Below are 115,343 nucleotides of genomic sequence, written 5' to 3' on the forward strand. Positions count from 1 at the left end.
CACACCTGTTTTGCCGAGCTTTGCCAAGCCTTCTGCAGGAAAAAGAGAATTACCATACACACAGGTATCCGTCTGATAGATGGAATCAATGAAACCGACAGCATGTTCATCCCGCTCTACAATAACCGCCGCTGCTGCATCACCGAAATTGGCGAAGTATACGGGATCATCGGGACTGGCGTGAGGAGCCACGTAATCGGAGCCGATGATTAAAGCCCGGCGAATTCGAGGATTGCCCAGCATCTGCCGGCTAACCTGTTCGAAAGCAGCGGTCATGCCTGCACAGTTCGCGTTACTGTCAATACAGATCGTGTGAGAAGCTCCGTTAATCAGGCGATGGATCATCAGGGAATTCGTAGGAAAGATGTATTCTGGCGTTTGGCTTGCATAAGCAATCAGATCAATATCTGCACCGGTGAGTCCGGTTTTCTCCAGTAGGTTACTGGCTGCCTCAAAGGCCATGCTTAGTGAGTTTTCGTCATCGTTGTCAATTTTATAACGTGTATCACGACCAAGTGCCTGTAACAATCCACGAATATCTACACCTCTTGCATCAAAATGTTCAATATAAAAATCATTGTGCACCTTGGTTGCTGGATGATAGATATCGATATCTACAATACGAATTCCGGCCATCTTCATTCTCCTCTTGAGCGGAAGGGTGAATTCACAGCTTGTCCGCCTGGTTTATTAAGTGGTAACGGTAGATATGATTTCGAGATTGTCCAGGCCGACAGACCGACCAAGTCGGGACAATTGCATTTTTAGAATCGCGTTGTTCTCGAGGGTCAACACGACTTTTTTATATTCATCTTTTTTGAACAATTGAAGACAGCCTTCCAGAAGAGGAACAATCTCCGGAGCAGTAACATTCAGCTTTTTGCAATCGATGTTCAAGTCATACTCCTTGGTGTTAATAGGAGCGATCGTATCCTGATAGGCCGAGATGGAACGCAAACCGTCTTCTTGAGAGAATGAACCCTCCAGTTCAATGTTTAACACCTTGTTCGGAACGTCTGTCTTCAGAATGAAATTTCCCATGTTTGATCTCTCTCCTTTAAATGAGTTAAGGCTATCCTGCTAATGGATACACAGCCCCATAGGGCCTCTGCTGAAAGCTTCTAAGATGAGAGCTGGTTCGGAGGATAATTTAACCATATTATAAAGGTAGGAATGTAAAAAGATCAATAAAAAAGTCGAATCATGTATAAAAATGTAGAAAAGTGAATTACTGTATTTCTTCCAAGGTGGCAAGCAAAATATTAAATGCACTTATAATGCGTGGAGCTCCCACACATGGCGCCAGATGTAGCAATATTCCCTTGAGCTGATCCACCGTCACTCCCACGCTTAGAGCCATCGTGTAATGTACGCCCAATTGTTCATACTGTCCTTGGGTGATCAACGAAGAGATGATAGCAACTTCCTTCCATTGATCCGAAATCGTGGTGCGCTGAAAAATATCCCCGTATGCCGTCCCCATAATAAATTCCGACAATTCGGGAAAATGTTCTTTGATAGGGGCGAGGGCTCTTGCACCGTACTCCCCAGAAAGCTTCGCGAAACGGTCTAGTCCCTGAGTTACATGTTCACTCATGATTTGCTCCTCCTAATTCAAAGTTACGGTGCGGTGAGCCGTGGGTGGAATTTCATCTCGATCGGTCAGAAGCTCAATAACAGTTACCTGATTCAACGTCTGGGCTGTGTTCAGCGCAGATGAGAATTCAGCAAGAGTTTCTGCTCGAAACGCAACCGCACCGAGAGATTCGGCGAATTTGGCTGCATCCATAGGAACTTCATATAATGTGCCATCGATTCTGCCTGTTGTTTTTTCCATCCCTTTGAGTGCCATGTCCAGTTGTTTGTTGTTAACAACAATGAAGATGACGTTCAGGTTGTTGCATACCGCGGTATGGATCTCCGTCCCCAGCATCATGAAACATCCGTCACCGGTGATACATACAACGGTCTCTTCAGGTGAAGCGGCCTTTGCACCTATCGCCATACCAATGGCGTTCCCCATACAGGCAAAGTACGCGTCAAACACAAAGCTGCCTGGTTTCTTGACTTTATATCGCTGGACCGCATGAAATCCATGGCTGCCATCATCAACAAACAGCTTATGATCGTACGGAAGCAGATCGCTCATTCCGTCCAGCACAGAAGCCAGAGACAGTTGGGGGAGATCTGGTAAAGGGACAGTGTAATCCATGGGTGCAGTGGTTCTCACAGGAGTAGGGAGGTCTTCTAATGTGCCCAGCAAATATTGTAGGTTGTCCTTCAAATCACCGGTGATATGTAAGGTTTGAGCGCTCAGAATCTTGCCTACAAACGTAGGATCAGCGTCAAATTGAATGAGGTGTACCGGATGATGTTCAGGCTTCAGATTGCAGAGGGTCATGTCACTCAGACGTGAACCGAGTACGATATAAAGGTCACTTTGGTTCAACATGTCGTCTGCATGCGGGAAACCTCCAACACCACAAGGTCCATGGTACAGGGGATGGTCCCACGCAATCGCTCCTTTTCCACCAGGAGTAGTAATGACGGGAATGTTGAACGATTCAGCCAATTGAAGCAATTCATCATGGGCTCTGGCGCGACTTACACCTTTACCAGCAATAATTAAAGGGCGGTTGGATTGTTGAATGAGAGGAAGAATGCGATTCAGATTAGATACGCTAAGCAGAGGTTCCGGTTCGGGAATGACAATCCGGCATTGGGATAACAGCTCGGTCTGTACGTCAAAAGGAATACAGAGGTGAACAGGGCCTTTATTAGGGCCGAGTGCAATGGAAAGGGCATGATTCAGCAGTGTGCCGAAGTGATCTCCACGCTCAACCAGTTTGCTGAATAGCGTAGCAGGCCTGAACATTTCGGCCAGATCAGCCAAATAAGAAGAAGAATCCTGACACTGGGGAAGCCCCAGTTCCTGAATGGATTGATGACCCGTAATAAACAGTACAGGCAGATTGTTGGCTTTTGCATGGGCTGCTGCAGTAAGCAGATTGGTTCCGCCTGGACCGGATGTGGCAAAGGCAACGCCGAGTTTACCTGTCTGTAATGCATAACCGGATGCGGCAAAACCTGAGCTGGATTCATGACGGCCTGGAATGAACTCTAATCCGTAATCCACCATTTTCAGTACAGCAGGACAGATGGATTTACCAATAATACCAAAGACATGAGTAACGCCTAGATTACGCAGAGTTTCTGCCAAATAGTCCGCAACTGTTCTCATGCGGGACACCTCGCTTCATGAAATAGGTTATTAGAACCATACGCATATTCCATTTATTGAATGCAAGTTACAGTCTAAGGTTGTAAGAGGAAATATTCATTGTTATTAGGAAGAGTATCTTTTTTTGTGGTTTTTTGTCAACCTGTTTTTGTGAGTCTAAATTCCTGATTCTTAAGTTGGTAACGCTTTAAGTGTTGCTGGATAAAGTAAAAATAATTGGTTATATATCCCTGCAACGAATTACCCAATATTTACGAAGTTACAAATAATGTAAAAATATGACTACCAATGATGAATTTCAGTCTCTAATAGCGACTTGAAAGCTAGAGATTTATCTTTTTTCGTATCAACGCATCGCATTCGCAATTCTTTGCTTTCTGCTATACTGGAAAGGAATTGGGAGGGGATGGAATGACAGTCATCAAGATGGCTCTGATTGGGCTGGGTAAAATGGGATTACATATGGTTGATCTAATCGAGAATACGAAAATGGATACAAAGATTGAGATTGTAGCGGTGTGTGATGTGAATGAGGACGGTTTGGCGTCTTTTGCAGCTTCTCATCGGGGAGTTAGGACGTATACGGATTACAAGCAATTGATGAATGAACATCAGATTGATCTGTTGTATATTGCAGTTCCGCCGAAGTTTCATTATCCGGTTGTCATGGAAGCGCTGGAGCGCAAAATTCATGTGTTCTGCGAGAAACCACTTGCCAATAGTGTAGAAGAAGCCAAAAAAATGCTGGATGCAGCGGAGCAGGCGGGCGTTGTTCATGCCATCCACTTCTCTATGCCGCATGAACCTTCTGTGCTGAAGTTGCAAGAGATGATTGAGCAGGGTACTGTGGGGGCCATTCGCAAAATAGATCTGATTCTGCAATTCCCGCAGTGGCCACGATCATGGCAACAGAATGCATGGATTACGAGCCGGGAACAGGGTGGATTTATTCTTGAAGTGGGGATTCACTGGATTCATATGATTCAAAAGGTGTTTGGTGCCATCCGGGTAGTGAACACTCAGGTTCAATATCCTGAGAATGGTGACTGTGAACTAGAAGTACAGGCTGCAATGGAATTGGAAGACGGGACCCGAATTCAGCTAAACGGGATCTCTCAATTTGCGGGGGAAGAACGAGTATCCATGGTGGTGTACGGCACAGAAGGCACGATTGCCCTGGAAAATTGGGAAGATTTGAAGACGGGTCTGGTGGGGCAGCCACTTTCTCCTGTGGAAGTGCTTGAATCCACCAGTGAATTGCCGGTTCTTAAACATGTCATTGCCCGTATACAAGGCAAACCTGCTAAGATATATGATTTTAACGATGGGTATCAGGCACAATTGATACTGGAAGCGCTACGGAACACGGAACAATCAGGATAAGAAAAGGAGTGTCAGGTTTTTTCATTTCGAAGTGCCTGCCGTACCTCTAAATGTATCAGCTCTCCTTAACACCAAGAAGCATCGCAGTGGCCCAGGTGTGCCAGTCTGCGATGCTTCTTTCTTTTGTTTTGGCGCAGGATAGAGCATATATACATTCTATCGATATGTTGAATCAGGTCACGCCAGCTTGAATCGCTTAACCAGCTGATCAAGTGCATCGGACATTTCATTCAACTGCTTGGACGTGTCAGACATTTCCTGCAGAGAAGCAAGTTGTTCCTCCGTCATCGCAGATACTTCTTCTGTAGCTGATGCAGTATCTTCCACAACAGCCGATACTTCATTGATGGACCTCATCACAGCCTCACTACCGGAAGTTAACTCCTCGACAACAGCAGATACCTCCAGAACTTCACCACTGAGGTTATGAATATGGTGAGTAATAGTTGAAAAAGCATTACCTGCATCCTCAATGGTCCGCAACCCTTCATTCACATGTAGAGTACTCTCATCAACCACCTGCACCGTACTTTGAACACCTGTTACCACGGTTTCCAATATACTTGTAATCTCTTTGGCTGATGTTGCACTTTGGTCTGCAAGATTACGAATTTCCGCGGCAACGACAGCGAAGCCGCGTCCATTTTCCCCAGCGCGGGCCGCTTCGATTCCGGCGTTAAGTGCGAGCAGATTGGTTTGTCTCGCAATACCCGACATTGAATCTGCAATGTTGATCACTTGATCAGACATCTTCGAAATTTCATTAATGGCTTCCTGTACAGAGAGGAAGGATTGCTCAATGGAACTCATTTTACCTACAGCATTATCAATGCGCTGTTGCCCATCCACGGCAATGGATTCGGTACGAACTGCACGGCCTGCCACGTCACTTGCTGATGAGGCGACGCGATTAAGGCCATTGAGGGATTGCTGCATCGCAGCTACCATGGTTTGCGTAAGAGCAACCTGTTCATCAGCGCCTTCAGCGACGCGTTCCATGGCAGTGGCAACCTCTTTTCCTGCAAGATGGCTATCGGCAACCCCTTTATCCAATCGATCCGAAGCTGTGCTCAGAATCATGGCATTGCTCTGAACGTCCAGCATCATTTGCTGCAAACCAGTGAGCATTGTATTGGCTGCCTCCGCGAGTTCACGAGTTTCGTCTTTCATTGGCGTAGCGATTCTCAGTGTCAGGTCACCATTGGAAGAACCGATGTCATTTAACGCCTGCTTTACGGTACGAATGTTTCTAACAATGGCACGTGACAGGACCAAAGCAGTGATGAACGAGATAATGGCGACAACGATAAGTGCCCCATACAGTTCCAGGTTCAGCAGTGTGTTTTTTTGCTTCAGTGCTTCTGTACGGTTATCGGTTAACGTATGCTCGTTGGTTCGAAACGTAACGAGAGCAGTCCGAATCTGGTCCATGTCTCTTTTACCTGGATCATCTGCGAAAAAATCTCGAATGCCCTGTGTATTATTGACTTGGCGAAGGGCGACCATAGGTTCACCAGCGACCTGGACCCAGTTCTCCATATTAGTATGTATGTCTTCCAAAAGTGCAAGCTGAGCCGGATTATCCGAAATTAAAGCAGCAAGTTCATCTCTAAGTGTAATAAGTTGCGCTTTTCCTTGGGTGTAGGGATCGAGGTAATTGTCCTGACCCGTGATGATGTAACCACGCTGACCTGTTTCCATATCTACCATGTTTCTTTCGAGTTCATAGGTTAGGGCGTGTACTCTCATATCGTGATCGACCAGAAAATCCAGTTCCCGTTGGAGCTGACTTGTGCTGTTCTGAATCAGCAGGATGCAACCAGCCAGTACAGCCAGTACAAGTAAATATCCTAATCCAATCTTATAAAAAATCTTAAAGGTCTTTCGCTTTTTCATGTTTGTTATTCCTCTCTATGGGGTATATGTAGTTGTCGAAAAAACCGGAAATGTGATAATTATAGGTCTTTAGATTAGGTGTCTAAAGCACTATTTTTTAGTATTATACGTAAAGAAACTTCTTTTGTATATAGTTTGTTTAACTACAATATAATGTTTGGTTGATGTTGTATAAGGTTGGGGTTGATGATGTTTTACAATCGTTGGTTTACACGTTCAAACGTTATGTTTATCATGGGAAGGGAACGATTCCAATTACATATACAATATCCCAATCCGAAAGGAACATTGGACATGAATAAAGAGAAGGTATTGCTCAAACCGGAAGCGATGATTTTTGACATGGATGGTACGCTGTTCCAGACAGAGACCCTGTTGTTGCCAGCTTACCAGCAACTATTTGATACATTGCGTGCCGAAGGGCACTTTGAAGGAGAAACTCCACCCGAGGAACGGATGCTGGGAAGTTTGGGCATGTTGCTCGAAGATATATGGAAAGTGGTTATGCCTGAGGCATCGGAAGCGGCACATCGCCGTGCAGACGAACTGTTGCTTCAACTGGAGATTGAGGGGCTTGATCAAGGAAGTTCTCAATTGTATCCTGGGGTGAAGGAAACGCTGCAAGCATTAAAACAACAAGGAGTGCGTCTTTTTGTCGCAAGTAATGGGCTGGAGGACTATGTGAAGGGTGTGGCGTTTGCACACGAGATTATGCCTTTCTTTGAAGGGGTATACAGTGCAGGCCAGTACAAGACTCCTTCCAAGATTAATCTGGTGCAGATCCTGCTTGAGAAACATCGTATTCAGGACGCATGGATGGTAGGGGATCGCTCTTCTGATGTGGAAGCTGGTAAAATGAACGGGCAGGCAGTCATCGGCTGTGCCTATGCCGGGTTTGGTCGTGATGAGGAGCTTGCAGGCTCAGATGTGCTCATCTCTGATTTTACAGAACTGCTGCGTCTGTATGATGAAGCAGAGTAGCCTCTACGCTGTATACGTATACTGAGATTTAAGATTACGAACCGCATGATATGAACCTGTAGACTCAACGGAAATTCGTTGAATACAGGTTTTTTTGTTTGGTCATGCAGTCACATTCTCCCCTGTAGAAAGTTGATTTCCCTATCCCGCTTTCCTTCATATTCCCTCTATACTTCATTCAAAAGCTATAGGGGGTCCGATTCTGGTGAAACCATCCAAAATACATGCCTATATGTTCATCTTTCCAAGTCTTTTTTTAACTCTTGTATTCGGGATCTATCCGCTGTTATGGGCGCTGCGTTACATGTTCTATGATTATCAAGGCATCGGGACGCCGGTCTTTATCGGGCTTGATAATTTTGGACGCATTTTGCGTGACGGGCAATTCTGGGATTCTGTAGGCAACACGGGTGTGTATGCCCTGGGCAAACTCGTCGTTACAATTCCACTATCGTTAACTCTGGCGATTATTCTGAATCGTAAATGGAGAGGGCGATCCCTCTTTAGGGCGATCTATTATCTTCCCACTATTTTCAGTGCTTCGGTCATGGCGATTGTATTTTTTATTATTTTCAACTCCTATAACGGAATATTGAACCAATTGCTGCTTAAGTATCATGTGATCTCCGAATCCATTAGCTGGCTGGGGGCTGAACATGCCATGTTAACAACCATCATCATTGCTATCTGGGGGGCTGTGGGCAACTATATGTTGTTGTTCATTGCGGGTCTTCAGAGCATTCCTGAAGAGCTTTATGAGGCGGCATCGCTGGATGGAGCGAGTGAATTTCAGAAACTGCGGAATGTAACGATTCCGTTGCTGGGTCCTGTCTTGCAGATGATCATCATGCTGGCAATTACCACGGCGCTGAAAGGTTACGAGAGTATTATGGTGCTTACCGAAGGGGGGCCGTATGGCAAAACAGAGGTGATGTATCTGTATTTGTTCAAACTGTTGTTTCCCGTGTCGGCTGACACACAATCACTCCAGCAGCTCGGTTATGGGAGTGCAGTCGGTTTCACAACGGCTCTCATCGTAGGGGCTGTGACGCTCATTTATTTCCGGATATCCAAAAAGCTCAATGATGTCTATTAATCCCAATCAGGAGGAAACGATGATGACTCAAAACGTGCTAGCGCCCTCAGGGTCTCCCCAACTCATTCGCTGGACCAAACGAACGGTACTTTGGTTGTTTTTGATCGCAATCGCTCTGCTGTCGCTTTTCCCCATCATACTTGTATTGCTCGGTTCCTTCAAAACAAACCAGGAATTGACCGGAGGAGCTACCATCTGGCCGAAGATTTGGCAGTTCTCCAACTATGCTCAGGCTTGGAAAACCGCCAATTTTTCGGGTTTTACGATTAACAGCGTGTTTGTTAGCATCAGTACAACAATTGGCACGTTGCTGGTAGCTTCGATGTCAGCCTACGCTGTGGATCGAGTGAATTTCAAAGGGAAAAAGGGGTACACCCTGCTCATGGCATCTACTCTGTTTATTTCCATAGGCGCGGTTGTGCTGCGTCCGCAATTCGACCTCATGGTTAAGCTGGGGCTAAATACCACGTTGTGGGGCGTTATTATTATATTGATCAGCGCACACGCTGCCACATACTTTATTCTGATTGGTTTCTTCAAGAGCATCCCGCGCGAACTGGATGAAGCGGCGATGATTGATGGCTGCAATTTCTTCACCACATACTGGCGAATTATTCTTCCACTTCTGCGGCCCGGACTCGCCGTTGCAGGTCTGGGTGTATTCCAGAGTTCTTGGAATGAATATATTCTTCCTTTTGTGTTCACCATGAGCAATCCGGACTTGCAGACTTTGCCGGTTGGACTGGCTAATCTGCGATATGGCATCGGAGCTGCGGCTGAGGTCCAACTGATGATGGCCGGAGCCTGTCTGTCCATTTTGCCGCTGCTCATCGTTTATATTTTTGCCAACAAATCATTCATGCAGGTGACCTTGGGAGCTGTGAAAGGATAGGCGTGAGCACAATCATGGAAACGGTTTTACGGGTAATTCCACTGTGCTATACTCATTTTAATTCACAGCGGACGGGCCAAGCCGTGTTCAAGGAGCGAGCGCCGATGATATTCGACTTTTATAAAATGTCCCTGAAAAAAAGAATACAGCTGTTGTACATTTTTCTCGTTGTCTTGTGCATCAGTGTGACCGGGATATGCTCTTATCTCTTTGCTGCACGAAGCATTGAGCAGAATGCACTTGAACTGAAACAAAGCATTCTGAACAAATCAGTGCAGGTTATGGATGAACATCTGAGGCACATTGTTGTATCCTCTTTTTCTTTTATGCTTAATGAAACGTTCACCCAGGTCATGAAGGACGTGGGAAAAAATAAAACATCTCATTATTATCAGAATCTCTCGTTGCTGCAAACGTCGTTTGCTCAATTGAAGCTCGTAGAGCCACTGATTGATACCGCTTATCTGACAACACCCATCGGTGATTTTTTCTCGACCAAAGATTTTCCGAATCGCAATAACTCTTTCGACAGGGAATACGGACGCTACGTGAAGCTGCAAGGCTGGAATACGATGTGGTTTGGTTCACATCAGAGTCAGTTATTCCAATCCCAAGGAAATGTGTTATCTCTGTTGCTCAAACCCATTGTGATCGATAATCATACCTATTCGAATGTATATATGGTCGTCAATATGAAGGAAGAGGCGATGCGAGACATTCTGACGCAGGATCTCATGAATAACCAGATTCAACTGTTTTTGCTGCACAAAAACGGAAATGAAGTCATTCGGCCCAGGTCCCGAAATTACGATTTCATTATGGAGCCTGACTTTACACAACAGTTTAGCCGTGACGATGCTGGGGATTTCACCTACAGGAACGATCAGGGGGAGGACATGCTTGTTAACTATTCGGCATTGTCGATGAACGAGGATTGGGTCATGGTAAGTGTACAGTCCAAGGCTGACTTGTTGTCCCCCCTACAAAAGATACGCTGGCTGATCATCCTGATTATGTTGTTTTGCATTTTACTCGCACTCGGGTTGTCCAGGCTGCTGGCCTCCGCTCTGCTGAAGCCACTGAACAAACTGCGACGCCTGATGGTTGAGGTGGAGTCCAATGTTCTGGATGTACGGTTTCGCAGCAAGTATGACGATGAAGTCAGCGCCGTAGGGCATCGTTTCAATCGGATGTTGGACCAGATTCAGATTCTGTTTGAAGAAGTACGGACAACGGAGCAAGACAAACGGCGGTTTGAAGTCAAGGCGCTTCAGGCGCAGGTTGATCCTCATTTCCTCTACAATACGCTTAATACGATGTTCTGGAAAAGTGAGAGCGGAGAGAAGAAGGATGTAAGTGAGATGATCGTCTCCTTATCCTTATTATTCCGTCTGGGACTGAATGATGGGAAAGACATAACCAGTGTGGAGCAGGAGATCAAACATGTCGAACAATACATGCAGCTTCAGCAAAAATGTTACGAGGATCTGTTCATTTATCGGATTGAGGTGGGGGACCCGTCTTGTTACGCTGTCGATATTTTAAAAATATTGCTTCAGCCCTTGGTGGAGAATTCCATCCTGCATGGATTCAATGACAAAGAAGATTTGGGCGTTATCCTGATCCGCATTGATCGTCAGGGTGACACACTACGGCTGGAAGTGGCTGACAATGGATGTGGTATGGATGTAGCCAGTATCTATGCTGAGGATGCTCCTGACGGGGGACGCAAAGGTTATGCCCTATCCAATCTCCATGGCAGATTAAGCCTGCACTATGGGGATGTGGCCTCGATTGTATTTCATAGCAGTACAGATGTAGGGACAACAGTTGTTATCACGATTCCGATCACCTGAGGAGGGGCAGTATGGGCCAATTGACGATGTGTGTTATGGATGATATCCAGGCAGTTGTAAAGGGCATATCTTCAACTATTCCGTGGGAAGATCATCAGGTTCGGATTGTAGGCACGGCGAATAATGGAGAGCGCGGTTGGTCCTTGTTGCTGGAGCAGCAACCCGACATCGTGATTAGTGATATCAGGATGCCCAAGTTGAGCGGGCTGGAGCTAATGAAGCGGGCATTGGATGCCGGACTGCGAGCCAAATTTATTTTCATCAGTGGTTATTCGGATTTCCAATATGCACAGGAGGCCATCAAGCTGGGTGCATCCGACTATTTGCTCAAGCCGTTTACCCCTGAAGAAATACTCGGTGCGGTGTTGAAGGTAAGACAGGTGATTAAGGAAGAGCAGGCACAGTGCAAACAGTTGGAACAGTTGGAGCAGAAGGTGGAGAGCAGCAACCAGTACGAGCGTCACAGCTATCTCCTGGGCTTGTTGCGTCATGAAATCGGGGGTTTCCTGAATGAAAGTCGCTGGAACGAGCTGCATATTGATCTCGATTCCTCCAATCTTCTCGTGATGGTCATCGAGGTGGATGGTTATACGCGATATGGATACACGATGCATCTGGATGCCGAAATCGTTCCTTTTGCGGTCCAAAATATTGTGGGAGAAACCTTGAACCGTTATACCAAAGGCGTTGTTTTACGGGAAAATCGATACCGGCTTGCCGCGATATTTAACACACCAAGCCAGATCGACGTCTCCGAGCTGCTGGAGCAATGTCGCCAAAATGTGGAGCGATTCAGCAAAAAAACAGTCTCGATTGGTGTTGGTACGATTGCACGCAGACCACAGGAAATCTGGACGTCCTACGCACATGCAGATCAGGCGATATCCTATCGTTTTTACAGAGAAGGAAATTGCATCCTCAAGTATGCTGAACTGGAGAATCAGGCCTGTGTGGCTCCGGTGTATCCTTTGGAGAAGGAGAAAGAGCTTTTTTACGCACTCAAATGTGGTAATGAGAGTACCTGTCACCGCATCATTGATGAAATTCTCGAAGAATGGCAGGTCTCCGAAGGTTTTCCCGAGCCGCTCACGATGATTCGTTTGCTGTCTGGACTGGCTTTTGCCATCTACCGTGCCTTTTGTGATGAGATTACAGCAGAGGAACGCTTGCGTCTGGAGGCCGACCTGACAGTGCTTGAAGCGATGCGCTCCTTGACGTTTGAGGGCTGGAGGGGATACATCAAGCATTTTAGCAGTATGGGTTGCGAGATTATGGACAAAAAACGACTCACCGATGTCAAACAGGCGATTAGCAAAGCACAGGAATATATCAGTCTGAATCTTGCAGAAAATCTGACGCTGCATGCCTGTGCCCAATCCGTACATTTAAGTCCGAGTTACTTTGCCAATGCCTTCAAAAAGGAAACGGGCATAACGCCGATTCAATATATTACTAAGATGAGGATGGAAAAGGCCAAAGAGTTGCTGGTTGCAGGTGTACAGGTGCAAGAGATCTGCCAGAGGCTGGGTTATGAGGACAGGCCTTATTTCAGCGGTTTGTTCAAGAAATATTGCGGTATGACGCCAACCTGCTTCCGGCAAATGTATGAGAATTAAAACCGATACGGATCGTCATTTTTCCCACCATGCAAAGTCAGAATGTCCCTCACCTCCATGAAAGCGTAGCGATTATCATTACGTTAACGGATAACCAAACGGGTTGTCCAGACAAGCATAAGGGGGCATATCAATGGTTAAAAAGTGGATGGTGACTACGCTAAGTGCATTACTGGCGCTAAGTTTGGCAGGTTGTTCTGCTGACAGTGGTACTTCGGCAAATAGCGAATCGGGGACCAGCGGGGAGAATGCCGGAGGGAAAACCAAAATCATATATTGGACACCGGACCGCCATGATGCTGATTTTATGAAATCCAAGATCGATGAGTTCAACCAGACGAACAAGGACAACATTGAAGTGGAGATGACCGTGATGGGGGACAACTATCCACAGGCGGTCGATATTGCTTTTGCCAGCAAGCAGGCACCCGATGTGCTGCAAGTTAATGATTTTCAGACATATTATCAGAAGGGGTATCTCGCCCCGATCGATGGATATATGAGTGATGAGATGAAGGCCGTGTTTAAAGACAGCTTGATTGAAAATAAAAACACGATTGATGGAAAAATATATTCCCTCCCCAATACAGGGCAGGTCTGGCGGCTTGTGTATAACAAGGATATTTTTAAAAAGGCAGGGATCGAGAGTCCGCCAAAAACGTTGGCTGAGATGGTTGCGGATGCAAAAAAAATTACCGAAGCTGGTAAAAGTGAAGGCATCTATGGCTTTGCGAGCCCGTTCAAGAGCAGCAGCGGCTTCTGGAGAGCAGCCAATACGATTGCAGGTGCAAGCAATACTGTGGGTATTGATGGTTACAACTACAAGACTGGCCAATTTGATTTTGGGATGTACAAGGATATTGCAATGGCACTTCGTCAGATGAATCAGGATGGCAGCATGCTGCCAGGGGTTGAAAGTCTGGACATCGATCCGCTCAGAGCCCAGTTTGCTCAAGGCAAAATCGGAATGTACATTAACCACTCAGGTGAACCAGGTGTATATAAAGATCAGTTTCCTACAAAAGAAAATTGGGCAGCGGCTCCTGTGCCAACAAATGATGGAACGATCAAGGGCGCTTCACAAGTCATCGGGGGCTCCTACATCGGCATCAATGCAGATTCTGCCAACAAGGAAGCGGCATGGAAGTTTATGGAGTATGTGTACAGCACAGATCTTCAGAGTGAGTATTACGAAAAAGGATACGGAATCTCACTGATTCCTGCTGTATTAAGCTCTGACAAAAAACCAAGCATTCCGGGCATTGAAGGTTTCCTACCCAAACGTTATGATGCCATTTTCCCGGCAAATCCAAGTGTGGTAACCGAGAGTTCACTGGAAGGCACCAAATGGAGTGAGGCTTTTTCAATCTTTGTATTCACGGGTGGCGATCTCGATGGTGTGATCAAGGATTTGGATACAAGGTACAATGCAGCTCTGGAGAAAACCAAAGCGGCAGGGCTGACCAACATAACTGCTGATCCTTCGTTTGATTCTTCCAAACTTCAGGGTAAATTGTCCACAGAAGACTAATAAACGTTCATAGCGGCCGTGGTTTAACTACTTCGGTCGCTTATTCACAAGGAAAGGGGAAAAGCAAAATGATTATTAATCATGCGTCTATCGATGCACATATCGTGAACGAAACGAGTTCCCGCAAGATCTTGGGTATGGGCGGTACATTAATGATGGTGGAGGTTACCTTTGCTAAAGGTGGTATTGGAGAAGTTCACTCCCATGATGCGCACGAGCAGGTCAGTTATATCGTCAAAGGCAGCTTTGAGGTTCAGGTCGGTGAAGAAATTCGCATCTTAAAAGCAGGAGACAGCTTTTATGCCGGTTTTAACGTCCCGCATGGGGTCAAGGCACTGGAGGACTCCGTCATTCTGGATGTGTTTACCCCGTTCCGTCAGGATTTCCTTGAGGCATCCCAATGAGCGATTTTTACCTTTCGGCAACGGATCTGCAACGGGCTGCCCAATATTATGAAAAACATTTTCCGGAAGAAGCCCGAAATTCGCTCACGATTGCCAATCGTGCCATCCTGAATGAATTTAACGTTCCTTATACCAACGATCTGAATCGCTGGATTCCGATGGGGACACCTGTGGACTGGCTTCACAACCCGACCAATGATCTGGAGTTCACATGGGGCATCAATCGACACTGGCATATGCTCGATCTGGGCAAGGCGTATCTGATGAAGGGCAATCCGCTATATGTAACAGCATTTATTGACCACTTCCGTAGCTGGAGACAGCAAAACCCGGTACCTGTAAATCTGGTTTACGACGAGGCTGTGTTCTTTCAAAAACCCGGTCCGTGGCGCCTGCTGGAGACGGGACTACGTGTGCAGTCCTGGATATCGGCATATAAATATATGGAAGCGAGTTCACTGATAGACGAAGGCTTTCAGGCGGAGTTTCGACAAGGTCTGGACGAGCACGCCGAGTTTTTGACCCGTTACCTCGGCAACACGGAAATCAATCATGCCATTATGCATATGCAAGGGTTATTCATGATTGCTACGTTCTACCACCAGCACCCGCGAAGTCCATACTGGCGTCAAGTGGCGATGGAACGTCTTGAGCTGTGTTTGCTGCATCAGTTGGGTGAAGAGGGAATACAGGTTGAACTGACAACACATTACCACAATGCAAGCATCGAGATGTTTGGCACCCCTTATCGGTTGGGCGAGATATCAGGACATCCTTTCTCGGCATGGTATGCCCGCTGTCTGCGCCAAATGGCTGCATTCACCGAGGCGCTGATCCGACCAGATCATCAGTCTACCGGTATTGGTGATTCGGATTGGGTTGGCGATGGACGACAACGACTGACCCTGCTTGGAGCGATCCTGGACGATGCTGATTTGATGGCTCGCGGAACGGAAAGCTCGGAGTGTCTCTGGTTGCTGGGTGTGGAGAAATATGAGCGATGCCTCAGACTACAGGCTTCTTCTTCTCCGGCGTTGTCGAGCCGGGCTTTTCCGCAGACAGGATATTATGTCATGAGGGACAAGTATCAATATCTTTTTTTTGATGCGGCTGCCATGGGCGGAGCACACGGACATGCGGATGCGCTGAATGTGGAGTGGATGTGGAAGAACCAGCTTTTCTTCACGGACACCGGACGTTATACGTATGAAGAAGGGAAATGGCGTCGGTATTTCAAAAGTACGCGGGCGCACAATACCGTCACTGTGGATGGTCTGGATCAGACACCTTATCTCTCCACACAGCAATGGGGTGAACCGGAGGCTCAGGCCACAACGTTACGTTGGGAGAGCAATGACAGCTATCACTTCATTGATGCTTCGCAGGATGGATATACGCATTTGTCAGATCCAGTTACACATCGTCGGTGGATGCTGGCAGGGGTGGAAACCCCTATACTACTAATTGTGGATTGGCTGGAGGCAGAAGCAGAGCATACTCTGGAGCAACGTTTTCACCTGCATCCGCAAGCGGATATTGTGTTGAGGATCAATGAAGCTGGAGAAATGACGGCGGATATGAGCTATGAGGCATCTTCCATAACGCTGACGATGCAATGGGTTACGGCAGGCATAGGGAAGGGAGCCTTCGCGTTGACGGAGCAGCCCGGCTGGGTATCTGAGGTGTATGGTTCCAAGTCGGAAACATCGGTCATCCAGGGCAAGACTGATTTCTCGGGTAAAGTGGGTATTCTGACGTTGTGCCTGCCCGCGGATCATACAGACCAAGTTACACGTGTTACCACATGCCAACTGGAACCTGACCTGATGAGATTGGCATTATCTTATGTGCAAGGTGAGGAAAAAGGGTTTATTGTGATTGACAACGAAACACTGCAATGGACGAAAGAACAGAAATAAAAAACAGTGAAGCAGGAGCAGATGCTCGCACTTGGCGAACATACACTCCTGCTTTGTCTTATCCATTCATTTGACTTTCCTTTTTCTTTTTACTCTGGCGGATTTTTGCGAAGCGTGCCTAGGAATGGCTGGCTTTCTGGACGTTCCGGGAGGTCTGTTGCGATATACCCATAAGGCGTACTCCAGCGGTTGAGTGATGGCTTTATAATAGATGTCCCGCTCACCGATGCGAGCGAATACTTCACGCGCAGGTTTGGGATTAACTTCAAGCAGGTAGATACGTCCGCTTCTGTCAATCGCCAAATCAAGTGCCAGCTCACACAGGTCCCCATACGTATCTTCCAGAAACGAAGCAACATCAATGCCAAACGTTTCTGCAGTTGTGTTAATTTCTGCCCGGAGGTCGTCATCTTCGATCCATTGCTTCATGAGTCGGTTCATCGCTATTGCCTGACCGCCGCCATGCAGATTGGAGGTCACGCTTTTTTCTGCACCCATGCGTCCAGCACATCCAGTAAGCTCCCATTGTCCTTCACCGTTCTTCTGAACGAGCATGCGATAATCATGCACACGTCCATTCGGAAGCTGAAGTTGAATGCCCTTTTGTACAAGATACTTGTCTTTCATGTTCCAGTGCTGGAGCAACGCGCCAAGTCGTGATAAATGAACTTTACGTGGAGTGATGATACGACGTTTCTGATCCCGCCCCTGAACAAGCACCGTATTAGCCTCGCTACTGCTGCGTTCAATGCGCAGAATACCACGTCCGCCTGTTCCATTAATGGGTTTGAGATAGACCAGAGAAGAAACTTTGAGCATCCGGTTTACATCGGACATATCCTGAAATAGAGCGGTTTCCGGCAGGTGTTCACGAAAGTTTGCTTTTTGTAAAAGGGTCTGGTGGATGGTCCATTTATTGCGCAGTGGCCTGTTCAGAAAGAGCAGATGCCCATATTTCTCACGAAAAGCAAGCAATTGCTGGAACCTTCGGTTACGCTGAATCCGGCAGCGATCAAAGATCAGGTCCGGGAATGATCGCCACTCCCTGGACCAGCCTTTTCCCTCATGAAAAACCATGGCTTCAATTTGTTTGCCGCCGGGGTGTACGTCGGCTGGTGTGAATACATAGATATCGAGTCCCCGCTTGCGCCCTTCAAGAATCATTCTGCGATAGACGCTTCGTTCTTCAAGAGCGCGATGTTCATTTAAGTACAACGTCATAATGCCCAGAACAGGTGAGGACACAAACAATCACCTTCTTTTTGCAGTATTCCTGTCTATCATCGTTTGGACTGACGGGCAAGATAAGCGCTGTAGTGAAATATACGTTCCAATGACCGCCGTCTGATCTGTGGTTCATCAAACTTCATGGGCTTTGCGTTGGCTTCGAAGAACCAGAGTTCCCCCAGGTCATCAATGCCCAGATCCATGGACATTTCTCCGAGCGTGTAACCTGATCCCCGTTCTACCTGTCTTGCGATCATTAATGAAGTGGATTTCACACGTTTCATCAGGGTTGTTGACATTTCTTCGCCAAAAAGCTCGGTCAGCAGCTTCTCAGGGTCTTCTACGCTCCCGCCGCGCGGTACATGCGTTGTAATGCTGCGGGAGCCAGCAAGTCTCGCTCCTACTCCGGTTACGCTCCATTGGCCCTTGGTGTTCTTTTGTACAAGAACACGCAGATCGAAGGGGCGTTTACGAGAGGAGGCCAATTCAATGCCTTGTTGCATGATATAGGGCGTATGTCCGGTTTCTTTGCGAATTCGTGCCCATAACTTGGTAAGTGTAGATGTTTTATAGGTCGTGCTTCTACGTGTGGTTTGTATTTTGAGTCGATAGGGAAGCCGTTCTTTTTCCTGGAATTTAAGCATCATGATTCCTTTGCCAGCTTTGCCGCTCTCGGGCTTAAGGTACAGATAGGGATACGCCCGTAGAACGGCACCCAGAGAAGAAGCACTTCGCATCCGCCGAGTATAAGGGATCAGTTGCTGAGTCGATTTGGACTTCTTAAGCCATTCGAACAGATCCCATTTGTTGAAAAAGAATGGGTTATACAGTTCGATTCCTGATTGCATGCATTCGTCAATTTTGCGCTGAACGGAAGGTTTTCTTTCGTCTTCCCGGTTGGGAATACGATTGTACAGAACATGGGGAAGGGGGAAAGGTTGTGAAACCCACTTTCCACTCCCCTTGTTGTACGTATATCCTTTCACGGTGGGACCACTCACGTTCAGATCCCTTACAGTCACAATGTACACCACGTATCCCATGCTCTCGCCTGTCTGTAAGATATCCTGAAAATTTTGATGATTTCCCCTGAACATGCGCTGTTTATCATGCATGGTCAAAACAGCAATGACAGGTTTGAAATCATCATGAAGGCTCATCAAATTTCTTCCTTCTTCCGGAACTTGCTCAAATACAGGCAGTGTTCCAAGATGTGCTCCACCGACGATTTGCCCTCCACCCGGAGTGAAGGGTGACGGAAAATGGAGCGCCCGGGTTTGGCGTTCGCTTCGAACATCCATACATGTTCCTCCTGATCAATGCCCAGATCAAAGCCAATCTCACCAATCAGATGCTGGTGCTGGGTTTCAATCGCCTGGGCCAGTGTAATAGCGACGGATTTGGCATGCTGAAGAACTTCTCCCGCACGATCGCCGAAGTTGCGACTGAGCGCCTGCTCAGGAGTCATTAGGGAGCCGCCATTTTTGATGTGTGTTGTGACGCTGCCACGTCCTGCCTTTTTGGCTCCAATCCCGACAACAACCCATTGATTGTTACCATTTTTGTGCATGTGAAAACGGAAATCAATTGGACATTCATCAATCTCAATTAGACGTATTCCCTGCTGAACTACATATCCGCGTAGCTGTTTGCCATGTCTTCCCTGAAGCATGCGCATCAGACTGTTGAAGGACCCAAAACGCAGGAGTGCATTACCGCCTTTTTTGCGATAACGTGCGAAATATCCACGTTTGGGCGAATAAGTCAGGCGATAGATCCCGTTCCCCAGACTTCCTGCAGTAGGCTTATAGTAGACAAACTGATGGCGTTCCAACATTTCCTTCATCTGTTCAACGGACGGATTGGTAATTGATTCAGGGATATACCTTCCGGCTGTTGGTTCATTCTCCAGCAATGTATAGATATCCGATTTGTTGAAGAAGCTCCAGTTGAAAAAAGGAATTTTCCGACGGATAAATCGTTCCCGCAGTTGGTTAATGGCTGGTGAGAAATCTGAACGACGGCTTGGTAACCGGTTGTAGACGACATCGGGCAGAGGTACCGTTTTGCGGGTAAAGCTTCCGTTATCATTCAGAAAAAAACCGGATACCGTCTCATTCTGCCAATTGATATCCCGGGGAGTAAAGGCATAAATATAGGATTTTCGGCTGCCCTCACGGAGTAACTGTTTAATGAAACCAGTACGGGAACCGAATGGATTCGTGCTCGTCGCAGGCCCATCAGAGAGTACGCCGATCAGTGGACCTAACTGGACCTCATCATTTTGCAAATTCCGGAGATAAATACTGCCTCGTTTGGGAACGTTCATCATATTACGGATACCTGAAGCGAGATACAGATGTTTACCTGCTTTTTTGATTGGTTTGATCGTTGCAGGTACCCGGTCACGCCCGAAGCGAAGGTGCACCGTTTTTTTGCCGGACAGGTTGAGGCTCTTCATTAAAGCGTTGGATACATAAACCACTTTATCCGGTTGCTTGGTGAAATGCAGATTGCAAAAGGTCAAACTCATGATTTATCCTCCTATCCTGAAAAGATCCTTGGGCTCCATGGCAAGCGGGCGCTGCGGGCCTCAGCCGCCGTGAATCGGGATGGGTTTCAGGCCAGCTTTGCTGGATGTATTCGGCAATTTCATTGGACGAATGACGTCCGTGAGAACATGTTGTTGCAACAGATAACGGGCATAGGCAAGCGGCCGGGTATAAGTCAGGGTATGCATGCGTCGGTCGCCCGCTTCTGCGAATGAGGTGCGGCCTGGTTTGGAGTTGACTTCAATTAGCCAGAGTAGGCCCTCTGCATCTGCTCCGAAATCAAGCCCCAATTCGGCTAACCTGCCGAAACGGCTTTCCAGCAGGGTGGGGATAAGAGTAGCAGTCTGCCGGATGCTCTTCAGCAGAGTTTCCGTGCGGATCGTTCCATATCGCTGGAGCAGATATGCGTGGGCAGGATATGCTTTACCCCCACCGTGAAGATTGGACGTGAGTGAACCTTCGGGTCCTTCCCGTACCATACATCCGGTAAGTGTCCAGCGACCTTGCCCATTCTTTTGCATTAGAGCCCGTATGTCGAATGCTCTTCCATGATGGCTAAGCTCCAGATATGGCTGCACGATCATCTTACGCTCAGCCTGATGTAATGCTAGCCAGGAAGATACAGCCTGGGTATGGTTGAATGTAAGAAAAAAGGGTTCATTGTCCTCGTTACGCCCTTCCACGATCCATGTTGATGGAGTCGTGCCCTGAGACAGGCGAAAGGTATTTTTGCCATGAGTCCCGGATACCGGTTTGAAGAACAGTCCTTTGGGCCAACGGTCCAGCCATGTTTCCCAAGGAATATGCGATCCTATCCGGGTTGTGGGAGCAAGCTGTGACCTCAATTCAGGATTTCGGGACAACACACGATGTACCTCCCATTTTCCTGGAAGGGAAGCAGACCAATAACGGTGTTGATCTGTGCCGTTGGTTGGTATCCATTCCTTAAGCTGTTGTCTGACGTACCTGGAGATAGGGCGAAGACAACGATCCATAATGAGATCGACTGCAGGAACAGGTACCGAATTCCACTTCCCTTGATGGTAGGCATATCCCCATTGAAGAGGGAGATGGACTGCATCATTCGATATTGGGATCACAATAATCTGAAGGGCGTATCGCATACTCCCCAAACTGAGACGACGGCAGAAAAGTTCATCTGTAAAGGGAGGTGAGCCTTCGGTTGCACGTACCAGAATGGCCAATGTCTTGGTCTGAGATGATGGAAACATTACGCTGCACCTCTCCTCTATCAGATTTGTTCCAATAAGGAACAACTTTTCAAAAACCCGCCAGGTACGTAGAATATTCAAGCATGGCTTTGACGGAAGGGCGGATTTTGCTCTCACTCAGTGGTGTATTATCATTCTTGGATGGTTTGGAGTTGACTTCGAGCAGCCATACGCGCCCAGTGGTGTCCAGAGCCAGATCAATACCAAGTTCACCAAAATGAGCAGGGATGGCACTCTCGATCCCTTTTGCGATATCCAGTGCTGCGGTGTGCAATCCTGCATACGCGGAAGCTTTGGCTGATCCAGACAACTGTGTTTTGGCAACAGCATCCTTGACGGTGCTGAGACTTCCACCCCGTGCCAGATTGGATACGTAGTGACTCCCGCCTGCAATCCGGGCGACGATGGAGGTTACACTCCATTTACCTGTACGGTTTTTTTGCACGAGCGCACGGAAATCCACGGGTCTGCCACTGTTGTCAATGAGAGTCAGCCCTTGTTGGATCTGATAACGCGTTGTTTTCATTTTCCCAGACATACTGGCATACAGTTTATCCAGAGAAGTATACGTTTGTTTCCGGGTACCCCCGACGCCAGTCGCCAGAGTCAGGAAGCTTCCGTCCGTCTGACGTGAGACCCGGATGATCCCTTTGCCCAAAGAACCGCGTACGGGCTTCAGAAATACAACCGGATGTCGGTTGCACATCGTCTTGAGCATGGCGGACGTCTTGAGTAAATGAGACTCGGGAAGAACTCGTTTAAGCGTTGAAATGGACTTGAGTGCGTCAAACACTTCGTTTTTGTCCAGAAACTTTTCATTGAAGGTTTGCGTGCCGTAGAGCGATTTTACTTCTTTCATAAAATGCTGTACGCTAGGTTTGTTCTCAAGCTTGCGGGACGTTAGCCGGTTATTGACGACGTCTGCTACAGGCAGAACAGTCTTTTTCCAGCCGTCATCATACACCCAGCCTTTCATATAACCCGTTACCGCTCCAATATCCTCCGGTGTGAAAAAGGATACATAGGCGCCTTGCTTACGGCAGGCGTTCACCAGTTCTTGACAGAACATCGTGATGGAGCCAAAGGGCCGATCGGGCTGATCGGGATAATCCTGGCTAACCAGTACACTGATGTAGGGGCCAAGGCGAAGCGTACGGCTGGCTGAACGATAGGATACCCTCAGGACCGAACGTGGAACGAGACCGGTCTTGCTGGCAACTGTCTGATTGATGCGCAGCCCGTCATACCTTGGTACCGGAATAACAGTGACTTCGCGGCGGAAAGAGCCAAATTGCAGCTGAAGCGGCCTTCCTGAAGGGATTTTAAGCGCCTTAAGTACCCCTTCGCCCAGCATGATGACGTCGTCCTGCAGGATGCCCGAGCCGGTAACCTGAATCGTTACTTTTTTAGTGGACATCACGGATCTCCTTCCGGGCGGCAACTTGATGTCTGATCTCGAAGTTGAACGGCATCTGAACATGGCATGTGCTTCATCATATGAGGACATATAACCCTTGGTGATTGACCCATATGGATTAAATGCATTTGATTTCGAGGCAGGTTATGGATGGCCTGTTTCAGATCGCCCTTGTTTGACAGCGAAGAAAAGCGTGTATTAACACGGATGAACAAACCAATCTGAGGAGGAATAATAGTGAACATTTATGACAAAGCCAATGATTTGGCCAAAGCACTGAGAGAAAGCAGCGAGGTGGAAGAGATTACTTCCGCGATGAAGCTGATTGAAGCTGATCCAGATGCAAAAGCAATGCTGGATAACTTCCGTGATCAACAAATGGAATTGCAACAACGTATGATGAGCGGGGATATGCCAGCTCCGGATGAGATGGAGAAAATGGAGAAACTGTTTGAAGTACTGAGTTTGAATCTGAACATCCGTCGCTTGTTTGATGCGGAGCGTCGCCTCAGTGTCATCATTGAAGACGTGAACAAAATTATTGCTGATAGTCTGGGTCATCTGTACGGTGGCGCTGAAGCGTAAAAAGGTTGTTCAAAAAGTCCACTTTTGATTACGAATGATGCCTAGCGGCATCATCAGCATCGAATATGAAATTCAGCCGAAATAAGTGTGGGCTTACGAAGGTTGTTTCCTGCGGAAACATTGCGGTTGCTCACGTAGTTGTCCTACGCTCCGCTACTCCATTTCTAGCTTCATTCCATCTTCTCGGTACTGAAAACTGATCTTTTTGAACACGTACTAAAAGGTTGTCTTGTTTTTTTACCTGAACCTTTCATATTGGCTCCTTATCGTTCATAGACTAGACATATAGAGTCGATCAAGAACGAAGGAGCTGTGAATGGTGAAGAGGTTGAAAAAAGCAAAACATGTGATCTATCTGCTTATTGCGTTGTCGATGCTGGTCATTGCACTGCCGCGGATTTCCTTTGCTGGAGGAATGGACTGGGTTAATATTTTTGGCATCGTATGGGTGCTGTTCTCTTTATTAATCGTTGGTGCACATCTGCATTTTATTCTCGGTGTAGATGAAGAGAAGAAGCGTGCACTGGAAGCCGTTCGCCGGGCGAAGCTGCGGCAGTGGGAGATGAAACTGCTGGACAAGCAGGAGCGGAGCGAGTCTGTATAAGGTACAGTATGAGATCCAACATGGAAGACCGGAATCCCTTAACACAAGGGGGCCGGTCTTTTTTGGTACATACAGAATTAGAGGTTAATCAGATGATTAAATTCAGATGGCGAACTTGCCTATGAGAATGGGGGAGGGGTGGGGTTATTTTCCTAAAGCCGTGTTATAATAGATACAGTATAGTACAGATGCATCTTCGGGGGTGGTACAGTTGGACGGACAGGAAGAGAACGTAACGAAGCATGAACAGTTACTTCAACATATTGAACAACTGAAGGTTGGCAGCAAAATATCAGTACGTGGACTTGCGCGGGAGCTGGGTGTAAGTGAAGGGACAGCATATCGTGCGGTGAAAGAGGCGGAGAGCTTCGGGCTGGTCGTGACCAAGGAACGAATTGGAACGGTGCGGATCGAGAAGAGACCTCGGGGCATGTCGGAACAGTTGACCTTTGCTGATGTTGTGACCATTGTGGAAGGCCATGTGCTGGGGGGGAACGAAGGTCTCGCCAAACCGCTGCACAAGTATGTGATTGGTGCGATGAAAGAACAGGCAATGGCCCGTTATATTGACGCTGGGAGTCTACTGATTGTAGGTAACCGTGAAGATGCTCACTCGCTTGCCCTCGAACAGGGAGCGGGCGTGTTGATTACGGGTGGTTTTGGGACAAGTCGTGAAGTAAGAATTATGGCTGACGAGCTTGGGCTACCGATTATTTCATCCAGACATGATACATTCACAGTGGCTTCAATGATTAACCGTGCGATCTTTGATCGGCTGATTAAGAAAAAAATTATGCTTGTTGAGGATATCATTGGTCAGAAACCTCGCTTGCAGGTATTGAAGGTCACCAGTTCAGCCGCAGATTTTCATATGTTGGTTTCGGAGACGGGTGAACACCGCTTCCCGGTGGTGGATGAATGGAACCGGGTCATCGGCATTGTGAGTCTGAAGGATGTCAGTGAGCTGAAAGAAGATCAAAGTATTGAGAAATGTGTGATACGCCGCCCGATTACGGCCTCATTGCAGACATCTCTTGCTTCTGCTGCCCAGATTATGACTTGGGAAGGCATCGATTTTCTGCCAATCGTGGATCGGAACCGCAAACTGATTGCGTCCGTCACACGCAAGGAAGTGCTTCAGGCCATGCGGGATGCACAGAAGCAGCCACAACTGGGAGAGACGTTTGATCATCTGATCTGGAACGGGTTTGCCGAGGAGCGCGGTGAGCAGAACGAACTGTTATTTCACGGATTCATCATTCCTCAGATGGCAACGGATCTGGGTACGATCTCCGAAGGTGTTCTGTTGAATGTGATGACACAGGCTGGCCGGCGGGCAGCGTGGGATGTTACAGGGAACGACCATGTGGTGGATAATGTAACGACGTATTTTGTTCGACCGGTACAGATTGAGGATCAAATCCTGGTTCGACCGTTAATTCTGGAAACCAGTCGTCGAACGTGCAAAATGGACATTGTGGTTACCCGTGAAGGCAGTGTGGTATGCAAAGCGGTAATGACATTGCAGTCGATTGACCATGCCTAGCAGGGTACGTTGACTCGGGCATAAACAAAGAGAGTACTCCCTGATCGAGAAGCTCTGCCAGGTTGCGCTGTCGCGCGGTTCTGGCAGAGCTTAACGAAGGGGAAGTACTCTCTTTTTGCAAACACAACCATAGCGCTTCAACAAATCATGCAGATTGTCCGGAAGTTTTTCCTGATCCATTACTGGATCGTTGTTGAAGCCGGGCATAATAACTGCGGTTACGTATTCCGGCAAATACATTATACGCACCCATAATCAGAAATAGCGCTTCCACAACCACAGATAAAGTGGAACCCGTGAAGACAAACATCAGGATCAGCGCAAGCACAACAAGCATGCCACCCATCCAGATATTTGTCCACGAACGGTACAGACCGGCGCTGGCAGCATCCGAGCTTCTGTGTGAACGAATACTGTTCAACGCTGCAAAAACCATGGCAACAGCAAAGATGGCAATTAGAGCATATTTGAGTACATCAATGAACACAAAGACGCAGCTCCTTTTCTGGAAAGCATTTACTGCCTTTATTGTACCATGGAGAGATGCAGACAAGGGCAGTTTTTTGCTGTTACGCAGGAACGTGCATGCGAATCTGTACCCAAACTTGCAGTACGCCTTCCATAACCAGCATCGTTTTGACCTGAACGGTGTACTCCTTTTCCCTGACCGAGTACACTTTCTGATTCAGCATGATTCTCGTCATTTTGCTATACTCGTCGATGTTGAATACATCTCTGCCCCGAAGTACCTCAAGTTCGTCTCCGAGCTTCTGTAACATCACTTTCAGAGAAGCCTCATCTGGCCCCTTATCCGATTCTTCTGCACGGACCTTGATTTCCTTGATAACGGTTTGGCGTTTACTGTATTTTTTCAGCGTTTTGATATCCTCCTCATTCTGATGCAGCTGAAGCTGCAGCTCCTGATTGTTCAGCCACAACGCATTGTAACTCAGGTGAAATACGCCGTTGTAGACGACACATCCAGCGATCATTCCCAGAACAAACACAGCGGTCATTCGCATCAGCGGGCGGTAACGGGAAAATGGCGGAATTCTCATGAACGCTGTTCCTGTCTCATATTAGCTCCGGCCTCCGCCGCACACCCATTTCACCAGCTCGGTTCCCATATGCGCCCCCATAAAAGCAGAGATTAAATACAGGATTTGTTTGACCGCCGGAGACAGGTTACCATCCAGGAAATTGCTCTCGATGACACGCATGGGATCTATTGTGCCGCCAACAGCGGCTGCGAGTGCCCATATCTTTATTTTCCCGGAAATATCGAGCATCGTCTGTGTCGGAGGCTGAAGAGAGATCACTGCTCCAATACCTCCGATCATCGCGCCGCCCAGCACGATTCCAAACGCAATAAAGAAATCAAGAATGGCTTTGGACAAAAATGTGCTCACTGGCAACACCCCTTTCAGACCTAGCAGCACACCTCCTGTCTTTGGTCTGTCACAGGGGGAGCGGCTTGTACTTCTATTGTATGGGCGTGCCCCCGAACGTTATGATAAAATAGAATAATAAAGTCTCCTTTTTATGAGGTTGTCACGAAATCTAATAAGGAGATTCCATTTTTTATTTATTTAATTCATATATATATGAGATAGATAGGGTAGCAGACGGATCAGAAGATCGATGCTGCGACTATCTGCGGCGAAAGGAAGAAAAAAACATGAGTTCTTTTGTGCATTTGCACGTTCACAGCGAATACAGTTTGCTGGACGGCGCTGCGCGTATTCCGGATCTCGTGAATAAGGCTGCAGATCTCGGAATGACGACACTTGCGCTGACCGACCATGGCGTGATGTATGGTGCAATTCCTTTTTATAAAGCATGCATGGAGCGAGGCATCAAGCCGATTATAGGGTGCGAGGCATACATGACAGCAGGGTCCCGCAAAGAGCGGGGAAGCCGCAAGGATCAACCGATTCATCATTTGATTTTGCTGGCCAAAAATATGACGGGTTACCGTAATCTGATGAAATTGTGCTCCATTGGACATCTCGAAGGTTTTCATTACAAACCCCGTGTTGATATGGAAAGTCTGGCTGCCCATCATGAGGGAATTATCTGTCTTAGCGCCTGTCTGGGGGGCGAGGTTCCTCAGCACTTATTGCATGGAAGAGAAGAAGAGGCGAGACGTGCGGCGTTACGCTACAAAAATATCTTTGGTGACGACTTCTATCTGGAACTTCAGGATCACGGGCTTTCCGAGCAAAAAAGGGTAAATCCGCAGTTGATCAAACTGGCTTCTGAGCTGGAGATTCCGCTTGTAGCGACCAATGATGCGCATTATCTTTCGGAAGAGGATGCTGAGCTTCAGGACGTGCTAATCTGTATCGGAACGGGCAAGACTGTGGATGATGAGAATCGGCTCCGAATTGGAACCAATCAGCTCTATCTGAAAAGTGAAGAAGAGATGGCTCGTTTGTTTCCTCATGTGCCCGAGGCTCTGGCCAACACCGTCCGCATTGCGGAATCTTGTGAGTTGAAACTGGAATTTGGCAAATCGATTTTGCCGGAATACAGACCGCTTCCTGATGGATTCAGCCCTTCTTCGTATCTGCGTCAGCTGTGCGAAGAAGGAATGGAGGAGCGTTACGCGCAGTCCACACGTTGGACAGATGCGGAGCTTCGATCCGAACTCGAACAACGCCTGGCGTATGAACTGGGTGTGATCGACAGCATGGGGTTCTCGGATTATTTCCTGATTGTCTGGGATTTTATCGCCTATGCGCATAAACAAGGCATTGTTACTGGACCAGGCCGGGGCTCCTCGGCAGGAAGTCTGGTAGCGTATACGCTACATATTACCGATGTTGATCCGATGAAATACAACCTGCTCTTCGAACGGTTCCTGAATCCCGAGCGGATCTCCATGCCGGATATAGATATTGACTTCAGTGATGAGCGGCGGGATGAGGTCATTGATTATGTCGCGCATAAATATGGCAAAGCCCATGTCGCCCAGATTATTACGTTTGGAACAATGGCTGCCCGTGCAGCTGTACGTGATGTGGGGCGTGCACTGAATGTGCCTTATGGCGAAGTGGACAAGGCTGCAAAGCTGATTCCGGCGCAGCTCGGCATTAACATTGAGCGGGCCATGGAAGCTACACCTGAACTGAAGGCGCTGTATGAAACCAAGCCTAAGACACGTGAGCTGCTGGATATGGCGATGAAGGTCGAAGGTATGCCACGTCATGCTTCGACGCATGCAGCGGGAGTGGTCATCTCCCGTGATCCACTGACGGATGCGGTGCCACTTCAGGAGGGCAGTGAAGGAACAGCGTTAACCCAGTATTCCATGGAAAACCTGGAGTCGATCGGGTTGCTTAAAATGGACTTTCTTGGTCTGCGTACCCTCTCAATCATTGAGCGGTGTGTACGCTGGATTGGGGAACATGGAGAAATTCCGGATTTTCGCCTTATCCCCGATGATGATGCGTTAACGTACGAGATGCTTGGGCGAGGGGACACGATGGGCATATTCCAACTGGAGTCTGCCGGGGTACGCCGTGTTCTTAAAGAGATGAGGCCCAGTAGTTTTGAAGATGTAATCTCTGTACTTGCCTTGTACCGTCCGGGTCCGATGGAGTTCATATCCAAATACATCCAGGGCAAGCATGGACAGATTGAAGTGGATTACCCCCATGTGGATCTGGAGCCTATCCTGAAAGATACGTACGGCATCATCGTGTATCAGGAACAGATCATGCAGATAGCCTCCCGGATGGCGGGTTTCTCGCTGGGTGAGGCAGATTTGCTCCGCAGAGCGGTCTCCAAGAAGAAACGGGAAGTGCTGGATCTGGAGCGTGGACACTTTGTACAAGGCAGTCTGAAACAAGGGTATAGCGAAGAAGAGGCAGACCTGGTCTATGATATGATCGTCAAGTTTGCCAACTATGGCTTCCCGCGTGCTCATGCCGCGGCATATGGTGTGCTTGCGTTCCAGACGGCATATCTGAAGGCACATTATCCGGTTCATTTTATGGCATCCATGTTAACAGCTGTAATGGGCAGTCATCGGAAAGTGGCAGAGTACGTAGTGGAATGTCGGCGTATGGACATGGAGGTGCTTCCGCCGGATGTGAATGAGAGCGGTATTCTGTTTACACCTGTATTTGTGCCGTCCGGCAGCGCAGGAGCCGGGGATCAGAGCAGCGCATCGCAGCAGACTGCGGGAGCAGATGCAGAGAGTGACGCCGGAAGCCCTTCCGAAGAACATGCCGCGAATGGTAACGGGAGTTCCTTCAGGGAAGATCGCGTTCATGAGCATGATGGGCATTCGGGACAAGCCGAATATGGTGAAGCACCTCTGCCGGATGATCCCGGTCCTGGACCCGATGAGGACAGTGGTGGATATGATTGGCAGGCAGCGACAACCATGCCTGAGGCATCCGACAACCGGAAGGAACCGGGATTGGTGGCGGCTTCTTCATTGGAAAATGGTAATGACGAAGGACAAGAAGCGTCTTCCTCTCACGAGGAACATGGGGAACTGTCCTCTGCGGAGAAGAACGTTGCAGTGTCTAATGATAGTCCGGATGAGGAAAAATTAACGGGTGCAATACGATTTGGTCTGGCCGCTGTGAAAAATGTCGGTACCCAGGCAATGGAAAGCATTATGATCGTAAGGCAGGAGAGACCGTTCGACAGTTTGCTCGATTTTTGTCGTCGTGTGGATCTGCGTGTATGCAACAAACGTGTGATTGAATCGCTGATCCAGGCTGGAGCTTTTGACACATTACCTGGGCACCGGGCCCAATTGCTGGCGATGCTGGATGAGACTGTTGAGGCGGCTCTGAAATGGCGCAAGGAACGTGAGGATCTGCAGATTCAATTGTTCGACTTTGTTGAGACGCCAAACTGGGAGATTGAATACCCGGAAATTCCTCCTTATTCCTCAGGGCAGCAACTGGAGCTAGAGCGTGAGTTGTTAGGTTTGTATCTCTCCGGGCATCCGCTGGATGACTATGAAGATGTGCTGGAATCGAGTGGGGCTGACCGGATCATGGAGCTGACCGAGGCGGCAGACGACACGATGACCGTCGCCGCGGGTATGGTGGTGTCCGTGAAGTCGATTACGACGAAACAGGGCAAGGCGATGGCGTTCATGGAGCTGGAAGACCAGATTGAACGCTGTGAAGTGGTTCTCTTTCCCGAGGTATGGCGGCGTAGCCAGCAACATGTCGGGAAAGGTGAACTGCTCGTCGTGCGTGCCAAAGTGCAGCAGCAGGACGAAGGGTTTAAGCTGCTGGCTGAGGAAGTGGTGCCGTTGTCACCGGCGGCACTGGAGCAGCAGCTGCGCAGCCGCGACCGGCGCGGCAAGCCCGGTAGCGCTAGCTCCTCGCGCCCGGCGCAGGCGGCTTCGCCGCGGCGGCCAGCGGGCGCAGGAGCCGAAGCGCAGCGCAGCAGCGCAGGCGGGGATGCTTCCGCTGTGCGTAGCAGCGATGCGGGGGGGACGGGCGCAGCCGCGGCGGCGGCTTCCCGGCCTGGCGGTGCCGCTGAGGCGGCTGGCAGCCCGGCGCAGAGCCGCGAACCGCGGGCCGTGGAGCAGCGGGTGTTCGTGAAGATTGCCCCGCATGCGGAGAAGCCTGAGCTTCTGGCACGACTGAAGCAACTGCTTCAGGAGCATCCCGGACCTGTGGCGACAGTGCTCTTCTATGAGCAGCAGCAGAAGCTGCTTGCGCTGAGTGATGCCTACCGGATTAAGCCATCACCAACCTTGTTCTCCGATATGGAGAAGATGCTGGGTGAAGGTACAGTCAAAATTAAATAAGAGGCTGTCCCGTAAGTGATAGCACTTATCCATAGTATGAAACCTGTTTGGCTCAATGCTGAACAGGTTTTTTTGTGATTATTTTAGCGCGGTTGCTGATTTCAAACATCCGCACATTTTATGAACATTTTAACAGGTTGCTGCATACACTTGAGAACACCGAAGGACCTCGCGGTCCTCGGGGGATTGATGCGGGAGGTCGAGATATGTCATATGAAATCGTAGAAGCCATGCTGGCCCGGCGGGGTGTACGGATTGATGCAATCGCAGCAATTGTATACCGTCTGCAAAAAGGGTACCACCCCGAACTGACCTTGGACGACTGTGTAACCAGCGTGAAATCCGTTCTGCAGAAACGAGAGGTGCAATATACGCTCTATACGGGTATTGCTCTCGACGAACTTGCGGAGAAAAAACTCTTGCCCCAACCGTTACAGGCTATTATGGAAGCGGATGAATCCCTGTATGGAGTGGACGAGACTCTGGCCCTCGGCATTACTCATGTGTATGGTATGATCGGTTTAACCAGCTTTGGTTACCTGGATAAAGAAAAAATAGGTGTAATTCATGATTTGAACGAACACACAACAGCCATTCATGTCTTTTTGGATGATTTGGTCGCAGGGGTGGCCGCTGCGGCTTCTGCCCGGATTGCACACAAAAATATTAAAGCCAAAAAATACCCCTCAGACCTTTAACCCCCTGTATTTCCATGCTTGTCTGTTATGGTCAATCTAATGGCTCATATGAAGGTCTTCAAGGGCGGCTGACGCTGCCCTGATAAGCTTGCGGCTGCTTATGGAAGAGGTAAGAACAAGAAGATTTCGTCAACCATATGAGTTATTCGTGGGGGACTAATGTCCCTCATGATCCCAAATTCTCCCCAAAGGTCCCGAACCCTTTCTTGCAGAAAAAAAGTGAGGTATGTTATCATTAGTCCAATATACGGGCTCTGAACATTAGCTTAGGGGGCGGACAAGGCATGTGGACGGTGATTTACATTGCACCGACAGCAAAGGTTGCGGACAAGATCAAGACCAAGCTTTCGGAAGAAGGTTTTCTGGTACAGACCCGTCCCATCAGTTTATCCAAGCAGCAATTTGAGATTCGCGTCCCTTCTGGGGAATTGGAAGAGGTCCAGGAAGTGCTGAATTCCATTCTGCATTCCTGATTTGTTCGACATCGACGTGCCTTGGCAGATGAAGAAGTACCATCGGTACATAAGGGACTAATCGCGTAAGCGGAGAGAGGAATCGACTTGCATGTATTGTATGCTGCTGTCCTTCCTTCTTTTTTTGTTAGGACAAGGACCGACCTGGTTGCTCCCGGAGACCCTACCAAGATAGATTCAAACATCGGCGCAACAATCTTTCGGTTTTTGCAGGTAACATCAATCGTGCTGACAAAAGCCGGTGATCCTTGCCCTATACCGGCGGATTTTTTTGTTGTGAATGCTGGACAAGGCCCATGGCAGCGTGTGGGTCGTAAGCGGTTTACCGTAGCACGCGGATGAAGCTGCCACAAGCAGCGCTCTGCAGGTTGCGGCCATCAAATCAACGGCTGGAGAGGTGTAGTTGTGTTCAAAGATATATTCCAGAAGAAACGGAAGTACGCTACCATACCTTCCGAGCGTGCACTTCCCGGCGAAGGCCAGGAAGTCCTAGAACGCCCAAAACGTGAAATACCTGAAGGGCTTATGAACAAGTGCAGCAAATGCGGCACCATTCAATATAGCAAGGAATTGGAGAAAAATCTGAAAGTATGTCCTGCCTGCGGTTACCATATGCGTCTAAACGCTATGGAGCGCATTGCTATGGTACTTGATGATCAAGGATTTGTTGAGTTTGACGCTGATATGATATCGGTTGATCCACTTGGCTTTCCAGGATATAGCAACAAATTGGAACAACAGCGTCTGAAATCGGGCCTGAAGGAAGCGGTAATTACAGGGGAAGGAACCATTGAGGGCCTGCCTGTAGTTGTGGCTGTCATGAGCTTTGATTTCTTCACAGGCAGCATGGGTTCTGTTGTAGGGGAGAAAATTACCCGTGCCATTGAGCATGCAACAGAGAAACGGTTACCATTGATTATTTTCTCTACATCAGGTGGCGCCCGGATGCAGGAGAGTATTCTCAGCCTCATGCAAATGGCCAAAACAAGCGCAGCTTTATCCCGTTTGGATGAACAGGGCGGGCTGTACATTTCGGTCATTACGGACCCAACGACAGGTGGAGTCTCGGCAAGTTTTGCGAGCCTGGGCGATATTAATATTGCCGAACCTGGCGCTGTATTTGGTTTTGCCGGCAGAATCGTTATCGAACAGACCATCCGTCAGAAGTTACCTGATGATTTCCAGACGGCTGAATTTAATATGCAGCACGGTCAGTTGGACATGGTTGTCCACCGGAAAGAGCTTCGGGCCACTCTTGGCAAGCTTTTGGATATGCATAGTGAAAAAGGAGGGGTCTAAATGGCGGGTGAGTTGCCATATGAAGCGCCTCTGGTTGAGATGCGCAAAAAGATTGATGAACTCGTACAGTTTGGACAGGAAAAAGGCATCGACTTTACGGACGAGATTGCCCGCCTGGAAGAACGTTACCATAGACTTGAAGAAGAGATCTACACTGGCATAACAGCAGCTCAAAAAATGCATCTGGCCCGTCATCAGCAGCGCCCAACGGCGCTGGACCTGATCCAGCTGATATTTACAGACTTCATTGAGCTGCATGGTGACCGCATGTTCGGAGACGATCTTGCGGTTGTTGGTGGGCTTGCCAAGTTGAATGGAAAGACAGTAACGGTAATCGGACAACAGCGGGGGAAAGACACGAAGGATAATATCGCCCGCTTTTTCGGTAGTGCTCATCCAGAAGGATTCCGAAAAGGACTTCGTCTGATGAAACAAGCAAACAAATTTGGCCGTCCTATTATTACGTTTATTGATACTAAAGGGGCGTATCCGGGTAATACTGCAGAAGAGAGAGGTCAATCGGAAGCGATTGCTCGCAACCTGATGGAGATGGCGAAGCTATCGGTTCCTGTTATTGTTGTTGTCATCGGCGAAGGTGGAAGCGGCGGTGCCCTCGCTATGGCTGTGGGTAATCGTGTGTTAATGCTGGAACATGCGATCTATTCTGCAATCTCTCCGAACGGCGCTGCTTCGATTCTCTGGAAGGATGCATCCAAGGCAGATCAGGCGGCTGAAGCAATGAAGATAACAGCCAAAGACCTGCTGGAGATGGAAGTCATTGAAGAGATTGTCCCTGAGCCACGCGGCGGTGCTCATCGGGATTATGAAGCGTCTGCTGCTTTCATCAGTGAAGCTTTGGTCCGTCATCTCGACGATATGAAGGGTTGGAGCGGGGATCAGCTGAAACAGGATCGTTATGAGAAATTCCGTAAAATTGGATCGGTCACGTTTGAACCTCAAGCATCCAGTGAAGCCCCTCAAGAGCTTGTAGAAGTCGATGTTGCGAGTAATTTGTCGGGAAATGCTGAATAATGTGACGAATTTCCTATACAAATGAGCAAAAGTATAGTAAATTTAATAGTTGGAAAAAGAAAAATAGATAAAGAGTAATACCTTTAAAATCGGAGGAAACCCAAAATGCGTAAAACGAAAATTGTATGTACCATTGGTCCATCCAGTGAATCTCTGGAGAACACCAAAAAATTGATTATGGCCGGTATGAATGTGGCCCGTTTGAACTTCTCCCACGGTGATTTCGATGAGCACGGCGGACGGATCATTGCGATTCGCCAAGCATGCGAAGAGTTGAACAAAACAGTAGCGATCCTGCTGGACACCAAAGGACCGGAAATTCGGACAGGTAAACTCGAAGTTGAACCAATTGAATTGGTTCAAGACGAGTACATCACTTTGACAACAGAAGAAATTCTGGGAACCAAAGAACGTCTTTCCATTACGTATACAGATCTTCCGAATGATGTTGAACCGGGATCTACAATTCTGATCGACGACGGTCTGATCGGACTGACTGTGGTGGAAGTGCAAGGCACCGAGATCAAATGTCGTATCGTTAACGGCGGATCGATCAAAAGCAAAAAAGGTGTTAACGTTCCGGGCGTTGCCATTTCTCTGCCGGGTATCACCGAAAAAGACGCTAACGATATCGTATTTGGTATCGAACAAGGTGTCGATTTCATCGCGGCTTCTTTTGTACGTAAAGCAAGTGACGTACTTGAGATTCGTGAATTGCTTGAAAAACACAATGCTGGACATATCCAAATCATCTCCAAAATCGAAAACCAACAAGGTGTCGATAACCTCGATGAAATCCTTGAAGTGTCTGACGGCCTGATGGTTGCTCGTGGAGACCTGGGTGTTGAGATTCCTGCGGAAGAAGTACCATTGGTACAAAAACGCATGATCCAAAAATGTAATGTTGCAGGTAAACCGGTTATCACAGCTACACAAATGCTGGATTCCATGCAGCGTAACCCGCGTCCAACACGTGCGGAAGCAAGTGACGTGGCGAATGCGATCTTCGACGGTACGGACGCAATCATGTTGTCCGGTGAGACAGCTGCGGGTAAATACCCAGTTGAATCTGTTCTGACTATGTCCCGTATTGCTGAAAAAGCAGAATCTGCTCTGCCTTACCAAGAGTTGTACCTGAAACAACGTGTTGCTCAACAAACAACAGTTACAGAAGCAATCAGCCAATCGGTTGCTCTCCAAGCTCAAGATTTGAACGCAAAAGCGATCATCACTTCGACTGAATCAGGACACACTGCACGCATGATTTCCAAGTATCGTCCAGAATCTCCAATCATCGCTGTGACAACGGAAGACAGAACTTCCCGTCGTTTGGCTCTGGCTTGGGGTGTAACTCCTGTCAAAGGAAGACTGGTTGATTCCACGGATGCTTTGTTCGAAAACGCAATTGAAGGCGGCGTAAAATCCGGGCTTGTTAAAGAAGGAGACCTGGTTGTGATCACAGCAGGTGTACCTTTGGGTCGTTCCGGTTCTACCAACCTGATTAAAGTAAGCCAAATTCCAAACAACGCTTAATCGCGTCTTGGATGGAGAAGCAACAGGAAAGAAGCAATGGGGCGTTCTTGTCCCGTTGCTTTTTTTCCATCTTATTGACACTTTACAACCATGTAACACGTATGAATGATAGAACGAAGGAGGCCGATCACGTGCGAGAACAGAGCAATGGTAGCTGGTATGCGGCACGTCTTCGTGTACGCTATCAAGAAAGTGACCAGATGGGCGTGGTCTACCACGCGAACTATTTGAATTGGTTTGAAATCGGCCGAACTGAGATGATTCGCCAAATGGGGTATACATATCGTAAAATAGAGGAACAGGGGTTACTGCTTCCCGTAACCGGACTGGATGTGAAGTATCACAAGCCTGCCCGATATGATGATGAGATTATCATTTTCACCCGTATTGCTGCATTTAGTGGTCTGCGACTGAACTATGAGTATGACGTAAGACGCATGTCTGAAGAACCTGATGAGCATATGGCGATTGGAGAACGGGTATGGTCAGCTGATGAATCACTCCCTGGTGAACGGCTAGTCACAGGTTCTACCCAGCATGTATGGGTGAATGGGGACTGGAAGCCAGTTCGGCTGGATAAGGCAGCCTCTGAGCTATACAGCGCGCTTGAAAAGGTGTGGCTTTCGGGAAAGGGGTAATACATCAATGCGAAAATGGATGTGGGCTTTACTCTTAATCATTCCGGTGATTGAATTATTTGGTTTTATTCTGATGAGTGACTGGATCGGAGCCGGAAAGACATTGCTTCTCATGATTCTCACGTCCTTGATTGGTATAGCAATGTTGCAGTTTGAAGGGCGAAAAGTACTTGTAGACGCCAAATCCGAGATGGAGCGTGGCAAGGTACCTGGAAGAAAAATGGTCGATGGTCTTTTTATTTTTGTCGGTGGTTTCCTGCTCTTGATTCCAGGTTTTGTGACGGATCTGATCGGGTTTACACTGGTATTTCCATTAACACGTCCGGTTTACCGTCTGTTCTTCCTGGGATGGTTGGAGAAAAAAATGAAAAGTGGAAAAATTACGTTTTATCGTCGCCCGAAATGAAACACCAGTTGTTATGCATAATGGAAAAGGCTCCGCTCAGCAGATGATTTCTGTTGAACGAAGCCTTATTCTATTTTACCTGTGTGCTCATAAGATGATGCCTCATCGGACACGTCCGTTGATGATATACGTTCTAAGGTCACGTAATACGTTAGCCCGATTGAACGCATCAAGAATCACGAGACTGACAGGGCCAATGATCAAGCCCAGAACACCGAACAACTTCAAACCCACAAACATGCCAACCAGGGTGGCGAGTGGGTCGAGCCCTACACTACTTGCAAGTACCTTCGGTTCAATAATCTGACGGGCGATCAATAAGATCAGATAGATAATACTAATGCCAATACCCAGATACAGATCCCCATTCATAAAGAGGTATGCTGCCCAGGGCACCATGACCAGACCAACACCCAGATAAGGAAGCAGATCGACCAAACCAATCATCAGAGCGATGGTGAAGGCTGAATTGACTTGCAATATAAGCAGTCCAATCATGACAAATAGTGCTGTGATCGAGATCATAATCAATTGTGCTCTTGCGTATCCGAACAGTGCCTTTTTAAGATCAGTCCATATGTCGGATATCGGCTTGCGAATGGAAGAGGGCACCCAGCCCGATACGGTAATGCTATGCCGGGTCCAGCTTTTGCTAATGAAGAATGTAGACAATAACACAACGATTAATACCGCGCCCATGTTAGGCAGTGATGTCAGCAGACTCAGAATCATGTTGAAAAATCCGGTGACCAGATCTGTCACGGCTGTACCCACCGTTTCAGTTGTTTTACTAATATTGCTGTTGATGGTTTCCTGATAGTTGGGATTTTCCTTGTAAAATTCATTGATCTGCGCAGTCAAACTTTGAATGGTGTCATTCTGGGTCCAGCGTACAAACGTGTCCTTGATCTCATCAACATGAAGATCAAAGCTTGTCGTAAGTGAAATAACTTCTTTTACCATGCGGGTAATCGCCGCAGACAGCACCACCGCAATGGCTCCAAAATAAAGGATCAATGAAAGAGTCACAGCCAGCCAGCGCGGGAATCGTGCTCGATGCTGAAGCAGTTTCACTAATGGATTCATGGCATAGGCGATAATCCAGGCAATTGCAAAAGGGTACAAGAGCGGGAACAGCAAGTATATGGCAACGGCGATCAGAACGGCCGCAATGATAACCCATAGGCCCCGGAGCAGGCGTTTCATTATTATTCTATCCAAGCATCAACTCTCCTTATTTCAATTAAGCCGACCTATGTATGATCCATGAAGCAGTATTAGAAATAGATGGCTATCTTAATTAATATAGAGCATTTACAAGGTTTTGAAACGCCGGGATGTTACCAGATCTTGTTCAAAAGCGGACTTTTGCACAAGATCTACGAGGATTCTTTCTTTTGCCTAGAGTATGCCTTAGTATTACAGAATATAGCAATAGAAAGTTCCTCATACGACAGGATTGGTTAAAAAACATTAAATGTCAACCTTGTTTTTGTAAAGGCTTTCAAAAATGCTTTATCAGTCCGATAAAGAAGTTTGATGTGCGAATGAACTCTCATCATGTTCACATAAACGACAAAATCCAGTATGATGTTATAAGTAAATACCGATTGACAGATAGGAAAACCGCAGTTTGAAATATTTGTTAATTTTAAAATGAAAATGTTTACAAAAAGAGAATAGGTGCATTTTGGCACTTATATGACACTCTGGAATGGTTCCTGATTTCGCTTATTAAAGGAGAGATGTATATGACAGCTACCAAAGGTCTGGAAGGCATCGTTGCAACAACCTCTTCGATCAGTTCTATTGTAGACGGTGTGCTCACATACCGTGGTTACGATATCGACGATTTGGCTGAACATGCCAGCTTTGAAGAAGTTGCCTATTTGTTGTGGTTTGGTAAATTGCCAACAACGGATGAACTGAAATCCCTTCGTAAAAGCCTGAGCGATTACGCGCCGATTCCGAGCGAGTTGATTGCACAAATCCAATTGTATCCGAAAAACGTCAGTACCATGGCAGCACTTCGTTCCGCTGTCTCTGCACTTGCACTGTACGACGAGCAAGCGGATGAGATGACAACGGAAGCGAATGAGAACAAAGCGGTTAAGTTGCAAGCACAGTTGCCAACGATTGTGGCAGCCATCGCCCGTATCCGTCAGGGCAAAGAACCTGTGGCTCCAAAAGAAGGCGCTTCCATCGCAGAGAACTTTTTATATATGATGACTGGTGAAGAACCATCCGAGACCGCAGTGAAAGCATTGGATCAAGCCCTTGTCCTGCATGCGGATCACGAGTTAAACGCTTCGACATTTGCAGCCCGTGTAACGGTTGCGACGCTGTCGGACATCTATTCCGGTGTAACTTCCGCCATTGGAGCACTGAAGGGACCACTGCATGGCGGTGCTAATGAAGCCGTTATGAAAATGTTGAATGAGATCGGTACGCCAGATCGTCTTGAAGCGGCAATTCAGGAAAAACTGAATAATCGTGAAAAAATCATGGGCTTTGGACATCGGGTGTATAAAAACGGTGATCCACGCGCCAAACATCTACAGAAGATGTCCAAGGAACTTGGCGAGATGAACAATGATACGCGCTTGTATGATATGTCTGTGAAGATCGAGGAATTGGTAACAGGACAAAAAGGACTGAAGCCTAACGTAGACTTCTATTCTGCTTCTGTATATACCCAACTGGAGATCGAACAGGAATTGTTCACTCCGATCTTTGCTATCAGTCGGGTTTCTGGATGGACTGCGCATATTTTGGAACAGCTTGCGGACAATCGCATCATTCGTCCACGTGCGGAGTACACTGGGCCTACAGAACAGAAATACGTTTCTATTGAACTTCGCTAATAGCCGCAAAAACAGTATAATAATATAGACGAGGTGAAGGGTTGGAAAGCAGAGGCGTTACTGGCTTGAGCTCTCAGGACCCTTCTCTCAACAAGACTAGTGGTATGATGAATACTGCATATACGAAACCTAGGAGGAATTTTAACTATGAAATTAGAAAAATTTGCTCACCCAACTGAAGGCGAAAAAATCCAAATTGATAACGGTACACTTCAAGTACCTAGTAATCCAATCATTCCATTTATCGAAGGTGACGGTACAGGCCGCGATATCTGGAAAGCTTCCAAACGTGTATTGGATGCAGCTGTTGAAAAAGCGTATGATGGCAACAAAAAAATCGCATGGTATGAAGTGTTTGCTGGACAAAAAGCATTCGATACATACGGTGAGTGGTTGCCGAATGATACACTGGAAGCCATTCGTGAGTATATCGTAGCGATCAAAGGACCATTGACTACGCCAATCGGTGGCGGCATTCGTTCCCTGAACGTAGCCCTGCGTCAAGAGCTTGATCTGTACACATGCCTGCGTCCTGTTCGTTATTTCGACGGTGTACCTTCTCCGGTTAAACGTCCTGAGCTGGTAGATATGGTCATTTTCCGTGAGAATACGGAAGATATCTATGCAGGAATCGAGTATGCTGAAGGTTCTGAAGAAGTGAAAAAAGTGATCCAGTTCCTGCAACAGGAGATGGGTGCTAACAAAATCCGTTTCCCTGAGACTTCCGGTATCGGTATCAAACCAGTTTCTTCCGAAGGTTCGAAACGTTTGGTACGTGCAGCAATTCAATACGCAATCGATCATAACCGTAAGAGTGTTACATTGGTACACAAAGGTAATATCATGAAATTTACCGAAGGTGCCTTCAAAAACTGGGGATACGAAGTGGCTGAAGATGAGTTCGCTGACAAAGTATTCACTTGGGCACAATATGACATCATCAAAGATAACGAAGGTACAGATGCAGCGAATGCAGCTCAAAAAGCCGCTGAAGATGCTGGTAAAATCATCGTAAAAGATGCGATTGCCGATATCGCTCTGCAACAAGTATTGACTCGTCCAGGCGAATTTGATGTTATCGCAACATTGAACCTGAACGGTGACTATCTGTCCGATGCACTTGCAGCGCAAGTTGGCGGAATTGGTATCGCTCCTGGAGCGAACATCAACTACGTAACAGGACATGCTATCTTCGAAGCAACTCATGGTACTGCACCTAAATACGCGGACAAAGATGTCGTGAACCCTGGTTCCGTTATTCTGTCCGGAGTAATGTTGCTTGAGCACTTGGGATGGCAAGAAGCAGCTAACCTGATCTACAAAGGTATGGAAACATCCATTAACAATAAAACAGTAACGTATGACTTTGCACGTCTGATGGACGGCGCTACTGAAGTGAAATGTTCTGAATTCGCGGATCAAATCATTAAAAACCTGTAAGGGGAGATGTGAATCTTGACTATTCAGCGCAAAAAAATCACAGTAGTCGGCGCCGGTTTTACTGGTGCTACGACCGCATTAATGCTTGCCCAAAAAGAACTCGGGGATGTTGTGCTGGTTGATATTCCTCAACTGGAGAACCCGACGAAGGGGAAAGCACTCGATATGATGGAAGCAAGTCCTGTTCAAGGATTTGACAGTCATATCGTCGGTACTTCCAACTACGAAGATACTGCAGGTTCTGAGATTGTAATTATCACGGCTGGTATCGCCCGTAAACCGGGTATGAGCCGCGACGATCTAGTCAATACGAATGCGGGTATTGTGAAGTCCGTTTGTGAAAATGTGAAAAAATATTGCCCTGATTCCATCGTCATTATTCTAAGCAACCCGGTGGATGCGATGACTTATGCTGCTTATCAGACCCTTGGTTTTCCTAAAAACCGTGTTATCGGTCAGTCAGGTGTTCTGGATACAGCACGTTATTGTACCTTCATTGCGCAAGAGTTAAATGTATCTGTTGAAGATGTTCGTGGATTCGTTCTTGGCGGCCACGGAGACGATATGGTACCCCTCGTTCGTTATTCGAGCGTGGGAGGCATTCCGATCGATACGCTGATTCCGGCTGACCGGATCGAATCCATCGTGCAGCGCACACGTGTAGGCGGTGGTGAGATTGTCAACCTGCTCGGTAACGGTAGTGCATATTACGCACCGGCGGCTTCACTTGTTCAGATGACCGAAGCGATTTTGAAGGACAAGAAACGTATCATTCCAGTGATCGCTTATCTTGAAGGTGAATATGGCTATAATGATCTGTTCCTCGGTGTACCAACCATTCTAGGTGGTAACGGCATTGAGAAAATATTCGAACTTGAACTGACAACGGAAGAAAAAGCAGGGTTGGACAAATCGGCTGATTCGGTTCGCAACGTCATTTCGGTAGTAAACCTGTAAGTTTGAAAACTTTTTGAACAGAAGCTAAAAGAAAACCTCCGGTAAACCCGGAGGTTTTCTTTTCTTTGGATAAGATCCCCAGTATAATGGGATGTGATGTATAGCACACCGAAAATGTTGAGGAGGATGAAAATTTTGACAATGATTATGTATCTGCTCCATATTATTGGAGCACTGGCGATGGGATTCTATTTGATTCTGCCATTTGTGGTCGGTAAGATCCGTACCTTGAATGCTGCAGCACAAGAGGGAGCCTTTGCATCGCTTCGTTCTTTGAACAAAGTCGCGCAGTATGGACTTGTAATCCAACTTCTTACTGGTGGTTACCTGATGACCAAAGGTGAGTATTCTCATGTCTGGATGGCTGTCGTTGTTGTTCTGCTCTTGGCTATTGCGGCTATTGGAGGAATTATGGGTAAACCGCTCCGACTCGCTGCAGAAGGTGTGAAAAACAAGCGTGATGTGGGTCCTGAGCAAAGCAAGATCCGTATGTTCAGTACACTTCTGGCTGTATTCTTGCTAATCATGGTGTACCTGATGGTGAATAATCAGGTGATCTAAGTGCGTTGTGGACGGTTAATCCACCCTACAAAGATGTATTGTTAGTCGTTGGTTAAGCGTTTGCAGAAGTAATTAGGACAAGCCAGATGATATGTAAGATGGTGTTTCGTTGAAACAAACAAAAAATAGACAGCCTCATTGGCTGTCTATTTTTTTGTTATTACCAGGATGATGAAATTAGCAGTCCTCGGTTTATTTGAACTGGAACTATAGAGGGATCACTATCATACATAACAGCATGCATATTCCATCAGACACGGTCTACATTGGTTAGGTTGTACTCACAGTATACGCACGCACTGCATTTCGACCATTGCGCTTGGATTCGTACAAGGCAGTATCAGCGTCGCGTAACAAGGACTCCAGCGAATCTGACCCTCCATTGTACTGGGCAATACCAAAGCTTGAGGTCAGTGTAATAGGCACTCCCTTAACATCCAGGGGGTCATTCAACAAGGCAACTCTCAGTTGTTCGGCAAGTTTCTCGGCTTCTTGAAGTGAGGTATTCGGAAGAGCGATCACAAACTCTTCTCCTCCATAACGGGCAAATAACATCTCAGGGCTTAAATATCGATTACAAACAGAGACCACATGAATGATGGCCTGATCGCCAACATCATGCCCGTAGGTATCGTTGATGCGTTTAAAGTAATCAATATCAAATAAAATAAATGAAACAGGTTGCGGATTAAGCTGAGCTTCACTCAAAATTTCCCGTCCTCTATGCAAAAATTGAGTGCGATTATAGATTTTGGTCAGACCATCGAAATAAGCCAGTTGTTTCAGCTGTTCTTGCAAGAAGCGTTGTTCCGTTATATCGATTAACATAATTAGACTGCCGACAGTCTGTGCATCCTTGTTATACACGTAAGATGTCCTGACCTGATAACAGACGGTCTCTCCATTTAACTGCCAGTACAGATCGGTTTGCAGTCCTTCTCTTCCGTATTCAACGGGAAACGTCTTTCCAGCAAGATTAAGCCAGATATCATCCAAGGGTTGACCTATCATGGTTGTATTAAGCTCTGGCAACATGTCACGCAGAGATCTGTTGTAATCGACCAGTCGATTGAAACTATCCAGTACAATAACACCTTCACGCATGCTCTCGAAAATACTGTCTTTGGCGATGGGTACGATGGTCAGGAGACGAGAGGATAGAATGGCCCAAATATACATGGCAGAGGTAATACACATGAGTACGGGTACGGGGTCCATCCCGCCAGGAGTCAAACCAAGCAAATACAGAAAAGCTGCGACCATAGGAATAATCTGTGAAGTAATCAGAGTCAGCAATTGACGACGGTACATTTTCTTGGTGTGTTTCCATTGTGCAATCAGAATGAGGCAGGCACATAACAGACAGGAGAACGTGAATGCACCGTGTACAACATACCATTGACCCACTGCGATATCCATCAGAGGTACGGGACTATTTTCTCTCAGCCATACTTTTTTATAAAAAAGATGATGAAAGTCATTGGTTGCAACCATAACTAAAGTAATGGAAGGGATTACAAACAATGCGGCAGTTACCTTTTTGGATAACGTTTTTCCTGTGTACTTTATCATCAACATGAGACCAAGGGATGCGGAGAAAGGCATGCCTATATACTCCACGGTGGTCCAGAACTTCATTTGCTCCAGTGTGTTGCTGGCGAGCTCAATCGCATACCCAAAAGTGTATATGGAGAGTGCTGCTGTGTAGAGAATGAATATTTTGGAACTGGGGATCTCGGATCTTCTGAAATAGGTATATAAACACAAAAAGACATTCAGCACGGCTGAAGTAGCTACGAGTGTTATATATGTATTAATATGCGATTCCATTGTCAGGTCTCCATGTTAGGTTAGAATGATTAAACCAGTAAAAATGAAAGTTAAAGCACATCAGTATACTGTACATTGTACATCAGCCCAAGCAGCATAGGAATACACTTTGTATCATGAAACAGTCTAATTTCGAATAAATTTCGAATTTTTGGAAAACAGGTATTGAAGCAAATCGATTGTTTGATGTCCAAAGATCGTGGTAAATAACGAATAGAGACAGCACACTGAGACTTGAGTTGCTGTTGATCGCAGAAGAATAATCTGGACAGTTACTGCCATCCTACAGAATGAGACTTTTTTCAGAGAACGAAAGACAAGGAAGTGTGCAGTTATGTCCATGTCTTCTGTAATCCAAATATGTTCACATTTTGAAAGGAGAATATTAGATGTCAACTACACCACAAAATCAAAAAACAATGCCGGCACAGCACCAGGATCAACGCCCCGGAATCGAATCAGAGATGCATCCCAGACCGGAGTTTGAAAAGCCTGAATACAAGGCAGCAGGTAAACTGACGGGTAAGGTAGCGCTCATTACAGGGGGGGACAGTGGGATCGGACGTGCTGTTGCTGTTACGTATGCCAAGGAAGGCGCGGATATCGCCATTGTATATCTGAACGAGCACGAAGATGCCAAGGAAACGAAGCGTCAGGTCGAACAGGAAGGACGCAAGTGCATCTTGATAGCCGGAGATATTGGTGATGATGCCTTTGCGAAGAAGACGGTTCAGCAGACAGTGGATGAACTGGGCAAACTGGACATTGTCGTGAATAACGCTGCAGAACAGCACCCACAACAGAATCTGGAGGATATTACGCCAGAACAACTGGAGCGAACATTCCGTACCAATATCTTCGGTATGTTCTATGTGACGCAGGCAGCCCTGCCACACCTGAAGAAGGGCAGTACGATTATTAACACGACATCCATCACAGCCTATCGCGGGAGCCCGACCCTGCTTGATTATTCCTCTACCAAAGGAGCTATCACTTCGTTCACACGTTCTCTGTCGATGAATGTGATTGAGAAGGGGATCCGTGTGAATGCCGTTGCACCAGGTCCGATCTGGACACCGCTCATTCCATCCACCTTTGATGAGAAAAAGGTAAGCGAGTTCGGTGCAACGCAACCGATGAAGCGACCGGGACAACCGGATGAACTGGCTCCAGCCTATGTATATCTTGCTTCAGATGATTCCTCGTATGTGAGCGGACAGGTAATGCATGTGAACGGCGGTGAAGTGGTAAACGGGTAATTCTTTAAGATGCTTTCGGAATTCGTATAGGATTGAATATGTAGAGAGACGTATCGCATTCAGCATGGCTGAGCGGTGCGTCTTTTTTATATCAGGGGAATGTGCAAGTTTAAGATGCGGTTAGCAGCTGTTTACAAAAGTCTGCATCTGCGTTGATACATATATGATATTGTACGAATAGCCTTGCTGACTGGAATCTCCCTAATCTGTGATATGATAGATCGAGCAATTATACTCGGAGGGATAAGTCATATGAAAATTAGCAAACAGAATGCAGCGCATTATATATGGGGTGGACAGTGCGATGGCTGGCACCTTGTTCAAAACGATAAATTGAGCATCATTCATGAGCGAATGCCTGCAGGAACGGCTGAAACACGACATTACCATTCGGTAAGCCGTCAGTTTTTTTTCATCCTCAGCGGTGAAGCATGTATGGAACTTAATGGTGAAATGTTCGTGCTGGAAAACCATGAAGGAATAGAGATTGCCCCCGGAATGCCGCATCAAATGATGAATCGCAGCAACGAAGAAGTGGAGTTTCTCGTTATTTCCAATCCAGGCACCCGTGGGGACCGAATTGAACTGGATTCAAGGTAGGGCAAGACATAAGATGTTAATCTGATTATAAAGGAAGAGATAGATGAGACCGTTTCGAATTCGCCTTGCCATCATTATGATGGTGCTGATCGGTGTATCCGTCATTGTAGCTGGATATACGATGGGCAGAGTGTTTAAAACTACGCATATAACCGCATTAGAGCAAACCATGGTGCGCGAGATTAATTTGCTCAAAGCAACTTTTCCATTCCATGATGCAAGTGATCCAACCTCGGAAGCCACACGAAAGTATTATTCAGATCGAGCGCTGGAACTGGATCGACTGACGGATTCCCGTGTAACCTTCATCAATAAAGACGGCATGGTCATTGGAGATTCCGAGAGTGATCCGGCATCCATGGATAATCACTTGAACCGTGAGGAGATTAAGGGTGCCGTCGGAGATGGATACGGGCAATCCATACGTTACAGTGAGACATTGGGACAAGACATGCTGTATGTAGCGCTACCTGTGAATTCGGATCAAAGTGACATGATTGAAATGCCCAGCGGCAAATTTGATGGCTACATCCGCCTTTCGATGAGTCTGCATGCGGTTGATCAGGGCCTCCAGCGTGGTTGGATGATTATGTTTGCTGCACTTGGACTACTGTTCTTAATTGTCGCGTTTGTCAGTTATCGGGTTGCACGCGGACTAACCTCCCCGATTGAGCATATTACAAAAGTGGCTCATCGGATCACCAAGCTGGAATACGATGCTAGAGTTGATGTAACGCGTAGAGATGAGATCGGACAGTTGGGGCTTGCGATCAACGGAATGGCAGACAGCTTGCAGTCCCAGCTGAAGACGATTCGTGACAATGAAGCGTTGCTACAGAGTGTCCTTGCTAACATGACTGGAGGCATTGTCATGATCGATGCTGGGCAGTCCATTGCATTGGTTAATCGGGAAGCGGAGCGTATGCTTGGTATTCAGGCAGGAAAGGTTACGAGTAAGCCTTATACTGAATTGAAGAGACACTACGAATTAACACGTACCATTGAAGAGAGTGTTGCATTGAAAGAACGGATGCATGAAGAAGTGAGTGTGTTCAACCCGGAGGAAAAACTGATCCGTATTGATGGCGTACCGATGTCCGAAGATGATGGCGGGTATCGAGGCATGTTGTTCCTGTTGCAGGACGTAACAGCAATCCGCCGACTGGAATCAATGCGCAGTGAGTTTGTTGCAAATGTCTCTCATGAGCTTAAGACACCAGTCGCTGCGGTCAAAGGGTTTGCCGAAACGTTGCTCAGTGGGGGGGTACAGGATAAGGAAACAGAGCGATCATTCCTGAAAATCATCTATGATGAAGGAGATCGACTTAACCGATTAATTGGGGATATTCTGGAGTTATCCAAAATTGAATCGAAACGCGCACCGCTGCAATGCTCACCTGTTCATGTACACTCTTTCTTCGAAATGGTGCTGGGCACCTTGTCCAAGGTGGCGGAGAAAAAACAGATTCGTCTGGAAATGCATGTTCCGGAGGAACTGTACATCGAAGCGGATGAGGACAAGATGAAGCAGATTTTCATCAATCTGTTATCCAACGGCATCAACTATACCCCCGATGGTGGACGAGTGAAGTTACAGGTGACGATGGATAATGATGATGAAGTTGTCTTTGCAGTGTCGGATACCGGAATTGGCATACCGAAAAAAGATTTGCCGCGAATCTTCGAACGGTTCTATCGTGTTGATAAAGGCAGATCCCGTAATTCAGGGGGCACAGGCCTTGGACTTTCCATCGTTAAACATCTGGTGGAACTGCATCATGGCAAATTGTCTGTAGAGAGTGAATTGGGCATGGGGACAACGTTCCGTGTGATCCTTCCATTCATTCAAGACGAAGAGATGTAGGCGTCTGGTATCAAAATGTAAAAAGGTTGTATTGTTTTACACCGCGTTAACAAATTAGTGCTATGATAGAAAAAGTGTTGTGGCAACAGACAACCTATGAAGAGAGAAGGGGTATCATGGCACAGCGTTTACTAGTTATTGAAGATGAACCTACATTATCAAGATTACTCACGTATAACCTGACACAGGAAGGTTACGACGTTACGGCAGAGGATCACGGATCTGCAGGATATGATCGGGCCTTGTCCCAGGAATTTGATCTCATTTTGCTGGATCTGATGCTTCCGGGCATGAATGGTCTGGACATTCTGAACAAGTTAAGAATACAGGGTGTCAGTACACCGGTTATCATTCTGACGGCCAAGAACGGTGAAGCCGAGGTTGTACAGGGACTGAAATCGGGTGCGGATGATTATATTACCAAACCGTTTGGTGTATCAGAGTTATTAGCCCGAGTGGATGCGGTATTAAGACGTTATTCCAATGGCGAAGATTTACCACAGCTTGAGGACAAAGATGGCTCACGAATTATTCTGGGAGAGCTGGAGATTTACCCTTTGAAATATGAAGTGACACTGGGTGGACAATCCATCAGTCTGCGTCCGAAAGAGTTCGAAGTACTTCTATATTTGGCTAAAAAGCCGGGTGTGGTACTGACAAGGGATGATCTGATGAACGCTGTGTGGGGCTTTGATTATATCGGAGGTCAACGAACCGTGGATGTTCACGTCAGTTCATTACGTAAAAAGCTGGAGTTGGACCCGGAATCGGTTCATATTGATTCCATTCGTGGTGTAGGTTATAAATTGGTTGTCAAAAGAAAAACTCCCCATCATTCAAGTTAGCAATGATCGGGGAGTTTTATTTTACGTTCATTTAACATAAAGGAAGATTTTTCTTTACGTAGAGGGAGTAGCATGGACTTATCTGAGTGATACTTTATACCTACATAATCCACCTCAAGACGGAGGTATTACGTAAAGGAGATTGCGCATTTATGCCCATGTTGCTCGAAGTGAAACCTGACCACCCTCATGTTGTTTTACATAATGAAGATATAGCGACACCCGAACAGCAGCATCATGAAGTAACGGTGGGTGCTGAAGAACCTGTAATCCATTTGCATGACTATTATCGTCAGGTACCTGTCGCCGGGGTCCATACGACCTGTGGAGAAGCTGCTACGTTGATGAATCAAGATCAGGAGCACCCATGTATCGTATTGTGTGATGAGCAGATGAAACCTACTGGATTGTTAATGCGAGAGACGTTATATCGGATGTTAAATGGCCGTTTTGCTGCAGATCTATTCTACCGTAAGCCGGTCATACAAGTAGTGAATACATCTCCGGTTATAGCAGATATTCATATGGAAGCCTCAACAATTATTGATATCGCACTTGGACGGGATGAACAGCATTTCTACGATTGTCTGCTGGTTACGGAACAAGGCAGACTGCTTGGTGTGCTGACGATGCGTGACGTAATGTCGCTCTCCCGCAGATTGCAACAGGCTTCTTCGGCAGAACGGGTACGTACGGTGTCCGAGAGCAGGCAGGAGATATCCAGAATCAACGAGGCGGTCAACAAGCTGGTTCATGCTGCTAATGAGACCGTTCAAGAGGCCCGTGAGATCATGGCATTGTCCAAGCAGGGCGAAGAGAGTTTGAAGCACGTTGATGCTTCCTATAACCGGGTACATCAGCATATGGAGAGTCAAGGTCAACATGCGGATCACATGCTGAATTCGATCAAAACAGGCTCAGGCATGGCACAATCCATTCGCTCCCTGGCAGATCAGAGTGGTCTCCTTGCCCTGAATGCTTCCATCGAAGCAGCTCATGCCGGTGAATATGGACGAGGTTTTCAGATTGTTGCAGGCGAGATTCGAGCGCTCGCAAAACAGACCCGTGAGGTTGCGGGGAACATGTCTTCATTGTTAGAGAATGTTGGTGGATTGACCCTTCAGACTGTTGAACTGGTTAAGGCAAGCGGAGCGGAGATTGACAACAGTTCGGTGCATGTCACCGCAGGGGGAGCAACGTTCCGACAATTGAACAGTGCAGTGAGAGAGTTGTCTCGTATAGCAGAAGAGATCGCCATGGAAGGCGGGAAAGCTGGAGAAGTGGCAGAGCACATTCGTACGAAGCTGGATGAGATGGTTTCGAATGGTGAGTAAACTATAAGGTAGTCAATAAGGCAGGCATCAGCAATCAGATTGATCCATCAAGCAGATCATGAAGGTTAAGGATGTCTTTTTTACATTCCGTTAACATGAAAGTGATACTGTTTTTACAATGAAAGGGTAGGATATTAAAGATGGCCGAGCAGCGATGAAAGAATATCAGTATCGGTCTCAACGTAAAGGGAGTTTTAGTGTCCCTGCAGCGAAGGAGAAGTGAACATCCATGAAGGACCTCATTCACATTGAAAATCTTAATTTATATTATGATACGCATCACGCGCTTAAAAATATATCGATGGATCTGCCGGAAAAAACCGTTACTGCGTTCATCGGGCCGTCAGGTTGTGGTAAATCGACATTGCTTCGCACGTTAAACCGGATGAATGACATGATTCCGGGTGTTCGTGTGGAAGGACAGGTTATGCTGAGTGGCTCCGATATCTACAGTAACGAGATTGAAGTGGAGACACTGCGCAAACGAGTTGGTATGGTGTTCCAACAACCGAACCCTTTTCCAAAATCCATATATGATAACGTCGCTTATGGACCGCGCTTGCACGGCGTAACCCAAAAGGCTGAACTGGATCAGTTGGTGGAACAAAGTCTTGTCCATGCTGCCCTATGGGATGAAGTGAAGGATGTTTTGAAAAAGTCGGCACTTAGTTTGTCTGGCGGACAACAACAGCGTCTCTGTATTGCGCGGGCGCTGGCTGTACAGCCTGACGTTCTGCTGATGGATGAAGCAACGTCTGCACTCGACCCGATCTCCACATTGAAGATTGAGGAGCTGGTGAAGGAATTGCATCACAAGTATACGATCGTTATGGTTACCCACAATATGCACCAGGCGGCACGGGTATCTGGACGCACGGTATTTTTCCTGAATGGTGAAGTGGTGGAGGCAGCTGATACGGAGACGTTATTCTCCACACCGCAAGATTCCCGGACCGAGGATTATATATCTGGAAGGTTCGGTTAAGCGAGCTGAATTGGAATGATCCCGGCATACCCGGAGATGATGGATAAGGAGGACATGAAATCTATGATTCGCAGAAAAGAATTTGATCAGGAGCTTGAAGAGCTGCGTACCTTGCTCAAACAAATGGGTGAACATGTAGGAGCAGCATTGGATGGTGCTATTGAGAGTTTACAAACGATGAACGCGGAGAAAGCTCAGGTCATCATCAAGAATGATGCGAATCTGAATGCCCTTGAAGACAAAATTATGGAACTTGGCTCCAAACTGATCATCACACAACAGCCGGTGGCGAAGGATCTCAGACGTATTATCGTGGCATTCAAAATTTCCAGTGACCTGGAGCGTATGGGAGATCTTGCGCTCGATGTGGCGAAGGTGACACTCCGGATGGATGGACAGAAGCTGATAAAACCTCTGGTGGATATCCCGCAAATGGCAGAAATCGTGAAATCCATGATTGATGAATCCATCGAATCTTTCCTGAAAGAAAACACAGACCTGGCCTATAAAATGGCTCAAACGGACGATCAGGTCGATCAACTGTACAGCCACATGATCAGTGATCTCTACACGTTAATGACAGAGCATCCTAATCAGGCTTCACAGGCTATGCTGCTGATGATGGTTGGACGTTACATTGAACGTATTGGCGATCATGCAACCAATATTGGTGAGAGCACGGTGTACCTGGTGACAGGTAAACGTCCGGATCTGAATCAATAGAAGAGTGCTACTTTGGAATTGGGGAATCAGTGCTGATTAAGTAATGCAATCATATGAATGGAAAAGGACTTTCTCTCAGGTAGACTGTGTACAGCTGTCTGTGGAGAAGGTTCTTTTTTGCGATTAAATGTGAAGTGAAAGAGGCTATTCTTTTTGATGTGACAGGTGGGTATGGTATCATGAGAGTAGATGTAAATTGAAGAGGTTGACCATATAATACGCGAGGTGCTGGAATGGACAAGTTTATTCTCATAGATGGAAATAGCATTATTTACAGGGCGTTTTTTGCAATGCCGCCTCTGACCAACTCGAAAGGTCTGCATACCAATGCGGTATATGGCTTCACCACGATGCTGCTGAGATTGCTTGAAGAGCATAAGCCTACACATGTCATGGTTGCATTTGATGCAGGCAAAATCACGTTCCGCCACGAAGGGTATCAGGAATACAAGGGTGGACGGGAGAAAACACCACCAGAGTTGTCAGAGCAATTCCCTTTGCTCAAAGAACTGCTGAAAGGACTTGGCATCGCTCAGTTTGAGCTGGCTGGATTCGAAGCGGATGACATCATCGGAACGTTAACCAAACGCGCAGATGAAGCGGGCAGACAGGTGCTCGTTGTATCGGGTGACAAAGATATGTTGCAGCTCGCCTCCGAAAATGTACATATCGGTCTGACGCGCAAAGGGGTAACCGATATTGAGCTGTATGATCCTGCTCAGATTAAAGAGCGTTATGGTCTGACGCCGCTGCAAATCATTGATCTCAAGGGCCTGATGGGCGATGCGTCCGATAATATTCCGGGTATTCCCGGGGTCGGAGAGAAAACAGCGTTGAAGCTGCTGCACCAGTTCGGATCGGTAGAAGATGTGCTGAATGGCACAAGTGAGCTGAAAGGCAAGATGAAAGAAAAGATCGAGGCCCATGCCGAAGATGCCCGGATGAGCAAACAACTCGCGACGATTCACCGGGAAGTTCCGCTGGAGCAGACGTGGGAGGATATGCAATTTGCGGGATTAAAAGAAGAACATGCTGGCCCTGCATTGGCGAAGCTGGAATTCAAATCCTTGCTCGAACGCCTGTCGTTCAGTGGCAGCATTGGTTCTGAACAGGAAGCGGTCCCTGCTGCCGAGGTGGAGTCTTCCATTGCAACAGAGGACAACATCAGTGAGCTGTTCAGTTCACTGGATTCCATTGATGTCCTCCACGTGGAGACACATGGGGATAACCCGCACCAAGCGAAATTGATTGGACTAGCTGTAGGTTCTGCTGGAACATATACGTTCATATCTCCCGAATTGCTTCATTCTGAAGCTGCGGCTCCAGTGCGGGCATGGCTTGGTAATTCAGACCAGCCGAAGCGCGGATATGATCTTCATCGCGTAGACCTGGCCCTTCATGCACATGGCATTGAATTTGCTGGTGCGTCATTTGATGTACAACTGGCTGCATATTTGCTTGATCCAACGGAATCCAACCAGACGATTAGTGGACTTACGACCAAGTATGGTCTGCCGTCACTTGTGGAGGATGACACGGTTATGGGCAAAGGGGCCAAGTACAAGGTACCCGAAGTGGAGATCTTGGGTGATTTCCTGTGCCGCAAAGCTGCTGCAGTAGCAGCCATTATTCCACTTCAGGAGCAGGTGCTGGAAACAGATGAGATGAATTCACTGTTCCATGAACTGGAGATGCCGTTGTCGCGTATTCTGGCAGATATGGAGAAGCAGGGGATTAAGGCTAACACAACCGATCTGCAGGCGCTGGGAAGTGAATTTGAAGAGCATATCAGCAGACTCATGGCTGAAATCTACAAGTTGTCAGGGACAGAATTCAATCTGAATTCACCGAAGCAACTGGGTGAGATTTTATTTGATAGACTAGGCTTGCCAGTGGTGAAAAAAACAAAAACGGGTTATTCCACAGATGCGGAAGTATTGGAGAAATTGGCTCCTTATAATGATGTGGTTAAGCATATTCTGCAATATCGTCAGCTTGCCAAGTTGCAATCCACTTATGTGGAAGGATTACTCAAAGAGATATCCGATCGGGATGGCAAGGTGCATACGTATTATCGTCAGACCATTGCTGCAACGGGACGACTTAGCAGTCAATTCCCGAACTTGCAGAACATTCCGATTCGGATGGAAGAAGGTCGCAAAATCCGGAAGGTATTTGTTCCTTCCGAACCCGGATGGTCCATTTTGGCGGCAGACTATTCCCAGATTGAACTGCGTGTACTGGCACACATTTCGGACGATGAGCGCTTGAAGGAAGCATTTGTCAATGATATGGATATTCATACAAAGACCGCTTCGGATGTATTCGGCGTGAAGCCTGAGGATGTGGATGGGGATATGCGTCGTTCCGCCAAGGCAGTTAACTTTGGTATCGTGTATGGAATAAGTGATTATGGTTTATCACAGAACCTGCATATTACACGTAAAGAGGCTGCGCAGTTTATTGATCAGTATTTTGAAGTGTTCCAGGGTGTCCGCCGATATATGGATGACATTGTGAAGGAAGCTCGTCAGGATGGTTACGTCAAAACGCTGTTGGAACGACGTCGTTACCTGCCAGAGATTAATGCCAGTAACTTCAATCTGCGTTCCTTCGCAGAGCGTACGGCGATGAATACACCGATTCAGGGAACAGCGGCAGATATCATCAAGCTGGCCATGGTACAGATGGATGAAGCGCTGCGGGAACGCAAGTTGAAGAGCCGTATGTTGCTTCAGGTGCACGATGAACTTGTATTCGAAGTGCCTGCGGATGAATTGGAACTGATGAAAGAGTTAGTGCCTTCTGTTATGGAAAAAGCATTGGAACTGTCGGTTCCGCTGAAAGCAGAAGTCAGCTTCGGTGATAACTGGTACGAAGCGAAATAAATCAAGCGCCGCGCGGTTTTTCCGGTATTTTACAAAAGGCCTTTCCATGTTTGAGATATAAGAAAAGGGTCCCGCTGAGCGCCATCTTCCGTTATAATATAGGGGAGGTGAGAACATCATGCCGGAATTACCGGAAGTCGAAACAGTCAGAAGAACATTGAATCAACTTATTGTGGGCAAAACGATTGATCATGTTACCGTTAGCTTGCCGCGGATTATTCAGCGGCCGGACGACATAGATGCATTTGCAATGGAACTCGCAGGACATACCGTCATTGGGGTGGAGCGCCGCGGCAAGTTTTTGCGTATTTTGCTGGACGGGCTGGTGCTTGTCTCCCATCTGCGGATGGAAGGAAGGTACGGTGTGTACGAGCAGCATGAAGATGTGGAGAAACATACACATGTGATCTTCCATTTTAATGATGGTACGGAATTGCGTTATAAGGACGTGCGTCAGTTCGGTACGATGCATCTGTTTAATGCAGGTGAGGAACTGGTGTCCAAACCTTTGCTGAAGCTGGGACTGGAGCCGCTTGATCCAGCCTTTACGGTAACTGCATTCCGCGAGGCGGTTGGCAAGCGTACAACCAAAATCAAGGCTGTACTTTTAAATCAGGCATATGTGGTCGGTATCGGGAATATTTATGTGGACGAGGCTCTATTTCGCGCAGGTATCCATCCCGAGACCATCGCCAAGACACTGACTGAAGCTCAGTTAACGGTGCTCCATGAAGCGATTGTGGCTACGTTGCAAGATGCAGTGAATGCAGGTGGATCGTCCATTAAGTCCTATGTGAATGGACAGGGTGAGATGGGGATGTTCCAGCATCAACTGAAAATCTATGGACGCAAATCAGAACCTTGTACAACTTGTGGTACGTTAATTGAAAAAACGGTGGTTGGTGGCCGTGGCACGCATTTTTGTCCGAACTGTCAGCTGCTGTAACATGAACTGAATGAACGAAATGATGAAATCATAGCACCCTTGGATTCCTCCCTCCATATACTGATATGGCAGAAATAAGCGGGCGTATACCCATACTGGCATCTTCAGTTGGCACGAGTACCGCACAGAGGAGGAGTCCGGGGTGCTGCATCATTTTATTTCATTGCTGGCGCTTGCTTTGGCGCTTAGTTTAGATGGTTTTGGAGTCGGGATTACATATGGGTTACGGAGGACTAAGATTCCCCTGTTATCTATCGCTGTTATTTCGATCTGTTCGGGATTGGTTATTGCCTTGTCGATGCAAGTTGGTGTGCTGTTGTCCCATGTCGTGTCACCGGATATCGCTTCCATTGTGGGCGCCGTTATATTAATAGGCATTGGTGCATGGTCACTGTTGCAACTTATTCGAAAGCAAGGAAAAGAACAGCTGGAAACAGGCATCGTAACGGTTGAGGGAGCAGGAGAAACAACGGTTAATGCGCTGGGGAAAAACGTACAAGGGACGCTGCCGGATTCCAAGGGCAGGAATCAGGTACTTGCACTGGATCTGGAGCAATCGGCTTCGGGTGATTCTCTCGAACGAATGGTATTTACACTGGAGCTGCGTAAGCTGGGGGTCGTCATTCAGATCCTTCGCAGCCCTTCCAAGGCAGATATGGATAACTCGGGAAGTATATCTGCTCAGGAAGCGATGTGGCTGGGGATTGCCCTGTCTTTGGATGCGTTTGGAGCAGGCCTGGGAGCGGCTCTTTTGGGATTCCCCACGCTATGGACGGCACTCATTATTGCCCTGTTTAGTGGGGCGTTTCTGTCACTCGGCATGAAGGTTGGACTACGATTCTCAGCCCTGCGCTGGATGCGAAGACTATCTGTATTGCCAGCACTATTGTTAATGATTATGGGAATAATGAAGCTGTTATGAGGTGAAACGATGAATATAGGCTTAACCGGCGGGATCGCGACAGGCAAAAGTAGTGTTTCCGCCTATCTCGCCAGTAAGGGAGCGTTGCTCATCGATGCAGACGTTATTGCCCGGGAAGTTATGATGCCCGGGCATCCCGTGTTGGCCGCCGCTGTTAAGCGGTTTGGACAAGCCATACTGAACGAAGATGGAACACTGGATCGGAAAAAGCTTGGAAGTATTGTTTTTCAACAACCAGAAGAACGAAAGGCATTGGAGGCTATCACACATCCGGCAATCCGTAAAGAGATGCGTGAACGGGCTGCTGCATACGCGTTGCAACATCCGGATAAACTTGTGGTATCTGATATCCCTTTGCTGTACGAATCGGGTCTGGAGGATGGTTTCGAGGAAGTCATGGTTGTATATGTTCCAAGATTAGTGCAACGAGATCGATTGATGAGTCGGGATGGAATGACTGCAGCACAGGCTGAGACCCGGATGGATGTACAGATGGATATTGAGCGCAAAAAGCAGCTGGCAGACATTGTCATCGATAACAGCGGTTTATGGACTGAGACGGAGCAGCAAATTGACTCATATCTACAGCGTAAGGGTTTGTTATGAAAATATTGCGCAAGAAACGTGTCCTGCTGTTGATGTTTGTGTCCTTTGTATTGGTGTTGTTTCTGAATACAAACTGGATGGCATGGTTCTATCCGATTCATTATAAGGAAGAGATTCGTGCCCAATCTCAGAGCTATGAGGTTGATCCGTTTCTGATTGCTTCCATTATCAAAGTGGAGACCAATTTCAAGACAAGCAAGGAATCCAAACGCGGTGCCATCGGGCTCATGCAGCTAATGCCGGACACGGCGAACTGGATACTGGAACAAGCCAAAATTCCCGACACTTCGTTGGAGGAATTGAAGCACGAGCCTGAACGTAATATTCAGTTAGGCACATGGTATCTGCGGAATCTGTCCGATCAATTTGAGGGCAATGAAGTGGTCATGATCGCTGCCTATAATGCAGGTCCAGGCAAGGTAAATAGTTGGCTTAGAGACGGTGTATGGGATGGCTCGATCGATACAGTGAAAGATATTCCATTTGGTGAGACGCGTCACTATGTACAAAGGGTCATTTACTATTATAATCAGTATGTAAAGATCTATAATACGTTCTGAGTATATATAAGTAGAAGCACAGAGCAGGCCGGTTATTCACCGGCCGCTCCATGCTCCTCTGTGTAACGTATTACGATGCAGATATTATTGGTATTGACCTGCCAATTGCTGTTCTGCAATTGTTACCAGACGCTTCGTGATGTATCCACCGATCGAACCGTTCTCGTAAGAAGTCATGTTACCTTGGTATCCGTCTTGTGGGATGCTGATTCCGAGTTCTTGAGCAACTTCATATTTCATTTGCTCGAGTGCTGCGGAAGCTTTAGTTACCACCAGGTTGTTGGAGTTACCGTTGCTTTGTGCCATTGCTGTTCACCTCCTCGTGAGTTGGTAAAAGTATTATGTCTCGGCAATGCATTTTTCATTACAAAATCAAGACAGGGAATATGTGGTAAAAGTAAAACGTGGGAAGTGATCTGATTTGAAGTGTCCTTATTGCGGTTATATGGGTACCAAAGTGCTTGATTCGCGTCCGGCCAACGAAGCAAAATCCATTCGTCGTCGCCGGGAGTGTGAGCAGTGTGCCCGAAGATTCACAACGTTTGAGATGATTGAGGAGACTCCACTTATCGTCATTAAGAAAGATGGCAGTCGTGAAGAGTTCAGCCGGGACAAAATTCTCCGCGGGCTTATTCGTGCCTGTGAGAAACGTCCAGTCTCCGTTGAGACTCTGGAGATGATGGTATCTGAAGTGGAGAAATCTCTGCGTAATACAGCTGATGCTGAAGTGGAGAGTCGCCAGATTGGTGAACTATTGATGGAACAGTTGTTTCCAGTCGATGAAGTGGCATATGTTCGTTTCGCGTCGGTATATCGCCAGTTCAAAGATATCAATATGTTCATGAAAGAACTGAAATCCCTGTTGTCCAAAGACGTTCTGGAGGATTAGTGAAGTTGGTAATGGGAGAAGAGCAGTCTGGAGTTCCAGTCCGTGTGTGCCAGTGAAATCGGTTGTTCTTCTCCAATCACTTTGGATCTTGAAAAATTGATTGACAGCGAAAGCTGGATTTTATATGATATAGGAGTCGCCTGTGGAACGTAGCAGTGTTGGACAAGTTATCTATTTCATATCCTGGGGCCTTAGCTCAGCTGGGAGAGCGCATCGCTGGCAGCGATGAGGTCAGGGGTTCGATCCCCCTAGGCTCCATAATTAAAAACGCCATCACATTATTGTGATGGCGTTTTTTTGTGGTGAAATAAATCAGACACATGCATTAATTAATTAAATAATTAGAATTTTTGGATTTGGGGACGAGCTTGGGGACGAATATTCTAGATGTCAAAAAAAGTGCAGTTTGAAAATAAGGAGACCCTTCCGGCTAGATATTGTCCAGCCGGGAGGGGTCACCTTAATTCTGTATACGCTTTCAATTAGCCAGATATTCAACGAACCGTACAGCGATTGTGGCTACTTCGGCGCGGGTGGCGGTGGCTTTGGGAGCAAAAAAGTTGCCCGGTTTGCCTAATACAATGCCGTTGCCTTGTAGCGCCTGAACGGCCTCCAACGCCCAGGAGCTGATCTCACTCTCGTCCGTGAAGGATTTAGAGTGGCTTTCAGGTATCTCATAGTCCTTGTACTTCATGTAATTGTACAGTATCACGAGCATCTGCTCGCGCGTCATCGGTGAATTGGGGTCAAACAGGTCTGCGTTTGTACCGTTGACTATGCCTTTTTCGGCCGCCCACTCGGTTGCCGCCGTGTACCACTGTCCGTCCGTCACGTCGCTAAAGCGGGAACTTGTGTAGCTGGAAAGGTTTACGTTCTCAAGATTGGCCAGTACCTGCACGAACATTGCACGCGTCATTGCGGTGCCCGGTGAGAACGTCGTGGACGTCGTGCCGTTGAAAAGATCGTAAGTGTAGGCGAAATTTATATCGTTGAAGAACCAGTCGTCCATGTTGGCATCCGTGAAAGGATTGCCTGATATCACGAGGAAGCCCAGTGGGGTGGCGTCATCAAACGCCAGTTCCGTACCCTCACGGATGTTCAGCGATATACCGTTGTCTAAGCCGACTCTTGCGCCACTTGGTCCTACCACAACCGCTCCGCCGCTCCGTATCTTCGATCCGCCGTGGAAATACACCTGGTTGCCGTTTGATAGGTTCACATGCGCGTCTTTGCCGCCTACTGTGACCGTACCGTCGCTCGCGATCGTCGAGCCGCCCGAAATGGTCACTGTGCTGTTGCCGCCGGGTAGTGTCACTTCGGCGCTCTTGTCTGCCGGGATAGTTACTTTACCGTTTGAGTCTATCGTTGTGCCTTCGGGTACCTTAATCTTCGTCCCGCCTTTGGTCGCAATCTCGCCTCCACCGGGGAGGGTGGTGTTGCCGTTTTTGTCTGTGACCGCGGGTTTATCCTTCGGTGTATTCACTGTGTAGGTCGACTTCGACGTTTCAGCGTCTGTCCCGGTGTCCGTATTATCGGTGTTGCCCGTATTACCGATGTTGCCGGTATTTCCGGTGTTTCCAGTGTTGCCCGTATTGCCGCCAGAATCAGGCACAGTGGGAGTCGTTGTCTTCCTCGGCGTTGCCGTAGCACTGATTTCCGCGCCGTCGCCCTTCGCGTTCACCGCGATGATGGTGAAGTTGTATCCTTGACCGTTTGTCAGGTCCTTGAAAGTATATTTGGTCTCCGCCGCATCCAGTGTGACCGGCGTAACGTTGCCATACCATACTCTGTAGCCCAATATCGAACTACCACCGTCGTCAGCAGGAGCAGTCCAGCTCAATGTGACCTGTCCGTCACCCGCTGTCGCCTTGAAGCCGCTCGGAGCACCGGGAACAACCGGTTTTCTCTGCGCGAACATCCAATCAAAGACGTCTGTGTAGTCATTGTTCCAAGCCGGCAAGTTAGAGGACTGCGCCGTAGGTGCTATACTCCAAGTTCCCATAGTGATCTGGTTGTAAAGAACCGCCGCTTCAACTTCGTGCGCTATGTAATCAGCCAGAACAGGTGTGTTGGCCGGATTCGGCCTCAGATTCGGCTGATCAAATTGATTGTAGGGCCACGTAAGAGCCTCATTACTCTCAAAGCGCGAAGCCCTCGCGTTGGTCATTTTCGGCATATTGTTATTGATGAAGTTATTGAGGTTTGTCTGGTAACCACCAACATTATGAGCATTTAAAAACATCCAATAGGCCAGGTTGTTGTGAGCGTCATTGTCCTTAGCGTTCGGTGAACCGCTTACCGGGGCCATAGGTGCGGCGGCAGCGAACAAGCCGGGATAGCTGTTAACTAAGTTATTCGTATACTGGCCGCCCCATGAGAAGCCTGCTGTGTAAACACGGTTAGGATCTACTTCACCACTGACAATCAGGGCGTCTATGACCTTCTTAACATTTTCTGTGGAGGGAACAGATACGCCATTATAGGAAAGATTCAGTACATGGCTGGCGTACTTATCGGGATTTTGTTCCATCTTTTTCATTAAAGCGACGGAGCCGTTGGCGGATTTCATGGCGGCTTTTTGGTCTGTCGCAGCGTTTGTGCCGCCGCGTGACATGCCGTGGGTATATACATACAGCGGCAATCCTTTCATCACGTTACCGTCTTCACCCTTGTGAAGGTAGAGCGAACGATTGACCGAATTGTCCGTGAATGTTGTAAATTTATCAAGGATTGGATTCACAACTTTTTCCTGTTCAAAAACCACATTGTGAAGCGGATTCCCTTCTTTCACTACGATTTGGCCCTTTTGAACAAGGGTGTAGACCTGCTTTGTCGAGTTACTGCTGCCATCCAGCGTTGTACTGCCGCCGCTCTCTGAATAAAACTCAGACTCAACAACGATGTAACGACCGCTCGCCAGTCCGTCCTGATAATCTGGTGAATGGCTAATCGGCCCCACATAGCCGCGTACCTTCGGTTCATCATTAGCATACACTCTTGTGATCTTGCGTGGTCCTTCAAAGGTCACCGCTTCGCCGTTCAGGGTCGTGTTCCTAGCCGATAAGGCAAACAAGTCTGGACTAAGCTCGGAGCCTAACGCCGCATTCCCTTCGCCTAAATCAATGATAACAGCCGTTGTGTACTCGCCACTGGCAAAGTTGTCATTCCATACAATAAAGGGAAGTATCCCCGCGTCTGGATCGTTTTTGAATGTCACATGAATGGTATGATCAGCCTCAATATTTGTAAAGGTATAAGTGCTAGCAGGTAGAGTCACGGTCTCGCCGTCTACCGTTACGGTATCCACAATTTTGCCGTAATCGGGGGTAAACGTAATTTCTTTGTTAGAGCCCCGATCTACTCTCAGAACATCGCCGGGTGGGTTCGACATGATTGAGCCGCCCGGTCCCGCAGTGGCGGTAATTGATAATCTGGCGTCTAATTCATTGGCTGGGATGAGCTGCAGGCTGTCTGTAAATGACTCAGAGCTGGTGTAAGCTGCGTCTGGAACTCCAAAAGAGGAAACGACTTCATAGCGGTCAGCTCCCTTTTCCGTCGAGTTATTGATGTAAACCTCAAAGGTAAGCTTCCCCTCCTGTAAGGTCAGAGTTCTTTTTGGTATTCTCATTTCCACGATGTATCCGGTTTCCGTGATCTGGGTCCATGCAGCTCTGCCTGGAGCGGCCTGCCCTGAAAACACGCCCGTCGAGCTGACGCGCCATTGATTCGAGCCTCCGGTTCCGGCACCAACATAAAACTCCAAGCTGTCATACCGGTGATCTGCGCCAGCTCCCTGATATAGATGACTGTCATTCACAACTACGCGGGCATACAGGTAGTCATGATCCCAAAGAATTCTGGCTGTACCCATGGCATGGGGTCTGGGGTCGGTGGGTACCGTGCTTTTGTTGATGTGATGCTCCATGGTTTGGTCCCAGAGGGGATCGTTTGACCCGAGTTCGGGAGTTCCAAAAATGGCGGTGGGTGTTTCATTCGCTTCTGCGTTCTCGATGTTGTCAGCGGCGGCGGCATAACTGGTAGGCATTAGCGACGCCACCATTACCAAGCAACAGAGGAACGCGAGCATTCTGCTAAATCGTTTTGGCATAAATGAAAATCCTCCTTATTTTTCGATCCGGTGCGCCCGCGGCTTACCGCATCGTATTCGGACACGTTGTCCATATGACAAGCGCCCAACTATATATATTATGTTTATCTGGGGTTCAATCCTTTAATTTACACATAAACCATACGTAAACATCTAGAACGGCAGAGATGCCGTTTTATTGTTTTGATAATCTTGTACGCATCTGTGCATGTAGATTGCTTCATATGAATGGTGTTGCAGTCTGCATTCATTTCAAATTGCAATAAAAAAATCCACCTTATTAACAAGAAACTACATTGAATTGGAATGGTGGAAGACGTAATATGAGAAGAAATGTAAGCGCATTCATTTGAGGGTGTTTCTTTAACTCCTTGAACGAGTTGGTCTTGTTTTAAAGCTGGAATAAGGATTGCGTGCTTTTGAATATTAAACGAGGGGAAGAATGCTATGCTAAAGCGGATTTCAATCATAATGTTAGCTTTACTATTGACCTTCAGTAACTGTTTGAGTCTTGTTCTGCCATTTAACAATCAAGCTTCAGCGGACCCCATAACACCAACGATGTTGGCACAGTATCCATTGCTTGAGGATGTACAGGATACATCCGGTAATGGCAAACATGGAACGGCAGTAGGAAACATTACGTATGCTGATGGTCTTACTTTACCTGGAGGAACAGATAGTACTACGAACTACGTGCAGCTTCCTACTGGATTGTTTGATCATCAAGAAAATACAACGATTTCTGTATGGATCAAGAGTAACACGGGGAGCGGGAACTACTCCGCATTATTCTACGGTACGCCAGCAGCTGAAAATAAATTGCCAACGAATTACTGGATGTTTAATCCATCGAATCCAAGTGGTGATTTTAAGTCCGTACTTACGGATCGCAATAATATTGACCAGCCTTGGACGACAGAGGTAGGAGTATCAGGCACTTCTACGTCACAGTACGAAGGTCAATGGGTTCATTATACAACGGTCATTACAGAACGCTCTATTACAGGTTACATTAACGGTGTAAGTATCGGCACGGCCGCCAAAGAGAAAACAACAGCAAGCTTTGGTACGGATTTGCAAGCTTACATCGGTCGCTCCAATTATCTAGGGGATGCTACTTTTGGAGGTAGCTTTCAAGATTTAAGAATTTACGGAGAGGCACTAAGTAGTGAATATATCGCTGAAGTATATGAACAATCATTTAATGAAAAGCAAGTACAACAAGGCAAATTAGAGCTAACGTTAGGTGATGTATCTGCCGTGACAGAATCTCTTGAACTTCCTTCTGCCAATAAGTATGGCGCATTGATATCATGGACTTCCAGTGATGAAAGTGTGATTAGTGCAACCGGGGAAGTGTTCTTACGAGAAATGGAGCAACAAGTGACGTTAACTGCAACCATTTCTTTAGGTGGAAGCCAGGCAACGAAGGAGTTCGTGGTTACCTTACCACCTAAGGATGACTCTACTCAGCAGATTGCCCTTAAAGGTGTTTCGCTTAATGAATCTACACTTCGTTTATCCGTGGGGGACAGCGAGACATTAGTGCCTACAATTTCACCTTCAAATGCAACCAATAAAAGAGTCGTCTGGACATCTAGTGACTCAAGTGTAGCGGTTGTCAATTCAACGGGTAAAGTTACAGCGGTTAGTGATGGTAATGCCACAATTACGGTACAGACTGAAGATGGAGAGTTTACAGCTACATCAGCCGTTACCGTTAAGGGAAATTCGCTAAAAGATGATCTGCTTCTTCATTATGACATGAAAACGACTACAGAAGTAGACGGTCAACTCGTACTAAAGGATGTTGCCAACAAGGAAGTTACCTTTGATGGGATATTTAAAAATCCAAACAATGGACAATTCATTTCAAATAGTGAAGTTGGCTTTATTTCCTTTAATGGTGGAAGCTCTACATCGAACAGTGGATATGTTGAGATTCCTAAGGGCTCCAATGGACTAGATTTATTACAAGGTCTGAATGAAATTACCGTATCTTCCATCGTAAACTGGACGAATGATGGTACGAATCGCTGGATTTTTGGTTTGGGTACGGTGTTAACGCCTGAAACGAACAAATATTTTTTTGTAACCCCACGTCACGGTAGTGGATCAGGCAATATGATTGCCACAGGTATATCCAAAAATGGCTGGCCGAACGAAGCATTAGTTACAGGTAGCGCAAACTCCAACCTGATCGGTGGACAGTGGAAGCATGTAACAGTTTCCTTCTCCGAAGCTAGCAACAAGATGACATTATTCGTGGATGGAGCTAAGGTTGCTTCAGGTAATACGAAGGGACTAAAGCTGTCAGACATTATTAATCCGGATGTTACGTTCTCTGGCTTTATCGGTAAGTCCATCTTCGCCAACGATCCATATCTTCAAGGTAACATGGCTGATTTCCAAGTATATGATCGTGCGTTGACGGAGCAAGAAATGAGCGAGTTATATCAACAAGAAGCAGCAACTCACATCTCCCAAATACGTCAGCTCACTGTTGATGATGCAGCGAATCAACTTGACATCGGTGATTACTTAGACGAGGCAGATCAGAGTGCTGACAAGATAACGAGAAACGTTAATTTACCAACAAGTGGTAAAAATGGTGTAAACATCACTTGGAGTTCTAGTCATCCTACTGTCATTTCTAACAGTGGCACTGTGCAACGTCCGGCTGTTCAAGCAGGTGATGTTCAAGCAGAGCTTACGGCTACTTTAACGTATCAAGGCGTATCTAGAGCAGCTGTATTCCCGGTTACGATCTTGAAGCAATTCGATGATCAGCAGAAGGTTGATCTGGACGCTGAACAATTAGAGATCTACAACGCGGACAATGTTAAAGGGAACTTACGTCTTGTCACTACAGGTGAACAAGGCTCCACCATTACATGGACATCCAGCAGGCCGGCGGTTGTTAAAGGAACGGCTGAAGCGGCTGGTAACGCCACACAATTAGGCTGGGTGAGCCGTCAAGCTACGGATATACCCGTTACGCTAATCGCTACGATTACGAATGGTGCAGCTTCTAAAGAGCTAACGTTTAACGTTACAATTAAAAAAGCAGCTGCGCCAGTAAAGCCTGATGCGTACTTCTTTGCGTACTTTACAGGTGAATATGAGGGTGGTGAAGAGATATCCTTCGCTACAGCGGAAGATCCATTGTTCTGGAAAGCGCTGAATAATGGAAAGTCGATCCTGCAATCGAATATGGGGGAAAAGGGACTTCGTGACCCATTCGTTATTCGGTCAGCAGAAGGTGATAAATTCTATATGCTGGCAACCGATTTGAAAATGGGTGAAAGTACAAATTTCGATCAAGCTCAAATAACAGGCAGTCATTACATGATGGTTTGGGAGTCAGAGGATCTCGTGAACTGGAGCGAGCAGCGAATGATCAAGGTGGCTCCTAAAACTGGAGGAAATACGTGGGCGCCAGAAGCGATCTATGATCCGGTAACTGGAGAGTATATTGTATTCTGGGCATCATCGATGAAAAACACAGAGACATATGGTAACTATAACGGAAGACCGGAAGGTCAGTACAATGTGATGTACTACGCGACAACACGAGATTTCTACACCTTTTCTGAGCCCAAGGTCATGATTGATGAATCACTTCCGACCATTGATACGACATTTATTGAGCACAATCATATGTTGTACCGATTCACCAAATCAGAAGTGAATACGAAAGTGTATGTGGAGAAGGCACCAACGTTCTACTATGACAAGGACGGTATTGCAGCAAATGGCCTTCAATACAACGCTGTTCCAGGGACACGGGATAATAAACTTGGCTTGATCGGGAAAAGTGGAAACAACGAAGGACAAACGATATTTAAGGATATTCATGAAAACAAATGGTATCTGTTCCTTGATTCATGGCCATATCATGTACGTTATACAACAGATCTGGACAGTAGCACGCAATATATAAACAATGTGTTAAGTAGTGATCAATATGCACTTCCGCCAGGACCACGACACGGAACGGTGATTCCAATCTCACGTGCGGAGTATGATGCTTTGCAAGAGAAGTATGCATGGAAAGGTCCAGCACCATCAACAGATCCGGTTGTACATTACTCATTTGATGCAAATACAGTGAATGGTACAACGTTGAATGACATTTCTGGTAATGGTCATCACGCAACACTCGTAGGTGGAGCAACGATTAATGAAGAGGATCGCATCGGTAAAACGGGTGGTGCATTAGAGCTTAATGGATCAACAGGATATGTGAAGCTGCCAGATCACTTGATTCAATCCTTGAATCTGGAGAAGGCTACGTTCTCTACATGGGTTCAAATGGACAAAAATCAGGTCAATCAAAGAATATTTGATTTTGCTTCCGAAACAGGCAGACAGGTTAACCGCAACACCATGTACTTGAGTACACAAGGGGATACAGGTAGTCTGGAGTTCGCTGTCGTAACCCCTTTTACAGAGAAATTTAGCAATGACAGCACGAAACTAGGATCAGATTATAAATATGCAGTGAGAAATGCTGGACTATTACCAACGAAGACTTGGCAGCATGTTGCTATTACAATGGATGAATTTGATGCCGTTTTGTACGTGAATGGTCAAGAGGTTAAACGCAGCTCGACATTTAACGTGGAGCCGAGAATGTTACTGGAAACAACGATGAATTATATTGGTAAATCGAGAAACAGCTCTCATAATCTATTTGATGGTAAACTGGATGATTTCCGTATCTATAATCGTGCATTATCTGTTGAAGAGATTGCAACTTTAGCTAATGAAGACGTTACTCCTCCAGTAGAGCAGCCGTCTGGGGCAGAACTCATTCTCCACTACGATATGAATGATATCGATGGTGCGACGGTTGTTGACCAAACAGGAAAGTTTAACGGAAAATGGATGAATCCGTCTAAAGCAGAATGGATTAGTAAACAAGATGCGGGTGTACTAAGCTTTACTGGTGGCACAACTAACTCCTATGTTGAGCTGCCACAAGGAGTTCTCGATGGATTAACGGATATCACCGTTTCATCCATTGTGAACTGGAACGGTAAAAATGCTGCGGAGTGGTTATATGCATTAGGAAGACCAAACAATAATACGCACTATACGTATTTCACACCACGTTATAACGCTAACGGTCTGGCTCGCTTAGGTATCGCGACGAATGCCTGGAATAATGAGTCTTCAACTTCGACCACGGGCTTAAAGAATAATGAATGGAAAGTAGTTACGACTGTTGTTTCAGGTACAGATGGTACACTAACGCTTTATATTGATGGAGTTCCTGTTGCATCAGGCTCTGCGAATGGAATGACATTAGAACAAATAAAAGATACTTCAGGCAGTAGTGGAAACATTGGTAAGTCATTCTATACAGATGATCCATACTTCGGCGGGTTGATTGCAGACTTCCAAATCTATGATGGTGCTATGACTGCTGCGGATATTAAATCACTTAAGGCTCAGGCAGATCAGAAGATTGCTTTACTGGAGGGCATGCTTGTATCGGCTGCGACAGAGAAATTAACGATTGATGATCTTCTTGCCTCGAATACATCAAAAGATGAGATTATAAGCAATGTAACTTTGCCAACATCAGGTGCTTATGGCACAACAATAAGCTGGACTTCGGATAAGGGGAATGTCATCTCAACTACAGGTGCCGTAACTAGACCAGCGAACGCAACTGGCGATCAAGTTGTAACGTTAACAGCAGTATTTACAGATGGTACAGAGACAGCTCACAAAACCTTTACTTTGATGGTTAAGGCATTGCCAAGCGATGCCACTTCTGTAGATGAAGCAAAAGCAGCACTAGTCGTTCATAACATTACTGATGTGAGAGGTCATCTCTCATTACCAGCATCTGGACTGTATGGAACAACGGTTACTTGGGCTTCTGCTCAACCAAACGTCGTTTTAGTGACTGGTGAAGTACAACGTCCGGCGTACGGTAGTGGAGATGTAGACGTGAAGCTTACAGCTACGATTACATTAAATTCAGCATCCACTACAAAGGAATTTATGGCGAAGGTGAAGGAACGGCCTGCTGATGAAAAATATGCGGGATACTTCTTCACATATTTCACTGGAGAAGGTAGCTCAACAGGCGAGCAAGTTCACTTTGCACTAAGTAACGGCAATGATCCGTTGAACTGGCGAGAATTGAATAATGGTAAACCTGTATTGACCTCTACCTTAGGGGAGAAGGGAGTACGTGATCCATTCATTATTCGTTCGCCTGAAGGTGACAAGTTCTACATGATCGCTACCGATCTGAAAATTAACGGCAATGGTAACTGGGGTAGAGCACAGACATGGGGCAGTCGTTCCATTATGGTTTGGGAATCGAATGATCTAGTCAACTGGACAGATCAACGCATGGTAGAGGTTGCACCGGAAGAAGCGGGTAATACTTGGGCACCAGAAATTATGTACGATAACACAACAGGTGAATATATCGTATTCTGGGCATCAAGAATGTTTGCCGATGCATCCCATACAGGCAGTGCATATCAAAAAATGATGTATAGCAAGACAAGAGATTTCTATACGTTTACGGAACCGCAAGTATATTTGGATTCTGGATATTCCATCATTGACACAACGATGATTGAGCATGATGGAAAAGTGTATCGTTTTACGAAGGATGAGCAAGACAACGGAGCTGCTGCTCCATTTGGCAAGATGATCTTCCAAGAGGTTGGTAACTCGATCTTAGATCCAGCCTTCAAGATGATTAATCAAGGTGTGGGTAATATGAAATGGGTTGAGGGTCCAACGATCTTCAAATCAAATACAGATGAAAAATGGTATTTATTCGTAGATGAGTTTGGTGGAAGAGGTTATGTTCCATTCGAGACAACCAATCTTGCATCTGGTGTCTGGACATTATCTTCTAACTACAATTTACCCGCTAGTCCGCGTCACGGAACTGTAATTCCAATTACACAACGTGAGTATGATGCACTCAGTGGGAAGAACGTACCCGTTAGCGGAATTAGCTTGGACAAAACGACTTTGTCCATCGTAGAAGGTCAATCAGGGCAATTGACAGCTACCGTATTACCAGCTAATGCAACGAAAAAAGCAGTAACTTGGAGCTCTAGCAATCCAGCTGTAGCCACTGTAAGTGCGACAGGTCAAGTAACAGCTGTGGCACCAGGAACAGCAAGCATTACAGTAACTACAGTAGATGGTGGGTTATCATCCAGCGCTACGGTAACGGTAACACCATTGGTTGAACCGACTGCACCAGGAGAAGTGACAAGACCAAGTGTAACAGCAGGTAATCAAAAGCTGACTTTGAAATGGAGTAATCCTACAGACATCGATCTGGTTGCCATTAAGATTACAGGTCTTGGAAATACAGAGTTTAAGACGGTAACGCTGAATCATGCCGCTAGCAGTTATGAAGTCACAGGACTTGCGAATGGTACGCGTTATGAATTCCGTATTACTACGGTAAACGCAGCAGGGAATGAATCCGCAGGGGTTGTGGTATCAGGAACACCACAAGTACCAAGCAGTGGTAATGGAAATGGTGGCGGTGACGGTAATATCCCTGCACCTACAGCACCACCAGCTGCAGGTGGAAATGAGCCAGTGGTAATGGACAACGGTCAAATAAAAATTAAGCCATTCGCAAGTGAGAACAGTGCTTCTAACGTGAAGTTAAGTGCAGATACGGTGAAGCGTGCGCTTGATCAAACAACAGGCGGTAGGCTACAGGTGCGAGTTGAAGGTGATCAAACATTGAACGGGCTAACGATTGAGTTAGCAGTAGATGTGCGCTTAACAAGTGGATCTTCTACGGTAGATCGCATCGAGATCAACACAAGCTCTGCAGTCGTAACCGTGGCAACCGAACTGCTCGGAACAGGAACAAGTGCGGGGAAAACGTTAGGATTGTCGATTAAGAAAATAACAGCTAATCAATTGCCAGCTAGTGCACAAGCGGGGCTAACCGGTGAGGTCGTATACGATATCGAGTTAACGATCGATGGTAAGAAGCTTACAGCGTTTGATGGCAGAGATGATCTCGTGATTGCATTGCCATACACCCTAAAAGCTGCCGAAAATCCAAACAACGTCATCGTATACGATGTGAAGGACAACGGAGAGCTAAGAGTGGTGGCGAACGGTAAATACAATGCGGTAACAGGAAAAGTAGAGTTCAAGCCAACGTATCCAAGCAAATATACGGTAGCGTATGTTGCAACGAGCTTTAAGGATGTTACCCAAGACTGGGCGAAGGACGCGATCTCAGCATTGGGAGCAAGAGGCATTGTGAAGGGTATGGGCGACGGAGAGTTTAATCCGAAGGGTCAAGTGACCAGAGCAGAGTTCATCACCATGCTGATGAATATGTTGGAGTTATCGGATGAGAGTGCAACGACAAGTTTTAGTGATGTGAAGCAAGGAGAATGGTACCATGGAAATATCGCAACCGCGCAGAAGCTGGGGATTGTGAACGGAAAACCAAATGGAAGATTTGGAGTTCATGAGAACGTTACGCGAGAAGATATGGCGGTTATGGTATACAAGGCGATCCAAATGAAGCAACTAGCGTTAGCAAGTGGTGAAGCTACAGCCTTCAAGGATGAAGCAAACATCGCAAGTTATGCGAAGCAAGCGGTAGAGGCAATACGAGGAGCAGGCATAATAAACGGTGTAGGTAACGATGAGTTTGCACCAAAGAAGAGTGCTAGCCGTGCAGAAGCAGCAGTGATGATCTATAATTTGTTGGGTTTGATGTAGACACGTTAAGTATAGGGAGTTCCATTGATTCAATCAGATAATAAAGTTGGGCGGAAGAACTTGTTCCGTCCACTTTATTGTCTGTTTAATCAGTGTTTTTTTTGAAAGCGCTTTAAAATTGCTGTAGACAACAGCCATGTCGGATGATATATTGTTTCTGCAAGAAACAATATTATTTTTTCAAGAAAAATAAAATTAATAAGCGTGTCCATGGTGGGGCGGAGGAAATGATCTCTCGGAGCTTAAGCTTGGACATCACAAAAAGGACGGGGAAAAGATGACTAAAATCGAGACAACAATTCAATCCTTTGACGGCACACAGCTTTATTTCAGCAAGGATACAGTGGAAAATGCCAAAGCCGCTGTCGTTATTGTACACGGATTAGCGGAACATACCGGTCGCTATAATTATGTGACAGAGAAGCTGAGCCAGCGCGGGTTTAACGTATATCGATTCGATCATCGCGGTCATGCCAGATCGGAAGGACAGCGTACGTTCTACAGTGATTTTCACCAGATCATAGAGGATGTTAACGTTGTGGTGGAGACTGCTCTGCAAGAAAGCGGGAATCTTCCGCTGTTTGTCATCGGACATAGTATGGGCGGCTTCGCAACCTCGTCTTTTGGAACGAAATATCCAGGCAAGGTTAAAGGTATCGTGTTATCCGGAGCGCTCACTCGTTACAATACAAAAGTTGCCGGAGAATTGCCTATGGATCTGCCTACAGGCACGTATTTCCCGAATGAGCTGGGCAGCGGCGTATGTAGTGATCCCGCAGTTGTATCCGCTTACGCGAATGACCCACTAGTTGAAAAGCAAATCTCTGTAGATTTGTTTAACAGTCTGGGAAATGGCATAACATGGCTGAAGGAGAACGCTGAGCAGTTTATAGATCCCGTACTTGTTCTGCATGGGGCGAATGACGGACTAGTCAGTGAACAGGACTCTCGTGATTTTTACGGAGATATTGCTTCGACAGATAAAACACTCAAAATTTATGCTCATCTGATGCATGAGATATTTAATGAACCGACCCGTGATGATGTTATTGAAGAAGCCATCACATGGATTGAAAAACGAATCTGATTTCAGTAGAGTAAGAGAGAATCTGAATATGAAAGGGATTACCCATGAAATTAGATTGGATGGGCGACCATCGGGAACTAATTGAGAAAATTATCAAATACGGTAATGCGTACTCGAACACCTATAAGCTGCAGCGAAGTTATGGTACAGACATGATGTTCTCGGCTTCACAGATTCAGACGCTGGAATACATTCTGGAAGCCGAGGACAAAGAAGAGAAGATGTCGGAAATGGCCGCACGCCTGGGCGTAAGCCGCAGTACATTTTCCAAGAACGTGAAGAATCTGACGGAAAAAGGTCTGCTCGAAAAATTTCATTTAAGCGGCAACCGCAAAGACATATACGTCAAACCTTCGATGAAAGGTCGCGAGGTATATGCGAAGTATACCGAATTTGTAAGGGAGCTTTGCTTTGATGAGATTTTCAAGTATGCAGATCAGATTTCAGAAGCGGATAAGCAGAACTTTGTTCGCATCATGGATCTGTTTGCCGACGTGCTCGTCTGGTATGGTGAAAAGGAACAGGAAGCGCGCAAGTTAATCAGAATTGATTCCGATTAGGGCAGCGACTAGTTTCGAGATAAAAGGGATTTTCCTCAGGGCTATTCTGTGGCCTAAAAGGGAAAGTCCTTTTTGATTCCTGTGAAATACGAACCTTGAAATTAAGGGCACCAGCCCATTCCCTCCGCGAATGTCCGTCATACAGTATAAAGTGCTTGATGCAGCAGAGGCTGTAGGACAATTATTCAGCAGGGAGTGGGACGTGTGAAATCATCAACAAAGCTTACCGGACGGGTTATTTATAAAGGAGATCCGGGATATGAAGCGGCGCGCAAGAACTGGGACCCGCATACCGACAAATATCCTAAAGTTTTTGTTTTTGCCCAACGGACGAAAGATGTATCCAACGCTATCCGATGGGCCCGTGAAAACAATGTACCGATCAGGCCGCGGAGTGGCAGACATGCGCTTGAAGTCAACCTTTCACAGGTTAACGGCGGAATTGTGATTGATGTGAGTGATCTTAATTCCATCAAGCTTGATAAAAAAAATGGAACGGTTGTTGTTGGAACAGGAAACCGAGTGGGAAGAATTGCGAATACCCTTGCCAAGCAAGGTTTCATAGCTCCTTTTGGTGACAGCCCTACTGTAGGGATCGGTGGAATTACATTAGGTGGGGGAATTGGGCCTCTCCAGCGTACCATCGGTCTCATCAGTGATAACCTGCTTGAGATAGAGATGGTAGACGCCAAAGGAAAAGTGATTCGGGCCAATAAAAATCATAATGCAGATCTCTTTTGGGCCTCGCGGGGAGGCGGCGGTGGTAACTTCGGAGTATATACCCGCTACAAATTCAAAGTGCGCCGTGCTCCAGCGAAGGCGACTGTATTTAAAATCACCTGGCCATGGGCCCAATTCGAAAAGGTGCTCAAAGTATGGCAGAGGTGGGCTCCCTCTGTTGATACAAGATTGGGCAGCGAGTTATCCATCGGACCGAAAAAGGGTGGCAATGTCGTCATGGAGGGGCTGTTCCTAGGGTCAAAAACAGAGGCACTCCGTCTATTACAGCCGATTACGAGTGTTGGCACACCGACAAGTTCCATTGTTCGATTGTTACCTTACACAGAAGTTGTGAAGTTTTTATTGCTTCCTGATCCGATTGAAACGCAAAGGTACAGTAACCAGTTCTCATCCGGTTTTGGACGAAAACCATTTCCCGATAAGGCCATCAAAACGATGCGGGCATTTTTGGAGAATCTGGAAGAGGGGCCAGGCGGGTTCTATTTCCTGAACTGGGGAGGAGCGGTAAGTCGCAAATCACCTCGATCAACCGCGTTTTTCTGGCGAAAAGAGAAGTTCTATGTGGAATGGACCAGTACGTGGATCAAACCATCCCATGCCGCTAAAAATATTGCACTCGCTCGTAATACTCGCAAGAAATTGCAACCATACATTGTCGGTTCCTATATCAATGTTCCGGATCAAGGGATCAAAAATTCCGGTTTAGTGTATTATGGAGCCAACTATGCCAGACTGCGGAGAGTCAAAGCCAAGTATGATCCGAAAAATGTGTTTAACAATCCTCAAAGCATCACGCCAGCTCGTAGAGCGTAAAGGTAGAGCCATTTATTTTTATCAGCAGCTTGTGTTAATCAGAAGTTGAATTCATCTAAGTACTCATACTAATAACAGTAAAGACACGTCTTTTATGGCGTGTCTTTTTGATTTTTATGGTAGTATAGATGCCAAAACGATATTTGAAACAATACAGTTGCTGTTGGTGACCCTTGAATGGAGGTATGGCTCATGTATGCACCGATCTTATCCACGAAATTATCCATTCCAGTTCAGCGCTCCCATGTAGTCGATCGTCCACGCCTGATTGTCCGTTTGGACAAGGGAATGTACGCCAAACTCATACTGGTCTCTGCTCCTGCCGGATCAGGCAAAACCCTACTAGTCAATCAATGGGTTAAGTCTTCTTCAATACCTACGGCTTGGCTCTCGCTGGAAGAAGCGGATAACGATCTTTCGCGTTTTTTGACATATCTATGTGCTTCGTTACAGACGATTTTCCCCAAACTTGCAGAAGGCATCGTAGGATTTGTTCAAACTTCGGACCCGCCACCTGTTGAGACTGTAATTACATATCTCCTGAATGAAATTTCTGATGTATCCGATCATTTTGTGCTTGTTCTGGATGATTATCATCTCATGACTTCAGAAGTTATCAATCAAGCACTTGTCTACTTACTGAGGCACATACCCCCGCATATGCATCTCGTCATGACTACGCGTCAGCAACCCAAGTTACCTTTGGCTCGACTCCGGGCAAAGGGGGAATTGATTGAATTACGTGGTAGTGATCTGCGTTTTACTTCTGCCGAAAGCAGTGAGTTTTTGGATCGGGTCATGGGATTGAAACTTTCAGAGGAACATGTTGCTCTCCTTGAAAAGCGAACAGAAGGCTGGGTTGCCGGGTTGCAATTAGCCGCCTTATCCATGCAGGGTTCTTCTGATCCGAATTACTTTATGGAAACGTTCAGTGGCAGGGACCCATTTGTACTGGACTATCTAATGGAAGAAATATTACAAGGGCTAACCGAACAGGTACAGAACTTTTTGTTGAAAACGTGCATGTTGGATCGATTATGCGGTTCGTTGTGTGATGCGATCTTTGATATAGGTGAACCAAAGGAACATGAATCCGTTGATTTTACCGGACAGGACATGTTGGAGTGGCTGGAGCAAGCCAATCTTTTCATCGTTCCCTTGGACAATGAGAGGCGATGGTATCGTTACCATCATCTGTTTGCAGATTTATTGCGTAAAAGAGTACACCAGAATTCAAATTACGCCGGCACAGCTGAGACCGATCTGTCTGTTACTGAGATACATAAGCGAGCGAGCATCTGGTATGAGAAGCATCAAATGGAGCTGGAGGCTTTCAATCATGCTGTAGCTGCGGCAGATACTCATCGGGCATCAGATCTGTTGGAAGGTAAAGGTATGCCACTTCTTTTTCGCGGAGGTGCTGTTCCTGCCTTGCAATGGTTGAATTCACTATCCTCAGCAGAAATGGATTCAATACCTTCCCTATGGGTGATGCATGCGGCTGCGTTATTAGTATCAGGACATATGATAGACGTGGAACCCAAATTGCAGTCTGCTGAACAAGCGTTACAAAATATGGAACCTGAAAAGATCAATTCTGATCTCATCGGACATACCGCTTCCATCCGAGCCACGCTGGCTGTCAGCCGGCACGATGCGGATACGATTATTACGGAGTCACTTCGAGCACTCAAATATTTGCATCCTCATAATCTGCCCATTCGTGCAGCAACAGCTTGGACATTAGGATATGCATATCAGCTTCAGGGAAAACGTGTGGAAGCCGAATTGTCCTACGAGGAATCATTATCGAACAGTACCAGGATCGGACATCATATCATCACGATGATGGCGACACTGGGCGTGGGGAATATGCAGGAATTCAACAATCAGCTACACCTGGCGACTGAAGCCTATCAGCAGGTGGTACATATGGCAGGTAAGCCACCGCTACCCATTGCTTGTGAAGCCCATTTGGGTCTGGCGCGAGTTCATTATGAATGGAATAACCTTGATGTGGCGATGTTGCACGCTCAACAGAGTGTGCAGTTGGCACATCAATTTGTCCAAACGGACAGGGTTGTTGCAAGTGAGTTATGGCTCGCCCGAGTGACGCTTGCGAAGGCGGATCTTCATAAAGCTGCTATCATGTTAGATAGAATCAACGAAACGGCCCAACGGTTAAATTTTACAAAGGCGATCCCTGATATTACTGCTGCATACGTTCTTGTGCTCCTTCGTCAGGGCGATCTGAAAAAAGCAATGCGATTATCATGGGACAGAAATCATGCGCTTAGTCAGGCCAGAGTATTGCTGAAGCAGGGGAACACCTTGGAGGCACTTGGTATTATGGAATCCTGTCTTCGCTTGGCCATAACCAAAGGCTTCAAGGATGAACAGCTCAAGGCAACAATCCTTCTGGCAGCTATCCATGAGGAACATGGAAATAGAACACAAGCTCTCGAATTCCTGACTGAGGCCATGACGATGGCAGAGCCAGCAGGCTTCATTCGTGTATTTGTAGACGAAGGTGTTGTTGTGCACAGCCTTTTGAAGAGGATAACAGCACGCGGTGACTCACGTTTATATCTGCTTCAATTACTGGCTGCATTTGATGAAGCTGAGAATATTAGAAGGGAAATTGTTGTGGAAGAGTCCAACATACATCCTTGCGTTTCCAAATTACCGATTGACCCGTTAAGTGCGCGCGAGCTGGAGGTATTACATCTCATTGCACAAGGAAGGTCTAATCGGGAGATTAGTGAGATACTTCATATTGCACTGCCTACCGTGAAAGGACATAACCGGATTATTTTTGACAAAATGCAGGTGAAGCGACGAACCGAAGCAGTGGCAAAAGCGCGTGAATGGAAGCTCCTGTAACTTGTTATTCACGAACGATACTTTAGTATCTAGGGGCCGAACCCACTTTCCCGATATACTGTTGGCAAACAGGAATATGTGGAGGGAAAGATATGAGAGCTATCATATGTACAAAGTATGGATCACCAGATGTGTTGCAGCTTAAAGACATAGCGAAGCCATCACCCAAAGATCATGAGATTCAGATTAAAATACACGCAACAACTGTAACATCCGGGGACTGCAGAGTTCGTGGTTCCAATGTTCCGTTTCTGTACTGGGTACCGATGCGTCTTTTTTTGGGATTCCGAAAACCTCGAAATTCGGTCCTAGGCGTAGAGTTGGCAGGAGAAGTTACGGCGATTGGCAAGGAAGTAAAGCAATTTAAGTTAGGTGATCAGGTGTATGCCATCAATGGATTGTCTTTTGGTGCCCATGCTCAATATATATGTCTCTCCGAAGAGGATCCAGTCGCTCTGAAACCCTTCAACGCAACGTATGAGGAAGCAGCAGCGATTCCCTTTGGTGGAACTACGGCCTTATATTTTCTGCGCAAAGGAAACATTAAACGGGGAATGAAAGTGCTCATCTATGGAGCTTCGGGAGCCGTAGGAACTGCTGCTGTACAGCTTGCGAAATATTTTGGAGCAGAAGTAACGGGGATATGCAGTACAACGAATGTGGAGTTCGCGAAGTCACTTGGTGCCGAGCATGTTATAGATTATATGAAGGAAGACTTTACAAAAACAAGTCAGCGGTATGATCTGATATTGGATGCAGTTGGCAAAGTCTCCAAAGGTCAGTGTCGGCACCTATTGGCACCTAACGGCACCTATGTCACTGTTGAGGGGCAAGGCATCGCAAGGGTCACTGCAAAGGATCTGATACTTCTTAAAGAGTTGATGGAGGCTGGTGAGATGCAAGCGGTGATTGACAGACGTTATCCCTTGGAGCAAATTCAGGAAGCTTATCGTTATGTGGAAACAGGGCGAAAGAGGGGAAATGTCGTGATTTCGGTCAAACATGAGAATTAATTGGCAGTGTGTCCTTTTTGAGTTGGAACGGAACCTAACGTCGCACAATTAGCCAACCTATTGCAAACAGTCCTTATGAGATACACGAGGCCACAAAGTAACTGTGAATCTGAAGTGAACTTACTTTTCAAAGGAATGAAAAAGCTGCCCTCGGTCATATGACCAAGAGCAGCTTTTCACATGTTAGATACGCATGGCAGTTAATGAGCTATTAAGCTTTAACTTGTTCTCCAGCAAATACTTCCACGTTCATTGGAGCGGCCATGAATGCTGCTGCTTGTTGAACAAAAGCTTGGAAATGTGTACTTGTGTTGTGGGAAGCTGTAGCAGCTTCATCTTTCCACAGCTCGATCATGGTGTATTGTTGTTCTTGTTCTGTGCTTTTTGCCAGGTCGTAGCTGATGTTACCTTCTTCTTGACGTGTAGCAGCAATCAGTTCTTTCGCAGCTGCGAGGAATGCTTGCTCTTGGTCCGGTTTAACTTGCAGATGAGCGTGAATGATAATCATAATGTATAACCTCCATATTGTGTTTGTTTGGAATGTGTTAAGAATGTATGCTTATTGACCAGTATAATCGTGACTTACAGGGAAACCGTCCCTGATATTATGCCCAAGTTGTGATTGTTTCTACTGGCAGACGGTAGGAAGGATGACCTTCTTTGGCTGCTTTACCGATCGAGATCAACATAACCGGTTGATAACGCTCTTTGTCCATGCCAAATGCTTCTGCAATTTGATCTTTCTCATAACCACCGATTGGGTTGGTGTCATAACCATGAGCACGTGCAGCAAGCATCAATTGCATGGAAGCAAGGCCAGCATCGATCAGGTTAACGTCACGAAGATCGGAAGCAGCCATCTTTTCGTAATAAGGCATTACGGTTTTGAGCTGCATATCCTTAATGTCTTGTGGCATGTAACCAAGTTCTACGGCTTTACCAAAAATCTCATCCATGTATTCAACGTTGTTCATATCAATGAATACGCCAATAACAGCAGCAGAAGTCAAAACCTGATTTTGATTGAATCTTGCAAGAGGCGCAAGCTTTTCTTTGCCTTCAGCTGTATCTACAACCAGAAAACGCCAAGGCTGTAAATTGATCGAAGATGGTGCACGGGAAGCTTCTGACAGAATTTCAGTCATTTCTTCACGGCTGATTTTCACTTCAGGATCGTAAAGCTTAACAGAACGGCGACCGTAGGTAATTTCGTTGAAATCATTGGTTTTTTGGAATTTGCTTTGAATTGTACTCATGCATGGATCTCTCCTCTATATATGGGTTTAGAAATTGTTGTGCATACGTTCCAGGAAATCGGCGAGTGACTGAACTTCGTCTTCACTGAAATCCTGTAAAATTTGGTTGATAAAATTAGTCTTCTCAGCTTTGTAGCCTTCAATCTGCTTCCGACCGTGGTCCGTCAGACGAACAAAAGTGACCCGATTATCATCGGGGTTCTTACGTCTTGTAACCATCAGGTCCGCCTCAAGCTGTTTTAAGTGGCGTGTTATCGCAGCGCTATCAATGTTAATGATTTTCTGCAGCATGGATTGGTTAATCTCATCGACCTGATCCAGCTCATGCAGAATTTCAAAGCGAGAGGAACTGATACCCGTACAGCGTTCGAACTTGGGACTGATTTTGTTGCCCAACACGTTCAGCAGGTTGATGATCTGTTCTTCTTTGGAAACAATACGTGTCATGACTAGACCTCCCGGGTGAATCTGAATCATGAACAACGGCGTATGTTAACCAATGATTAATGTTGCAGTATACAATGCCATTGCCTAATGATTATTTGGATGCTCTCGATCATTGATGTATCAATATTTGATGCGTCAATCATTGATGGCTCAATTAATATATCATGCCGTTTATGATTTTGCAACAGCTTAGAAAATGTTGCTGATGCTGGCGCTATTTTCCCGCTACGTATACATTACAGTCCGTATATGGTGTCCAAATGTATAAGTTAATATTGATTATTTATGTTATTGAGAATTGTTATCAATCTATCTATAATAAAAGGAATTATACTGAAAAATTTACTGTTGAAAGCTAAAAAAATAGAGTTTAATCAGTTAACAGAGAATCGGATCAGAACAGGGAGGGGACGTCATCATGGAGGAAAATGATTGGATCAAACAACTGGAGCAACTACATTTCTCTGCTGTCCACGTCTGCCATTACTCTAGCAATCCGGGGGCTGTACAGCGTCGGATCTGGAAAAGGTTCGCCATTTGCAGGGTCATCGTTGGCAAGGGATCTTTGTCTATGGATAACATTGTACATACGGTATCTCAAGACGAGTGGTTTTTGTTGAAGCCAGGAATGCATGTGGAGTTTCAGACGGATATGGAAGCACCTGTCCGATATCAGATCATTTTATTTTCCTGTGTTACACTTACCCGGCGTAAGAATGCTTGGCATACCGAGGCATTTGATCTCCCTGTGACAGGCAAACTTAATGTTCCTTCCAATACACGTGATATTCAGGAGATGATGGATACCCTGATGAGTGGAAAACACTCGTTTACGAGTCTGGAAAAGACGCGCAGGAAACATCTTTTGCATCAGTTGTTGATTCAGCTAATGATGCACGTGAATGAAGCGACACCCCCTGTAGCAGGGATGGATTTGGCACTTGAATATATGACGCATCAGTATATGCAAGACATTCGAATTGATCAGATGGCCCGCATGGCAGGGCTTAGTGTGAACCATTTTATCAGAACGTTCAAACGGCAATTAAATATGACCCCAATTGAATATATACTGAAACTACGTATGGCAAAGGCCAAGCAGCTGTTATTTTCTTCAGATAAAATCAAGGAAATTGCGGAGCAAGTGGGTTATAAGGACGAGCACTATTTCAGCAGAGTCTTCAAGAAAAACGAAGGAATCGCCCCAACGTTGTATATGAAAAATAAAGTGAATCGCATTGCCACCTTATATTACGGGTTGGACGATTATGTGATAACGCTCGGTTTGAGGCCAGTATCCGCTTTATCCTATGGTCAGAGGGTGGCTCGTCATATTGCCATACCTGCGCTTCAAGCACACAGTCATCAGGGACTTATCCTGGATAGCTTCAATCAGAACTATGATGATTTGAGGCGAGTCCAACCGGACCTGATCATTACGAGTGATCGTTTGGAACCAAATGACTCCCTGCATCGTATCGCGCCTACCACCATGCTGGAGCACACCAACCATTTTGGGGAAAGGCTTCTGTATATGGCGGACATTATGGGCCGCACCGAACAGGCTGTACAGTGGATAGAACAACATGCTGAACTGAGTCGGGTTCTTCGAGGGCGTATTCAATCGAGGTGGGGGAAACAGAGTGCCATGTTCATCCGGGTGACTTCTCATTTCTACCGAATGTATGGATTGAACAACCAGACAGGAGCCCTATTGTATGATGATCTGGGATTTTATTTGCCTCGTGATTTTCCGGAACAACAGTGGGCTGTAGAGAGTAAAGTTAGCGATTTGCAGTTATATGACGTGGATCATGTGTTTGTAATGGTCGATCCCACAGAAGAGGCACGTGCTCAACTGAGGCAATTACAGCAATCCAGTGCATGGTTGGCATTAAAGGCTGTTCAAGAAGGCCATGTATATAATGCAGGAGATATTTTTTTCAAAACGCTGGGTCCCACCGGACGCATGTGGGCCATGCGATATGTGGCAGAGAAACTTGGGGTTACCTTACGGTGATATTGTGCAAGAGAAGAGAGTGGAATAATCCATGGTAAGCCTGTATGCTTTTCCCTACTATAGTGATAATGATTATTATTATTAAATAGCAGAGGGGATTTACTACAAATGGTAAGACAGAGAGCAGCAACGATGATACTGTTGGCCCTGCTTGTGCTCGTTCTGACGGCATGTAGCAAGGCATCAGAAGTAACGGAAGCAACGCCTCCGCAACAGGATACACCTGTGGAAGAGAGTGGTACGCAAACGATTGAGCATCTTAAAGGAACAGCGGTTGTACCGCAAAAGATAGAGCGTATGGTGGTATTATCTGCTGCTTACATCGATCACATGTTGACGATTGGTGAGAAACCAGCAGGCGTTAATGTAGAAGTTCGTTACGGAGGAGATTATTTGCCTTACCTTGCAGATCAGCTTGCCGGCGTTCCAACGGTAGGGTCGGCAGATAGTCCTAACCTGGAGGCTATCCTTCAGATTGATCCGGATGTCATCGTTATTGAGAGTCGAACTGCGGAGAGTATGTATGATCAGTTGGAGAAAATCGCTCCGACGATTGTACTTGGTACCGAATGGCTGGATTATGCTGATGATACAACCTATTGGACACAGGATCTGTTGACCATTGCCGGGATGTACAACAAAGTGGATCTGGCACAAGAAAAGATAGCCGAGGTAGAGCAACAGGCGAAGCAACTAAAAGCGAAGATCGAACAACTGGATCAAAAAAAGTTGGCTTATCTGCGTGTAAGAGAGAAGACCTTGCAAATATACGCGGCAAAAGGACATCCAACCAACACACTTTTATATGATGATCTTGGATTTGTGCCAACGATTGTGACACCTGCCGAACAACGTGAGGACTTATCCATGGAGAAAATTGCAGATGTGGATGCTGATTTTGTAGTTCTGGAGATTGACCCAAATGCCGATGAGTATTTAAACAACATCAATGCAAGCTCACTCTGGAAGGGAGTACCGGCTGTTGGTGCAGATCAGGTCTATACGACAGACTCGTTCTGGTTGTTTAAGGGCTGGGGAGCGATTGGGCGAAGCGAGATTATCAACGAAGTTGAAGAGATGATTCAATAGATGAGACGTTATCCAAGACATGATTATTCAGAGATGTCGGAAGCGTTACAGCAATTTTTTGTGACGACGATCCAAGTGGACTGCGATGATTCCAAGTATCCTTTCCGTGTGAAGGATCTGCTGAATGAAGAGAAACGAAACTTGATATTGCGTGAACAGGCTATGCAGCAAGGGCTTCAACTGGGAGGCAAAGGAAGTGTGGCCGTTGGTACACTTTTTGCTAAGCGTTACTCCGTATTTGTTATGTCCGTAATCTCAGCATTCAGTCTATACGATACGATACTTAGCATTGCAGACGATGATGTGCGGTTTGAATTGAATGGAGCAGGTGGCATGCGATATGAGACTCGGCTGAAGAGCTCCTTTCTGGAGGGTGGAGATCCTGTTCAGCGCAGATCAGAGAGCGGCTTGCTCAAGAAGAGAATGCTGTTACATCTGGAACCCGTTCTGCGAGCAGTAGCCGTTAGTACAGGAGCGAGCGATAAGGTAATGTGGTCTCTAGTTGCCCATAATGTGCAACAATTGTATGAACGAATGATCAATGATCAGAGCATATGGAAGACGGATCAGCGGCTTGAACAGATCAAGGAAGATCAAAGCCTATGGTTTGACGAACAAAATGAAAATGCATTTACATTTGCCATGAAGCTGAATCGCTTTGATCACCCCGAGTGGCAAGGACCGCCGTTCTTGATACGTCGATATTGTTGTTTGGCTTATCAAGTTGGAGACGGCAGTCATACACATGGTTATTGCAACAGTTGTCCGAAGCTGGATTCGGATTCCCGATTGAGCAAACTTCTCCAGCAGTGAACAGACACTCTTGTACCGCAGGGTACGAATCTGTTTCAGACAATCCATGTTCTCTTCGGTTTCCAATGGGTAGAATCTAGGATCAACAAGCTACACAACCTGCAGCGGCTTGAGCCAGCGTCTGCGGGTTTGTTGGCTTTGTACAGGGTCACGATACCTTTGCATTGAGGGATAGTATTCGTTATACTACAAGCTATTGATCAATTAATCACTAACTATTGGAGGGCGAATTACCATGGCTAAAGATACAGCAGCGTCGGTTAACCGGCGAAATGATATTATCTCTGCAGCAATTGACGTCTTCGCGGAAATTGGCTATTATCGTGCGACTACAGCCCAGGTGGCTGAACGGGCACAGATCTCACAGCCGTATATATTTCGTTTTTTCAAAACAAAAGAAGCTTTATTATTAACTGCAATTGAGGTCTCATGGACACGGGTGATTGATTCGTTTCGAATTGTGGTTGAGACGGCGACGCCAGATCAGTTGGAACATGATCTAATTGAAGCCTACGATAAGATTCTGGAATCGCACAAGAGCGAAATCTTGCTTCAGATGCAGGCGCAAACGATCCGGGAGGAAGTCATTCGTCAGGCCATGCAAAAAGGCATTAGTGATGTACGAAGCATGGTACTGGAAGCTTTCACCGTTGCAGGAATTGCTGAACCGCTAAAAAGAACCATGATTTTTCTGGCAATCGGGATGTTGTGTAATGTATCTAATGCACTGGATATGCCGGAGCTGAAGGAGCGATAGAGAGGGAGGAAAATCCCTTTTTGAATTTTAGTTATTGATCAATCACTAAATATGGTTTATATTGTTTTCAGGTAAGTAATTGATCAATAACTAAATGGATGAAAGAGGTCGATGTATGATGAAAAGAGCTATTGTGATCGGAGCCACAGGTGGAACAGGTGCAGCAATTACGGAAGAATTGATTAGACGGGGTATTTTTACAATTGCATTTGGGCGATCCCGTCAAAAACTGGAGCAACTTGCGGTAAAGTTGGGATCTCCAGATCACCTGCAAATCGCAGTGGGAGATGCATTTCGGTCGGATGATATTATCGCTGCTTCCCTAGAAACGGATGTCATGTTTCATTGTGCGAATGTCCCGTATAACGAGATGGAAAGCAGGCTAATTCCGCTGGGCGAATCCGTGATGGCGGCAGCAGAACACTTGGGTCTGAATGTGGTGGTAATAGACGGAATCTACCCTTATGGCAGAAGACAAATGAAGGAAGTAACCGAAGAACATCCGAAACAGCCACATACCCGCAAAGGCAAGACACGACTTGCATATGAACAGATGTTATTCAGCACAAGATGGACCAGAGCTCAGGTGATGATTGTTCGCTTGCCAGACTATTATGGCCCATCGGCCAATCAGGCTTCCTATCTGGGTTCAACCCTTGAAGCGATAGCAAAAGGAAAGATGGCTTTTTTTATCGGGAATATGAAGGTACCCAGAGAGTACATCTATTTACCGGATGCTGCAGTCATGGTGGTGGAGCTGGCTAGTAGAGAGATGACGTATGGACAGAATTGGAACATTCCTGGATCGGGGATCATCTCGGGTCATGACATCGTGCGATTGGCACAGAAGGCTGCGGGAAGAAGCAAACCTGTGATGGCGTTAGGAAAAATAGGGTTGTCGTTGATTGGACTAGGTGTACCCGTTATGAAAGAAATTGTAGAAATGTTATATCTAACCGAGGAACCCCTGATCTTGAGTAGACAGAAGTATGAGGAACGGATTGGCCCGGTTGTGGCAACATCTTTTGAAGAAGGAATTGCGTTGACGATTAAGGAGTTGCAGGGGGAGTAGAGGGAAATATATTTTTTAGAGAAAAGTAATTTGATTGATCACTAATCGTGAAGGTTTTATAGGTATATTGAATAGGGGCGCACAAAGCTAGTCCAGGGCATAGAGTGTACTATTGTAAAATGCGGGGATTTGACGTGGTGTACAGGGAGGGGGGGTTCTCTTGTGAGCGGTATATCCAAAAGGAAACGCAAAATTTCCTCAATCAGTACAGGTAAACGGAAAGCAAAAAAATCAAAAAAGCACTCTATCCCAAAAAAGAAGAGGAAGTCTTGTAAGAAAAGCAGACGTAAATGCAAAAAAAAGAAAAGCCACAGGATTCCTTTCCTTCGCGGCCCACGGGGTTATCGGGGAATGAGAGGATTCACTGGAGCAACAGCCGCTACTGGGTTAACCGGAGACCCTGGGTATCCCGGCATATGGGGAGCAACCAGTTTAATAGGACGAACCGGAGTAACTGGAACCACGGGAAGTACCGGAATAACTGGAGTCACAGGTGCAAAAGGAGCTACCGGACTGATGGGCACCACAGGTGTGACTGGAACTACAGGATTTACAGGTCCGACCGGTCCAACGGGTGAGGCGGGAGCAACTGGATCTACAGGAAGCACAGGAGATACAGGTGCAACGGGAACAGGATCGACTGGAGTCACAGGAACAACCGGCGCAACTGGAATTACCGGATTTGGTGTTACAGGCGTGACCGGGGCTACAGGGATTACAGGCCCGACGGGTCTAATAGGTATTACGGGTGCGACTGGATTAACGGGAAGTACTGGCGAAATTGGAATCACAGGCCCGTCCGGAGCAACTGGTGCCACTGGGGAAACGGGTCTAACGGGACTTACTGGTACGACAGGACCCACTGGGGGGATCGGGTCTACGGGAGCTACTGGTGTACCCGGAACTACAGGAAGTACTGGTGCGACGGGAGCGACTGGCGTCACTGGAGAGACGGGTCTAACAGGTATTACGGGTGAGACTGGAGTTACAGGAAGCACTGGTACTTCTGGAACAACAGGCACTACGGGAGCAACTGGATTAACGGGAGTGACAGGAGCAACCGGCGAAACAGGCACGACAGGCATCACTGGCGTTACTGGAAATACTGGTGCTTCAGGGATTACTGGATTTACGGGCAGCACAGGTGCGACCGGCACGACTGGTTTGACAGGATTCACCGGAGCGACAGGAAGTACTGGTGAGGCGGGGCCAACAGGAGTTACAGGTACGACTGGTCTAACGGGCCCCACCGGGGGCACTGGCGAAACAGGAACAACCGGAACTACAGGAGCAACTGGAACTACAGGTCAAACAGGGTTCACAGGACTAACGGGAGTTACCGGTCCAACAGGAACGACAGGGTTAACAGGGGTAACCGGAATCACCGGTGAGACCGGAGCCACAGGGATTACAGGTACAACTGGACTAACTGGCTTTACTGGAACCACGGGTATCACAGGCGTGACCGGAGCCATTGGTGCGACTGGGATCACAGGAATCACGGGTACAGCTGGTGTAACTGGCTCAACAGGAGAAACAGGAGAAATAGGAAGTACAGGTGCCACGGGAGTAATCGGCGCAACCGGAACAACTGGTGCAACAGGAAACACAGGGCTAACAGGAGTCACTGGTGTCACCGGGGCTACAGGTGTAACGGGATCTACCGGTTTGACTGGCCCAACAGGAGAGACAGGACTAACAGGTATAACTGGAGCTACTGGAAGTACGGGTGCGGCGGGAACAACTGGTGAAACGGGAATTACGGGGACAACCGGAGTCACAGGTGTAACTGGCACGACAGGTCTCACCGGGGCTACTGGTTCAACTGGTAATACCGGAGCTACTGGCATAACCGGGGTCACCGGTGAAACAGGGCCAACTGGCTTAACTGGCGTTACGGGTACAATTGGTGTGACAGGAGCCACAGGCGTCACTGGAGAGACGGGTCTAACTGGGAGCACAGGTACGACTGGAGTTACTGGTATAACCGGTCCGACAGGCACTACAGGACTAACAGGGACTACTGGTGAAACAGGACCAACAGGTACGATTGGGGCAACGGGTATCACGGGAGTTACTGGTGTAACAGGAGCCACAGGAATTACTGGTGCAACCGGAACTACTGGAGCTACAGGTCCAACAGGGGCGACAGGTACGACTGGTGTGACGGGATCAACTGGAGAAACAGGGTTCACAGGACCAACCGGTGCGACTGGATTAACTGGTGTTACAGGTACAACAGGTGCGACCGGAGCCACAGGGGAAACGGGTACGACTGGAGCAACGGGGAGTACGGGTTCCACCGGAGTCACTGGTCAAACTGGTGTGACAGGATCAACCGGAGTTACGGGAGTAACTGGACTTACTGGATTAACTGGGGAGACGGGTCTAACCGGGATTACGGGAGCGACTGGAACCACTGGCGTTACTGGGGTATCTGGATTTACAGGAGTTACAGGGGCAACCGGTCCAACGGGTATTACTGGTGAAACAGGAATAACCGGCACGACGGGCGTAACTGGCATTACGGGTGTGACTGGAGCTACTGGAACTACAGGCGCCACTGGCACAACTGGCCAAACTGGCGAGACGGGAGTAACTGGACTTACTGGGGTTACAGGTAATACAGGATTTACTGGAACGACTGGAGCAACTGGTGCCACTGGAGAGACGGGTCTAACAGGGGTCACAGGTACGACTGGTGTGACGGGGCCTACCGGGGCTACTGGAGCAACAGGAATCACGGGCATTACAGGAGAGACGGGTGCAACAGGCACGACAGGACCAACAGGACCAACCGGAGCCACTGGTGCGACTGGTGCTACAGGGGCAACCGGTCCAACGGGTATTACTGGTGAACCAGGAGCAACCGGCACGACCGGCGTAACTGGCATTACGGGTGTGACTGGAGCTACTGCAATGACAGGTGCCACCGGCACAACTGGCCAAACTGGTGAGGCGGGTCCAACAGGGGTCACAGGTACGACTGGTGTGACGGGACCCACCGGGGCTACTGGAGCAACGGGAACTACGGGAGTTACTGGCGTAACTGGTGCCACTGGGATCACAGGTGTGACTGGAGCAACAGGAGCCACGGGTATTACAGGAGAGACGGGTGTAACAGGCGTTACCGGCCCGACAGGTGTAACGGGACCGACCGGCGCGACTGGAACAGCAGGAACCACGGGACCCACAGGTATTACTGGCGCGACCGGAGCAGCTGGGGCTACAGGGCTCTCAGGTGTATCAGGAGCCACAGGCACAACAGGAATTACGGGTATCACGGGTGTAACAGGAGCCACCGGAAGTACTGGTTCAGCAGGAGTTACAGGTATAACTGGCGCGACCGGAGCAACTGGAGAAACAGGAATAACGGGAGCTACTGGTTCTACAGGTGCAACTGGGGTCACTGGGGTTGCCGGAGCTACTGGAACTACTGGGGTTACAGGCATCACAGGTCCAACCGGCCCGACTGGACCAACTGGTGCTAACGGACTTACAGGAGCTACCGGCATAACTGGTGTAACTAGTGCAACCGGAGCTACGGGAGCAACAGGAATTACAGGAACAACAGGTGCCACGGGATTGACAGGAGCCACTGGACCAACCGGCCCCAATTTTGCAACACAAGGGTTCTCGGCCTTCCTGGCGACACTTTCGACAGCAACGAGCGCTCAGTTAACCAACTGGACGACAACGAGTCCTTATTACGGTAATGCCAACTTCAATGCAACAACAGGAAATTATACGGTCCCGGTGACAGGGAGATATTCCATTGTGGCCACGATCAATTATGCAACGACCGCAGCGATCGCCCTATCACTGGGTGCTGGAGTTAACCCAGCCTTTCTAGTCCAGAGGACATCACCGACAGTTACAACGCTAGTTAGTGGTTTATTGCCCGTACTCAATATAGCAGTTACACTACTAACACTGCGGGCAGTGCTGGGAAGCGGTGCAGTTACTTTGGCGGTAGAAGTGGCATTGAATGCGGGAGATGTGATTGGACTGTTCTATGCTGCAAACGGGCTGACGATTACGTTGAATCTGGGCAGTGGTGCTACAAATGGCATTGTGTGGTCTGTGCATGAGATCACCTAAACACTTCTCAACGGATTGCGCCTATGGACAAATTCGTAAAGTTGTAATAAGTTAGTTTGAAGATATTCGAAATATCTTTTGGAAATTGGACTAACAAGTGAGGTGGATTACATGATTCCTATTTTGGGACGCATCAATGAATTAAGTCGAAAACAACGCAGCAGCGTGGGCTTGACAAAAGCAGAAAAAAGCGAGCAGCAGGAGCTTAGAAAACAATATTTGCAGGCTATTCGAGGTCAGGTGCTGACAACCATGCTGGCAGTATCCGTTGTGGACCCACTGGGGCATGATGTGACCCCTGAGAAATTAACCAATGAAAAATTGCAGCGCCGTGAACAAGCAGGCCAATAGCATTACTTTAATAAGACAGACCAAGGTTACATCTTGGTCTGTCTTTTTTTTCTGCAAATCATTCGTTCAGCAGGAACTGCATCAATAATCCAGTTCGGATTTCGTGCGGATTAACAAGCATGTTAGATATTTTTAGTGTTGATGACAATAAATATGACGCCAACTTCAATTCATCCCCGATTACCCATATAATAACGCTAATATATCTCAGCAACACAAGGTAAAAGCACAATTCCCCTCAATATAACTGACAAAAAACTCACATCAAATAATTAAAGAAAGACTAGTTCATATATGTATCTCGAAAGGGTTGATGAATCATGAGTCTGGAGGCTTTGAATGAACGTGTGAAGAAAGATCTAGCTTATTTGTCATTTGGTGGCGCGAATTGGGTGCGTCCAAGAGAACATGCGGATGGTCATGTCTATGATGTTGTCATTGTGGGCGGAGGCCAGAGTGGATTAGGGGCGGCATTTGGACTTCTTCGTGAACGGATCTCCAATATTGTCGTCATTGACGAGAATACATCGGGGCTTGAGGGACCTTGGGAGACATATGCGCGTATGGTTACTTTGCGTACACCCAAGCATCTGACTTCCATCGATCTGGGGATCCCCTCGTTAACCTTTCGCTCATGGTGGGAAGCACAGGTTGGGCCCGAAGGTTGGGAAGAGGTAGACAAGATCCCGCGTGGAGACTGGATGAATTATTTGCGCTGGTATCGGGAAGTATTGAAGCTGCCTGTGCTTAATGAGGTGAAATTGACACTGGTTGAGCCAACAGAGGACGGAATACATCGACTTCATGTGAACAAGGCAGGAACTCAGATGGATGTTATACTTGCTCGCAAAGTAGTGTTTGCTACGGGAATACAAGGGGGCGGAGAGTGGCATGTGCCATCCATGATTGCGGATAGATTACCTCGGGATCGGTATGCCCATACGTCGGAAGCGATTGATTTTGATCGGTTAAAAGGTAAAAGGGTTGCTGTGCTTGGCGGCGGCGCTTCTGCTTTTGATAATGCCAGTTATGCGCTTGCCACAGGTGTGGCAGAAGCTCATGTATTTGTGCGGCGGGAACAACTGCCTAGTGTTAATCCCATTCGTCAGATGGAACAATCCGGTATGATTGAGCGATACCACGCTCTTCCGGTTGCTGATAAATATGAAGTGATCTCTCATTTCTTCAAATTCAATCAACCGCCAACCAACGATACGTTTAATCGTGCGGCAGCTTGGCCAGGATTCGAGCTGCATCTGAACGCTCCATGGCTGAGTGTAGAAGCGACGGACCAAGGCGCGATTGTGCGCACGGCAAAGGGAACATTTACGTTTGATTTTCTAATTATTAGCACAGGTCTTCTTAGTGATCCGGCACTCCGTCCTGAGCTGAGGCTTGTGGAGCCATACATCGCGCGCTGGGAGGACTGTTATGAGGCTCCGCCAGAGCATCGCAATGCGTTGCTGGACGCACATCCATACCTGAGTTCCGGGTTTGCAATGACAAGCAGGAGTGAACAGGGTGAGAAGCAGTTGCATGGACTGTTTGTATTCAACTACTCTGCACTTGCCAGCTGTGGTCTGTCGGCATCGGCAATATCGGGAACCAAGAGCGCGGTGCCGAAACTAGTCTCTGCCATAGCCGATCAGTTGTTCCTCGATGATCGGGAGGTTATTTTGCAACAATTCTATGCGTATGAAGAACAGGAATTTACGGCTACGTGGGTGAAAAGTGGTGCCCTCGCTGAGTAATCGCACTCTATAATATTGTGAACGTGTGGCATCTGTTGCTGCACGTTTTTTTGTTTTTCATATGATGAAGGTTACACTTGCCTTTAATTTGTTGTAAAATGTCGGTTGGAACATGTTAAAGGCAGGGATAATAGATGAATGAAATGAACTATGAACAATTTAGAGCCCATTTGAAGAAAGCGTCACGTAAACGAAATGTACCTTTGATTAAGATCGTTGCATTTCAAGAGAAATACATGAAGATTGAAGAAGTTCAATTTTACGATGTGGAACAAAATCATATGAGTGTTCAGGCCTGCAATACGTTGTGGATGCATCTGGAGAATAAATCTTTCCGTAATATGGTGTCCCAACATTTGCAGTTTTATAGAGACATGGAGAACCTGGGTCGGCATTCTTTTGAGAATCTGATCAAAGAACTATATGATACGTCTGTTCCTGTGCTGCTCGATTACAACCCCGCTGATTATTACACCTCGGGGCAGCTCGCTGAAATTTTGGCCATGGATGAGGAGAGGCTGATTGAACAATTGGAGATGGGCCGCTTCAAGGGGGCTTTTATTAATGAAGATGGAAAATGGCTTAAACCCAAACCGGATGCAATGTTTGTAGATTCATAAACGTCATAAAGTTCCCATGATAAGCAAAATCCTGCAACGCCGCGCATCAAGCGCTGGAGGCTGCAGGATTTTTAATGGAGACACGAAGGGCAAGGAATTGCAACTTTAAGAACATGAAGTAAGTCAGGTTACCACCATTCGATAAAATAGGGACTAAAATATCAGATGTGCGTTCAGGCGTCAGAGAAAGGGACAATTGGACAAGGAAATAAGTCGAAAGATGCGTGTTTTTGAATGTTTTTAAATTATTTTGAATGAAAGTGGTTGTTTTTTGATTGGATTATGATACTATAGAAGCAGTTGGAGGAATGAAGATGCTGACTGAAGAACGATATGCTGCAATTATAGAGCGCTTACATTTACAGGGAATTGTGAAGTTGCAAGAGCTTGTTGATGTGTTGGGTGCTTCTGAATCAACGATTAGGCGTGATTTGATTGATCTGGAGAGTCGTCAGATGCTCAAACGCATCCACGGCGGTGCCGCACTGGTGAATGAAAAAACGCTGGAACCGGGCATGGAAGAAAAAACGTTCAAAAACATTCAACAAAAAACGACGATTGCGCGTTTGGCTGCACAGGAGATCGAAAATGGCGAATGCATCTATTTGGATGCAGGAACGACAACGTTAGCCATGATTCCTTTTATTGAAGCTAAGGACGTAACGGTTGTTACCAACGGACTTTCACATGTTGAAGCTTTGGTAAGCAAACGTATTCGCAGTTATTTGCTTGGAGGTATGATGAAAATTCATACAAAAGCAGTCATTGGCAGTATCGCATTACAGAACATGGATAATTTCCGTTTTGATAAATGTTTTCTTGGAAGCAACGGAGTTGATCCCGAAATGGGGTATACAACACCGGATCCAGAGGAAGCCTTGATTAAAAGGCGTGCACATCAATTGTCGGGAAAATCTTATGTGCTGGCTGATTCCAGCAAAATAGGGGAAATTACTTTTGCCAAATTGTTTGATTTGGAGGAGGCCGATTTGATTACCGAGCAGATGCCAGAACACTGGCGGCCTGGAATCGCCCAGAAAACTAAAATAATTGAGGGATAACGATGATATATACGATAACACTTAACCCGTCCATTGATTACATCGTGGAAATTGATGAGCTGAAGCTTGGCGGATTGAATCGAATGAATCGGGATTTGAAGCTCCCTGGCGGCAAAGGCATTAATGTCTCTCGCATACTGAATCAACTTGGAGCAGATAACACGGCCATTGGTTTCCTTGGTGGATTTACTGGACGTTTCATTAATGACAAGTTGCAAGAAGATAACATTCGGACAGACTTTGTCACGATTGCAGACGATACTCGCATTAACATCAAGCTGAAGCATGGAGAAGAGACAGAGATTAATGGTCTTGGACCTGCAATAAGTGCAGAAGAGGCAGAGCAGTTGCTTCACAAATTGTCTTCGTTGGAAAAAGGAGATATTGTCATTCTCTCCGGAAGTGTACCGCCTTCACTTGGAACGGATTTTTATGATCGTCTCATTAAAGTCTGCAAGCATACGGGTGCCGAATTTGTGATTGATACAACTGGCCCTGCGTTAATGGAAGCTCTTGAACATGCACCATTGCTGGTGAAGCCAAATCATCATGAACTGGCTGAACTGTTCGGTGTAACGATTGATACTCGCGAGGAACTGGTGTTATACGGGCGTAAGTTGCTGGAAGCCGGTGCCAAACATGTGTTGATCTCCATGGCAGGTGAGGGTGCATTATTCATTACCAAAGCGGAAGTTCATCATGCGAATGTGCCAAAAGGCATTGTGAAAAACTCGGTTGGTGCCGGTGACTCCATGATTGGCGGATTCGTAGGTACCTATGTACAGAGCGGAGATTTGCTGGAAGCTTTCCGCACAGGGGTTGCATCTGGAAGCGCGACTGCGTTCTCGGATGATCTGGCAACACGTGAATTGATTGATGAATTGCGCAATCAAGTAACCATTACGACAATCTAGTCTAAAGGCCATATAAAAGGTTTTCATTGTAATTGTAATGTAGTGAGGCCTGCCTATGCAGGCCGACTGAACTTAAGGGAGTGTACCAAGATGAGAATAACAGACTTGATGATCCAGGAAACGATGATCATGGACCTGCAAGCCACAACCAAAGATGAGGCTATTGATGAACTAATTGCAAGCCTGAACCGAAGCGGACGAATTAATGATCCGGTCCTGTTCAAGGAAATGATCTATAAAAGAGAAGCTGAATCCAGCACGGGGATTGGTGGCGGAATTGCAATGCCACATGCCAAAACAACAGCGGTGAACGAACCAACAGTTGTATTTGCCAAAAGTAGAAAAGGGCTTGATTTTGAAGCGTTGGATGATCAGCCAGCTCATGTGTTCTTCATGATTGCAGCTCCAGAAGGCGCAGGTAATACCCATCTGCGTACGCTTGCAGCTCTTTCCAGGTTGTTGATTGATAGCGATTTCATCTCACAATTGATGAGTACAGATACACCTGCCGAAGTTAGTGCATTGTTTGATGCCAAACAGGCAGAAGCAGCGGAGAAGGAAGCAGCCAAAGAAAAAGCAAAAGCTGAAAAAGCAGCAAATGTCGCATCCACTTCTACTACTGGTCAGCAACAGAATACCTCTGGTGTGATTGTAGGTAATGCAAATTCGGAAGATTTTGTTGTTGCGGTTACAGCCTGTCCAACTGGTATAGCGCATACGTTTATGGCTGAAGATGCACTTAAAAAGAAAGCTCAGGAAATGGGCATCAATATTCGCGTAGAGACAAACGGCTCTGAAGGAGCGCAGAATGTTCTGACTGCTGATGAGATCGCTCGGGCTAAAGGGGTTATCGTTGCCGCAGACAAAAATGTGGAGATGGCACGTTTCGATGGCAAACCGGTATTGCAAAGACCGGTGAGTGATGGAATCCGTAAATCCGAAGAGCTGATTCGCAAGGCCGTTAACGGTGATGCACCAATCTATCGCAGCCAAGGCGGAAATGCCAAAGAAGAGGGCGCAAGCGGTGGCAAAATCAGTGTAGGTAGCAAAATCTATAAAGATCTGATGAATGGTATCTCGCATATGCTGCCATTCGTTGTAGGTGGCGGTATCCTGCTAGCAATCTCCTTCTTGTTCGAACAGCTTGCTAGCCCTGAGAATCCGATTGTGCAACTGCTTCAAACGATCGGTGGCGGTACAGGTGCATTCCACTTCCTGATTCCGGTACTTGCCGGATTTATCGCGATGAGCATTGGTGATCGCCCGGCCCTGATGCCTGGTATGGTCGGTGGATTGATGGCGGTTAACTCAAACGCCGGTTTCCTTGGTGGTTTGGCTGCCGGTTTCCTGGCGGGTTATGTTGTTATTGGTCTCCGTAAGTTGTTCAAAGGATTGCCAAAAGCGATTGATGGCTTGAAACCAATCTTGCTGTATCCGGTATTTGGTTTGCTGATCGTGGGTGCCATCAGTTTCTATGTCTTTGATCCAATCTTTGGTTCCCTGAACACATGGCTTGTAGATGCACTTGGTAACTTGGGTACAGGTAATGCGGTATTGTTGGGCTTGTTGCTTGGCGGTATGATGTCCATCGATATGGGTGGACCGTTCAACAAAGCGGCTTATACGTTCGCTATCGGCGTATTCACATCCAGTGGTAACACAGACGGTGCATGGATGGCAGCGGTTATGGCAGGCGGTATGGTGCCTCCTCTGGCGATTGCACTTGCAACAACGTTCTTCAAATCCAAATTCACAGAGCAAGAACGCAAATCAGGCCTGACTAACTATGTACTTGGATTCTCTTTCATTACAGAAGGTGCAATTCCATTTGCTGCGGCTGATCCATTGCGTGTATTGACTTCTTGTATTCTGGGTTCCGCTGTTGCTGGCGGATTGACACAACTGTGGAGCATTAATGTACCAGCTCCGCACGGCGGGATTTTTGTTGCAGCACTGGCGAACCACGCATTATTGTTCCTGCTCGCTGTTGCGATTGGTTCTGTGATCTCCGGTCTGATTCTGGGACTGTGGAAGAAGTCACCAACGCTTGTGAAGTAACAAATATAAGAAACATCTCCTGGGTGAAACTCACTTGGGGGATGTTTTTTATTTCAGCTTTTTCGTCAGGTAGTGGAAAGTTGCCTCCGGATTTGTGTAAAATGCTTATTTAGATTTTACATTCATGTGTGGTAAACTAAATATAATTATATTTTGAAACTATGTTTCGTCTAATGAAACTTATGCAGGAGGAATTGGAATGTCTGATGTAATTAAAAGTCAGGTGCAGAAGCAGTTTGCGAAAAATGCAGGAAAATACGTGACGAGTGCGGGGCATGCCAAAGGTGAGGATCTCGCGTTGCTCGTGGCTTCATCTCAAGCCACTCCGGATATGAACGTGCTGGATATCGCCACTGGAGGAGGGCATGTCGCTAATGCATTGGCTCCACTTGTTCAGCGGGTGACAGCCCTCGATCTAACGGAAGAAATGCTTCAGGTAGCTGAAGCATTTATCCAGGGGAATGGACACGGTAATGTAGATTTTGTAGCCGGAGATGCAGAGAAGCTGCCATTCAATGATGATGTCTTTGACCTTGTGACCTGCCGAATCGCTGCTCACCATTTTCCGGACGTTTCTTCGTTTGTTCATGAGGCATTACGAGTTATGAAGCCTGGTGGAAGGTTGTTATTCATTGACAACGTGGCACCTGAACGTGATGAGAATGACCAGTTTTACAATGAAGTGGAGAAGTGCCGAGATGCAAGCCATGTTCGAGCATGGCGCAAGACGGAATGGATTCATATGCTGGAGTATGCGGGCTTCCGAATGGAAACGATGGTTTCCTTCCAGAAGCGCTTTAAGTTTGAAGAGTGGTGTAACCGTGCAGCACTGCCGGAACGGGAGAGAAGGGAACTTGAAGCGAGCATGTTGAGCGCACCATCCATCATCAGAAAATTTTTTAATTTTGAAGTGACAACGAACGGGAAGCTCGACAGCTTCCAAGGAGAAAGTGTGTATATCCAAGCGATTAAACCGACTCATGTCTGATTAGGTAAAACAAAAGATTTAGCTGAGCAGTTTATGAAAGAGCTAAAGGATGAATGTTGATAAAATAAAACAAGCAGAGTACCTTGAACAGGTAGTTCTGCTTGTTTTATTTTGCATATTTATAATCAAAACGACGGTTCAGGGTTTTAGTATAACTTTGGTACATTCGTCTTCATGATCGTTGAAAATGCGATACGCATCGCTTGCATTCTCTAGTGAAATCCGATGGGAGATGATCTCGGTTGGATCAAATTCACCAGCAGTGATTTTGCGGAATAATTCAGGCATGTAATGTATAACAGGAGCTTGTCCCATTTTAAGATTGATATTGCGCTCAAACAAATTGCCTAACGGAAACATGTTGTAGGAAGAGCCATATACACCCGTAAGTTGGAGTGTACCGAATTTGCGGATCGCTTTCATGCCGATTTCGATCGCACTCAGTGAACCGCCATGAAGTTTGAGCTTCTGCCCGATCTCCTCCAGCGTGGTTTTTTTACCATCCATACCTACACAGTCAATAACAACGTCGGTTCCGCCTTGTGTAATCTCGCGAATGTGCTCACCCATATCATCGTAATCTTCGAAATTAAAGATCTCTGCATCGTTCAAACGTTTGGCTTTCTCCAGTCGATAGGGCAGGCGATCCACGGCAATAACGCGTTTGGCACCTTTCATCCAGGCGAACTTCTGCGTCATCAACCCAATGGGTCCGCTACCGAGTACGGTCACCGTATCTCCCGGTTTAATCCCGGCATTCTCGACGCTCCAGTAAGCGGTTGGAAGAACATCGGACAGGAACAATAAGGCTTCATCTTCCAGTTCACAGGATTCCGGAATCACAAACGGAGTGAAGTTCCCGTAGGGAACACGCAATAATTCCGCCTGACCTCCAGGGTGGTTTCCGTAACGCTCGGTGAACCCAAAATAACCACCTGTATGAATATCCGGATTGCCATTGGAATTATCGCATTGGCTCTCCATGTCATGATTGCAATAGAAGCATTCACCACAAGCGATGTTAAAAGGCAGGACCACACGGTCCCCCTTCTTCACACGTGTCACTTCAGGACCTACTTCTTCCACAATGCCCATCGGTTCATGACCGATAACGTAATCTTTGGCAGCAGGCAAGGCTCCCTGATAAATATGCAGATCCGATCCACATATAGCTGTAGAAGTAATACGAACGATAATGTCATCCTTCTGTTGCAGTTTGGGATCTTCAACCTCTTTGACTTGAATGTCCTTTATTCCCTGAAACGTAACGGCTCTCATCTTTCATATTCCTCCTTATATAGTGGGATTCTCTGACAATTACCCCATTTCAGCATAAATGATAGATATACATACTAAATTAAACGACAGGCCATTTTACTTTACGCAAGGCATCGAGTAACATGGGCGGCGCATTAAGATTGTCACGGACCAGATCACGAGGGGTTAACGCCATCCACTGATTCAGCGATACATCCTCGAATCGATCACTTCGGAATATTTCCAAAAACCATAAAGTGTCTGTGCCGGTATTCTGTATGTAGTGTCCCATTGCGACAGGAACATATCCGACATCTCCAGCCCGATAGTCAAATGTACGAGCAATGCCATTGCCTCCAAACACTGTCATTCTTCCTTGTCCTGTCAGATAATATTGCCATTCATCCGCATTGGGATGCCAGTGCAGCTCGCGCATGGCGCCAGGTCGGATCTCAACGAGTGCTGCTGCAACGGTAGTTGAGATGGGGAAGTTAGTGGAGTCTACGATCCGCACGCTTCCGCCGGGTGTGATGAGCGGTTCTTGAGCCAGCAACCGGTGTTTGAATGTGAGAGGAACGGTACCATATGGCGACTGAACTTCCTGGCTCTCGATGGAACCCGGGACGGTATCTTGGAAAATGTAGACCTGTTCCTTCGGCATCGACTGAAAAGCGGATTCGGGCACGCCGAAATTAACAGACAATACCTCTGGTGGGGTATGGGCAAACCAATCCGATATGGATAACGTATTCAGATCGGAGAAGGACCCGTCATCAAACACAAGCAGAAATTCACAACCATCCTCCAGTCCCTGAATGGAATGGGGGAGACCTTTTGGGAAAAACCAGAGATCGCCGGGACCGACATCCGCAATAAAATTACGTCCGTTCTGATCTACCGAAGTGATTCTTGCCGTTCCCCAGATCATATAGGCCCACTCGGATTGTTGATGCCAGTGCAATTCTCGTACACCTCCCGGTGTCAGGCTCATGTTCACACCAGCCAGTGTAGTGGCAATAGGGAGATCCCGTACGGTGATTTCACGTGACCAACCCCCATGGTTCAATTGCATATGCGTATCGGAAAAAGACATTTTTAGATTGGGCAATAACCCGTTATCGGTTACCGGAGGTACCAACATATCGGGGTTCTGTATATCTCTCATGACGTCTCTGGGTCCCAGATCAGGTCCTCCAGCGCCATCACTGCGAATGGGTTGCGGGATAATAAATGGTTTTTCGTTAGGTTGCTTTCCTTTGGTCATTGAGTGATCCCTCCAGATTCAATAACATGTCACACGCGACATTGCATCGTTATGTTTACACCTATGAATCAGGGCCTGGATAATATGAGGGACAAACGACAAAAAAGACGTGACCGCATGCGGTCACGTCTTTATACGTATGTGAGAAGTCGAACAATCAATGAATCCGGTTATCGAATCAAATGAAGGCAGAATTCCAGATCGGATTGAAGATGCTCTTCAATGAGGGAGGGGCGCTGATGATATAGCGCTCAACATCTCATGATTAAGATGGGTTGGTTGGGAGCTTTCCAGACTACACTGTATGAAAACGTTGCTCATAGATCTCATTTACCCGATGGAGAACGGCAGGACCTTGCTCTGTGAAACGAAGTGCTGTCGCTTTATTTTTCACCAGAAATGTACCGGATTCATGTCTGGTGGGTGATAAAGCCGCATTGTAGAGCAGCGAAGCGCCATGGCTTGGATGAGGAAAGAACCATTTCATAATAGGTTTGATATAGAAGGGCAGGCCGGATGTTTTGTTACCCCTCAGCGTATTATTTCCACCGGGATCTACGCTAAGCAGTTGTATGCCATCCGCTTTGGCAGAATTGGCAACCTCACGTGTCCATAGAGATAGACCAAGCTTCGAGACAGCATAGGGACCAAACAGCTTTTTGAATTCAGCTGGACGTTCCAGGATGTTTAGATCAAATTGTTTGACCATACTGAACGCGGTGGTGGAAGTATTGACGACTGTTTTCATCTGTCCTTTGAGCAATAGCTCCACTAATTCCATGTAGATGATGTAAGGGACTACAGTTTGAAGTTCAAAGTGCAGTTCATGCCCCTGATCAGAATAACGGAGTTCGGCAGCGCTGCCCCCGGCATTATTAAACAAAACATCAATTGAATCGGTATCGGATTTAATCTGATCCAGTGCAGTTCTCAAACTGTCGTAGTTGGTCAGATTAGCCTGAACCCAACGGAGCTGGCCTGAACGTAAGGCGTTCTGAATATCGGTATCCTCGGATGGGAAAGCAGAACGGTTGAGACCGATTACCTGCCATTCTTCAGCCAGTAACTTGCGTGTCAGTTCAAGACCAATTCCTGACGTTGAACCTGTGATGAGAGCGGTGCGAAGCTGATTTTGTATATTCATATATACCTCCAGATAGAATGGGTTTACAGAACGAATCTGTATGCTGCGCTCATTCTATAACTTGGAGTCGACTCCAAGTCAAGGGGTGTTAGGGTGGAAGGGATCATGCTTGACTTGGAGTCAGCTCCAAGTTGTAATATGGAGAGAAATAAATATGGAGGAGGCCCATATGATGAGTGAGAATGAAGTGTTCTCCATTAAAGAAACGTCAGAACAGGCCGGATTATCGGAAGATACAATTCGTTATTATGAGAAGATTGGGCTGCTTCCCCGAGCGGAACGCAAAGCCAATCGCCATCGGGTATATCGCTCTGAGGATATCCATACGATGAAGTTGATCACTTGCCTGAAAAAAACAGGGATGTCTCTGGAGGAAATGAAGCCTTATTTACAAATGTCCATGGATTCCGATCTCGCAGATTTCCCGGATGAACGGGAGATGCTTGTGAATCACCGGAAGAAAGTTGAAGCACAGATTGCTTCGCTACAACAAGTCGTTGATTTTATCGATGAGAAGTTGGAGAAACGAAGTATGTATCCTGATGAATGTCCTATTACCGGGGAGAACCAGATGTCTGTTTTTGAAAAACAGAACATATTCTCTTGATGGCGCAGCTGCCTATTTGAATCCGAAAACCCACGTCATGATGACGCGGGTCTTTTTGCTGTTTCTAGCATTTAATATCGAGTATATGACGAAGTCGTTTGATATCGCTTTTGGGAGGGAGACCATACATGCGGGCATACTCCCGGCTGAATTGAGACGGACTTTCATAGCCAACCTGGAACGCAGCGTCGGCGGCATCGGTTGAACCTGCAAGCAACATTCGCCGGGCTTCATGCAATCGAATTTGTTTCTGGAATTGCAAAGGGCTCATGGCGGTAATGGCTTTGAAATGATGATGTAATGAGGAAGAACTCATGTTGATCATGGCAGCAAGTTGTTCAATCCGAAGTGGCTTAGCATAATCAGATTGGATGACTTCGATCACCTCGGCGATGTGCTGTGCATGACTGTCCTGAATAGCAAACTGCTTGATGGAATGTCCATGTTCATCCTGAATAATACGATATAGAATTTCGCGGATAAACATAGGGGCAAGGACGGGAATATCTTCAGGTGTATCCAGTAGTCGAACTAATCGGATCACGGCTTCAAGAAGGTCAGGTTTGGTTGAACTAACAAACAATCCTCTTCGTGTTGAATGGTCAGGTATGGGTTGTACAGAAGGCGTATCCTGAATCAGATCGAAAATCTGTCCTGAATTAAAATCCAGTCGAATACATAGATAGGGATGTTCGGTTGTAGCCTGTACAACCTGCCCTGAAATAGGCAAGTTTACGGAAGCTACCAAATATTGTGACAGGTCGTAGATGTAGCTCTCGCGGCCGAGTATAACTAATTTGGAACCTTGGGCGACAATGCAGAGGGAAGGCTGATAAACGGAATATATGGGTTGTGAGATTTCGGAGGCACGGATTAAGACAAGCGACGGAATTGCTGTAGGATGTATCCCGTCACTTGGGGTGAAATGCTCAATAAGTTGAGCCAATTGTTGCTGCTGCTCCGTGATGCCCGTATCCGTTTCATTTGTTTTGATAAGCATGAATTGCAGCCCCCTTGTAAACCGCTATTACTATTATTTTAAAACGCGCTGGAGGAATAGGCAAGAATATTGCGGGATTTTTCTATCGTACAACGACTGATCCTCTACATAATGGAGATAAGCAACAGAATCTTTTGAAGCAGAGAGGAGCGAGAAACAATGGAGCGTAATTCAATGGGCGACCAACAAGAACCAAAACACCCGTATGTGGGGATGTGGGTCACGAAGGATGGATATGTCAGACACGAACTTCTTCCTTGCGGTAGATATGATGAAGCGAGAGGAGATCGGCAAAGTGCATATCAGGGTCGCTATATTGTTCATGGGAAACATATAGAGTACGTGGATGATACGGGATTTACAGCGGATGGAGACTTCAGAGACGGCGTTTTGTATCATGCAGGCATGGTTTTGTATAGAGAAAATGTACAATAACAACGAATAAGGAGCGATTTAATATGTCCAATGTAAAGGGGAAAGTTGTTGTGATTACCGGTGCGAGTAGTGGAATTGGTGAGTCAACAGCTCGATTGCTTGCACAGCATGGAGCGCATGTAGTTATTGGAGCTAGACGTATGGAACGTTTGGAGGCATTGGCCTCCTCCATTCGTTTGGAAGGCGGATCGGTGGAGTACCATTCGCTGGATGTTACCAGATTGGAAGAGATGCAAACGATCGTTGACCTCGCTCAAACTCGCTATGGACGTATCGATGTTATTTTAAATAACGCTGGAGTCATGCCGCTATCTTCCCTTGACGCGTTAAAAGTAGACGAATGGAATCGCATGATCGATGTTAACATTCGTGGTGTTCTGCATGGCATTGCGGCTGGGCTACCCGTCATGAAAAAGCAGGGTTTCGGCCAGTTTATTAATATTGCCTCAATTGGAGCTTATGCCGTGTCACCAACGGCAGCGGTATATTGTGCAACCAAATACGCGGTCCGCGCCATCTCGGAGGGGTTGCGACAGGAAGTAGGTGGAGATATCCGTGTAACCCTTGTATCACCGGGCGTGACGGAATCGGAACTCGCGGATACGATCTCTGATGAAGAAGCACGTGATCTCATGAAAGAGTATCGACGCATATCCATTCCCGCCTCGGCGATTGCGCAAAGTATCTTGTTTGCCATTAGCCAGCCTGCAGAGGTGGACGTAAATGAGATTGTAGTAAGACCGACAGCAAGCATGGCTTAAGGTCGGCTCCTCTTTTGGTATATAATAGGTTCAATTGATACGAAAAGAGGAATAGTGCAGTGACATTACAACAACTAAAATATGTGATCGAAGTTGCCACGCGCGGTTCCATGAATGAAGCAGCCAAAAGGTTGTTTATCTCGCAACCCAGCCTTTCGAATGCCATTCGGGATCTGGAGCAGGAGTTGCGAATTACCATTTTTGAACGTACCAATAAGGGGATATCTCTGTCTAAAGAAGGCGTTGAGTTTCTGAGTTATGCCCGTCAGGTGGTAGAACAAGCTGAATTGCTGGAGAATCGTTATCTGAACGCCAAGCCATCCCCGCAGCACTTCTCTGTATCGACGCAGCATTATGCGTTTGCCGTGAATGCCTTTGTTCGTCTGGTACAGCAGTATGGTCAGGATGAATACGAGTTGGCGCTTCGGGAGACAAAGACCTACGAGATTATTCAGGACGTGAAAAGCCTGCGTAGTGAAATTGGCATCCTGTATTTGAATGAGTTCAATGCCAAGGTCATTAACAAATTGTTAAAAGATGCGGGGTTGGTCTTCACGAGCCTGTTCACAGCCAAGCCCCATATCTTTATCAGTGTGAAGAACCCGCTGGCGAAGCAGGAGTCGGTTGCAATCGAGCAACTGCAGGATTATCCGTACTTGTCATTTGATCAGGGAGAGTACAATTCCTTTCATTTTTCCGAAGAAATCCTGAGTACGTTATCTCACCCCAAAAGCATACAGGTCAATGACCGCGCAACATTGTTTAACCTGTTGATTGGTCTGAATGGTTATACGATCTCTACGGGTGTACTTAGCGCTGATCTGAACGGAAACGAGATAATTCCTGTACCGCTGGAATGTGAGGAATCCATTAATGTAGGGTGGATAAGCCACAAGAGTACTTCTCTATCTAATCTGGGTGTAGCATATGTCCAGGCTCTGCATGAGGCCATAGGTTCTTAGGAGTGTTAAATGGTTCATCAAAAGGCCGTTTCCGTATGAGTCGGAACGGTTTTTTTTTGTTGTACTATGATCTTTCAAGTATAGGGTGGAATGTTGTCATCCCGTGTAATAGAATGAAGGTATATGTCGAAAAGGTTTAAGAGATTGAAGGGAGAACGGTTAGTGAGAGTTCTGTATCGGAATAAAAGTGAGCAGCATGAGCTGACGGTATATGATACCAAAAAGCTTTATGGAGAGAAGGGCCAGTTTCGTGTATTAGAATTCTCCAACGCAGCTGTGCAGGGAGCCATGGATTTAGATGAGCCTAACCGGATGGTGTTGGAGTATCCGAGAGCGATGGTGCATCTAATGCAACGGAATGATCCTGAGTTTGATACCGTATTTGTGGTGGGACATGGTATTGGCACATTGCCAACCTACTTGTCTGATCGTCAGGTAAAAGTAGCTGAGCTTGACGCAGAGGTCGTGGAGTTGAGCCAAACCTTTTTTGGATATGAGGGAAGTCCTGTGCTCATCGGGGATGGTCGTGAATTATTAGGCCAAGAACCCGCTGCGACATATGATTATATTATTATTGATGCCTTTACGGCAACGGGTACACCCGAGCAGTTTATATCCAGTGATTTTTTTGCCATGGTCAAGGACAAGCTGGACTCGGACGGAGCTGTGATCCTTAATGTGTTTGGGCGTGCGGGCAACGATCGGTTTGTCAATGCGATCTATACGACACTTCAGGCACAGTTTGCCTATACACGTGCATTTGCATTACCTACAGAAACAGCGGATGAAGTCCAGAATCGAATTTTAATGGGCAGTCATCACCCAATCGAATTTCAGGTTCGTCACATGGCAGGGTTTGTTGAACAAGAACCAGAAGAAGGATATATCATTGTCGATTAGGGCGATCCTGAACAGTGATTCTTCCAGGGAAAGTAAAATGTCATTAAATCGTCAATCTTACGATGTAATTGTTAAGATTTCTCAAACTCTTTATTTGATCTTAACAACTTTTGTATAAGATAGAAGGAATATGCCTTTTCATGAAAATCCGGGGGAAGTAAACGATGATTGCACAGATCAAGAGATCTAGGTTACGAAAAAAAATAAAAAGCATCAAGAAGATCAGCCTCACGGCTTTACTCGGCGGGTTGGTCACTATATCAGTTATAATGACATTGACCCTCATGGTCATCTCATCTTATACATCTCAGAAACAGTCACTCATTGATAACACCCTTTCGCTAAACTATGCAAGCGCTGTGCAAATGAGCCAAACGCTGGATTCGCTTTTTTATTCCATGCAGGAGAGCTTGAAATATGCAGCCCAATATTTCCCGGATATGGATCACGCCAATACAAAAGAGTTGAATTCCACATTGGATTTGGTTCGCAATAGTAGTAATTTTTTTAATTCCGTTTCTTTGGTAAATAAAGCGGGGGTAGTCAGGTCTACCTCACCTTACTCACAGGCTAGTGTAGGTCACCATGTTAGTTCCAATGCAGCAAAAGAAGCGGTTAAATTGAGGGCTTCGTATATCTCCGAAGCGTACCAGACACCCAGAACCAAACGCAGAATTGTATTTGTCAGTGAACCAATCTTTGATTCGGCAGGGGAGTATCAAGGAACAATCGGTGGAAATATCTTTTTGCAGGAAAATAATATATTGAGTCTGTCTTTTGGTAGTCAGCTCAAGACAAGTAATGGTTCCTACTTTTTTATTGTGGATAAGAAGGGCACTTTGTTATTTCATCCAAACACCAACCGAATTGGTGAAAATGTCAGTAAAAATGCAGTGGTGCAAAAGCTGTTGGCAAACGAGAACGGTAAAAAACAATACAAAAACCTGGCAGGTGTGGATTCGCTTGCAGGTTATTACAAAGTTCCATCAACAGACTGGGGCGTGGTAATCGTGTCTCCAACCCAAACGGTGTACGATCAGTTGAATCACCATATCCGTATGTTGTTACTGTACACTTCAGTGCCTTTCCTGATCCTGACCCTTATTGTGGTTCGGGTTGCACGCAAGCTGGCCAGTCCTTTTGCTATGCTCGCTGATTTGGTGAATCAGGTCGATAAGGGACAAGTGGATCTACCTGTGATGAAGCCTCATTGGAATAGAGAGGCAGACCTTCTAACGAGAGCAGTTGTTGGCGCATTGGCGAACTTTAGGAAACAGACAAACCAGCTTGTCTATGATGCCAGAACCGATGTTTTAACAGGCATGAACAATCGCAGAACTTTCGAAGAAGTCATCCAGGAATGGATTCAGGATGAGGTGCCATTCTCCATTATTGTTCTGGATATCGACCGCTTCAAGTCCATTAATGATACATTCGGGCATCATGCTGGGGATGAAGTATTGAAACACATTGCCAATATCATTCAATTGTCTGTTCGACCAGAAGATGTCTGCGCCCGGTTTGGTGGAGAGGAATTTGTAGTCTTGTTAAGAAATTCCGAGTCTAACGTGGCTTTTGAGATTGCTGAACGTATCCGAATAACGGTCGAAGAAAGCATATTGCCTATAGATCGTTCCGTCACCATCTCGGCTGGAATTGCTGAATATCCGAAGCACTCCACAACTTCCACAGAACTGTTTCACTTGGCGGATAATGCATTGTATCAAGCGAAGGAAGACGGGCGTAACCGTACGGTTACGATCCAGACGGTTATTAAATAAGCAAGCAAAGAAGCTGTTCCCTAAAAACTAGGGACAGCTTCTTTTGTGTTTTATACCTCTTGCGAGGATCTGGCCAGAACCTCATTTGTATACGTTTCTCCCCAATCTCGCATGCTGAAGATAATCGGCCGTAACGTTTCACCAAATGGTGTGAGGGAATACTCCACTTTAGGTGGAATCTGGGGGTATATTTCACGATGAACAATTCCGCTGCTTTCCAACTCTCGAAGTTGCAGGGTGAGCATACGCTGGGTGATTTCAGGAAACAATTTTCGGATCTCGTTAAATCTCAAAGGACCGGAGAATAAATGATACAAAATGGCACCTTTCCATTTGCCTCCGATCACACTGAGGGTAACTTCCACGGAACAGCCGTATGGCGCGGGACATAGCTTGGTAGCGTCCTTTTTCATTATAAGTACACCTCCACTTTAGGGTGATTTCCTATGGTATCTATTTGGGTGGTTATATTTCATAAAGTACGTATAGTTCATGAAAGAGCATATCACTTATGATGCAGATTATAAACCCTAATCTAGGCGAATGCAGATGCGATGATGTCTATAAGATAAAAAAGAGCCCTGGTTTCAGGCTCTTCTCTGGATGTATAAAATATGATGATGAGCGTATATACGCTACTTCAGTGACGATAGAATGGAGTCACATAGAGCCATCGTTGCAATATTATCCTTGGCGCTGGAATATGGGACAGTCTGATTCTGGCAACACGCGATAAAGTGCACCATTTCACCAACAAACCCGCGTAGATAAAGGTCGCGATATGCTCCTGACATAGGAGATCCGGAAGGTGTATATACAGTATCTTGCTCCTCGAGAGATTTCCAGGGAAGGGTGGTCGAGCTTCGGGATTGATGAACAGTAAGTGTGTTGATCTCTTCAGCTGACGCAAATCCGTTGTCAAAGGTGACGAGTACACTTTCACTCTCCCGTGACCAAGCGCTCATGCCGATAAAATAAGCGCTGCCTACTACGTTATTCTCAAAAACAAGGGAAATGCTTTGATTGATGTGTTCCCCATCCTTCACGGTTGTGCCTGTAACCCGTATTACTTCTCCGAATAAGTAACGCATCAGATCGACCATATGTATGGCAGCGAGCTTCATGAACTGTTCCTCATCCTTGCAAAATGGGGTACTGTCTACAGCGAATTTCATCTGGAATGAACGTATCTTACCTAGCGAACCACTATCAATGAGCTCCTTCAGCTTCATGTATACGGGAGCATAACGTTTCATAAAACCGACCATGACAACGACGCCAGCCTGCTCGGCAGCTTCTGCTACAGCTGCGGCTTCCGCTGCATTCCATCCGAGTGGCTTATCCACGTATACATTCTTACCAGCCCGAATGCATTCAAGGACAAGAGCGGTCTGATCTACAGGCTGGGCGACCACAACGACTCCGTCACAGATTTCCTGCTGTAACATAAGCTTAGCATTATCATACGCTTTTCCCTTGCTGCCAAATCGCAGCAGAGCTGCTTCAGAGCGTTCCATACTGCGTGTGGCAATGGCCTGGATCTGCGCTCCGGCTTCAACAACAGAAGGATATATATTCGTGGATGCATGAAACCCGGCACCGATAAAGCACAGATGGGTTGTTTTCAAGGTGGATCTCTCCTTCATTTTTGCATTTGTATGGATGGTATATTTGTTTAATGCTACGATAGGGTGTTTGAAGTTGAGAGAAAAGGACATATGTCCTATTCTTGAATGAATAAAAAAGAAGTTGCATTTTTATTTTGGAGCATGTATACTCTGAATTACGGTAAAACAAGGAATTGCTTCACCGGAACGCTTTTCATCGATGGATGAGGAGATACATATTATGCGGTCGTGGCGGAATTGGCAGACGCGCACGGTTCAGGTCCGTGTGGGCTAACCCCCCGTGGAGGTTCGAGTCCTCTCGACCGCATCTAACCAAAAAAGGTTCGTGAGTTGCTTTAGGGCAATTCACGAACCTTTTTTTTGTTTTGTGGATCATTCGTGTGAAGCCTGCATTTTGCTACCAGCATGCTAATACTAATGTTGCCGTTGGCGCAGAATGACTGCCGTGATGATCCCGGCAATGGCTCCTGCAATACCAAATAGCGTAACACTGGCAACCACTTCAACCGACTGGAGACGAAACAAAAAAGAGATACCACTGCCAAAAGTGGTTCCGGCCAGAAATCCGAGCGAAATTCCTAATTCTTTCGTTAATTTCATTGCTTCACCTACTTGGAAATGTGAGATATGGATTTGCAAATATTGGGTACAGGCAGTAAAGTGTGATCAGGAAAATCATCACATTTTATTTCCTTTTTTATCTTGTGGTTTTAACCCGTTAATTATGCATGATATCTCATATGGGAGGGTAAGAGCGAATGAATATGAACGAACGAATTGCAGCATGGAATGAGGAAGCACAACAGTGTGCTTGCGGTCATCAACACCGGGTGGTGGATATGCTGATTCATCTGGAAGCTGGGGCCATTCAGAGGTTACCGGGTTATTTGTCTGAGCAAGGATATCGTCAGGTGACGGTTGTTTATGATCGACATACGTTTCAGGCGGCCGGATCTGATGTGCTGAGCAGTGTTCGCGAAGCGGGAATACATGTGGATGAGATCGCTCTGCCGGAAAATCGTGCGGGTGATATCATTGCGGATGAAGCAGCTATTGTACAGGTCATGTTGGGTGTGAAACTGGAAAGTCAGGCTGTAATTGCGGTGGGTTCAGGTACCATTCATGATCTGGTGAGATTTGTTTGTTCCAAAATGAACAAGCCCTTTCTGTCCATACCGACAGCGGCTTCAGTGGATGGGTTTACCTCTGCGGGTGCACCCTTAATTGTAAGCGGCGTCAAACAAACATTTCAGGCTGTTCCGCCGGAGGCTATCTTTGCCGATCTGGATATTCTGGAGCAAGCCCCGCAAGTGATGACAGCTGCCGGATTCGGAGATATGCTTGGTAAATATACTTCACTTGCAGACTGGATTGTTTCTCGTGAACTGGGCGGAGAACCGTTCTGTCCAGTTGCTTATCGGATGACAGAAGAAGCGCTGAATACCTGCATAGATCATGTACAAGCTATTGCGGAGGGGCGAGCAGAGGGAGTAGCTGTATTAATGGACGCATTAATTGTTTCCGGTATCTCCATGCTGATCATTGACCATTCCCGTCCGGCATCCGGAGGTGAGCATCATCTGTCTCACATCTTGGAGATGGATCTGATGCAAGCGGGAGAAAGACCGGTTCTGCATGGTGCCAAAGTTGGCGTAGCTTGTGCATTGCTTACGGTGAAATATAAAGAGCTTGCACAGACATCGGGTGAGCCGGTGTTTGGGATATATGACCAATTGCCGGAGGCCTCTCAGCTCATTGCATGGTTGGAACAAGTAGGTGGACCTGTGACTACTGAGCAACTCGGTGTAACCCCTGAGATGGTGGAACATGCGTTCAACACAGCGCATACGCTTCGTCCTCGATATACGGGGTTGAGATATATCAATGAAGTGTTGAACACGAGGTTAGGATGACCTTTTAGAGAGAATGGTCATGATGAAATGCATAATCTTAGCTTGTAGCGGGCTCTGATGGCTCTCCTAGGGAGCAAAAGGCAAAAAAGGGGAGGTTATCTGACACTTCTGATGGAATAGCCAGAACAGTGCCTCAAGTCCGAGAGAGAAGGTATGCATTTCATTTTAAAAAGGCTCTGGCCTCCTAAGAGGAGATCAGAGCCTTTTGGCTGTTCGCTTATTTAGTTGTTGCGACGATCTTTCAAGATGACATCTGCGAACAAAATAGTTTTCGGGATACGGAAAAATTGCTCCGCTTGTTCCTGAAACGCAGCAGAAGGCAGTGTTCCCTGATGCAGCCATTTGCGGAAAGTGCCGGGATGAACCCCGATCCAGTGGCTGACATCTGTCACCGACAAATCATGGACCATACACAAGCCTGTCAAAATACGGTTACTAACCGGAGAGCGGGTCACCGTACGCTTCATAAAGCGAGATGACTCGGGTTGACATATGACAGGGCTATTACGCACAACTTCTTCGTTGAAGAGGATATGACGCGGGTAGCCGAGTAATTGGCAAGTCTTGTCCAAATTGGTACTGCCGGGTATCCGTCCTTCATATACCCACGCACTGACACTGCGTGAAGAGATGGAGAGGTCTTCAGCAAGCTGGGACAACTTGATATCATTGGCCATCAGCACGGCAAGAAGAACCCGATTGCGGATTTGACAGCGTGTCGGTTTTCGGAATCGTTTAACACGGACGCCTTTTCCCAAGTATTTACGGTTGATCAGAGACCACGCCTGGATGGAATGTTGTTCTGGTTGATTAGGCATATTTCCTCCGATTTTTTTTAACCAAATACTACAATAAACAACGGGGTACTTTCAAGTGCCGGGTTTACCGGTTACAAATGCGTCAATGCGTCAATTCATGATAAAGAGGGAACTACGAACTAGACCATGCGCAATTCACATCCTAGTATATTCCTAGATTACAATGTTTCACTAAAAATGAGGGGAGAAAATGAACAGGAATAAAAATAATATAGTTCTAATTACTTATTATTAGGTCTAAAGAACTTTTATCTGTTTTTTGTTGATATGATGCGGTTTATTTCCCTGAATTCCCCAAAAGCATGTGATTTTCGTTCCACTGTTGCGAAGAGGATGTGCACAAATCTGAAATGATAAATCCGCGTGTTCAGCATGACATGTGACCTGTCAAATCTCTTATTTTTACATATATTGTATGATACTCAAGTGTAAGGGAGAGGTGAGGGACGTGAATCTATCTGTGAATACCTTTGCTGCCATCTCGGGAGCATTTGTTACGTTTGCTTTTGGCGGATGGGATCAGTTACTGAGCCTGCTCGCGGTTGCGATGGCTGTGGATTATATAACAGGTTTGGCAGCGGCGGTAAGAACGGGTACCGGGTTGAATAGCAACATTGGATTCTGGGGGATTGCTCGCAAAGGGCTCATGCTGACCGTTGTTTTGCTTGCTCATCGAATTGATCTGATCATGGGAACGGATTTTATCAAAGGCGGAGCTATTTATTTCTATCTGGTGAATGAACTCATTTCGATTACCGAGAATTATGCCAAAATCGGTCTTCCATTGCCTGCAAAGCTCAGACAGGCCATTGCAGTGTTGAAGAAACAGGAAGATCAGGAGTATCTGATGAATCGTGAATGGGCCAAACCGCAGCAAACTCCAGACAACAGCAAGCAGCAGGCTGAAACAGGACAAACTTTGCAGGATGACTCAGCGAAACAGACGGAGGATGGATCGCAAAAGAAATCCGAATCGAAAGGAAACGGTTCGGATTAGTTTTTCTTATCAAGAGAACGTTTCCAAGTATCCTTTCGTAATAGAGAACGTTATGATATATTTTGGATACATGAAAATTCATTCATTTCTACTATTATATTAAACGAGGTGCTTGCCCAGATGATAAAACATATTGTCCTGTTTAAAATGAAAGATCGCTCAGCAGAAAGTATTGAAGCTGCAGCCCAGGTGCTTCGCAATCTGGAAGGTAAAATTGATGTCCTGGTTTCACTTGAAATCGGGATTGATGTGCTTCGCTCGGAGAGATCGTTCGACATTTCACTCACGGCGGAGTTTGCGTCACTGGAAGATCTCCAGGCGTATCAGGTACACCCGCTTCATCAGGAAGTTATCAAGTACATGAACGAAGTGAGAGAACAGTCAATTGCAGTGGACTACGAAATCTGATCTGTCATTCAAACTACGTTGAGATAAAGGGGACTCTGCATGAGCGATTTAAGAGACGTTATGGAATTTCTATATATTTTTGTTGTGTTTCTAATCGCTTGTCCTGTGATGATATTCTGGCTTAAGCGAAGAGGGAAACGGAACCGATAACTCACTGAACGGGAAGTGAACGAATGTATTATGTGAACAGAGAACAGATTGCCCGCCGGCTTGCTGCTGTACCGGAAGTAGCTGAGGGACTTCGTGGGGCAGCAGAGGCTTGGGACGGCAGTCTCATGCTGGGGATGGTA

The 115,343-nt window shown here is 46.6% G+C and carries 93 protein-coding genes, 2 tRNA genes and 1 pseudogene (2 of these 96 cut by a window edge); 68 read left to right on the plus strand and 28 right to left on the minus strand.

Translation table 11 applies throughout. The features are described from left to right. The 4 genes from J2X75_RS02005 to J2X75_RS02020 all read right to left on the minus strand — a co-directional run. Positions 1-636: the 5' portion of a 3-oxoacyl-[acyl-carrier-protein] synthase III C-terminal domain-containing protein gene (locus J2X75_RS02005; protein WP_150365738.1), read on the minus strand. The gene continues 357 nt to the left of window position 1, outside the view; the window shows 636 of its 993 coding nt (coding positions 1-636); it begins with the start codon at positions 634-636; its stop codon lies beyond the left edge, outside the window. Between the two features lie 54 nt (positions 637-690). After that, the gene (locus J2X75_RS02010; RefSeq protein WP_124113814.1) at positions 691-1,041 is read right to left on the minus strand and encodes a hypothetical protein; all 351 of its coding nucleotides are present in this window, start codon (positions 1,039-1,041) and stop codon (positions 691-693) included. Positions 1,042-1,228: 187 nt separating this feature from the next. After that, complete coding sequence (locus tag J2X75_RS02015; protein WP_310334017.1) at positions 1,229-1,597, minus strand: carboxymuconolactone decarboxylase family protein; 369 nt, start codon at positions 1,595-1,597, stop codon at positions 1,229-1,231. Positions 1,598-1,609: 12 nt separating this feature from the next. Then, a complete protein-coding gene (locus J2X75_RS02020) occupies positions 1,610-3,241 on the minus strand; it encodes a thiamine pyrophosphate-binding protein (RefSeq protein WP_310334019.1) in 1,632 nt (543 codons plus the stop codon). A 411-nt stretch (positions 3,242-3,652) separates the two neighbouring features. Between J2X75_RS02020 and J2X75_RS02025 the strand changes: the two genes are divergently transcribed. Beyond that, positions 3,653-4,624, plus strand: a complete 972-nt coding sequence (locus J2X75_RS02025) for a Gfo/Idh/MocA family protein (protein WP_310334020.1) — start codon at positions 3,653-3,655, stop codon at positions 4,622-4,624. A 177-nt stretch (positions 4,625-4,801) separates the two neighbouring features. Here J2X75_RS02025 and J2X75_RS02030 read toward each other — a convergent pair whose 3' ends face one another. Beyond that, a complete protein-coding gene (locus J2X75_RS02030) occupies positions 4,802-6,520 on the minus strand; it encodes a methyl-accepting chemotaxis protein (protein WP_310334022.1) in 1,719 nt (572 codons plus the stop codon). Between the two features lie 294 nt (positions 6,521-6,814). Between J2X75_RS02030 and J2X75_RS02035 the strand changes: the two genes are divergently transcribed. The 8 genes from J2X75_RS02035 (at position 6,815) to J2X75_RS02070 (ending at position 16,815) form a co-directional block, all read left to right on the plus strand. Then, positions 6,815-7,501 (plus strand): HAD family hydrolase, encoded by a 687-nt coding sequence (locus J2X75_RS02035; RefSeq protein WP_047844222.1) that lies wholly within the window; start codon positions 6,815-6,817, stop codon positions 7,499-7,501. Between the two features lie 205 nt (positions 7,502-7,706). Beyond that, complete coding sequence (locus J2X75_RS02040; RefSeq protein ID WP_076209116.1) at positions 7,707-8,597, plus strand: carbohydrate ABC transporter permease; 891 nt, start codon at positions 7,707-7,709, stop codon at positions 8,595-8,597. A gap of 22 nt (positions 8,598-8,619) precedes the next feature. Further along, positions 8,620-9,489, plus strand: a complete 870-nt coding sequence (locus tag J2X75_RS02045; protein WP_310336617.1) for a carbohydrate ABC transporter permease — start codon at positions 8,620-8,622, stop codon at positions 9,487-9,489. A 104-nt stretch (positions 9,490-9,593) separates the two neighbouring features. Next, positions 9,594-11,345: a sensor histidine kinase gene (locus tag J2X75_RS02050; RefSeq protein WP_310334026.1), complete on the plus strand. Its 1,752-nt coding sequence runs from the start codon at positions 9,594-9,596 to the stop codon at positions 11,343-11,345. Between the two features lie 11 nt (positions 11,346-11,356). Next, positions 11,357-12,961 carry a helix-turn-helix domain-containing protein gene (locus J2X75_RS02055; RefSeq protein ID WP_310334027.1) on the plus strand — a complete coding sequence of 535 codons (1,605 nt, stop codon included), beginning with the start codon at positions 11,357-11,359 and terminating at the stop codon, positions 12,959-12,961. A 133-nt stretch (positions 12,962-13,094) separates the two neighbouring features. Continuing rightward, the gene (locus J2X75_RS02060; RefSeq protein WP_310334028.1) at positions 13,095-14,492 is read left to right on the plus strand and encodes an ABC transporter substrate-binding protein; all 1,398 of its coding nucleotides are present in this window, start codon (positions 13,095-13,097) and stop codon (positions 14,490-14,492) included. 68 nt (positions 14,493-14,560) lie between these two features. Beyond that, positions 14,561-14,896 carry a cupin domain-containing protein gene (locus J2X75_RS02065; RefSeq protein ID WP_310334030.1) on the plus strand — a complete coding sequence of 112 codons (336 nt, stop codon included), beginning with the start codon at positions 14,561-14,563 and terminating at the stop codon, positions 14,894-14,896. Then, a complete protein-coding gene (locus J2X75_RS02070) occupies positions 14,893-16,815 on the plus strand; it encodes an alginate lyase family protein (RefSeq protein WP_310334031.1) in 1,923 nt (640 codons plus the stop codon). Before J2X75_RS02065 ends, J2X75_RS02070 begins: the two co-directional genes overlap by 4 nt. A 66-nt stretch (positions 16,816-16,881) precedes the next feature. On the opposite strand, the gene J2X75_RS02075 is transcribed toward J2X75_RS02070, so the two are convergent. From J2X75_RS02075 to J2X75_RS02095, 5 genes are read right to left on the minus strand one after another with little or no spacing between them, the layout of a single operon-like run. Then, the gene (locus tag J2X75_RS02075) at positions 16,882-18,060 is read right to left on the minus strand and encodes a YheC/YheD family endospore coat-associated protein (RefSeq protein ID WP_310334033.1); all 1,179 of its coding nucleotides are present in this window, start codon (positions 18,058-18,060) and stop codon (positions 16,882-16,884) included. 35 nt (positions 18,061-18,095) lie between these two features. Beyond that, a complete protein-coding gene (locus J2X75_RS02080; RefSeq protein ID WP_310334034.1) occupies positions 18,096-19,202 on the minus strand; it encodes a YheC/YheD family endospore coat-associated protein in 1,107 nt (368 codons plus the stop codon). Then, positions 19,202-20,575: a YheC/YheD family endospore coat-associated protein gene (locus J2X75_RS02085; protein ID WP_310334037.1), complete on the minus strand. Its 1,374-nt coding sequence runs from the start codon at positions 20,573-20,575 to the stop codon at positions 19,202-19,204. Before J2X75_RS02085 ends, J2X75_RS02080 begins: the two co-directional genes overlap by 1 nt. 60 nt (positions 20,576-20,635) lie before the next feature. Next, on the minus strand, positions 20,636-21,826 hold the full coding sequence (locus J2X75_RS02090; protein WP_310334038.1) for a YheC/YheD family endospore coat-associated protein: 1,191 nt from the start codon (positions 21,824-21,826) through the stop codon (positions 20,636-20,638). 49 nt (positions 21,827-21,875) lie between these two features. Then, entirely contained in the window at positions 21,876-23,243 is a 1,368-nt protein-coding gene (locus tag J2X75_RS02095; protein WP_074094376.1) for a YheC/YheD family endospore coat-associated protein, read from the minus strand. Between the two features lie 237 nt (positions 23,244-23,480). On the opposite strand from J2X75_RS02095, the gene J2X75_RS02100 reads away from it, so the two are divergent. The 3 genes from J2X75_RS02100 to J2X75_RS02110 all read left to right on the plus strand — a co-directional run bounded on the left by J2X75_RS02100 (position 23,481) and on the right by J2X75_RS02110 (position 25,978). After that, entirely contained in the window at positions 23,481-23,828 is a 348-nt protein-coding gene (locus J2X75_RS02100) for a YlbF/YmcA family competence regulator (protein ID WP_036609862.1), read from the plus strand. Between the two features lie 319 nt (positions 23,829-24,147). After that, on the plus strand, positions 24,148-24,432 hold the full coding sequence (locus tag J2X75_RS02105) for a hypothetical protein (protein ID WP_085981456.1): 285 nt from the start codon (positions 24,148-24,150) through the stop codon (positions 24,430-24,432). Between the two features lie 211 nt (positions 24,433-24,643). Further along, positions 24,644-25,978, plus strand: a complete 1,335-nt coding sequence (locus tag J2X75_RS02110; protein WP_310334042.1) for a DRTGG domain-containing protein — start codon at positions 24,644-24,646, stop codon at positions 25,976-25,978. Positions 25,979-26,123: 145 nt separating this feature from the next. Here J2X75_RS02110 and J2X75_RS02115 read toward each other — a convergent pair whose 3' ends face one another. The 3 genes from J2X75_RS02115 to J2X75_RS02125 all read right to left on the minus strand — a co-directional run bounded on the left by J2X75_RS02115 (position 26,124) and on the right by J2X75_RS02125 (position 27,387). Then, a complete protein-coding gene (locus J2X75_RS02115) occupies positions 26,124-26,465 on the minus strand; it encodes a YtpI family protein (RefSeq protein WP_150365730.1) in 342 nt (113 codons plus the stop codon). Between the two features lie 82 nt (positions 26,466-26,547). Beyond that, the gene (locus J2X75_RS02120) at positions 26,548-27,036 is read right to left on the minus strand and encodes a sporulation membrane protein YtrI (protein ID WP_017689500.1); all 489 of its coding nucleotides are present in this window, start codon (positions 27,034-27,036) and stop codon (positions 26,548-26,550) included. Between the two features lie 21 nt (positions 27,037-27,057). Next, positions 27,058-27,387 (minus strand): YtrH family sporulation protein, encoded by a 330-nt coding sequence (locus tag J2X75_RS02125; protein WP_026081169.1) that lies wholly within the window; start codon positions 27,385-27,387, stop codon positions 27,058-27,060. A 269-nt stretch (positions 27,388-27,656) separates the two neighbouring features. On the opposite strand from J2X75_RS02125, the gene J2X75_RS02130 reads away from it, so the two are divergent. From J2X75_RS02130 to J2X75_RS02165, 8 genes are all read left to right on the plus strand, one after another. Then, entirely contained in the window at positions 27,657-31,766 is a 4,110-nt protein-coding gene (locus tag J2X75_RS02130; RefSeq protein ID WP_310334047.1) for a DNA polymerase III subunit alpha, read from the plus strand. Positions 31,767-31,972: 206 nt separating this feature from the next. Beyond that, positions 31,973-32,464 (plus strand): phosphatidylglycerophosphatase A family protein, encoded by a 492-nt coding sequence (locus tag J2X75_RS02135; RefSeq protein ID WP_036609851.1) that lies wholly within the window; start codon positions 31,973-31,975, stop codon positions 32,462-32,464. 284 nt (positions 32,465-32,748) lie between these two features. Further along, a complete protein-coding gene (locus J2X75_RS02140; protein WP_017689496.1) occupies positions 32,749-32,937 on the plus strand; it encodes a hypothetical protein in 189 nt (62 codons plus the stop codon). 405 nt (positions 32,938-33,342) lie between these two features. Beyond that, on the plus strand, positions 33,343-34,236 hold the full coding sequence (accD, locus tag J2X75_RS02145; RefSeq protein ID WP_017689494.1) for an acetyl-CoA carboxylase, carboxyltransferase subunit beta: 894 nt from the start codon (positions 33,343-33,345) through the stop codon (positions 34,234-34,236). Further along, positions 34,237-35,268, plus strand: a complete 1,032-nt coding sequence (locus tag J2X75_RS02150; RefSeq protein WP_310334050.1) for an acetyl-CoA carboxylase carboxyltransferase subunit alpha — start codon at positions 34,237-34,239, stop codon at positions 35,266-35,268. A 105-nt stretch (positions 35,269-35,373) separates the two neighbouring features. Further along, the gene (pyk, locus tag J2X75_RS02155) at positions 35,374-36,801 is read left to right on the plus strand and encodes a pyruvate kinase (protein ID WP_017689492.1); all 1,428 of its coding nucleotides are present in this window, start codon (positions 35,374-35,376) and stop codon (positions 36,799-36,801) included. A gap of 101 nt (positions 36,802-36,902) precedes the next feature. Next, positions 36,903-37,439: an acyl-CoA thioesterase gene (locus J2X75_RS02160; protein WP_310334052.1), complete on the plus strand. Its 537-nt coding sequence runs from the start codon at positions 36,903-36,905 to the stop codon at positions 37,437-37,439. Positions 37,440-37,446: 7 nt separating this feature from the next. After that, positions 37,447-37,845 carry an FxsA family protein gene (locus tag J2X75_RS02165; RefSeq protein WP_036609835.1) on the plus strand — a complete coding sequence of 133 codons (399 nt, stop codon included), beginning with the start codon at positions 37,447-37,449 and terminating at the stop codon, positions 37,843-37,845. Between the two features lie 102 nt (positions 37,846-37,947). Here J2X75_RS02165 and ytvI read toward each other — a convergent pair whose 3' ends face one another. After that, on the minus strand, positions 37,948-39,066 hold the full coding sequence (gene ytvI, locus J2X75_RS02170; protein WP_211081071.1) for a sporulation integral membrane protein YtvI: 1,119 nt from the start codon (positions 39,064-39,066) through the stop codon (positions 37,948-37,950). Positions 39,067-39,596: 530 nt separating this feature from the next. Here ytvI and citZ point away from each other — a divergent pair. From citZ to J2X75_RS02190, 4 genes are all read left to right on the plus strand, one after another. Further along, on the plus strand, positions 39,597-40,709 hold the full coding sequence (gene citZ, locus J2X75_RS02175; protein WP_017689488.1) for a citrate synthase: 1,113 nt from the start codon (positions 39,597-39,599) through the stop codon (positions 40,707-40,709). 147 nt (positions 40,710-40,856) lie between these two features. Further along, the gene (gene icd / locus J2X75_RS02180) at positions 40,857-42,149 is read left to right on the plus strand and encodes an NADP-dependent isocitrate dehydrogenase (protein WP_307414023.1); all 1,293 of its coding nucleotides are present in this window, start codon (positions 40,857-40,859) and stop codon (positions 42,147-42,149) included. Between the two features lie 15 nt (positions 42,150-42,164). Further along, positions 42,165-43,106: a malate dehydrogenase gene (gene mdh, locus J2X75_RS02185; protein ID WP_211081069.1), complete on the plus strand. Its 942-nt coding sequence runs from the start codon at positions 42,165-42,167 to the stop codon at positions 43,104-43,106. A 135-nt stretch (positions 43,107-43,241) separates the two neighbouring features. Next, entirely contained in the window at positions 43,242-43,667 is a 426-nt protein-coding gene (locus tag J2X75_RS02190) for a hypothetical protein (RefSeq protein ID WP_124113831.1), read from the plus strand. 270 nt (positions 43,668-43,937) lie between these two features. Here J2X75_RS02190 and J2X75_RS02195 read toward each other — a convergent pair whose 3' ends face one another. Then, positions 43,938-45,497: a histidine kinase N-terminal 7TM domain-containing diguanylate cyclase gene (locus J2X75_RS02195; RefSeq protein ID WP_310334058.1), complete on the minus strand. Its 1,560-nt coding sequence runs from the start codon at positions 45,495-45,497 to the stop codon at positions 43,938-43,940. A gap of 389 nt (positions 45,498-45,886) precedes the next feature. Here J2X75_RS02195 and J2X75_RS02200 point away from each other — a divergent pair, with 389 nt between their 5' ends. From J2X75_RS02200 to J2X75_RS02255, 12 genes are all read left to right on the plus strand, one after another. Beyond that, on the plus strand, positions 45,887-46,756 hold the full coding sequence (locus J2X75_RS02200) for an SDR family oxidoreductase (RefSeq protein WP_310334060.1): 870 nt from the start codon (positions 45,887-45,889) through the stop codon (positions 46,754-46,756). Between the two features lie 252 nt (positions 46,757-47,008). After that, on the plus strand, positions 47,009-47,356 hold the full coding sequence (locus J2X75_RS02205; protein WP_310334061.1) for a cupin domain-containing protein: 348 nt from the start codon (positions 47,009-47,011) through the stop codon (positions 47,354-47,356). Positions 47,357-47,399: 43 nt separating this feature from the next. After that, positions 47,400-49,220, plus strand: a complete 1,821-nt coding sequence (pnpS, locus tag J2X75_RS02210; protein WP_310334063.1) for a two-component system histidine kinase PnpS — start codon at positions 47,400-47,402, stop codon at positions 49,218-49,220. Positions 49,221-49,336: 116 nt separating this feature from the next. Next, entirely contained in the window at positions 49,337-50,065 is a 729-nt protein-coding gene (locus tag J2X75_RS02215) for a response regulator transcription factor (protein WP_091032528.1), read from the plus strand. A gap of 152 nt (positions 50,066-50,217) precedes the next feature. Further along, positions 50,218-51,399: a methyl-accepting chemotaxis protein gene (locus tag J2X75_RS02220; protein ID WP_310334065.1), complete on the plus strand. Its 1,182-nt coding sequence runs from the start codon at positions 50,218-50,220 to the stop codon at positions 51,397-51,399. A 229-nt stretch (positions 51,400-51,628) separates the two neighbouring features. Further along, positions 51,629-52,384 carry a phosphate ABC transporter ATP-binding protein PstB gene (gene pstB / locus J2X75_RS02225; RefSeq protein WP_076209092.1) on the plus strand — a complete coding sequence of 252 codons (756 nt, stop codon included), beginning with the start codon at positions 51,629-51,631 and terminating at the stop codon, positions 52,382-52,384. Positions 52,385-52,447: 63 nt separating this feature from the next. Next, positions 52,448-53,107, plus strand: a complete 660-nt coding sequence (phoU, locus tag J2X75_RS02230) for a phosphate signaling complex protein PhoU (RefSeq protein ID WP_017689478.1) — start codon at positions 52,448-52,450, stop codon at positions 53,105-53,107. A 233-nt stretch (positions 53,108-53,340) separates the two neighbouring features. After that, entirely contained in the window at positions 53,341-55,995 is a 2,655-nt protein-coding gene (polA, locus tag J2X75_RS02235) for a DNA polymerase I (RefSeq protein ID WP_310334067.1), read from the plus strand. Between the two features lie 118 nt (positions 55,996-56,113). Continuing rightward, the gene (gene mutM, locus J2X75_RS02240; protein WP_036669994.1) at positions 56,114-56,941 is read left to right on the plus strand and encodes a DNA-formamidopyrimidine glycosylase; all 828 of its coding nucleotides are present in this window, start codon (positions 56,114-56,116) and stop codon (positions 56,939-56,941) included. Positions 56,942-57,083: 142 nt separating this feature from the next. Beyond that, positions 57,084-57,863, plus strand: a complete 780-nt coding sequence (locus J2X75_RS02245) for a manganese efflux pump (RefSeq protein ID WP_262928150.1) — start codon at positions 57,084-57,086, stop codon at positions 57,861-57,863. 9 nt (positions 57,864-57,872) lie between these two features. Then, entirely contained in the window at positions 57,873-58,469 is a 597-nt protein-coding gene (gene coaE, locus J2X75_RS02250) for a dephospho-CoA kinase (RefSeq protein WP_310334070.1), read from the plus strand. Next, the gene (locus tag J2X75_RS02255) at positions 58,466-59,029 is read left to right on the plus strand and encodes a lytic transglycosylase domain-containing protein (RefSeq protein ID WP_310334072.1); all 564 of its coding nucleotides are present in this window, start codon (positions 58,466-58,468) and stop codon (positions 59,027-59,029) included. Before coaE ends, J2X75_RS02255 begins: the two co-directional genes overlap by 4 nt. An 84-nt stretch (positions 59,030-59,113) precedes the next feature. Here J2X75_RS02255 and J2X75_RS02260 read toward each other — a convergent pair whose 3' ends face one another. Continuing rightward, positions 59,114-59,335 carry an alpha/beta-type small acid-soluble spore protein gene (locus tag J2X75_RS02260; RefSeq protein WP_017689472.1) on the minus strand — a complete coding sequence of 74 codons (222 nt, stop codon included), beginning with the start codon at positions 59,333-59,335 and terminating at the stop codon, positions 59,114-59,116. 115 nt (positions 59,336-59,450) lie between these two features. Here J2X75_RS02260 and nrdR point away from each other — a divergent pair, with 115 nt between their 5' ends. Beyond that, complete coding sequence (nrdR, locus tag J2X75_RS02265; RefSeq protein ID WP_091014564.1) at positions 59,451-59,918, plus strand: transcriptional regulator NrdR; 468 nt, start codon at positions 59,451-59,453, stop codon at positions 59,916-59,918. A 185-nt stretch (positions 59,919-60,103) separates the two neighbouring features. Further along, positions 60,104-60,176, plus strand: a tRNA-Ala gene (locus J2X75_RS02270). A gap of 220 nt (positions 60,177-60,396) precedes the next feature. Here J2X75_RS02270 and J2X75_RS02275 read toward each other — a convergent pair. Further along, positions 60,397-64,026 (minus strand): S-layer homology domain-containing protein, encoded by a 3,630-nt coding sequence (locus J2X75_RS02275; protein ID WP_310334077.1) that lies wholly within the window; start codon positions 64,024-64,026, stop codon positions 60,397-60,399. Positions 64,027-64,497: 471 nt separating this feature from the next. Between J2X75_RS02275 and J2X75_RS02280 the strand changes: the two genes are divergently transcribed. From J2X75_RS02280 to J2X75_RS02305, 6 genes are all read left to right on the plus strand, one after another. Then, positions 64,498-72,783 (plus strand): immunoglobulin-like domain-containing protein, encoded by an 8,286-nt coding sequence (locus tag J2X75_RS02280; protein WP_310334078.1) that lies wholly within the window; start codon positions 64,498-64,500, stop codon positions 72,781-72,783. 277 nt (positions 72,784-73,060) lie between these two features. Beyond that, on the plus strand, positions 73,061-73,870 hold the full coding sequence (locus J2X75_RS02285) for an alpha/beta hydrolase (protein ID WP_310334079.1): 810 nt from the start codon (positions 73,061-73,063) through the stop codon (positions 73,868-73,870). Between the two features lie 44 nt (positions 73,871-73,914). After that, positions 73,915-74,430, plus strand: a complete 516-nt coding sequence (locus J2X75_RS02290; RefSeq protein WP_310334081.1) for a MarR family winged helix-turn-helix transcriptional regulator — start codon at positions 73,915-73,917, stop codon at positions 74,428-74,430. Positions 74,431-74,634: 204 nt separating this feature from the next. Beyond that, positions 74,635-75,984 (plus strand): FAD-binding oxidoreductase, encoded by a 1,350-nt coding sequence (locus J2X75_RS02295; RefSeq protein WP_310334082.1) that lies wholly within the window; start codon positions 74,635-74,637, stop codon positions 75,982-75,984. Between the two features lie 192 nt (positions 75,985-76,176). Next, positions 76,177-78,867: a winged helix-turn-helix domain-containing protein gene (locus tag J2X75_RS02300; protein ID WP_310334083.1), complete on the plus strand. Its 2,691-nt coding sequence runs from the start codon at positions 76,177-76,179 to the stop codon at positions 78,865-78,867. Between the two features lie 92 nt (positions 78,868-78,959). Next, positions 78,960-79,880, plus strand: coding sequence for an NAD(P)-dependent alcohol dehydrogenase (locus J2X75_RS02305; protein ID WP_310334085.1), 921 nt, complete (start codon positions 78,960-78,962; stop codon positions 79,878-79,880). Positions 79,881-80,091: 211 nt separating this feature from the next. Here the strand turns inward: J2X75_RS02305 and J2X75_RS02310 are convergent, their stop codons facing one another. The 3 genes from J2X75_RS02310 to J2X75_RS02320 all read right to left on the minus strand — a co-directional run bounded on the left by J2X75_RS02310 (position 80,092) and on the right by J2X75_RS02320 (position 81,583). After that, positions 80,092-80,388 carry a putative quinol monooxygenase gene (locus J2X75_RS02310; protein WP_192132513.1) on the minus strand — a complete coding sequence of 99 codons (297 nt, stop codon included), beginning with the start codon at positions 80,386-80,388 and terminating at the stop codon, positions 80,092-80,094. Between the two features lie 97 nt (positions 80,389-80,485). Continuing rightward, positions 80,486-81,136: a nitroreductase family protein gene (locus J2X75_RS02315; protein ID WP_310334088.1), complete on the minus strand. Its 651-nt coding sequence runs from the start codon at positions 81,134-81,136 to the stop codon at positions 80,486-80,488. A 27-nt stretch (positions 81,137-81,163) separates the two neighbouring features. Beyond that, positions 81,164-81,583: a MarR family winged helix-turn-helix transcriptional regulator gene (locus tag J2X75_RS02320; protein WP_017689456.1), complete on the minus strand. Its 420-nt coding sequence runs from the start codon at positions 81,581-81,583 to the stop codon at positions 81,164-81,166. A gap of 418 nt (positions 81,584-82,001) precedes the next feature. On the opposite strand from J2X75_RS02320, the gene J2X75_RS02325 reads away from it, so the two are divergent. The 13 genes from J2X75_RS02325 (at position 82,002) to J2X75_RS02385 (ending at position 99,178) form a co-directional block, all read left to right on the plus strand. Beyond that, positions 82,002-83,603 carry an AraC family transcriptional regulator gene (locus tag J2X75_RS02325; RefSeq protein WP_310334090.1) on the plus strand — a complete coding sequence of 534 codons (1,602 nt, stop codon included), beginning with the start codon at positions 82,002-82,004 and terminating at the stop codon, positions 83,601-83,603. Positions 83,604-83,711: 108 nt separating this feature from the next. Then, positions 83,712-84,692 (plus strand): ABC transporter substrate-binding protein, encoded by a 981-nt coding sequence (locus J2X75_RS02330; protein WP_310334091.1) that lies wholly within the window; start codon positions 83,712-83,714, stop codon positions 84,690-84,692. Next, positions 84,693-85,505 (plus strand): hypothetical protein, encoded by an 813-nt coding sequence (locus J2X75_RS02335; RefSeq protein ID WP_310334092.1) that lies wholly within the window; start codon positions 84,693-84,695, stop codon positions 85,503-85,505. A gap of 235 nt (positions 85,506-85,740) precedes the next feature. After that, entirely contained in the window at positions 85,741-86,262 is a 522-nt protein-coding gene (locus J2X75_RS02340) for a TetR/AcrR family transcriptional regulator (RefSeq protein ID WP_105598084.1), read from the plus strand. 118 nt (positions 86,263-86,380) lie between these two features. Next, on the plus strand, positions 86,381-87,334 hold the full coding sequence (locus tag J2X75_RS02345; RefSeq protein ID WP_310336619.1) for an NAD-dependent epimerase/dehydratase family protein: 954 nt from the start codon (positions 86,381-86,383) through the stop codon (positions 87,332-87,334). A gap of 516 nt (positions 87,335-87,850) precedes the next feature. Beyond that, on the plus strand, positions 87,851-91,435 hold the full coding sequence (locus tag J2X75_RS02350; protein ID WP_310336620.1) for a collagen-like protein: 3,585 nt from the start codon (positions 87,851-87,853) through the stop codon (positions 91,433-91,435). 111 nt (positions 91,436-91,546) lie between these two features. Further along, on the plus strand, positions 91,547-91,786 hold the full coding sequence (locus J2X75_RS02355) for a DUF896 domain-containing protein (RefSeq protein WP_047842338.1): 240 nt from the start codon (positions 91,547-91,549) through the stop codon (positions 91,784-91,786). 320 nt (positions 91,787-92,106) lie between these two features. Further along, the gene (locus J2X75_RS02360) at positions 92,107-93,537 is read left to right on the plus strand and encodes an NAD(P)-binding domain-containing protein (protein ID WP_249911190.1); all 1,431 of its coding nucleotides are present in this window, start codon (positions 92,107-92,109) and stop codon (positions 93,535-93,537) included. 134 nt (positions 93,538-93,671) lie between these two features. Beyond that, on the plus strand, positions 93,672-94,157 hold the full coding sequence (locus J2X75_RS02365; protein ID WP_310334097.1) for a hypothetical protein: 486 nt from the start codon (positions 93,672-93,674) through the stop codon (positions 94,155-94,157). 314 nt (positions 94,158-94,471) lie between these two features. Continuing rightward, positions 94,472-95,218: a DeoR/GlpR family DNA-binding transcription regulator gene (locus J2X75_RS02370; RefSeq protein WP_017689448.1), complete on the plus strand. Its 747-nt coding sequence runs from the start codon at positions 94,472-94,474 to the stop codon at positions 95,216-95,218. A gap of 2 nt (positions 95,219-95,220) precedes the next feature. Next, positions 95,221-96,132, plus strand: coding sequence for a 1-phosphofructokinase (gene pfkB, locus J2X75_RS02375; RefSeq protein WP_310334100.1), 912 nt, complete (start codon positions 95,221-95,223; stop codon positions 96,130-96,132). 90 nt (positions 96,133-96,222) lie between these two features. Next, complete coding sequence (locus J2X75_RS02380) at positions 96,223-98,190, plus strand: PTS fructose transporter subunit IIABC (RefSeq protein ID WP_091032340.1); 1,968 nt, start codon at positions 96,223-96,225, stop codon at positions 98,188-98,190. A 199-nt stretch (positions 98,191-98,389) separates the two neighbouring features. Then, complete coding sequence (locus tag J2X75_RS02385; RefSeq protein WP_310334103.1) at positions 98,390-99,178, plus strand: class I SAM-dependent methyltransferase; 789 nt, start codon at positions 98,390-98,392, stop codon at positions 99,176-99,178. 138 nt (positions 99,179-99,316) lie between these two features. Here J2X75_RS02385 and J2X75_RS02390 read toward each other — a convergent pair whose 3' ends face one another. The 3 genes from J2X75_RS02390 to J2X75_RS02400 form a co-directional block, all read right to left on the minus strand. Beyond that, entirely contained in the window at positions 99,317-100,456 is a 1,140-nt protein-coding gene (locus J2X75_RS02390) for a zinc-dependent alcohol dehydrogenase (RefSeq protein ID WP_150364392.1), read from the minus strand. 79 nt (positions 100,457-100,535) lie between these two features. After that, positions 100,536-101,699, minus strand: a complete 1,164-nt coding sequence (locus J2X75_RS02395) for an oxalate decarboxylase family bicupin (RefSeq protein ID WP_310334104.1) — start codon at positions 101,697-101,699, stop codon at positions 100,536-100,538. A 295-nt stretch (positions 101,700-101,994) separates the two neighbouring features. Next, positions 101,995-102,843: an SDR family NAD(P)-dependent oxidoreductase gene (locus J2X75_RS02400; protein WP_310334105.1), complete on the minus strand. Its 849-nt coding sequence runs from the start codon at positions 102,841-102,843 to the stop codon at positions 101,995-101,997. A 169-nt stretch (positions 102,844-103,012) separates the two neighbouring features. Here J2X75_RS02400 and J2X75_RS02405 point away from each other — a divergent pair, with 169 nt between their 5' ends. After that, positions 103,013-103,450 carry a MerR family transcriptional regulator gene (locus J2X75_RS02405; protein ID WP_124113904.1) on the plus strand — a complete coding sequence of 146 codons (438 nt, stop codon included), beginning with the start codon at positions 103,013-103,015 and terminating at the stop codon, positions 103,448-103,450. Positions 103,451-103,514: 64 nt separating this feature from the next. On the opposite strand, the gene J2X75_RS02410 is transcribed toward J2X75_RS02405, so the two are convergent. Then, positions 103,515-104,450, minus strand: coding sequence for an AraC family transcriptional regulator N-terminal domain-containing protein (locus J2X75_RS02410; protein ID WP_310334107.1), 936 nt, complete (start codon positions 104,448-104,450; stop codon positions 103,515-103,517). A gap of 159 nt (positions 104,451-104,609) precedes the next feature. Between J2X75_RS02410 and J2X75_RS02415 the strand changes: the two genes are divergently transcribed. The 5 genes from J2X75_RS02415 to J2X75_RS02435 all read left to right on the plus strand — a co-directional run bounded on the left by J2X75_RS02415 (position 104,610) and on the right by J2X75_RS02435 (position 109,289). Continuing rightward, entirely contained in the window at positions 104,610-104,885 is a 276-nt protein-coding gene (locus tag J2X75_RS02415) for an Atu4866 domain-containing protein (RefSeq protein ID WP_310334108.1), read from the plus strand. 23 nt (positions 104,886-104,908) lie between these two features. Then, positions 104,909-105,646 carry an SDR family oxidoreductase gene (locus tag J2X75_RS02420; RefSeq protein WP_310334109.1) on the plus strand — a complete coding sequence of 246 codons (738 nt, stop codon included), beginning with the start codon at positions 104,909-104,911 and terminating at the stop codon, positions 105,644-105,646. 59 nt (positions 105,647-105,705) lie between these two features. Further along, entirely contained in the window at positions 105,706-106,608 is a 903-nt protein-coding gene (locus J2X75_RS02425; RefSeq protein ID WP_076209057.1) for a LysR family transcriptional regulator, read from the plus strand. A gap of 162 nt (positions 106,609-106,770) precedes the next feature. Continuing rightward, entirely contained in the window at positions 106,771-107,508 is a 738-nt protein-coding gene (locus J2X75_RS02430) for a spermidine synthase (RefSeq protein ID WP_310334111.1), read from the plus strand. Positions 107,509-107,873: 365 nt separating this feature from the next. Continuing rightward, positions 107,874-109,289, plus strand: coding sequence for a sensor domain-containing diguanylate cyclase (locus tag J2X75_RS02435; protein WP_397382973.1), 1,416 nt, complete (start codon positions 107,874-107,876; stop codon positions 109,287-109,289). Between the two features lie 50 nt (positions 109,290-109,339). Here the strand turns inward: J2X75_RS02435 and J2X75_RS02440 are convergent, their stop codons facing one another. Together J2X75_RS02440 and J2X75_RS02445 are read right to left on the minus strand one after the other, a co-directional pair. Beyond that, the gene (locus tag J2X75_RS02440) at positions 109,340-109,702 is read right to left on the minus strand and encodes a winged helix-turn-helix transcriptional regulator (protein ID WP_091017583.1); all 363 of its coding nucleotides are present in this window, start codon (positions 109,700-109,702) and stop codon (positions 109,340-109,342) included. A gap of 222 nt (positions 109,703-109,924) precedes the next feature. Further along, positions 109,925-110,917 carry a Gfo/Idh/MocA family protein gene (locus J2X75_RS02445; RefSeq protein WP_310334116.1) on the minus strand — a complete coding sequence of 331 codons (993 nt, stop codon included), beginning with the start codon at positions 110,915-110,917 and terminating at the stop codon, positions 109,925-109,927. A 222-nt stretch (positions 110,918-111,139) separates the two neighbouring features. Between J2X75_RS02445 and J2X75_RS02450 the strand changes: the two genes are divergently transcribed. Then, positions 111,140-111,224, plus strand: a tRNA-Leu gene (locus J2X75_RS02450). A 107-nt stretch (positions 111,225-111,331) separates the two neighbouring features. Here J2X75_RS02450 and J2X75_RS02455 read toward each other — a convergent pair. After that, positions 111,332-111,517 carry a hypothetical protein gene (locus J2X75_RS02455; RefSeq protein WP_310334118.1) on the minus strand — a complete coding sequence of 62 codons (186 nt, stop codon included), beginning with the start codon at positions 111,515-111,517 and terminating at the stop codon, positions 111,332-111,334. A gap of 158 nt (positions 111,518-111,675) precedes the next feature. Here J2X75_RS02455 and J2X75_RS02460 point away from each other — a divergent pair, with 158 nt between their 5' ends. Then, on the plus strand, positions 111,676-112,830 hold the full coding sequence (locus J2X75_RS02460) for a sn-glycerol-1-phosphate dehydrogenase (RefSeq protein ID WP_105598096.1): 1,155 nt from the start codon (positions 111,676-111,678) through the stop codon (positions 112,828-112,830). 221 nt (positions 112,831-113,051) lie between these two features. Here the strand turns inward: J2X75_RS02460 and J2X75_RS02465 are convergent, their stop codons facing one another. Next, positions 113,052-113,648: a helix-turn-helix domain-containing protein gene (locus tag J2X75_RS02465; RefSeq protein WP_017689431.1), complete on the minus strand. Its 597-nt coding sequence runs from the start codon at positions 113,646-113,648 to the stop codon at positions 113,052-113,054. 415 nt (positions 113,649-114,063) lie between these two features. Here J2X75_RS02465 and J2X75_RS02470 point away from each other — a divergent pair. The 3 genes and pseudogenes from J2X75_RS02470 to J2X75_RS02480 form a co-directional block, all read left to right on the plus strand. Further along, positions 114,064-114,480: pseudogene (locus tag J2X75_RS02470) on the plus strand (phage holin family protein); the annotation flags it as partial. A gap of 285 nt (positions 114,481-114,765) precedes the next feature. Then, the gene (locus J2X75_RS02475) at positions 114,766-115,053 is read left to right on the plus strand and encodes a Dabb family protein (protein WP_017689429.1); all 288 of its coding nucleotides are present in this window, start codon (positions 114,766-114,768) and stop codon (positions 115,051-115,053) included. Positions 115,054-115,226: 173 nt separating this feature from the next. After that, positions 115,227-115,343 carry the 5' portion of a DUF86 domain-containing protein gene (locus J2X75_RS02480; protein ID WP_124113915.1) on the plus strand. The gene runs 345 nt beyond the window's last position, so the window shows 117 of its 462 coding nt (coding positions 1-117); it begins with the start codon at positions 115,227-115,229; its stop codon lies off the right edge, out of view.

This window comes from Paenibacillus sp. 2003 (genome assembly GCF_031455635.1).
Classification (GTDB): Bacteria; Bacillota; Bacilli; order Paenibacillales; family Paenibacillaceae; genus Paenibacillus; species Paenibacillus amylolyticus_B.

Coding starts and splice junctions, on each gene's coding strand:
- J2X75_RS02355 (WP_047842338.1), top strand. CDS start 91,547: ATGATTCCTATTTTGGGACGCATCAATGAATTAAGTCGAAAACAACGC.
- J2X75_RS02420 (WP_310334109.1), top strand. CDS start 104,909: ATGTCCAATGTAAAGGGGAAAGTTGTTGTGATTACCGGTGCGAGTAGT.
- J2X75_RS02095 (WP_074094376.1), bottom strand. CDS start 23,243: ATGTCCACTAAAAAAGTAACGATTCAGGTTACCGGCTCGGGCATCCTG.
- J2X75_RS02085 (WP_310334037.1), bottom strand. CDS start 20,575: ATGAGTTTGACCTTTTGCAATCTGCATTTCACCAAGCAACCGGATAAA.
- J2X75_RS02300 (WP_310334083.1), top strand. CDS start 76,177: ATGTATGCACCGATCTTATCCACGAAATTATCCATTCCAGTTCAGCGC.
- J2X75_RS02220 (WP_310334065.1), top strand. CDS start 50,218: ATGCCCATGTTGCTCGAAGTGAAACCTGACCACCCTCATGTTGTTTTA.
- J2X75_RS02140 (WP_017689496.1), top strand. CDS start 32,749: ATGTGGACGGTGATTTACATTGCACCGACAGCAAAGGTTGCGGACAAG.
- J2X75_RS02320 (WP_017689456.1), bottom strand. CDS start 81,583: ATGACACGTATTGTTTCCAAAGAAGAACAGATCATCAACCTGCTGAAC.
- J2X75_RS02120 (WP_017689500.1), bottom strand. CDS start 27,036: ATGAGAATTCCGCCATTTTCCCGTTACCGCCCGCTGATGCGAATGACC.
- J2X75_RS02400 (WP_310334105.1), bottom strand. CDS start 102,843: ATGAATATACAAAATCAGCTTCGCACCGCTCTCATCACAGGTTCAACG.
- J2X75_RS02290 (WP_310334081.1), top strand. CDS start 73,915: ATGAAATTAGATTGGATGGGCGACCATCGGGAACTAATTGAGAAAATT.
- J2X75_RS02325 (WP_310334090.1), top strand. CDS start 82,002: ATGGAGGAAAATGATTGGATCAAACAACTGGAGCAACTACATTTCTCT.
- J2X75_RS02435 (WP_397382973.1), top strand. CDS start 107,874: ATGAGCCAAACGCTGGATTCGCTTTTTTATTCCATGCAGGAGAGCTTG.
- J2X75_RS02280 (WP_310334078.1), top strand. CDS start 64,498: ATGTTAGCTTTACTATTGACCTTCAGTAACTGTTTGAGTCTTGTTCTG.
- J2X75_RS02465 (WP_017689431.1), bottom strand. CDS start 113,648: ATGCCTAATCAACCAGAACAACATTCCATCCAGGCGTGGTCTCTGATC.
- J2X75_RS02080 (WP_310334034.1), bottom strand. CDS start 19,202: ATGAGCCTTCATGATGATTTCAAACCTGTCATTGCTGTTTTGACCATG.
- J2X75_RS02055 (WP_310334027.1), top strand. CDS start 11,357: ATGGGCCAATTGACGATGTGTGTTATGGATGATATCCAGGCAGTTGTA.
- pyk (WP_017689492.1), top strand. CDS start 35,374: ATGCGTAAAACGAAAATTGTATGTACCATTGGTCCATCCAGTGAATCT.
- J2X75_RS02135 (WP_036609851.1), top strand. CDS start 31,973: ATGTCATATGAAATCGTAGAAGCCATGCTGGCCCGGCGGGGTGTACGG.
- J2X75_RS02060 (WP_310334028.1), top strand. CDS start 13,095: ATGGTTAAAAAGTGGATGGTGACTACGCTAAGTGCATTACTGGCGCTA.
- J2X75_RS02385 (WP_310334103.1), top strand. CDS start 98,390: ATGTCTGATGTAATTAAAAGTCAGGTGCAGAAGCAGTTTGCGAAAAAT.
- J2X75_RS02025 (WP_310334020.1), top strand. CDS start 3,653: ATGACAGTCATCAAGATGGCTCTGATTGGGCTGGGTAAAATGGGATTA.
- J2X75_RS02360 (WP_249911190.1), top strand. CDS start 92,107: ATGAGTCTGGAGGCTTTGAATGAACGTGTGAAGAAAGATCTAGCTTAT.
- J2X75_RS02415 (WP_310334108.1), top strand. CDS start 104,610: ATGGAGCGTAATTCAATGGGCGACCAACAAGAACCAAAACACCCGTAT.
- J2X75_RS02150 (WP_310334050.1), top strand. CDS start 34,237: ATGGCGGGTGAGTTGCCATATGAAGCGCCTCTGGTTGAGATGCGCAAA.
- J2X75_RS02045 (WP_310336617.1), top strand. CDS start 8,620: ATGACTCAAAACGTGCTAGCGCCCTCAGGGTCTCCCCAACTCATTCGC.
- J2X75_RS02455 (WP_310334118.1), bottom strand. CDS start 111,517: ATGAAATTAACGAAAGAATTAGGAATTTCGCTCGGATTTCTGGCCGGA.
- J2X75_RS02010 (WP_124113814.1), bottom strand. CDS start 1,041: ATGGGAAATTTCATTCTGAAGACAGACGTTCCGAACAAGGTGTTAAAC.
- J2X75_RS02440 (WP_091017583.1), bottom strand. CDS start 109,702: ATGAAAAAGGACGCTACCAAGCTATGTCCCGCGCCATACGGCTGTTCC.
- J2X75_RS02200 (WP_310334060.1), top strand. CDS start 45,887: ATGTCAACTACACCACAAAATCAAAAAACAATGCCGGCACAGCACCAG.
- pnpS (WP_310334063.1), top strand. CDS start 47,400: ATGAGACCGTTTCGAATTCGCCTTGCCATCATTATGATGGTGCTGATC.
- J2X75_RS02365 (WP_310334097.1), top strand. CDS start 93,672: ATGAATGAAATGAACTATGAACAATTTAGAGCCCATTTGAAGAAAGCG.
- phoU (WP_017689478.1), top strand. CDS start 52,448: ATGATTCGCAGAAAAGAATTTGATCAGGAGCTTGAAGAGCTGCGTACC.
- J2X75_RS02070 (WP_310334031.1), top strand. CDS start 14,893: ATGAGCGATTTTTACCTTTCGGCAACGGATCTGCAACGGGCTGCCCAA.
- J2X75_RS02260 (WP_017689472.1), bottom strand. CDS start 59,335: ATGGCACAAAGCAACGGTAACTCCAACAACCTGGTGGTAACTAAAGCT.
- J2X75_RS02020 (WP_310334019.1), bottom strand. CDS start 3,241: ATGAGAACAGTTGCGGACTATTTGGCAGAAACTCTGCGTAATCTAGGC.
- J2X75_RS02035 (WP_047844222.1), top strand. CDS start 6,815: ATGAATAAAGAGAAGGTATTGCTCAAACCGGAAGCGATGATTTTTGAC.
- J2X75_RS02065 (WP_310334030.1), top strand. CDS start 14,561: ATGATTATTAATCATGCGTCTATCGATGCACATATCGTGAACGAAACG.
- J2X75_RS02405 (WP_124113904.1), top strand. CDS start 103,013: ATGATGAGTGAGAATGAAGTGTTCTCCATTAAAGAAACGTCAGAACAG.
- J2X75_RS02255 (WP_310334072.1), top strand. CDS start 58,466: ATGAAAATATTGCGCAAGAAACGTGTCCTGCTGTTGATGTTTGTGTCC.
- coaE (WP_310334070.1), top strand. CDS start 57,873: ATGAATATAGGCTTAACCGGCGGGATCGCGACAGGCAAAAGTAGTGTT.
- J2X75_RS02130 (WP_310334047.1), top strand. CDS start 27,657: ATGAGTTCTTTTGTGCATTTGCACGTTCACAGCGAATACAGTTTGCTG.
- mutM (WP_036669994.1), top strand. CDS start 56,114: ATGCCGGAATTACCGGAAGTCGAAACAGTCAGAAGAACATTGAATCAA.
- polA (WP_310334067.1), top strand. CDS start 53,341: ATGGACAAGTTTATTCTCATAGATGGAAATAGCATTATTTACAGGGCG.
- citZ (WP_017689488.1), top strand. CDS start 39,597: ATGACAGCTACCAAAGGTCTGGAAGGCATCGTTGCAACAACCTCTTCG.
- pstB (WP_076209092.1), top strand. CDS start 51,629: ATGAAGGACCTCATTCACATTGAAAATCTTAATTTATATTATGATACG.
- J2X75_RS02395 (WP_310334104.1), bottom strand. CDS start 101,699: ATGACCAAAGGAAAGCAACCTAACGAAAAACCATTTATTATCCCGCAA.
- J2X75_RS02285 (WP_310334079.1), top strand. CDS start 73,061: ATGACTAAAATCGAGACAACAATTCAATCCTTTGACGGCACACAGCTT.
- J2X75_RS02305 (WP_310334085.1), top strand. CDS start 78,960: ATGAGAGCTATCATATGTACAAAGTATGGATCACCAGATGTGTTGCAG.
- icd (WP_307414023.1), top strand. CDS start 40,857: ATGAAATTAGAAAAATTTGCTCACCCAACTGAAGGCGAAAAAATCCAA.
- J2X75_RS02205 (WP_310334061.1), top strand. CDS start 47,009: ATGAAAATTAGCAAACAGAATGCAGCGCATTATATATGGGGTGGACAG.
- J2X75_RS02330 (WP_310334091.1), top strand. CDS start 83,712: ATGGTAAGACAGAGAGCAGCAACGATGATACTGTTGGCCCTGCTTGTG.
- J2X75_RS02165 (WP_036609835.1), top strand. CDS start 37,447: ATGCGAAAATGGATGTGGGCTTTACTCTTAATCATTCCGGTGATTGAA.
- J2X75_RS02215 (WP_091032528.1), top strand. CDS start 49,337: ATGGCACAGCGTTTACTAGTTATTGAAGATGAACCTACATTATCAAGA.
- J2X75_RS02160 (WP_310334052.1), top strand. CDS start 36,903: ATGAATGATAGAACGAAGGAGGCCGATCACGTGCGAGAACAGAGCAAT.
- J2X75_RS02410 (WP_310334107.1), bottom strand. CDS start 104,450: ATGCTTATCAAAACAAATGAAACGGATACGGGCATCACGGAGCAGCAG.
- J2X75_RS02310 (WP_192132513.1), bottom strand. CDS start 80,388: ATGATTATCATTCACGCTCATCTGCAAGTTAAACCGGACCAAGAGCAA.
- J2X75_RS02315 (WP_310334088.1), bottom strand. CDS start 81,136: ATGAGTACAATTCAAAGCAAATTCCAAAAAACCAATGATTTCAACGAA.
- J2X75_RS02015 (WP_310334017.1), bottom strand. CDS start 1,597: ATGAGTGAACATGTAACTCAGGGACTAGACCGTTTCGCGAAGCTTTCT.
- J2X75_RS02475 (WP_017689429.1), top strand. CDS start 114,766: ATGATAAAACATATTGTCCTGTTTAAAATGAAAGATCGCTCAGCAGAA.
- J2X75_RS02195 (WP_310334058.1), bottom strand. CDS start 45,497: ATGGAATCGCATATTAATACATATATAACACTCGTAGCTACTTCAGCC.
- J2X75_RS02370 (WP_017689448.1), top strand. CDS start 94,472: ATGCTGACTGAAGAACGATATGCTGCAATTATAGAGCGCTTACATTTA.
- J2X75_RS02335 (WP_310334092.1), top strand. CDS start 84,693: ATGAGACGTTATCCAAGACATGATTATTCAGAGATGTCGGAAGCGTTA.
- J2X75_RS02390 (WP_150364392.1), bottom strand. CDS start 100,456: ATGAGAGCCGTTACGTTTCAGGGAATAAAGGACATTCAAGTCAAAGAG.
- J2X75_RS02050 (WP_310334026.1), top strand. CDS start 9,594: ATGATATTCGACTTTTATAAAATGTCCCTGAAAAAAAGAATACAGCTG.
- J2X75_RS02275 (WP_310334077.1), bottom strand. CDS start 64,026: ATGCCAAAACGATTTAGCAGAATGCTCGCGTTCCTCTGTTGCTTGGTA.
- J2X75_RS02090 (WP_310334038.1), bottom strand. CDS start 21,826: ATGTTTCCATCATCTCAGACCAAGACATTGGCCATTCTGGTACGTGCA.
- J2X75_RS02345 (WP_310336619.1), top strand. CDS start 86,381: ATGAAAAGAGCTATTGTGATCGGAGCCACAGGTGGAACAGGTGCAGCA.
- J2X75_RS02380 (WP_091032340.1), top strand. CDS start 96,223: ATGAGAATAACAGACTTGATGATCCAGGAAACGATGATCATGGACCTG.
- pfkB (WP_310334100.1), top strand. CDS start 95,221: ATGATATATACGATAACACTTAACCCGTCCATTGATTACATCGTGGAA.
- J2X75_RS02030 (WP_310334022.1), bottom strand. CDS start 6,520: ATGAAAAAGCGAAAGACCTTTAAGATTTTTTATAAGATTGGATTAGGA.
- J2X75_RS02460 (WP_105598096.1), top strand. CDS start 111,676: ATGAATATGAACGAACGAATTGCAGCATGGAATGAGGAAGCACAACAG.
- J2X75_RS02350 (WP_310336620.1), top strand. CDS start 87,851: ATGGGCACCACAGGTGTGACTGGAACTACAGGATTTACAGGTCCGACC.
- J2X75_RS02340 (WP_105598084.1), top strand. CDS start 85,741: ATGGCTAAAGATACAGCAGCGTCGGTTAACCGGCGAAATGATATTATC.